Below are 115,343 nucleotides of genomic sequence, written 5' to 3' on the forward strand. Positions count from 1 at the left end.
GTTACCTTGAGTACCTTGAGGTCCAGTAGCACCCGTGTTACCTTGAACGCCCTGAGGTCCAGTAGCGCCGGTAGCACCCGTGTTACCTTGAGTACCTTGAGGTCCAGTAGCACCCGTGTTACCTTGAACGCCCTGAGGTCCAGTAGCGCCGGTAGCACCCGTGTTACCTTGAACACCCTGAGGTCCAGTAGCGCCAGTAGCACCTGTGTTACCTTGAGCGCCTTGAGGTCCAGTGGCACCAGTAGCACCTGTGTTACCTTGAGCGCCTTGAGGTCCAGTAGCACCTGTGTTACCTTGAACGCCTTGAGGTCCAGTAGCGCCGGTAGCACCTGTGTTACCTTGAACGCCTTGAGGCCCAGTAGCACCCGTGTTACCTTGAACGCCTTGAGGCCCAGTAGCACCTGTGTTACCTTGAGTACCCTGAGGTCCAGTGGCACCAGTAGCACCCGCAGGTCCCTGAGCACCTTGAGGTCCGGTAGAACCAGTAGCACCCGTGTTACCTTGAACGCCTTGAGGCCCAGTAGCACCCGTGTTACCTTGAACACCTTGAGGTCCGGTAGCGCCGGTAGCACCTGTGTTACCTTGAACACCTTGAGGTCCAGTAGCACCAGTAGCACCTGTGTTACCTTGAACGCCTTGAGGTCCAGTAGCACCAGTAGCACCTGTGTTACCTTGAGCACCCTGAGGTCCAGTAGCACCAGTAGCACCTGTGTTACCTTGAGCACCCTGAGGTCCAGTAGCACCAGTAGCACCTGTGTTACCTTGAACACCTTGAGGTCCAGTAGCGCCGGTAGCACCCGTGTTACCTTGAGCACCTTGAGGTCCGGTAGCGCCGGTAGCACCCGTGTTACCTTGAACACCTTGAGGTCCAGTAGCGCCGGTAGCACCTGTGTTACCTTGAACACCTTGAGGTCCAGTAGCGCCGGTAGCACCTGTGTTACCTTGAACACCTTGGGGTCCAGTAGCGCCGGTAGCACCCGTGTTACCTTGAACGCCTTGAGGTCCAGTAGCACCCGTGTTACCTTGAGCACCCTGAGGTCCAGTAGCACCGGTAGCACCTGTGTTACCTTGAACGCCTTGAGGTCCAGTGGCACCAGTAGCGCCTGTGTTACCTTGAACACCCTGAGGTCCAGTAGGTCCAGGAGGCCCGCCAGAAGGTCCGGTAGGTCCAGTAACTCCTATACCAGTGGCACCGGTAGAACCAGTAGCACCCGTGTTACCTTGAACACCCTGAGGTCCAGTAGCACCCGTGTTACCTTGAGGTCCAGTGGCACCGGTAGAACCAGTAGCACCCGTGTTACCTTGAACACCCTGAGGTCCAGTAGCACCTGTATTACCTTGAGGTCCTTGAGGTCCAGTAGCACCCGTGTTACCTTGAACACCCTGAGGTCCAGTGGCACCGGTAGCGCCTGTGTTACCTCGAGGTCCAGTAGCGCCCGTGTTACCTTGAGGTCCAGTGGCGCCTGTGTTACCTCGAGGTCCAGTGGCACCAGTAGCACCCGTGTTACCTTGAGGCCCTTGAGGTCCAGTAGCGCCCGTGTTACCTTGAGGTCCAGTGGCACCAGTAGCACCTGTGCTACCTCGAGGTCCAGTGGCACCAGTAGCGCCTGTGTTACCTTGAGGCCCTTGAGGTCCAGTAGCGCCCGTGTTACCTCGAGGTCCAGTGGCACCAGTAGCGCCCGTGTTACCTCGAGGTCCGGTGGCACCAGTAGCGCCTGTTGGCCCTGTAGGTCCTTGAATAAATGAAGCAGAATTAACTAAAGCAGTTTGTAATGCTGCTATTAATTTAAGAAGCTCTTGAAGTGTGCAAGGGTCAATTCGGAATAGTTTTGTAATGTATAGTAAATAATTAATTAGATTTTGAAGCTCAATAAATACAGCGCTTGCTACGAAGGTTGGGTTTTTTAATATAGTTATTAAATTTTTAATAATAGCTAACCCTTGTGCTTTCAGGGAGGAAGTAGCGTCTAGTGAACAAATAAATTTACTTAGTAAGTTCAATGTATCGATTAGATCTTCAATATTTTGAGGAGATGGATTTGCGAAAAGTTTTGGAATTATTTTTGTTAGATCGATAATGATTGCACGGAATGTTCTAAGTTGTGCCTTAGTAACTGGGATGGATGGAGTATTTGGGATTCGTCCGGCGCTACTTGGAAAGCATGGTTTGGAGAATTTGTTATGACTGTCGTTAAAATGAGACATTAAATCTCTCCTTTCTCATGAGGATATGAACGAAACTCATCATAGTAGATGCAAAAATTAGTTAAATGGTCATAGTAAAATCGTTTGTTTAAAGAAAAAATAGAAAAAACGCCTTAGGATAAGGCGTTTTTTCTATTTTCTGCGTATTGATAATATCGTTTGAGTGAAACTTTTGATTTAAATCCAACTAGTTTTATAATTTCTGATTCTGGAGTTTCTTTTTTTATTAAGTTTAAAATATAGGTGTTACGAAAGTGTTGTCCTGAGATTCCTTTACGTAAATTAGCTCTAGATACTTCAAGGCGAATCATTTTTTGGATAGCGATTTCTGTTAATCCCTTTGGTGCATCATTTTCGTATACCCATCTGTATGTTCCGCGATTAAAATCAAAGGCAATAAATAATGGATCATTACTATGGTATTTTGGACGAACGGGCTCTGGGATGCTTTTGTAATAAGTATATAGTTGTTTTTTGTCTTCGCTAGTTAATGTAATTGTTCTTTCTATCCCTGCGGTTGCTGGGATAGATAATGTGTTCGTTTCAAAATGGACGTGCTGCATAGTTAATGCTGTAAGATCTTGTAAGGATAATCCGTAGTCGATTAATAAATTTAAAATAGCGATATTACGATCCATTAATAAAGGGCGCACAGGACGCTGTTTTTCTGAAAGTCCTTCTAATGAAGTGACTATATGTTTTAATCTTTTTTCTTCATCAGATGAAATGAAATCCTCATTACGAAGTGTGCGGTCTGGTTGAATAGAAATTTCCATGTTCTTTAATGGATTAGGGATGTTTAGAAAGTGATGCATTCTATTTAATACAATAAATACACGGTGCATCGTTTTCTCTGAGTAATGTCGATTCTTTTTTAAGTCGGAAAAGTAATCTTCATAGTCTTTTGTACAAAGTGTAGCCCATATATTACTGGAAGGGAGCTTTTTGTTTTTTTCTAACCAATGTCCGAAATCTTCAATGTCATAAACGTAACGTTTAATGGTTGAAGGTTTTCGGCCTTTATTCAATAAAAAAATAGAAAAGGCTTGTATTGTATCATGGAATTCCGTTGTCTCCATAGTCCCACCACCTTCATTATTTCTTATATTATAGCAAACTTTTCTGAAAATAGTCATTTGCAAGGGAGACAGGAATAATAATATTTGGTGAGTGGATAAAGTGAAACTTTAATCAGTGGGGTATTTGTTCATCTCCCTTGATTATTAGTTGAACCAATCGGGCATTTACGGGTAGCAGTCTCTCGTCTAACTTCCTCGCGTTTGCTGAATTTTGAGGTGGGAGTCTTACTGCTTGTTCATGCAGGATAAAATGAGGTGAGTGTATGGAACAATCGATGCGAAAGAAAAATAATAATCAAATTAACATTGTGTTAAATCATCGAAAGAAAATTTCTTTACCGGCCGCGGAAAATAAAACGGTAATTTCAAGTGAAACTACTACGAAACATGAGATGCTGCAAAGAATTGAAGAAGAGATGGGAAAGCTCGTTGGGATGGATGATATAAAAAAGATAATAAAAGAAATATATGCTTGGATTTATGTAAACAAAAAAAGACAAGAAATAGGGTTGAAGTCTGAGAAGCAAGTACTCCACATGTTGTTTAAAGGGAATCCAGGTACAGGGAAGACAACTGTTGCTAGAATGATAGGGAAATTGTTGTTTGAGATGAATATTCTATCAAAAGGGCACTTAGTTGAAGCTGAACGTGCGGATCTTGTAGGAGAATATATCGGTCATACAGCTCAAAAAACAAGAGATTTAATAAAAAAAGCAATGGGAGGTATTTTGTTTATTGATGAGGCGTATTCATTAGCCCGAGGGGGAGAAAAAGATTTTGGAAAAGAAGCAATTGATACGCTCGTGAAACATATGGAAGATAAACAACACGGTTTTGTATTAATTTTAGCTGGATATTCAAGAGAGATGAATCACTTTCTTTCATTAAATCCAGGTCTGCAATCCCGTTTTCCATTTATAATTGAATTTGCGGATTACTCGGTAAATCAGCTGTTAGAAATAGGGAAGAGGATGTATGAAGAACGTGAATACCAGTTATCGAAAGAGGCTGAATGGAAATTTAGAGATCATTTACATGCTGTAAAGTACTCATCGCAAATTACATCGTTTAGCAATGGAAGATATGTACGGAATATTGTTGAAAAATCGATTCGTACACAGGCTATGCGCTTGTTGCAAGAGGATACGTATGATAAATATGATTTAATTGGGATATCAAGTAGTGATTTGATGCTTGAAGAGGAGACGCACAGTACGTAAACTGTGCGTCTGTTTTTTGTATAAGTGCTGTTACTCTTTTTTTGCTTTGTCTTGATAAGATTTATGGAAACGTTCCATTTTAGCACTTTTTTCGTGTGCAGAATTAGGGTCATGTCCAATTTGACCTACTGAGCTTTTTTGAGCACCTTTATTAACATGGTTTGTCATTTGTATTCACCTCGCTTTGAGGATTAGTATAAACATTATGTAAAGAAAAACTCGTTAGAAAAGAAAAACCTCTTTACGTTCTGTAAAGAGGTTGGATTGCTATTTATGCACTGAACGTTCGTTTGTGTCTATACGTCTATGCGGTAAATGCCATTTGTAGTGAATAGAAACCATGCGGAAGCAAACAATTAAAATGAATAAGGTGTATAAAGCCCAATCACTAACAATAATTTGAGCGCCGATTAAGAAACCTGCTAGAATCGTCCAAAAAGCATATACTTCAGCTCGAAGGACGAGAGGTTTTCTACGGGCTAAAAGATCGCGGATAATACCGCCGCCAATGCCAGTTAAAACAGCTGCTACGATCGTAGCGCTAATTGGTAAATTTAATTTCTGAGCATATAAAGCCCCTTGTACGGCAAATGCTGATAAGCCGATAGCATCAGTGATGTTTTCCCACTTTTTCCAGTGTCTAATTAATTTATTTGGAAAAAGAAAAATAATTGTCATTGATAAAAGTGCGATTTGGAATAACATGTCTTGTTGCCAAAACGCGACAATCGGATAACCGATTAATAAATTACGAAGGGCACCTCCCCCAAATGCGGTCGCCATTCCTAAAATATACACCCCGAAAATATCATAATCCTCTTCCATTGCAACGATGGCTCCGCTTAGTGCGAAAGCGATTGTGCCTATGATGCTAAAAATCTCCCATGCCATGAATTTTCTCCCCCGCTAACTAGATGAAATGTGCTTCCTCTGCTATTATATTAGAAGGTTTAAATTTCGAAAAGGATGAGTGAACATATTTGATGGAAGAAAAAGAAAAAGTCATATTAGTGGGCTGTCAATTGCCGCAAGAAGATGATGAAAAATTTATGCATTCCATGAAAGAGCTTGCATCGCTAGCAAAGACTGCGCGAGCAGAATTGTTAGTGTCTACAACGCAAAAACGACCGAAGTTTCATCCGGCGACGTATATAGGTAAAGGTAAATTAGAAGAGCTTACAATGTTAACTGAAGAATTAGAACCGGATGTTATCGTATTTAATAACGAATTAACGCCGAGTCAAATTCGGAATTTATCCTCAGTATTAGATGCGAGGGTAATTGATCGAACGCAATTAATATTAGATATTTTTGCGCAACGTGCGAAGTCGAGGGAAGGTAAGCTTCAAGTAGAATTAGCTCAGTTGCAATATACAATGCCGCGTCTTATGGGGCAAGGATTGTCTTTATCACGTCTTGGTGGTGGTATTGGAACAAGGGGACCAGGTGAGACGAAACTAGAGACGGATCGTCGTCATATTCGATCGCGTATTGATGAAATAAAGAAACAACTTGCAGTCGTTGTGGAACATCGGAAAAGATATCGTGAGAGAAGAAAAGATAATAAAGTATTTCAAGTTTCATTAATAGGATATACGAATGCGGGGAAATCTACGCTGTTTAATAGGTTGACGGAAGCTGATACATTTGAAGAAAACTTGTTGTTTGCAACGTTAGACCCGACGACAAGGAAAATGCCGTTACCTTCTGGTTATACAGTATTACTAACTGATACGGTTGGTTTTATACAGGATTTACCTACGTCATTAATTGCGGCTTTTCGTTCGACATTAGAAGAAGCTGGTGAAGCGGATGTTATTTTACATGTAGTTGATTCTGCAGATCCTAATTATGTAGGGCATGAAAAAACAGTAAAACAATTATTGTCAGAACTTGAAATTAATCATATTCCTATTATTACGTTATATAATAAAAAAGATGAATTACATCAAAACTTTATTCCGTTTCCGAAAAGTGACTTCTTAATGACTAGTGCTTTTGAAGAAGATGATTTATTACATATAAAAGAAGCGATAGAAACGAAAATGAAGGAAGAAATGAATTGTTATCAAGTGGAAATTCCTCCGAGTGAAGGTAAGTTGTTAACGTTATTAAAAACGGAAACACTTTTAACAAAGATGGAGTTTTTAGAAGATAAATTTGTATATGATTGCGTAGGGTATATTTTTGCTCATTCATCGCTTAATGTGCAATTAAAGAGATTTTTAGTGGAAGAAGGAGAAAATAAAAATGTTTGATCGTTTGAAAAATGGAGAAAAAATTGCTCCAATCGTAAAAGAAGTAGAGAGCCAAATTACAGAAGTACATAAACGTGCGGATGAAGTAATTGAAAGTAATCAGTTTCGTGTATTAGAAAGTTTTCGTAAACATAAGATTAGCGATTCGCATTTTATTCCGACAACAGGTTACGGTTATGATGATATTGGCCGTGATACGTTAGAAAAAGTGTATGCGGATGTATTTGGAGCGGAAGCTGGTCTTGTTCGTCCACAAATTATTTCAGGTACGCACGCTATTTCTACAGCGTTATTCGGTATTTTACGTCCAGGAGATGAGTTATTGTACATCACTGGCAAGCCGTATGATACGTTAGAAGAAATCGTTGGTGTACGCGGAAAAGGTGTAGGTTCATTTAAAGAATATAATATTGGTTATAATGCAGTTCCGCTTACTGAAGAGGGGCTTGTTGATTTTGGAGCTGTTGCGGCTGCAATTCATAGTAATACGAAGATGATTGGTATTCAGCGTTCAAAGGGCTACGCTACTCGTCCGTCATTTACTATTTCTCAAATTAAAGAGATGATAGCGTTTGTTAAAGAAATTAAACCAGATGTTGTTGTATTTGTAGATAATTGTTATGGCGAGTTTATTGAAGAGCAAGAGCCATGTCATGTTGGTGCAGATTTAATGGCAGGTTCGCTTATTAAGAACCCTGGTGGTGGAATTGTTAAAACTGGTGGTTATATCGTTGGTAAAGAACAGTATGTTGAAGCGTGTGCATATCGTTTAACATCTCCAGGAATCGGTGCGGAAGCAGGGGCATCTTTATACAGTCTACAAGAAATGTATCAAGGTTTCTTCTTAGCGCCGCATGTAGCGGGACAAGCGCTAAAAGGTGCAATTTTTACAGCTGCATTTTTAGAGAAGTTAGGAATGAATACATCACCAGCGTGGAATGCGCCAAGAACAGATTTAATTCAGTCTGTTCAATTTGATGATAAAGATCGTATGATTGCATTCTGCCAAGCAATTCAATATGCATCTCCGATTAATTCTCACTTCACTCCATATGCCAACTATATGCCGGGTTATGAAGATGATGTAATTATGGCTGCGGGAACGTTTATTCAAGGTGCAAGTATTGAATTGTCAGCTGATGGTCCAATTCGTCCCCCTTATGTTGCTTACGTGCAAGGTGGGTTAACTTATTCACATGTGAAGATTGCGATTTGTTCTGCAATTGATGCATTAATTGAAAAAGAATTATTAACAATTTCTTAAGGGGAAGCTGTCGATTTCGACAGCTTTTTTCTTGTGAAAGTAATGATTTATTTCATTAGAAAAAAGAATGAAAAAATTTATAAAAAATCATGTAAGAAAAGCTAACATCTATTGACACTAAACATAACATGGTATAAAATGAGAAGCAGTTAAGGCGAAGGAGGAACTGAAACAATGAAAGAAGATAGACGTTCTGCCCCGCTGTTTCCTATTGGTATTGTTATGGATTTAACACAATTATCTGCACGTCAAATTCGCTACTATGAAGAGCATAATCTTGTTTCTCCAACCCGTACAAAGGGGAATCGTAGATTATTTTCATTTAACGATGTAGATAAGTTGTTAGAGATTAAAGATTTATTAGATCAAGGCTTGAATATGGCTGGTATTAAACAAGTGTTACTAATGAAAGAAAATCAAACAGAAACAGTGAAAGTAAAAGAAGAAACGAAAGAAATTTCAAAAACTGAGCTTCGCAAAATACTTCGAGATGAACTACAACATACAGGTAGATTTAATCGGACTTCATTGCGACAAGGTGACATTTCAAGGTTTTTTCACTAAAGAGAACTGATTCTGAAGGTGTTTAGAGGGACTAAGGAGGAATTTATAATGGCTAGGTACACAAAAGAAGATATTTTCCGTTTGGCGGAAGAAGAGAATGTAAAGTATATCCGTTTACAATTTACAGACCTTTTAGGAGTAATTAAAAACGTAGAGATTCCAGTGAGACAATTAACGAAAGCTCTTGATAACAAAATGATGTTTGATGGATCTTCGATTGAAGGTTTCGTACGTATTGAAGAATCTGATATGTATTTATATCCTGACTTAGATACTTGGGTAATTTTCCCATGGACTGCTGAAAAAGGTAAAGTTGCTCGTCTAATTTGTGACATTTACAATGCAGATGGCACTCCATTTGATGGAGACCCACGTAACAACTTAAAACGTGTGTTAAAAGAAATGGAAGCTTTAGGATTCTCAGATTTCAATCTTGGACCAGAGCCAGAATTCTTCCTATTTAAAGTAGATGAAAAAGGAAATCCAACATTAGAATTAAACGATAACGGTGGATACTTCGACCTTGCGCCGATGGATCTAGGGGAAAACTGTCGTCGTGATATCGTTCTTGAACTAGAAGAGATGGGCTTTGAAATTGAAGCGTCTCACCATGAAGTTGCTCCAGGTCAACACGAAATTGACTTTAAATATGCAAGTGCAATTCGATCATGTGATGATATTCAAACATTCAAACTTGTTGTAAAAACAATTGCTCGTAAACACGGTTTACATGCAACATTTATGCCAAAACCATTATACGGTGTGAACGGTTCAGGTATGCACTGTAACTTATCACTATTCAAAAATGGTGAAAACGTATTCTTCGATCAAAACGGTGACTTACAATTAAGTGATGATGCTCGTCATTTCATCGCAGGTATTTTAAAACACGCACCAGCATTTACAGCGGTAGCAAATCCCACTGTAAACTCTTACAAGCGTTTAGTACCTGGATACGAAGCTCCTTGTTACGTAGCATGGTCTGCACAAAACCGTAGCCCATTAGTACGTATCCCTGCATCTCGTGGTATTAGTACACGCGTAGAAGTACGTAGTGTTGACCCAGCTGCAAACCCATATTTAGTAATGGCTACATTATTAGCAGCAGGTCTTGATGGAATTAAAAACAAATTAACGCCACCAGCTGCAGTAGACCGTAACATCTACGTAATGACAAAAGAAGAGCGCGAAGAAGCTGGCATCGTTGACTTACCAGCAACATTAGCGCAAGCATTAGTTACATTACAATCTAATGAAGTAGTATGTGGTGCACTAGGTGACCATTTACTTGAGCACTTCATCGAAGCAAAAGAGATTGAGTGGGATATCTTTAGAACGCAAGTTCATCAATGGGAACGCGATCAATATATGTCTCTATACTAAGAGACTTAAACCCTTGACACATAACGTGTTGAGGGTTTTTTATTTATCGGGCATTTTTATATGAGGAATAGGAAGGGGTAAGCAAATTCCAAAATGCGCTTGCTAATACCTATGCAAAATGAATACCATTTAAAAAAAGTGAATTGTTTAATATATACGACCTATTTTAATGGGTTAAAAAGCCTTGTTCAATTACGTTTCAATACAAAGAAAAACCCCCTGATACTGCAGTAATAGGGGGTTTTCGTCATTTATCTACAGTGAATTATGAAGAATGTTGTCGTAATTTTTGAGTGGGAATTAAGAAGTGGTTAAACAAAAATAAATTGTATTGACTCGTTCTATATAAAGAACTAAAATGACAGTAATTAGGGAGTTTTGTATATTCGAAAAATAAAAATAATAATTTTATTTTTATTTTTTTATGGAATGTTCAACTGAAATCTCATTGGTATTAAATGAGGGGGAGAAGTAATGAATAAGGAAATAAATTTGAAAAATCTATTCACTGTAATATGGAAAAGGATGTGGATACTGCTATTGTTTACGACTCTTACAACGGTAGGAGGAGCTTTGTATAGTGTGTATATGAAAACGCCTCTGTATGCTTCCTCAGCAAGGGTAATTGTTCAAGCTAACGCTGAAACGATGAATACATTGAAAGCGATGGTGAATGAGCCTGTAATATTAGAAAAAGTAGCTGCTGAATTGAATATAAACAGATCAGCAGGTGCATTAAGTGGACAAATAAGTACGGAAAGTGTACAAGGCTCTCAAATTATGAGGATAAATGTAGTGGATATGGATCCTGTGCTTGCACATAAAATTGCAAATACTACAGCGGCTGTTTATAAACAAGAAGTAGCTAATATACTGAATTTTAATAATGTGAGCATATTACCAGAAGATCCAGTTCAAAAATATTCTATGCCTATAAATATAAATCACTTTAAGACGATACTAATCGCATTCACGTTAGGTATGGTGCTCAGTATCGGTTTTATTTTTTTATTGGATTCATTGGATGAGAGAATCAAATCAGAACGACGAATTGAACAATTGTTAGATATCCCTGTTTTAGGTGGAATTTCTAAAATGAATAAGAAGAATATGAAAGATAAATTTAGTGGGAAAAATACAGTGTTATTGGGGGAGGGAACAGAGTGGCATACAAAAATAGATGGAAAACAAATAAAGTTAAAGGAGAAAGTATGATTGCGTATACCGCCCCAAGATCGAAAATTTCGGAGCAGTATCGTTCGCTACGAACTAACATTCAATTATCTTCGTCGATTCATAAAAGTAGAACGATAGTGATTACTTCTCCGAGGTACGGTGAAGGAAAATCAACAATTACAGTTAATTTAGCGGTTTCAATAGCGCAAAAAGGCGAAAAAGTATTGGTAATAGATGCGAATTTACGAACACCAACGATTCATGAAATGTTTGGAGTGGAAAATACAATTGGATTAACTGACATATTGAACGGAAAAACAAATTTGGTGGTTGCTGTAAAAAAAACAAAGATGGAAAGTTTAGATGTATTAACTAGCGGTCCAGTGCCATTCAATCCGTCAGAAGTACTTAGTTCAGAGGCAATGGATATGTTGATTCAAAAGTCGATGGAACGGTATGACATCATATTATTTGACTCTTCCCCTGTATTAGAAGTAACAGATACGAGTGTATTAGCTGATAAGTGTGAAGGAGTACTTTTGGTGATCCGGTATGATCGCACTGTGAACGAAGATGCGCTTGAAACGAAAAGAGCACTAAGCTTTACGAAGAGTAGAATATTGGGTGCGATTTTGAATGGGAAAGTCTAGAAGATATTATTAAATTAAACATTCGTACGTGAAATTGTTCGTTATAAAGAAAAAACAATAGAATTATGATGTGGTGATGTCTCCTAACCGCTATCAATGGAGGCACTCGATTATGCTGTGGGTTGTGAAAATAACCTTAGATGCCAGTCGTCAAAAGTGTAATGTGAGGGAGGGTTAGATGCCCATGTTTTATTAAAGTTTCTAACTATGTGTTTTTAATAAAGAGAATATAGTTAGAAACTTTAAGTTTGAAAGAGTTAAGTAAGGAATTGATTAAAGGAGGAAGTTATATGACGTATCGCCGGAGGATATCGTTATTGCTTTTAATGGATTCACTGATAGTATTAACTGCTATTTTTTTTAGTTATTTTTTTGTAAATGCTAGCTTCAGTGTTATCACTTTATCATCAGTTATTAGCTCTATCACTTTATTAGTTAGTCATCATTTGTTTGCTTTTATTTATAAGTTATATAAAAAGGCTTTGGAATATGCAAGTATAGGAGAATTGCTAATTATATGCAAGGTTGTTACATTTTCTATACTTACTACAGCGGCTGTGCAGCAACTAGTCATCGGAAAAATGTATTTTCGATTGTTAGTTGTTACTTGGATGATTCATATTTTATTAATAGGTGGTTCTCGCTTTATTTGGAGAATGTACAGAGATATTTATTATGTAAAAAAAGGCGATAAGAAAAGAACGTTAATTGTTGGTGCTGGATCTGCTGGGACAATGGTTGCAAGACAGTTGTTGAAGAACAGTGCTACGGAATTAATGCCAGTCGCATTTATTGATGATAATATCAAAAAACATAATCTAGATATTTGGGGGATTCCGGTAATAGGTGGTATGAACCAAATTGATTACGTTATTAAAAAAATGAATATCGAAATGATAATTTTAGCAATTCCTTCGTTAAACAAAAAAGAAAGAAATATTATTTTAAAAAATTGTTTAAAAACAAATGTTAAAACGCAAATTCTTCCAATGTTAGAAGACTTAGTAACAGGTAAAGTTTCAGTGAATGAATTCAGAGATGTTCAAGTAGAAGATTTATTAGGGCGTGATCCTGTAGAGCTAGATGTGGATATCATTTCAGATTATATAACTGATAAAGTCATTTTAGTTACTGGTGCAGGTGGATCGATAGGCTCAGAAATTTGTAGACAAGTTGCGAAATTTAAGCCCAAAAAATTGATTTTATTAGGGCATGGAGAAAATAGTATATATTCAATAGAAATGGAATTAAATGAAAAACATAATGATAGGAAAGGCGTGTTTATTCCAGAAATTGCAGATATCCAAGATGAGAAGAAGATGCATGTAATAATGAAAAAACATCTTCCTCATGTTGTATATCATGCTGCTGCACATAAACATGTACCATTGATGGAAAACAATCCTGAAGAGGCTGTTAAAAATAATTTGATTGGGACTATGAATATAGCAGAGGCGGCAAGAACGCATGGAGTAGGAACGTTTGTTATGATTTCGTCAGATAAAGCAGTGAACCCAACGAGTGTTATGGGGGCAACAAAGAAATTAGCTGAGATGGTAATACAACATAAAGATAAAATAAGTCATACAAAGTTTGTTACTGTACGATTTGGAAATGTCTTAGGGAGTAGAGGGAGTGTTATCCCGTTATTTAAGAAGCAGATTCAAAAAGGTGGACCAGTTACTGTTACTCACCCAGATATGGTTCGTTATTTTATGACTATTCCGGAGGCGTCTAGACTTGTAGTACAAGCTGGTGCGTTAGCAAAAGGTGGAGAAATTTTTGTGCTGGATATGGGAGAACCAGTAAAAATAGTGGATCTTGCTAAAAACCTCATTCGATTGTCAGGAAACTCCGTGGATGAAATCGGAATAGAATTTACGGGTATACGCCCTGGTGAGAAACTTTTTGAGGAATTACTAAAAGAAGATGAAATGAATGAGCAACAAGTCCACCCAAGAATTTATGTAGGGAAAGAAATGAATGTTCGTATAGAAGAAATAGAAAAAATAATTTCCGAATATACAGAATTAGATGGGTTTGAACTAAGAAAGAGATTGTTAAATTTAGTGAATCAGCGTAAAACTTTAAAACTACTAATACCAGTATCGGGTTAACAGCAAAATATTAAAATAAGACGGGTGCGTGGGATGGTGTCTAAAAAAGTTCTATTTTGTGCAACTGTGGATTATCATTTTAAAGCTTTTCATTTACCGTATTTGAAATGGTTTGCAGACCAAGGTTGGGAAGTACACGTTGCAGCAAATGGGAATATACACCTTCCGTATGTCACTGAAAAATATAATATTCCTATTCAAAGATCACCTCTTAGCATACAAAACCTTCATGCATATAACAAACTCAAATCAATCATTCATCAAAATAAATATAATATCATTCATTGTCATACGCCTATGGGGGGAGTAATTGCTCGTTTGGCTACTCGAAAAGCACGAAGGGAAGGGACAAAGGTCATATATACAGCGCATGGATTTCACTTCTGCAAAGGGTCACCATTCATAAATTGGCTTGTATACTATCCAATCGAAAGAAGTTTAGCTACTGCTACAGATTGTCTCATAACAATTAATCAGGAAGATTATAATTTAGCGGTAAGACATCGATTTCAGGCGGGAAATATTAAACTCGTTCATGGTGTAGGAGTGGATATAGAACGGTATACTCCTGTAACTGAAAGTGAGAAACGAGAATTAAGGCTACAATATGGCTTTAACCCACAAGACTTTTTAATGTTTTATGCTGCTGAATTTAATAAGAACAAAAACCAAAGCTTCTTAATTCGATCATTGGCACAGTTGAAAAATGAAATTCCGCATGCGAAGCTACTACTTGCTGGTGAAGGGCCTTTAATGAAGGAGTGCAAAAAAATAGCGACTCAACTAGGTGTGAGTAGTATGGTGCATTTTCTTGGTTATAGAAATGATATAGCCCATTTGCTACAGATGTGTGATTTAGCTGTTGCATCGAGTTATCGGGAAGGTTTACCAGTTAATATTATGGAAGCTATGGCTTGTGGGCTTCCGGTTATCGCTACAAGTAACCGAGGGCATAGGGAGTTAATTATTAATAATAAAAATGGTTGGATTATAGAACGCGATGACATAAAGATGATGGCTGAAAGAATTAATTTAATTTCTAAAAATACTAAATTACAAGCGCAGTTTGGACAGCGTGGACGTAGTATTATTGTGAATGAATATTCAGTTAATGAAGTGTTGAAAGAAAAAAAAGAAATTTATACAAGTTATATGGATGAAATGGAGGATTTAAATTGGGCACTCCATTAAGAGTATTACATGTAGTCGTAAATATGAATAGAGGCGGAGCCGAAACTTTAATTATGAATTTGTATCGTAATATAGACCGCTCAAAAGTACAATTTGATTTTTTAACCTGTAAAGAGGGAGTATTTGATGAAGAGATAGTAAAGCTAGGCGGGAAAGTTCATAGAATTCCATATGTTACAGATGTTGGTCATAGAGGTTATATAAAGGCACTAGATAATTTCTTTAGCACTCATCCACAGTATAAACTCGTTCATTCACATATGGATAAAATGAGCGGTTTTGTACTTCGTTCAGCTAAAAAGGCAAGAGTTCCAATTAGGATTGCGCATAGTCATAGTACAAGCAGTGAGGGTGGCGCTATAGCAAACATATATAAATGGTATGCAGGAGCATTTATTATGTCGTGTGCTACACATTTTTTAGCATGTTCAGTAGCTGCAGCGCAATGGTTGTTTGCGAATAGAGAAAGTACAACAAAAATATTAAAAAATGGAATTGAATGTGATGAATTTACATTTAATCCAGACATTAGAGAGCAGGTAAGAAAAGAACTGAAACTTCATGGGGATGTTTTTGTGATTGGACATGTGGGAAGATTTGCATATCCAAAAAATCATACTTTTTTAATTGATATTTTTGCTCAATTAATAGAATATAGGCCGAACTCTATTCTTCTATTAGTTGGAGATGGACCGCTTCGATTAGAAATGGAGAACAAAGTAGAAAAACTGAATCTAACAGATAAAGTGAAATTTTTAGGGATACGTAGTGATATTAATCGTTTATTACAAGCATTTGATGCATTTGTATTTCCATCTATTTATGAAGGTTTGCCAGTTACCCTTATTGAAGCACAAGGGTCGGGTTTGCCATGTATTATATCGGATACTATTACACAAGATGTGGATTTGGGGTTGAATTTAGTTGAACAGTGTTCTTTGCTACATATAAGAAACTGGGTAGGTCTATTACAAAATATAGAAAACAAGCAGGCATCGCGAAGTGTGGAGCAAGATGTATTAGCTGAAAAAGGATATGATATAAAAAATATTACAGGGTTTACCCAAGAGTTTTATGTTGAAGTATCGAGGTGAGCATATTGAAAAAGCTAACGATTTTTACCCCTACATATAATCGAGCATATTGTCTTCAGGGGTGTTATGAAAGTTTGAAGCAGCAAACGTGTCAAGATTTTATATGGTTAATTATAGATGATGGGTCTGATGATTATACAAAGGAGTTAGTGCATTCTTGGATTTCTGAAGATTGCATAAGTATAAGGTATTATTGGCAAGTAAATCAAGGGATGCATGGTGCTCATAATACAGCTTACGAGATGATTGATACTGAACTTAATGTGTGCATTGATTCAGATGACTCAATGCCTAGTGATGCTGTAGAGAAAATCATTTCGTTTTGGGATGAAAATGGCAGTGATCAAGTAAGTGGAATCATTGCTCTTGATTTATATAAAGATGGGACAGTAATTGGTTCAAAGCTACCGTTAAATCTTAAACGTTCTACACTGTTTAATCTTTACAATAAACATGGTGTAACTGGAGATAAGAAATTAGTATATCGTACAGAACTAACTAGGAAGTATCCTTATCCAGTTTTTAAAAATGAAAAGTATGTAGGTTTGGCATATAAATACTATATGTTGGATCAGAAATATGAGATGTTACTCATAAACGAAGCACTTTGTTATGTTGAATATATGCCTGATGGTTCTTCGATGAATATGTTAAGTCAGTATCGTAAAAATCCAAAAGGTTTTGCTTTTTATCGTAAGGAACTGATGAAGCTACCATTTGCAAATAGGCTATTTAAATATAGACAAGCTGTACATTATGTCTCAAGTAGCTTTATAGGGAAAAATAAAAAATTTATAAAAGAGTCACCATGCAAAGTACTTACCCTTTGCGCAGTGCCATTTGGGATTATTCTATATAGTTACATTACATTGAAAACAAGAATAAAAGTAAATATATAGGAATTTATTTAGGATTGATAAGAGGGAAGAATAATGACTATAATTTGGATGAATTTCTTTATAGTGTTCATACTAGCGTTTTTCGCACGGTATTTTGCTATGCCAGTAACTTCAGAAATGTTGATGTTAAAACCGAATCGACTATTGATTTTAATGGCGACGACCTCTCTTGTACTAGTATCTGGTTTTAGAAATAATATTGGTGATACGTATTTTTATATGCATGCTTTTACTGTTACTGATTTTAATTGGGATTATATTCAAAGTAGTAAGGATGTTGGATTTAGCATTTTGCAAATGATTTTAAAAACATATACGAATGATCCGCAAGTCTTGATTTTTATAACAGCTCTAATAACAAATATATTAATAGTAGTAGTTCTATATAAATATTCAAGCATGATTGAGTTAAGTTTATATGTGTATATCGCATCCGGTATGTATTTAGTCTCAATGAATGGAGTAAGACAGTATTTAACCGCAGCGATTATTTTTACTGCAACAAAATATATTTTAGATGGAAATTGGAAAAGGTATTTTTTGATTGTACTATTTGCTTCTACTTTTCATCAAAGTGCCCTTGTATTAATTCCTATTTATTTTGTAATCCGAAGAAAAGCATGGTCGGCAATAACATTTATACTTCTCATTATTGCAGTACTTATAGTAATAGGGTTTAATCAGTTTGCAGAAATTTTCTTTGCAACTATAGGGGATACACAATATGGTCACTATAAGGATTTTCAAGAAGGAGGAGCTAATATTCTTCGGGTTGCTGTGGATGCAATACCGCTCATTCTCGCTTATGTTGGAAGACATAAATTAAGAGAGATCTTTCCGGAAAGTGATTACATCGTAAATATGGCATTGTTAGGTCTAGTATTTATGATTATTTCAACTCAAAATTGGATTTTTGCAAGATTCTCCATATATTTTGGGCTATATCACTTGATATTGATATCGTGGGTTATAAAGTTATTTATAGAAAAGGATCAAAAGTTAATTTACTATGCAGTAATATTATGTTATTTTGTTTACTTTGTATATGAACATATTATTACTTTAGGAATAGTTTATAAGAGTAGTTTCTGGGGATAAAATATATATTTGAAAATCGTTCTTAGATGGGAGTAATTTTCAATGTTTAAACAAGAACGACCAAAAAGAGTGTTACATATCGTTAGTGCGATGGACCGAGGTGGCGCTGAGGCATTATTAATGAATGTATATAGGAATATAGATCGAGAAATGGTGCAATTTGATTTTGTTTCCCATAAAAGTGAAGAAAGTGATTATGATAAGGAAATCATTGCGTTGGGTGGGAAAATACACCGAATATCTAGCTTAGGACAGTTAGGCCTTCTTTCATACATTAAAGAGCTTGTTAGGATAATGTCTAATAATCAATATGTGGCGGCCCATGCACATACTGATTATCAAGGGGGATTTGTGGCTATTGCTGCTAAAATAGCTGGTATAAAAATAAGGATTTGTCATTCACATAGTAATAATTGGCCGATGGGATCGGGGGTAAAAGGGAAAGTTTTATTGAGCTTTTTACGAACAATTATTACTTATGCTGGAACAAATTATTGTGCGTGTAGTGTGGAATCTGCACGTTTTTTATTTCAAAAAAACATTGATAATTCAAAAGTAAAGATAATGAAAAACGCAATAGATATTAATCAATTTGTTAATGCAAATATACAGGATGATAATACAGTAAGGAATGAATTCGATATACCAGTTGAAAAGAAAGTGATTGGTCATATTGGGCGTTTTTCTGAATCTAAAAATCATATATTTATATTGAAAGTTTTCAATAAGGTATTAAAATATGATTCTAATTTTATGCTTGTTTTAGTAGGAGATGGTCCGTTAAAGAATTCTATTGAGCTAGAAGCCAAAAGACTAGGTATCTATGAAAAAGTTAGATTTTTAGGAGTAAGAAAAGACATTCCAAGAATTATAAGGATGTTTGATATTTTTCTTTTCCCATCACTTTTTGAGGGATTTGGAATTGTTGCATTAGAAGCACAATGTGCAGGTGTTCCGTGTGTAGTGGCAAATACAATAACTAAAAATGTTGATATGGGATTAGGGATAATATCATTTGTTAGCTTAGATGAAAATCTTAAAATATGGTCTGCAGAAATTCAAAGGGTTTTGAAAAAAGAAAAATTAAATACAGAAATAATAGCTGATAGGATCTCGAAGCTCGGTTTTGATATAAAGAGTAATATTCCAGAGTGGTTATTATTATATGGATTAGAGTATAGGGAATCATAGTTAAATGTAATTACTTTCATAAGAATAAAACTAGTAAAATAAATCGGATGAGGGAGTAAGAAATGAAAAAGAAAAAAATTCTCATTACATCATTTGATATGGCAATTGGAGGAGTAGAAAGAAGTTTAATTGGTTTATTGAATACAATCGACTATAGCAAATATGATGTAGATTTAATGTTATTTAAACATGAGGGAGAGTTTCTTTTTTTATTACCTAAACTGCCTAATTTGTTAAAGGAAGTAAAACAATATACTACTTTTAGAAAATCAATTAAACAAATATTGCAAGAAGGGCAAATTACAATAGGAATGACAAGGACTTTGGGGAAAATTTTGGGAGATGTGCATGGGAGATATGTGAAAAGTGCAGAGGTGGGATATTTCGTTATTCAGTATGGATGGAGAATAACTTTACCATTTATACCGAAACTGGAAGAGGAGTATGATGTAGCAATTAGTTTTTTATGGCCCCATTATTTTGTTGGAGATAAAGTTCGAGCGAAACGAAAGATTGGTTGGATTCATACAGATTATTCAAATATAAATCTTAATGCAAACATGGAGTATAAAATGTGGAGCAAAATGGATAACATCGTAGCAGTTTCAGAAGGATGTCGAGATTCATTTCTTAGTATTTTACCAAATGTAAATAAGGATGTTGAAATTATAGAAAATATATTATCTCCTGAGTTCGTACGTGAGCAAGCACACAGGGAAGATGTTATGAAAGAACTACAGATGAAACCAGGAAAAATAAAACTTGTTACTGTAGGGCGGTTATCATATGCAAAAGGAATAGACGTTGCTATGCATGCCTTAAGAAAGTTATTAGATGAGGGATATGATATGGAATGGTATGTAGTTGGGTATGGAGCATTAGAATCTGAACTTAGAAAGTTATTAGCTGAACTTAACCTAGGGAAACATTTTTTTTTATTAGGTAAAAAAACAAATCCCTATCCGTATATAAAAGCATGTGATATATATGTGCAGCCATCAAGGTATGAGGGGAAAGCTGTAACGGTTCGTGAAGCACAAATCATCGGTAAGCCAGTACTTATTACTAATTTTTCAACTGCTAAAAGTCAGGTGCAGGATGGAATTGATGGATTAATAACTGAGATGGGAATAAACGGGATAGCTAATGGAATAAAGAGACTTATTGAAGATAAAGAATTAAGGGAAGTACTGGTAGAAAATACTCTTAAAGGTGAATATGGAAATCGTAATGAAATCAATAAATTATATGCATTATTTTCGTAAAGGGAGAATACGTAAATGATTTTTAATATTTTGAGCTCAATAAAAACACTTTAGGGTAGTGATAGTTATGAAGAAAAAAATTTTATTCGTTATAGATTCGCTACAAAGTGGAGGAGCTGAAAAAAGTTTAGTTTCTTTACTTTCTTTATTTGATTATACGAAATATGAAGTTGATTTGTTAATGTTCTCTGCTAGTGGATTGTATTTACCATTACTTCCAAAACAGGTAAACGTTTTAGAAGTACCTACAATTATTAAAAGGCAGGCTGAAAAATTTAATTATTTAATCAAACATAAATACTTTAAAGAGTTATTTCTTAGAGTAGGGGCTTCTATATCTCTTAGAAATCCATACATAAATAAAAAATCACATGCAGCTCAAGTAGTTTGGAGATGGGTATCTAAAGGGATGGATAGTTTAAAGGGGACATATGATGTTGCCATAGCTTATAGTCAAGGAATGCCAACATATTTTGTGGCAAATAAGGTTTACGCGTGCAAAAAAATAGCTTGGGTAAATACGGATTATAGGTTAGCCGCATATAATAAAGATTTTGACTTGAACTATTATGAGGAATTTAATGAAATAGTAGCTGTTTCCGATGTTTGTAAGGAAGTATTGATTCAAGAAATTCCTAAAATAGAGTCGAAAATTCAAGTTGTCTATGATATTATATCGCCGACGTTAATTAAATCGATGGCAAATGAGAGCGAAGGATTTAGTGATCAGTTTGATGGATTACGAATATTAACGATTGGTAGGTTAGTGTATGAAAAAGGATATGAATTGGCCATAGAAGCTTGTTATAAATTGAAGCACAAAGGCTATAAATTTAAGTGGTATGTAATTGGCGAAGGAAATCTTCAAAGTGAACTGGAGGATAGGATAAGTAAATATAATTTACATGATACTTTTATATTATTAGGTACATACAAGAATCCCTATCCCTTTATAAAACACAGTGATATATATGTGCAACCCTCTAGATATGAAGGGTATGGCCTGGCAATAGCAGAGGCTAGAATATTTCAAAAGCCTATAATAGTAACCGATTTTGTTACAGCTCATAATCAAATCAAACATAGAGAAAATGGTTTAATAGTGAAGATGGATTCGGAAGCAATATATGAAGGGGTGAAAGAAATTATAGAAAACGGTTTGCTAAAAAAACGGTTATTTGAAAATTTAAAGAAAGAAAAGGTTGGAACGGAAGAGGAAATCGAGAAGATATATGCTTCTTTCAATTAAAGGATTTTATAAAGAGAAAGAATGGGGGAACTATGAAAAAGAAAATACTCTTTATGGCTATAAATATGAATATAGGTGGTACAGAGAAGGCCCTTTTAAATATGGTAGCAGAAATCCCAAAAGACAAATATGAAGTGACAATTTTAATGTTAGAGAAAAAAGGAGATTTTTTAAATTTTATTCCAAAGGAGGTTCGTATTGAGTATGTAAAGGATTACGAGGAAATGCAATATATATTGAATAAACCAACACGATTAGTTATAGCGGATTTTATAAAACAAAGAAAAATTGTAAAAGCGCTGCAATTGGCAGTATTGTACGTAATCTCTAAGATTATGAAAGAACGGAGTGTTATTTTTAAATATTGTTTACAGAATTATGAAGGTGCTTATAAAAATTATGATATTGCAATCGCGTATGCTGGACCAATGGATTTTATTAGTTACTTTGTGGCAAATAAAGTAGAGGCGAGACGAAAGATTCAATGGATCCATTTCGATGTTGAAAAGATATATTTTAATAAGCATTTTGTTAATAAAGTATATAAAAAATTTCAACATGTTTTTGTAGTTTCAGATTTAGGAAAGATGAAACTTACTCAAACTGTTCCGGAATTGATAAATAAGACAGAAACTTTTTTAAATATTATTTCACCTGAAATGATATGTAAGATGGCAAATGAAGGAATTGGGTTTGTGGATGATTTTGAGGGCGTAAGAATCCTTACTGTTGGTAGATTGAGTATAGAAAAGGGGCAGGATTTAACAATATCTGTGTTAGCTAAGCTTAAAGAAGCTGGCTTCAATGTTAGATGGTATTGCATAGGAGATGGAAAGGAAAGAGGAATGTATGAAAAGCTTGTGAAAGATTATGATGTCCAGGGTGATTATATATTTTTAGGAGCAGTTTCGAATCCCTATCCATTTATGAAACAATGTGATTTATATGTACAACCTTCTCGATATGAGGGATACTGCATAACACTTGCAGAAGCTAGATGTTTTAATAACCCAATTATTAGTACCGATTTTACAGGAGCAAGTGAACAGATAATCCATAACCACAATGGATTAATAGTTCAATTTGATGAGCAGCAAATGTATGATTCTGTTATACAAATATTAAGTGATAAATCGCTGGAAGGACGGTTGAGAAAAAATATAGAAAAGGAAGTGGTAGATACGAGAGAAGAGTTAAAAAAGTTATATAAAATAGCAAATTCTAATGTGTAACTTGTTTTAGTAGGTATTATTATCGTATTACAGAAATATGGACGGTTCATTATTATAAATTATGTTTGTTGTGAAAACATCTTTGAGAGGATGTTTTTTTATTTTGTTATAAAACTTTTAGGTGGTAGAAGGAGATAGTTATGAAGAGAGTGCTATTTATGGTAAGTAGTATGAATATAGGTGGTGTAGAAAAATCACTTCTTTCTTTGTTATCTGTAATACCAAAAGAAAAGTATGATGTCACAGTATTGATGTTGGAGAAGCGAGGAGGATTTTTAAAACAATTACCAAGTTGGATAAATATAGAAGAAGTTACTTGGTTTGAAAATATAAAACCTAAAATTATGCAACCACCAAAGAAAACGATTAAAGAATACTTTGAAAACACAAGATATATTAAGGGTTTAAATTTTTTATTCACTTATGTGATATCAAAAAATTTAAAGGATAGATATGTTTTCTATAAAGAGATTTTTAAAGATATTCCGCATAATAAGAATAAATATGATATTGCAATTGCATATCAAGGTCCTACTGACATAATTGATTATTATATAGTTAATAGAGTGACTTCAGAAAAGAAAATTTCTTGGATTCATTTTGATGTTTTTCAACATCCAGTTAATACAAAATTATATGAGAAATTATATAATCAGCTGGATAATATATATGTAGTTTCTAAAGAAGCACAAAAACATTTAATAGAGAAGTTTCCTAAAGTAAAAAGTAAGACAAGTGTTTTTTTAAATATTGTACTTCCAGATGTAATAAATGAAATGGCGAAAGAAAAAGTAGAATTTGATAATAAATATAAAGGTATGAAGATAGTAACAGTAGGTAGACTTTCAAAAGAAAAAGGTCAAGACCTTGCAATTAAAGTTTTATCAATGCTACGTAAGGAGGGATACGAAGTACGATGGTACTGTATCGGAGAAGGAGAGAATAGAGAGTATTATGAGACACTAATATGTAAGTATAATTTGAAACAGGATTTTCTATTATTAGGATCAGCAATAAATCCGTATCCATATGTAAATCAATCAGATATATATGTTCAAACTTCTAGGCATGAAGGGTATTGCCTCACGTTAGCTGAGGCAAAATGTTTAAAAAAACCTATTGTAACGACTAATTTTACAGGCGCAAATGAGCAAATAATAGATGGATATAATGGTTTTGTTGCTGAATGTAATGAGGAAAGCCTATATTACAAGATTAAATATCTTTTGGATCAACAAAGAGTGCGTGAAGAGGTAACGTCTAATTTGTTAGACGAGGAATTTAACAATTTAGAAAAGGTAAATCGTTTTCTAAGTTAATTGCAAATGAAAGGGTGCAATTATGAATCCTAAAATTAGTATTATTGTTCCCGTTTATAAAGTTGAGCAATATATTCATAAATGTATTGATTCTATATTAAAGCAAACGTTTAAAGAGTTTGAGTTGATACTTGTTGATGATGGATCTCCTGATAGTTGTGGTGAGATTTGTGAAGGGTATGCGACTCAAGATAGCCGAATTAAAGTAATCCATAAGGAGAATGGTGGATTATCTTCTGCAAGAAATGCTGGATTAGAAATAGCACAGGGAGATTATATAGGATTTGTTGATAGTGATGATTGGATAGAAGTGGATATGTATGAATTGTTATATGGTATGTGTGTAGAACAGGATTGTGATATAGCTATTTGTAGTAGTGAAATTCATTACAAGGATAAAACAGTAATTTCAAGCAATCATCCGTTTGTTATTCATGATAGATATAGCGCGATGAAAGCGATGCTAGAAGGGGATTTGTATGATGAAGTTGTTTGGACTAAACTTTTCAAAAGACAATTATTAGAGGGTATTAAATTTCCAGTAGGTATGTCATATGAAGATACAGCGTTTACGTATAAAGTTATTCATAAGTGTAAAAAAGTATGTTTCATAGGAGAACCTAAATATCATTATATAAAGCGTGATAATAGTATGATGGACCAGGCTGTAAAAGAAATTAAAATTGATTCAGTCTTAATCTATGATGAAATGTGTAAATTTATGGGGCGATATTATAAGGAGTTATATAACTTAGTTGTATTAAAACTAGGAAATTGTTCGATGGTAGTTTTAAATTTAATATCAGTGAGTGGAAAACTTAATGAGCATAAGAGTAAATATTATAAGGTTATTGGTATATTGAATCGTTATTTTTATAAAACAATGCGTTTAAAAGAGTATGGGAAAAGTGTAAAGTTTTTATTATTGGCGACCAAGTTACATCCATTATTGTATAAATTTTTAATTAATAATTTTGCAAAAAGGTGATAGGTATGAAGAAGTTTTTGTTGAAATTATACTATTTATATATTGGAATAAAGAATAAAGTGACTATTCAATATAATAGGGTGATTACTATGAAAAGGAATCCTCCAATAGTGAAAAGTGTTGATGAAACACTTGACTATATTATAAATAATAATTGTTCAGTAAGTAGATTTGGTGATGGTGAATTTGCTCTTATAAATGGAGAAAATTTAATTTTTCAGCCGTATTCAAAAGAATTAAAGGATAGACTGGATGAAGTTCTTAAAAGTAATAAGATGGGACATTTAGTTTGTATTCCGAATGTTTTTGAAGATTTAAATTGGTGCACGGACAAATCAAGAGAGTATTGGGAAAAATATTTAGAGTTAAATCGTAGCAGAATTTACAAGAGTATACGTATGAATAAAGAATATTGCGATGCATTAGTTACAAGGTTATATATAGATCATCAAGATAAAAGTATGGTTGGAATTCGTTTTGATAAAATGAAAGATATTTGGAATGGTAGAGAAATAATCATTATTGAAGGGACTCAAAGTAGACTAGGGGTAGGAAACGATCTTTTTAAAAATGCTAAAACAATTGATAGAATAATATGCCCATCAAAAAATGCTTTTGCGAAGTATAGGGAAATATTAGAGCTAGCAAAGAGTCAACAAAAATCGAAATTAATATTAATTGCACTAGGCCCAACAGCTACGGTATTAGCGTATGATTTATCTTCTGTTGGATATCAAACGTTAGATATTGGTCATATTGATATAGAGTATGAATGGTTTTTGAAGAAAGCGACAGAAAAACAACCTATAAAAAATAAGTATATTGGTGAAGTAGATGATGGAACTAATGTGAATGCAATTAGTGACTTGAATTACGAGAAGGAAATTATCGCCAGGATAATGTGACTTTATTGTTATGAGGATTCTTTCTACATAGAGATGATCTAGTTAATGAAGGGGATTAATCATGCGAACAATGTATTCAATTAAAAACATAGCAATAAGTATATTTTCTCAAATAGTTATTGTTATTCTAGGCTTTATATCTAGGAAAGTTTTTTTGGATAGTTTAGGAATAGAGTATTTAGGGATAGATGGCTTGTTAATTAATGTATTATCCATGTTAGCGTTAATTGAAGCCGGCATAGGAGCGAGTATAGTATACAATTTGTATAAACCATTGGCAGAAAATAATCAGTATAAAATTATAGCCCTTGTTCAATTATATAAAAAAATTTATCAGATTTTAGCAATAATTATTTTAGTAATAAGTGCTATGATATATCCCTTTTTAAGTTATTTAATGAAAGATGGGGAGTCTATATCAAATATTGCGATAATCTATTCTATATTCGTGGTGAAAAATGTAGTTACCTATTTAAATGCTCATAAGAGGTCTTTAATACAAGCTGATCAAAGAGGATACATATTGGCTAGGGTGGATCTCTTATTCCAAGTGGTAACTACAATATTTAAAATATTTATACTAATGTACACGAAAAATTATATATTGTATTTAGTTATAGAGTTGAGTATATATGTAATTCAAAATGTCGTAAACGGTAGGATTGTGAATAAGAACTATTCTTATATAAAGACAAAAAAGAAGTATTCTATAGATAATGATACGAAAGAAAAATTAATTATAAATGTAAAGGCGATGTTTTTGCATAATATTGGAGGATATATTGTATTTGGAACGGATAATATACTGATTTCATCTTTTGTAGGTCTTGCTACAGTCGGGATATATTCGAACTATACAATGATAATAAATCAATTAGCAGCTGTAGTAAATCCTATATTAAATGGTATTGAAGCAAGTGTAGGAAATCTAATCGCAACTGAAAATAATGACAAAAATTATGCAATATTTAAAGTGACATATTTAGTGAATTTTTGGATCTTTTCTTTTTGTACTATATTTTTATTTAATCTGTTAGAGCCATTTATAGGGTGGTGGCTTGATAAGAAGTATTTATTAAATAACATGGTTTTTGTAGTGATACTCATAAACTTTTATTTAACAGGGATGCGAACCGCGATAGCTATTTTTAAAAATAAAGCGGGATTATTTGTACAAGATAAGTATATTCCATTAGTTGAAGCGATAATCAATTTAAGTTTATCCATTCTATTAGCTAAAATGTTTGGATTGGTAGGTATATTCATAGGAACGGCGATTAGTACAATTGCTACTGTACTTTGGATTCAGCCTTATATTGTATATAAAAATCTTTTTAAGAAATCAGTTTGGAAGTATTTCACAACATACGTATTTTATATATTTTTAACTATCGTGACAGGTTTCATTACTACAAGTATATGTAATTATTTCATAGAAGATAGTACCTTTATTTCGTTAGTCGGAAAAGGTATGATTTGCTTATTAGTACCAAATGTAATATACATTTTAATTTTTTATAAAAGCACAGAATTTCAATATATAAGGAATATTTTTAGTATGATGTTTTTTCAAATTACAAAAAAACAAAACATTGGTTAGGTATAAAAAAGTATAATATTGTTGAAGCCTGTTAGTATGAAATGAAACCTGATTTTAATTAGAAAACATGAATCATTAGCCCTAACATAGTATTTATTTGATGCATAGTATTCTATTAAAGGGATACGTATGTAAGCAGAATATAAAATATTTATCCCAATCTACTGATATAAGTTTGAATTTTCTGGTGAAATTCAGCTTGCATCTTAGTTGGAGGTTATATATAAATCATGGCAAAATTTCAGGTGACATGTGTTTTAAAAAGTAATCTTCCTGTGTTAAGTGAGGGAGAATTTTGTTTTTGTATAGATACTAGTGAGTTATTTATTGGGACGAAAAAAGGGAATGTAAAAGTATCAACAGAGAATACATTTGAGAGGTTAGTAAGTAAACTTAAAAGCAATACATTTGGAAGTTTTAAGTCTAGAAAATCACTGATTGGAGAAACAGAATCTGCTAATGCGGTTTCAGGCACATATTTTCTTGAGTTAGAGAGATGGAATGTTAAAAATGATGGAACGGACGCTGATAATACTTCTAAAGGGATTAATAACGCATTATTATGGGCATCTCAACAAGGATTTATAGAAGTTGTTTTACCCCCGGGGACATATTTAATTGATGAAAATACACCAATTGAACCACAAAGCTTTATGACTTTAAATTTAGGTGGATCAACTTTAAAAATAAGAAGTAATGGATTAGTTAAATATGCAATCGTACGATATCAAAGAAATCAAAAATTTTCTCGAGTTACAAATGGAAGGATTGAAGGGGATAAAGATACACACGATTATACAACGATTCCTCATACCCATGAATGGGGGTATGGAATTGAAGTTGGAAATACGACTCCTGCTGAGGGGAGTAATATGAATTATATTTCAATAGATAATATGGAAATTTTAAATTGTACTGGCGATGGTATAGCAATGGAAAGTACATGGGGACAAATTGGAGAATATGATTTTGCTGGTACATTTGAAGTGGGCGGGATTAGTGATGTCAATGGTGCCCTAATAGTAGATGATAATAAAATTAGGTCGAATTTAAAAATAGATTTACATCATAGTAGCATTATAAAATGGGGATATTTCGGTTTGTATGGAGATGGCTATGGTGGAATTGGTTCAGAAATATACACAGAATTATATGATGTGTTATTTTATAGGGCTGATAATACTTTTGTAACGGCTGCTAAGAGAGTAATGTTTTTTGAAGAAGTGAGTGTTCCAAAAGAAGCGGATTATGCGAGAATCGTTCTTCATCAAGGTACAGTACCTACAGAAAACGGTTGTAAAATAACTGTTAGAATTCCGGAATTCTCCAAAAATGTATTTATTGAGAAATGTAAAATACATGATTGTAGAAGGCTTGGGGTAAGCGTATCTGGAGCGAAACAAATTTATATTAGAGATTGTGAAATTTACAAAATGAAAGGTATAGCACCTCAAGGAGCAATAGATATTGAAGATGGATATCGATTAAATCAATATATAAATATTGAGCGTAATAATATATATGATAATCAGGGATATAACGTTGTTGTAGTCGGTGGTAGATATATTAATATCATTCAAAATAAATTAGTTAATAATTCTTTAGTAGTAGGCGAAAATGTAGAGAAAGTGATTATAAGCAATAATCACTTAAGGGAAGTAAGTTGTGTTTTAAGTGGAGAAGTAACTTTTACGAATAATCAAATGTATGCTACTCGAGTCACGATAGATCAAGGAGATAAAGAAGCGCTTATTGGTAACTGTACTTTCCATAATAGCGCATTGTTAATGGGGAGAGATACAGCATATTGTATTCAAGTCAACCAATGTGAATTTTTTAGTGATCGAGATTTATTTCATTCTTTTTCACAGTTGGGTTCAATAATTGGTTTCTCAGCAGAACCGCAAACTATATCAGATTGTGTTATTAAAGGAGGCGCTGTAGAGGGCACAAGTTTGACAGGTGTATCACCTGGTATGAAAAATGGATGGAGATTAAATAATATTTCTTTTATAGATACGAAACATCCGCAAGGAATCATTACGAATTTACCACCAGGAGTATATACGGGATGTAAATTTGAGAACAGCGGTACAATATCATTTGTTACAAAAACTCCGCAAGCAGAATATGAATTTAATGGATGTTCATTTAGTTGGGATGCTTATAATCTTTTTACTGTTGAGTCTTCTCAAAGGATAGCGATGCTAAAAGTGAAAAATAGTAATTTTAGAGGGGGAAGATGGGGCTCGGCATTTTTTTTATGGGACATTGGGGGAAGAATAGAATTTAATAATAATGCATTTGAATACCTTAATTCGGAATCGACAGACAGTATAATTAATTTTTGGAATGAAACATTTACGAGTGAGTTTATGTTAATAGAAAATAATATATTTAGGTCAAATAAAAACATGATAGGCTTGAATGCAAATCAGATTTCATCCTCAATCACTTTGATTTTTAAAGATAATATTGTGGACACAGTAGTTATAAAGTTAAGGGATGAACATATAAAAAAGGATAATTATATTAATGGCGTCTTTGATCCGTACGTGTAAAGTTACAGGGATTAATAGAGTAACCGATCCTTTGCAAATAAGTAGAGATACCGCATAGGAATCAAGCTCTGTTTAAACTATTTGATGAGATAAAATTAATGAAAGATGACGTAATTAAACAAAACAAGGGGCAACTAACTGTAGTTGCCCCTTGTTTTGTTTAATTGCATATAAATTTCTAAATGGTCCTTCGTGTTAGGAGTATTAAACGTAAATAAGTAAGGAGGATAGTACATGAAAAGGATTTTTGATGTATGTATTTCTTTATTGTTATTATTTGTATGTTTGCTTCCTATTCTTGTTGTAGCAATTTTAGTTAGGATGAAATTAGGATCACCTGTACTGTTTAAGCAACAGCGTCCAGGACTGCATGGAAAACCGTTTAATGTTTATAAGTTTAGAACTATGCTAGATAAGAAGGGTAGTGATGGGGAATTACTTCCAGATAAAAATAGACTGACTACTTTTGGGGCAATTCTTAGAAAATATAGTTTAGATGAGTTACCCCAACTGATAAATGTTCTATGGGGTGATTTAAGTTTAGTAGGTCCAAGGCCATTATTGATGGAATACTTACCCCTATATTCTAGTAAACAGGCTAAAAGACATAATGTAAAACCAGGGATTACAGGATGGGCACAAATAAATGGTAGGAATTTAATTACCTGGGAAGAAAAATTTGAATTGGATGTATGGTATGTGGAGAATCACTCTTTTTTACTAGACTTGAAAATAATTGTACTTACAATATTAAAAGTATTTAAAACAGAGGGAATAAATCATGTAGGGCATGTAACAATGGAGCGATTTAATGGAGGAGAAATAAAAATAAAGGGGGAGGGGAAATGAAACTTATAATAATAGGATGTGGTGGGCATAGCAAGGTTGTGAGGGATATAGTCTTATCAAATGAAGGATATGAAATAGTCGGTTATTTAGATGATTTGTATACAGGTATAAATATTGTAGATAATCTTTATTTTGGAGCAATTGCAGATGCAAGGGAAATTATCAATAATTTTAATGATGTAAAGCTCGTTATTGCTATAGGAAATAATGAAATAAGAAGGGAAATTGCGGGAATATTAAATCAACAAAGTAGCATATATGCTACTTTAATTCATAAAACAGCCATTATAAGTTCAAATGCTTATATAGGAAATGGAACGGTAATTATGCCAAATGTGGTTGTTAATGCGGATACTTCCATCGGTAACCATACTATAATAAATACGGGCTCAATAATAGAACATGATAATATAATTGATGATTTTGTTCATATTTCACCACATGCTACACTTACAGGTTCTGTCACTATAGCAGAGGGGGCACATATAGGAGCATCAGCTACTATAATTCCAGGTGTTCAAATTGGTAAGTGGTCTATTGTTGGAGCGGGGTCTGTTGTCATAAATGATTTTCCATCTAATTGTACTGCTGCTGGTATTCCAGCCAAAGTTATTAATATAGTAAATTGAGAGGAGATGAAGAATGATGATAAAAAGTAAGGAGAAAATCTATCTTTCCTCTCCGCACATGAGTGGAAATGAACAGAAATATATAAAAGATGCTTTTGATTCAAATTGGATTGCACCTCTTGGTCCAAATGTAGATGCATTTGAAAGAGAGCTTGCTTCTTTTGTAGGAGTTAAAGGTGGGGCTGCAGTTAGTTCGGGGACTGCTGCCATTCATTTAGCTTTGCAATTATTAGACGTTCAAAAGGGAGATACAGTATTTTGTTCAAGTTTCACTTTTGTAGCGAGTGCGAATCCGATTGTTTATTTGGGAGCGGAACCGGTATTTATTGACTCAGAACCGGAAACATGGAATATGTCACCACAAGCTCTAGCTCTTGCGTTGCATACTGCTTATAAAGCAGGGAAATTACCTAAGGCTGTCATTCTTGTTCATTTATATGGCCAGAGTGCGAAATTAGATGAAATTCTTTTGCTTTGTAATCATTATGGTGTTCCCATAATTGAGGATGCAGCAGAATCCCTAGGTTCTACATATAAAGGAAAAGCAAGTGGTACATTCGGAAGATTTGGTATTTATTCATTTAATGGAAATAAAATTATTACAACTTCGGGCGGTGGAATGCTAGTTTCTGATGATGTGGAAGCGTTAGAAAAGGCGAGATTTTTAGCGACTCAAGCAAAGGATCCAGCACCACATTATGAGCATAGTAAGGTAGGGTATAATTATCGAATGAGTAATGTATTGGCTGGTATTGGAAGAGGACAATTAGAAGTGTTAGAAGAAAGGGTGAGAGCTAGAAGATCTGTATATAAACGGTATTACGAAGAGTTATCTCTCATACCAGGATTTTATTTTATGCCTGAATTAGAAAATACTCGCTCGAATCGTTGGCTTACTACATTGACGATTGATGAAAAGGAATCTGGGATCTCTGTTGGGAACTTATTGAGGGATTTAGAGGAAGCAAATATTGAAGCGCGTCCTATGTGGAAGCCATTGCATATACAATCGCTCTTTAAAAAGAAGAAGTATTATCCGCATAGCAAAAATGAAGATGTGTCGCAGTATCTGTTTCAAAGTGGAATTTGTTTACCTTCAGGATCTAATATGTTAACCGAAGATCAACAACGGGTGATTCAGTGTATTTTAAATGTAGTGTTAAAGAAAAGCTAATAAAACAACAAATAAGAATGAAATTAGGCATTTATATGCATTGTCATTTGTTCTTTATAATGAAAATAAGTGCATGAAAATCGTTTTGACATACCCGTAATCTACTGGTTTATAGGACCATATAATTGAGGAAGTGTTAGAATAAATGTTTTTGTTCTTTAAAAAGAATGATATAAGGGTATGTTTAACGAAATAAATATAAAAGTAGTATTTATAGAAATTCCTTATATATTAGGAGGAAAACATGAGCGCAATAACTGGTATTGTTCATCTTACTAATGAACCCGTATTAATTGAGCATGGAAGAAGGATAATGGATTGTTTATATAAATATCCTGCTAATGACATTGGAATTTTCCATAAAGAGAACACATTTTTTGGGTGTCATGCACAATGGATTACACCAGAAGCTATTGGTGAACAGTTACCTTACTATAATGAAACAGCAAAATTAGTGATTACAGCAGATGCAATTATTGATAATCGAAATGAACTATTTGATAGGTTGCAAGTAAATTATGACGAGAGAAAGGTAATACCTGATAGTAAATTAATTTTACTAGCTTATCAAAAGTGGGGAGAAGATTCTCCAAAATATTTAGTCGGTAATTTTGCTTTTATGATTTGGGATGAACGTAATCAAAAGTTATTTGGAGCTAGAGATTTTTCAGGAAGTCGAACCCTGTATTATTACTATGATAAGCAACGGGTTGTTTTTTGTACGACGATAAGCCCTTTGTTAGCATTACCTTATATACGAAGAGAATTAAACGAACAATGGATTGCTGAGTATTTAGCAATTTCAACAGTAGTTGATACGGTAGATACCTCAATAACACCCTATAAAAAAATAGAACAAATACCTCCAGCTCACAGCATTACAATTGACAGAGGTAAGATGAAGTTAACAAAATATTGTACTTTGGACTTGGACCAGAAGTTAAAGCTCAAGACAGATGAAGAGTATGTAGAAGCGTTTCAAGAAGTTTTTCAACAGGCTGTAACATCGTGTACACGTACTTATCGTCAAATTGGGGCTCATTTAAGTGGTGGACTAGATTCTGGCGCAGTTGTTAGTTTCGCTGTAAAGGCGTTAAGTACAGAAAATAAACAATTGCATACATTCAGCTATATTCCTTCGGATGATTTTGAAGATTATACTCCTAAGTCTTTAATGCCAGATGAAAGGGCTTTTATTCAATCGACCGTCCAATACGTAGGCGGAATTAAAGCGCATTTTTTAGATTTTAAAGAGAAAAACTCTTTCTCTGAAATTGATAGTCTATTAGAAATGATGGAGGTTCCATATAAATTTTTCGAAAATTCTTTTTGGTTGAAGGGGATGTATGAGAAAGGACAAGAAGAAAAAGTTGGGGTGCTTTTAAGTGGGGCAAGAGGTAATTTAAGTATATCTTGGGGAGCTGCCTTAGATTATTATGCAATTTTATTGAAAAGAATGAAATGGTTTCGTCTTATTTATGAATTACATCAGTACAGTAAAAATGCAGGTGGGGCTAGATTAAGAAGAATACCCGTTGTTGCAAGAGTAGCATTCCCATTTATTGATCGAATATTTCCGATGGGTGAACCGTATGAAATTCCATCATTCATTAATCAAGAATTTGCAAAGAGGACAGATGTTTTTAATAAACTCAAAAATTACGGATTAGATCAAAAGGGATGGTTTGCTACCACAAATATTTACGAACGGAGAATTAGACATTTTGAAGATGGTTTTCATTGGAACGCAACTAGTACATTAGGAAGTAAATTATCTTTATATTATTCGTTATGGACACGTGATCCTACTAATGACATACGTGTAATTCGTTTTTGTTTATCTGTTCCAGAGAAACAATTTGTTCAAAATGGGCTGGATCGAGCGCTTATTAGAAAATCTACTGAAAAGTATTTGCCAGATAAAGTTAGATTAAATCAAAGAGTTCGTGGTGTTCAAGGAGCCGATTGGCTTCATCGAATGATTCCGTATTGGGATATGGTAATAGAGGAGTTACAGCAGCTTAGTGAAGACGAAAGGATTTTAGAATTTATAGATGGCAAGATCATTAAGCGAGCGTTATCTGAAATTAGCAGAGATGTTCGACCAGAGTATGCAACTGATCCGAATTATAAGATATTAATGCGTTGTTTAATATTATATAGATTTATGAAAAAATTTTTTTGAAAGGAGGTGATAATATGAAAAAAGAATGGAAAACACCTGTATTAGAAGTGCTTGATGTGAATATGACAATGCTTGATCCGAAAAATGGAAGACATCTTGATCATACTTATGAGGCAGGAACAGATCGAGATGATTTAACTTGGAGTTAGGTGAAAAGAGTTTTTTATTGAGTGTACTTAGTTATTCGAATTTACTTAGATTTTATATGACCGGTTGTTTTTAAAAAACCCTTATATGAAAAAATATAAGGGTTTTTAACATAGAACTAAATAGGAGGTGAAAAGGATGCTAATAGCTCAGAAGGAAATGGTGTATCAAGCTTTTGGTTTGTCGGTTGTTAGTGATATTGCTCTACCAGAATTACCTTATGCGAATAATAAACTAGACAAAATAGATGTAGAAATAAAAATAGAAGATCTATCAAAAATTTGGTTTGACTTATCAGATAAACAAAGGACTTTTATAGTCGATGAAAACAGAGTTATGTTTCAGGTTCCTAATGTAGTAATTTTTTCGATACAAGGTGGAAAGACGATAACTGTTTCACCTTTGGAAAATTATGAAGAAGATATGATTCGACTTTGGATTCTTGGAACTTGTATGGGTGCAATACTAATGCAAAGAAAGATTTTTCCATTGCATGGTAGTGCAGTGGTGATTGACGGAAAAGCATATGCATTCATAGGAGATTCAGGTGCAGGAAAGTCTACATTAGCGTCAGGGTTTATAAAAGAAGGATATCAGTTTTTAAGTGATGATGTGATTGCAGTATCTTTTTCGCAAGACACATATGCGCCGATAGTTATCCCTTCTTATCCTCAACAGAAGTTATGGCAGGACAGTTTGACCAACTTTGGAATGGAAATAGGAGAGTATCAATCCATATGTGGTCGAGAGAAGAAATATAGTGTTCCAGTTACCTCTCAATACTTTAGTGAAATATTGCCTTTGGCAGGTATATTTGAATTGGTGAAAACGGAAAGTGAGGAAATAGAGGTCCAAAAAATTGAAAATCTGGAGCGTTTTTATGCTTTATTCCGGCATACTTTTCGCAACTTTCTTATTCATGATTTAGGGCTAACGGAATGGCACTTTAACAAATCTGCAGATATTTTAAGTAAAGTTAATATGTATCAGTTGTGTAGACCGATTTCTAGATTCAGTGCACCGAAACTAGTTGATGTCATAATAAATACTATAAACAAAGGAGAATGAGTGATTATGGAAAAACAAGGTATCTCATTAAATCAATTCATCACACAAGTTCAAGGGAATATAGTAAGCGATATGAACGGGGAGAAAGTAATGTTAAGTATACGGAATGGTAAATATTACAATTTAGGTGAGTTAGGAGGGGTTATATGGGGATTAATTGAGAAACCACTATCAGTTACTCAATTGATTAAGGAATTAACATTAGAATATGAGGTAGAACAATCAAAATGTGAGAAAGAAGTGGTATCTTATTTGGAGATTTTATTAGAGGAAGGGTTAATTGAGGTCAGTAAATAAGTTTAGTGTATTCTTTTATTTTCGAAAAGAAGTAGGAGGATATGGAAATGTTGAGAAAAGTAGGGGCTTTTATTTCATTAGATAGGAAGGTAATGTTTTTATTTGCAGAGGCATGTGTGTATTTAGGGTGGGCACGGATTTTAAAGATAATGCCATTCTCTAAAGTTTCATCGACCTTAGGTATTCATATGGAAGAAACACCTTTATGTTATATAGAATTTAATAAACCAATAATCGGGAGAGTTTCTGAGGCTATACAAATTATGAGTCAGCATACTTTATGGGACAGTATGTGTTTTGAGAAATCGATAGCCGCAATGAAAATGTTAGAGAGGCGACGAATAGAAAGTACTTTATATTTTGGAACTGCAAAGGATAAGGATGGAAAGTTGGTCGCTCATGCGTGGTTACGTAGTGGTCCTTTTTATATTACTGGAATGGAAAGTATGGATCAATTTACTGTTGTTAGTACATTTGCAAAGAAAATAGATGAGAAGAATCCGAAAAAAGGAGACTAAGATGCATAAGAGTTTCTGTCTAGACACAGATGATTTTTCTAAGGAGTTAAAATTGCTTTTGGAGATTTTGAAAATGGAAGATGGTGATGATGGATTTCAAAATCGAAGTGACTGGCTACTGGATATTGATTGGCATGAGTTTGTTGCACTTGCAATGCATCACCGTGTTTACCCAAGCATATATTCGAAATTAAAAGGCCTGGGAGAAGAAAGGATGCCTGATTATGTAGTGGAATTGTTGTACCAACAGTTTAAAAAGAATACTTTTCAAATGCTGTATTTGAGTGCTGAAATGGAGCGGCTAAGTAAAATATTTTTTGGAAATGAGATTCGTACACTTTTTTTAAAAGGGCCAATACTTGCGCATGATCTATATGGTGATATTTCTTTACGTACATCTTGTGATCTGGACATTCTTATTCCGATTCAACAGTTAGAAAAAGTGGAGAAACTCCTTGCGGAAGAAGGTTATGTGAAAGATGAGTACATTCAAACAATATTAAATGATTGGAAATGGAGACATCATCATGTAACATTTTTTCATCATCAGAAGCATATTAAAGTAGAAATTCATTGGAGATTACACCCTGGCCCTGGAAAAGAGCCGAATTTTGAAGAACTTTGGGAGAGGAAAAGGAAAAGTTCGCTGGTAAGTTATCCTGTTTATATGTTAGGAAGAGAGGATTTATTTTGGTTTCTTATTTCTCATGGAGCACGTCATGGTTGGTCTCGATTACGTTGGTTAGTTGATATCCATCAGATGTTAAAGCAAAATCTCAAATGGCCAGTTACTAAAAAGTTACTTAAAAAATATCAAAATGAGCATGTTGGAGGACAAGCATTAATTTTAGTTAGTGAGCTTTTAAATGCAACAACTACTGAGGAAATGATAGGATTGATGAATCGGAGTCGTACGAAGCGTTTAGCGCAAGGAGCATTGTTTTATTTGAAGCAAAAGATAAACTTGCATACACCCCCTGTTCCAGATGATGTAGCAGAATATCACAGTCGACATTTATTTTTGCTAATGTCAAATAGGCAAAGGGTTGTATTTACGATAAGTCATTTTTATCCCTATCCAATTGATGCAAAGACGTTACCGTTACCAAAGTCACTTCATTTTCTATATTTTCCTTTACGACCTATTTTATGTGCTTGGAGAAAAACGAAAAAATATGTATTCTCATAGGAGGATAAAAATTGAACTACCTCTTATATTTTATGAAAAAATTACATTCTTTTGCTGGGAGAAAATTATATATAAATTTATTAGGGATGACAGTAGTGAGTCTTTTGGAAGGGATGGGGATACTTTTATTGATTCCAATGATAAGTGTAAGTGGGATTGTAGACATGAAAAATGATTCGAGTTCCTTTATGGAGATGTTTAGTTTTTTTCATAATATCCCTGGAACAGTAAGTTTACTACTCATCTTAGGTATCTATATTTTTCTAGTAGTTTTTCAAGCGTTTCTACAACAACATTTGAGTCTTCAAAATATGAAGATTATTATTCGCTTTACAAATTATATAAGATTAGAAACGTATAGTTCTCTACTAAAAGTGAATTGGGAATTCTTTGTGAAAAAGAGAAAGTCTGATTTGATTAACTCTTTAACTGAAGAATTAGGAAGAATCATACAAGGGACAAATTTATGTTTTCAAATGTTAACCGCCTTAGTATTTACTTTCATCCAAATTGGTATTGCATTATGGCTCTCTACAACAATAACGATTTTCGTACTATTTGCGGGTCTAATACTTGCATTTTTGTTGAGAGGTTTTATAAAAAAGTTTAGAGATTTAGGAAATAAAAAGACAGAGATATCCAAAAGTTATCTTGCTGGTATTACAGATCATTTTAACGGAATTAAAGATATTAAGAGTAATACGCTAGAAGAGTCTAGGTATGAATGGTTATATTATTGGTGTCAAAAAATAGAGAGCGAGCAATTGGGGTTTATGAGATTGAAAAATAAATCACAACTTTTTTATAGAGCTGTATCATCTGTTTTAATAGCATTTCTCATTTTTATATCTGTTAAACTATTTCAATCGCAACCCACCCAATTACTATTAATCATTCTCATTTTTTCTAGACTGTGGCCGAGATTTATGACGATTCAGTCAAATTTAGAACAACTAGCTGCAAGTATTCCTGCTTTTAAGTCATTATGGGAGTTGCAAGAGGAATGTAAGGAAGCGATTGAAATACAGGATATACATCAGCACAAACAAATAAAGCCGATTTGTATTGAACAAGGTATTGAGTGTAAGGATGTTCACTTTCGTTATAATAAGCAAGAATCGTTATACGCACTTCAACATATTAATGTACAAATTCCAATAAATAGTATGACGGCCATTGTGGGGCATTCTGGTGCAGGAAAAAGTACATTAATTGATGTATTAATGGGATTAATCCAGCCAGAAAAAGGTCAAGTGTTAATAGATGGTACTCCACTTACAACTGATAATTTATTGTCATTAAGGCGGGCTATTAGTTATGTACCACAAGATCCTTTCTTATTTAATGCGAGCATAAGAGATAATTTATTGATGATTGAACCGAATGCAAGTGAGGAAGAAATTTGGGATGCATTAAGTTTTGCGGCCGCCGCTGAATTTGTACAAATGCTACCAAATGGGCTTGAAACAATGATTGGAGATCGTGGGGCGAGGCTTTCAGGTGGTGAACGTCAGCGACTTGTGCTAGCTCGGGCTATTTTAAGAAGGCCATCGATTTTAGTATTAGATGAAGCTACAAGTGCATTAGATACTGAAAATGAACTGAAAATCCAATCAGCAATAGAAAGATTGAAAGGAACAATGACAATTATTGTGATTGCGCATCGTTTATCTACTATACGCAATGCAGATCAAGTCATTGTCTTAGGAAAAGGTGAAATTGTCCAAAAAGGGGAATTTAATCAATTGGCTAAAGAGAGAAAAGGTGTATTTCGAAGTTTGTTAGGGTCACAAATGGAAGTTGGTTCTTAGAAGGGAAAGAGTGAATGAATTTTTGTATTCATACAGTTCGAATCGAATAAAAGCCCGAGTAATGGTCAGTTATAACAAGATCTTATTCGGGCTTTTATTTGTACGTTTTCTACATTTTGGGAGTAAATATAAATGAGTACCTTGCAATGAATAATACTAAGTGGTATATTATGGATGTAACAGGTACCGTGTATTGAACAGTACTGAAATGAGAAAGGGGGATTGACCTTGAACGTTCAGTTTAAAAAAGGTGTGTTAGAACTGTGTGTGTTGGCACTTGTGAAACGTAAGGATTGTTACGGCTATGAACTTGTTCAGCAAATCTCAAATAAATTTTTAATATCGGAAGGGTCAGTGTATCCTTTATTACGTCGCTTAACGAAAGAAGGGTATTTTCAAACGTATTTGAAAGAATCTACGGAGGGGCCGCCTCGTAAATATTATCAACTAACTGAGCAAGGGGAAACGCAACTGAATTTGTTAGTAACAGAGTGGCGTGATTTTGCAAAAGGCGTACAAGAAATTATTGAAGGGGTGGAATGGGATGAGTAAAGAGCAGTTCCTTAAAGAATTATCAAGTCATCTTAGAAAGTTACCGGAAGAAGAGAGGAAAGATATTTTATTTGATTATGAAGAGCATTTTCAGTTTGGGATAGAAGAAGGAAAAACTGAATCGGAAATAATAAAGGGCCTTGGCTCTCCGAAAGTAATTGCGAAAGACTTACTTGCTTTGTATCGCTTTGACGAAATGAAAAAAGACCCATCAACTACCAATATAACAAGGGCTGTTATGGCAGCGATTGGACTTAGTTTGTTTAATTTCATAATTGTATTAGGCCCGTTAGTTGCAATTATCGCTTTTATATTTTCTTTTTGGGTCGGTGGGATTGCTAGTGTAGTGACACCGTTTTTTGTTATTGCAAAAGTATTTATGGGTACTTTTATATGGTTGGATGTATTCGTTAGTATAACGTTTGTTGGAGTAGGTTTGTTGTTATGTATTATCGCTTATTATAGTACGAAGTGGTTTAAAAAGTTATGCGTACGTTATGTATTATGGAACTTCAAAATGATAAAAGGGGAGTAGATGATGAAAAAAATATTGTTAGTAGCAATCGCTTGTATCATTATTGGAGTAATAGGGATTTCACAAACGTATGAAAAAGCAGTACAAACTGCAGAAAAAGGAAACAAAGAAGACGTTATTAAAAACGAAACATTAAAAAATGTAGAAGTTAAGTTAGACGCTGGGGATATTGTTGTCCAAAAATCTCCCGACTCTTCTTTTTATGTAAAGCACACAGGAGATACACGTAAACAAGAGGTTCGTATTGCTGAAGATGGTGACACATTAAAAATTATTGGGGAAAGAGAAAAAGGTGCTTCATTTGATTTTTCTTTTTACAATTTCAAGTTTCAAACGTCTACATTGACTATATTTGTACCAGAACGTTCTTACCATGAGATAAAAGTAAATTCATCTGCTGGACAAATAGAAATAAGTGATGTGAAAAGTGATCGTGTAACTGTTGGGACACTCGCTGGAGAAGTGAATTTAAAACATGTCACAGCTAAGAGTGTGGAGGGATCTTCAAAAGCTGGTGAGGTGAACTTTAAAAAGGTAATCGGGAAGGTAATAGCGAAAACGGCCAGTGGGGAAGTGCATATTATGGATCATGATCCTAAGTATGATGTAGAGGCAAGTTCAACTGCTGGCGATGTAGATATTACCTTATTAGAAAAGCCGCAAGATGCAGTTATAACGGGGCAAAGCGCTGCTGGCGACGTGATGATTTTTAATGAAGAAAATAAAAATATAACGATTGGCAATGGTAGTAAAAAGATTAGCGGTAAAACAGCTGCTGGCGATGTGACGATTGAAATCCGTTCATAAGAAATAGAATATATGAAAATCTATCAAAATACAAAAAAGAAGATAATTACCGTATATAAATAAGGTAATTATCTTCTTTTATTATGCTTAATGTAAATCACGATATACGCCAATTACTTTTCCGATAACTGACACTTGTTTTAAAATGATAGGTTCTAATGAGGAGTTTTCCGGTTGTAGACGGAAATGGTCTTTTTCTTTATAGAAACGTTTAACAGTTGCTTCGTTATCTTCTGTTAAAGCGACTACAATTTCACCGTTGTATGCAGACTGTTGTTGGCGAACAACAACTAAATCCCCATCGAAAATACCAGCCTCAATCATACTATCTCCAGAAATACGTAACATAAACACTTGGTCTGCTCCAGCAACAATGCTAGCTGGAAGTGGGAAGTGATCTTCTACACTTTCAACTGCTGTAATCGGTAATCCAGCAGTAACTTTTCCGATAATTGGAACTTGAATAACAGATTGTGTTTCTGCATCCATTCGATCGTCACCTAAAATTTCAATTGCTCGTGGTTTTGTTGGATCGCGTCGAATATATCCTTTTTCTTCTAGTCGTGATAAATGTCCGTGCACTGTAGAACTAGAAGCGAGGCCGACTGCTTGACCAATTTCACGTACGGAAGGTGGATATCCTTTTTCTTGTACTTTTAGCTTAATAAAGTCGAGAATGTCTTGCTGGCGTTTCGTTAACTTTTCCATGTTTTCTAACACCTCGTTTTCTTTCATTTTTCTTATTAATAAGTATAACATGCGAAAAAACATTCTACAAACATAAGTTCGAACAAAAGGCGAATTTATGTTACACTGGAGGGAAATAATAGTGAGAAAGAGGGGTTCATAATGAATGCAATTATTTATGCGCGTGTAAGTACAACGAAAGAAGCGCAAGAAACGTCATTATTACGTCAAAAAGATGAATTATTGCATTTAGCTGAGCGCTATCAAATGAATGTTGCTAAGGTAATTGAAGAACAGGCTAGTGGGTATACGATTGAACGTGACGGTATATTAGAAGTGCTAGATACCATTCGAGACGAACAAATTGATGTGCTACTCATACAAGATGAAACGCGCCTTGGTAGGGGGAATGCAAAGATTGCATTAATGCACTGTTTACATAAAGAGGGAGTAAAAGTATATACGCATACGCATAATGGAGAATTAGAGCTCTCTGACTCTGATTCGATGGTATTAGATATTATTGGTATTGTTGAAGAGTATCAAAGAAAGATTCATAACTTGAAAATTAAACGTGGTATGCAACGTGCAGTAGAAAAAGGTTATCGTCCAGAAAATAATTTGAAGAATCGTCATTTAAGCGTAGGACGAGAGAAGAAAGAAGTGCCGATTGAGGAAATTGTACGTTTGCGCAAGAGTGAACTTACTTTCGAAGAAATTGCGGCAACGCTTCGCGGCTTTGGTCATAATGTTTCAAAAGCGACTGTACATCGTAGATATGTAGAGTATACAAAGCAATTGCTTGATAAAGAGGACTAACTATTGTATGATAATAATCAGTTTTGAGTAAAAGGGGGATTCGAGATGCAAAGTCACGAACTCATTGAACGCATTAACTTCTTAGCGAAAAAAGCAAAGGCTGAAGGCTTAACTGAAGAAGAACAACGTGAGCGCCAATCGCTACGTGAACAATATTTAAAAGGATTTCGTCAAAATATGTTAAACGAACTTAAAGGAATTAAAGTTGTTAACGAAGAAGGTACTGATGTTACACCGGCGAAATTAAAAGCTTTAAAAAAGCAAGATAATGCAAAATTAAACTAAAAGATGGGCGAAGCCCATCTTTTTTATTTATTATATCGGTTATTTAATAACTTTCCAGTTATTATTGGCTGATGCTTCTATCTTTTTGTGCTTCAATATATAGTTAGCGATAAGTTCAGACATATCTGTTGGTATGTCTTTTATTACGGGCTTATTTTGAAACATAAAGAAGTTTCCGCCGCCGCTTGCGCGATAATTATTCATAACGACGTCATATTCTTCATCCATATTAAGAGGAGCGCCTTTATACTGTAAAGATTCTACTCTCTCGCCAATAGGTTTGGAAATGTTTAATACGTACGAAATCCCTTCCCACATATCGTAATTATAGTGCTGTGGCTTCGGTTCTATGAAGGTAGGGTTTACGATGATAGTTCCATCTGCATGTAATGTGAAATAAGAAGCAGAAAGCTCAAGGGCGTTCTTTATATCTGCTCCAGTTATTCTAATTACTTTTAATGTATTTGGATAAATATAATTAGAAACGATGTCACGCATTGTTACATGACCAGGGAAACCTGGAGATGTATTATGGAATAAGCTTGTACAAGAAATAGAAACATTAGCTATATCCATCTGTATCTTATTTATGAATTCAATAAAAGGATGGTCTTGCAAACGAGTTTGCATAGCGTCTGAAATTTGCATATCCCCATAGATTAGTCCAATAGGTTGATCGAGCCAATTTTGTGTTTTCTCTTCATAATCGGTAACCAAGGAAAGCATATGTTGGTCCGCTGCAATTCCTCGCACGGGCAATAATTGTGAATAACTCTCTTTTTTTACCCATTTTTGTTCTGTTTTCTCGAATGTTACTGTTATTTTTCCGACGGAGTGTCCATTGCATCCGGTCTGTAAAACTGTTACACCATTTATTACGGTGTGAGCGATTTCCCGGTGTTGGTGGCCTGTTAGTAAAATATCTATGCCTTCAATTTCATGGCACATTGCATAACCTTGGTTTTCACCTGTTAAAACTTCAGTCGGTACCCCGGTTTGTAAATCGCGTTCAAATCCTCCATGATACGCTACGACTAGTAAATCTGGTTGCTCTTGTTCGCGAATGTAAGAAACCCATTTTTTTGTTGTTTCTAATGCATCTTCAAATTGTAAATCTTGAATGTGATGAGGTTGTTCCCAATTAGGAATGTAATGCGTTGTCATTCCTAAAATAGCGATTTTTATATTGGATTCAATATGTTTTATTATATATGGTTTCCCGAAATAAGGTTCTTTTCTGTTTGTATCTAAAATATTAGCTGATAGATACGGGAAGTTCGCAGTAGAAATAGCGTGGTTTAATACGTCCATTCCATAATTAAATTCATGATTCCCGATAACTGCAGCATCATAACGTAAATAGTTTGCTAATAAGGACATTGGATTTTTCTTATCTTTTGCATATGTAGCGTAATGATAAGTAAAGGGTGTTCCTTGTATGAAGTCACCGTTATCAATTAAAAGAACGTTTCTGTTTTCGGAACGTTCTTTTTTTATAAGAGTAGAAATTTTAGCTAAACCAATTTCAGCTTTGGAGTTATCTTGGTAGTGAATTGGATACACAGTACCGTGTATATCACTTGTTAATAAGATGTTTAAAGTTACAGTTTGATTTTGATTCAATATCATTCACCTTTTCTATTGTTATCTACTAGTTAAGCATATCAAATATATGAAGAGAATTTTAATGAGAATGTATAGAATGTGTAAAGATTCTGTAAATAAGCAATTATTAATAAAAATGTGTGATATATTTCTTCATGTTTACGGAAGGTAATTTATAACAACAAAAATGGAGGCTTTAATATGTTGAAAAAAGTTTTTGCAATGAGCACGACAGTTGTACTGGCGGCGGGATTATTAAGTGGCTGTGGAACGAAGGAATCTAGTGCAAGTAAAACTGAAGATACGAAAAAAGGTTATGTACCGAAGACGTTAAATGTACAATTTGTTCCTTCTCAAAATGCAGATACGTTAGAGGCGAAGGCGAAACCATTGGAAAAGCTATTAAGTGATAAATTAAATATCCCGGTAAAAGTTAGTATTTCAACGAATTACAATACAATTGTAGAAGCGATGGCATCTAAGCAAGTAGATGTAGGCTTTTTACCACCAACAGCATATGTGCTAGCACATGAGAAAAAGGCTGCAAACGTAATTTTACAAGCACAACGTTTTGGGGTGGATGATGAAACCGGAGCTCCTACAAAGGATTTAGTAGACTTTTATAAATCTGAGTTTGTAGTTAAGAAAGATTCAAATATTAATAGTGTAAAAGATTTAAAAGGTAAAAAAATTGGTTATCAAGATGTAACGTCATCAGCGGGATACGTATGGCCTGCGGCTGTATTGTTAAAAGAGGGTGTTGATCCGTTAAAGGATGTGAAACCTGTTACATTAAAAGGTCACGATCAGTCGCTTATTGCTCTTTTAAATGGTGATGTAGATGCAGCGGTTGTATTCCAAGATGCTCGTAATATTGTGAAAAAAGATTATCCGAATATATTTGATCAAACGAAAATAGTGAAATTTACAGAGAAAATTCCGAACGATACGATTTCGGTACGCTCTGATTTAGATGAAGAGTGGAGCAAGAAATTACAGGATGCTTTCATTGAAATAGGAAAGAATGAGGAAGGTCACAAAATCATTAAAGAAGTATATTCACATGAAGGCTATGTTAAATCTGATGATAGTAAATTTGATATCGTTCGTGAATATGGAAAGAAAGTAAAAACGCAATAATACATATGGAAATGGCGGCTAACTGGAAGGATTTATTTTCAGTTAGTTTGCCGTTTTGAATACATAGAAGGTAGGTAAGATGTGTGATAGAGTTTCGAAATGTTTCCAAAGTGTATCCGAATGGTACAAAAGGATTGAATAATATAAACTTGAACATTCAAAAAGGCGAGTTTGTTGTAATGGTAGGGCTGTCTGGGGCTGGAAAGTCTACACTTCTAAGATCGGTAAACCGCCTTCATGAGATTACAGAAGGCGAAATTATGATTGAAGGTGAGTCTATTACTGCAGCGAAAGGAAAAGGATTACGCCGCATGCGCCGAGATATTGGTATGATCTTTCAAAATTTTAATCTTGTAAAGCGATCAACGGTATTGAAGAATGTATTAGCGGGGCGTGTTGGGTATCATTCGACACTGCGTACAACGTTAGGGCTATTTCCAAAAGAAGATTTGGAGCTTGCCTTTCAATCGTTAAAAAGGGTGAATATTTTAGAAAAAGCATATGCGCGAGCTGATGAATTATCAGGAGGACAACAGCAACGTGTATCGATTGCTAGAGCGTTGGCGCAAGAAGCGAAAATCATATTGGCAGATGAACCTGTTGCGTCGTTAGATCCGCTAACAACAAAGCAAGTGTTAGATGATTTGAAAAAAATTAATGAAGATTTTGGGATTACAACAATTGTAAACTTACATTCTATTGATTTAGCTAGGCAATATGCGACACGCATTATTGGATTACATGCAGGCGAAATTGTTTTTGATGGATCAGTAGAAGAAGCAACGGATGAAAAATTTGCTGAAATTTATGGAGACGTAGCGCAGAAAAGTGAATTATTAGAGGTGGCAGTTAAATGAATGACGTGACGATATATTCGAAATCGATACCGAAGCCGCCGAGTAAGTTGAAACATATGTTAACGGCTATTCTAGTCATTTTACTGTTGTGGGGAAGTAGTGTACAGGTCGACGCATCATTTTCAAAACTAGTAGTTGGTTTTCCTAATATGATTGATTTGTTAAAAGAGATGGTGCCGCCTGATTGGAGTTATTTTCAAGTTATTACAACAGCGATGTTAGATACAATACGTATGGCGATTATTGGGACGACTTTAGGAGCGATTTTAGCTATTCCACTGGCACTATTTGCGGCAAGTAATGTGTTTACTAGTACATTTTTGTACGGTCCAGCTCGATTGGTTTTAAATTTTATCCGAACGATACCAGATTTATTATTAGCGGCAATTTTCGTAGCTATTTTTGGAATAGGACCACTTCCAGGTATTTTGGCTCTTACTTTTTTCTCAATTGGGCTCGTGGCGAAATTGTTGTATGAGTCAATTGAATCGATTGATTCAGGTCCATTAGAAGCGATGACAGCAGTAGGAGCAAATAAAGTGCAATGGATTGTGTATGGGGTAATTCCGCAAGTGAAAGCACATTTTGTCTCCTATGTTCTTTATACATTTGAGGTAAACGTACGTGCAGCAGCTGTTTTAGGTTTAGTAGGGGCAGGCGGTATTGGATTATATTATGACCGTACACTTGGGTTTTTACAATATCAACAAACCGCATCTATTATTATCTATACCCTTGTTGTTGTATTGTTAATTGATTATGTAAGTACATTGTTGCGGGAGAAATTATAATGAGTAAAACGACGTTAATCGTACCAAAACCGAAGAAACCGAGTATGTATCGCTGGTTTATTTTTATAGCACTTGCATTTGTTTATGTATGGGCTTTTTCAGGAGTCCCGTTAGAGGGAATCAAAGATACGGCAGGAGAAATTACAAAAGCAATTATGACAGGTGTATTGAATCCAGATTGGTCGTATGTATCTTTGCCAGATGGTGAAGATTTATTACATGGTTTAATTGATACGTTGGCAATTGCGATATTAGGTACATTTATTTCTGCCTTTTTATCTGTTCCATTTGCTTTTTGGGCTGCAACGAATATGAGCAGTGGAAAATTAACTGCAGGAACTGGGAAGTTTGTACTTAGTTTTGTTCGTACATTTCCGGAATTAGTTATGGCGCTTTTATTTATAAAAGCTGTTGGACCAGGCTCTTTTGCTGGAGTTCTAGCTTTAGGGTTACACTCTATTGGGATGTTAGGAAAACTATATTCAGAAGGAATTGAAAATATAGATAAGGGACCGACGGAAGCGTTAATAGCGACAGGCGCAAATCGCTTCCAAATACTTTGGTATGCGGTATTACCACAAGTATTACCGGATTTTCTATCGTATACGTTATACAGGTTCGAAATTAATGTACGATCCGCTGCTATTTTAGGTGTTATTGGAGCAGGTGGGATTGGTACGCCTCTAATTTTTGCACTGAGTTCACGCAATTGGTCTCGTGTGGGTATTATTTTATTAGGCATCATTTTAATGGTAATTATCATTGATTTTATTTCAAGTTCGATACGGAAGAAAATTGTATAATTTATTTTAAGCACCTATAAAAGGTGCTTTTTTATATAATAAGAATAATAAATGTGAGCAATAGGGGGGATAATTTGGCTTTACAGCATGAGTTTGTATTTGTTTCGAATGAAAAAAAGGATTGGATTTTATAGATATAGATTGGATTGAACGTTGTTTTCTATATAAAGAAGAGGCAACGATAGATGAGTATGTTGTATTAAGTGATGAGCTAATCGTATATCTATTAGATTTTACTCATTGGATTCCGACCTACTATCCAGCGAAAAGAGCAGAAGGATTTGGAATTCACTATTATGGTATTACGAAAATAGAACAGCAAGGGGCAGTGATAGCAGAACAGTTATTTTGTTCGCTAGTTAGCATGTTTTCTTTAGCGCCAGAAACAATCGAATTGACAGGACAGTTTCAATGGGAAAATGATAAAAATACGGATGGAGAATATGAAAGATACGTATTTGATCGAGATAAATTATGCTAAGATTTACAGTCGGTTATTTATTTGCTTCGTAGAGTGAAAAATGGGGAAGGATATATTTTGCAGTATGGAATTTGAAAATGATGAATGAATATACAGATAATTCCCTTTCTTTTTAAAATAAAAACAATGAAAAAGTATGTCATATTGAATGCCCATACATTCCTGAAAACCTTGATTTTTTTATGAAAAACCAAAAAAATATCAACATATTTGTCGATACATGTTGTATAATCTTGCGTGGGAAGCTATCATATAAATGTATAAAACGTTTACTAATATAAGCGAAGGGAAGAATAGCATGTCACATTCAATCGAACAACTTTCTATCAACACGATTCGCACATTATCCATCGATGCGATTGAAAAAGCAAACTCTGGTCACCCAGGAATGCCAATGGGTGCAGCACCAATGGCTTATACATTATGGACTCAATTTATGAAACACAATCCAAATAACCCAACGTGGTTTAACCGTGATCGTTTCGTATTATCTGCAGGTCATGGTTCAATGTTATTATACAGCCTACTTCACCTATCTGGTTATGATCTAACAATGGATGACTTAAAGAACTTCCGTCAATGGGGAAGCAAAACTCCAGGACATCCTGAATACGGTCATACAGCAGGTGTAGACGCAACTACTGGTCCACTTGGACAAGGTATTGCAACTGCTGTAGGTATGGCAATGGCTGAAAGACATTTAGCGGCTAAATATAACCGTGATGCGTATAATGTAGTAGATCATCATACATACGCTATTTGTGGTGATGGAGATTTAATGGAAGGCGTTTCTGCTGAAGCATCTTCATTAGCTGCTCATTTACAATTAGGTCGTCTTGTTGTGCTTTACGATTCAAATGATATTTCATTAGATGGCGATTTAAATCGTTCATTCTCTGAAAGTGTAGAAGATCGTTACAAAGCATACGGATGGCAAGTAATCCGTGTTGAGGATGGAAACGATATTGAAGCTATCGCGAAAGCAATTGAAGAAGCGAAAGCTGACGAAAAACGCCCAACGCTAATTGAAGTAAGAACGACAATTGGTTTCGGTTCTCCAAACAAATCAGGAAAATCAGCTTCACATGGTTCTCCACTTGGTGTAGACGAAACAAAATTAACGAAAGAAGCATATGCTTGGACTGCTGAGCAAGACTTCCATGTAGCAGAAGAAGTATATGACAACTTCCGTAAAACTGTACAAGATGTTGGTGAAACTGCGCAAGCAGCGTGGAACACGATGCTAGGTGAATATGCACAAGCATACCCAGAATTAGCAAACGAATTACAAGCGGCAATGAATGGTCTTCTTCCAGAAGGTTGGGAGCAAAACTTACCAACTTATGAATTAGGATCAAAAGCAGCAACTCGTAATTCTTCAGGTGCTGTAATTAATGCAATTGCAGAGTCTGTACCATCATTCTTCGGTGGATCTGCTGACCTTGCTGGTTCTAACAAAACATACATGAATAACGAAAAAGACTTTACAAGAGATGATTACAGCGGAAAAAACATTTGGTACGGTGTACGTGAGTTCGCAATGGGTGCAGCAATGAACGGTATTGCACTACATGGCGGTTTAAAAACTTACGGTGGTACGTTCTTCGTATTCTCTGACTACTTACGCCCAGCAATTCGTCTTGCAGCATTAATGCAATTGCCAGTAACGTATGTATTCACACACGACAGTATCGCTGTTGGTGAAGATGGTCCAACACATGAACCAATCGAGCAATTAGCAGCGCTACGTGCAATGCCAAATGTATCTGTTATTCGTCCAGCTGATGGTAACGAATCTGTTGCAGCTTGGAGACTAGCTCTAGAATCTACAAACAAACCAACTGCTTTAGTATTAACTCGTCAAGACCTTCCAACATTAGAAGGTGCAAAAGACGATACGTATGAAAAAGTAGCAAAAGGTGCATATGTAGTTTCTGCGAGCAAGAAAGAAACAGCTGATGTAATCTTACTTGCAACTGGATCTGAAGTAAGTCTAGCTGTTGAAGCACAAAAAGCTCTAGCAGTAGACGGCGTTGATGCAGCTGTTGTCAGCATGCCATCTATGGATCGTTTTGAAGCTCAAACTGCTGAGTACAAAGAATCTGTATTACCAAAAGCAGTAACAAAACGTTTCGCAATCGAAATGGGTGCTACATTCGGATGGCACCGTTACGTAGGTCTTGACGGAGATGTGTTAGGTATCGATACATTCGGTGCTTCTGCTCCTGGTGAGAAGATTATGGAAGAGTATGGATTTACTGTAGAGAACGTTGTTCGTAAAGTAAAAGAAATGCTTTAATGATTTTAGAAAAATCTCTCCGGCATGGAGAGGTTTTTCTATGTAAATGAGTTTTTTCGACAGAAAAAGTTTTTTATCTCTCCGCAGTCAGACAATCATTGCAAAATTTCTTCTATATAATGAAGGGAAAAGGTTGTCCAGATTGGGAGGCAAAAGATGAAAACGTATGAATTGTATTTAATTCAAGAGGATATTGCGAAAGCTTACTTTGGTCGTGAATATTTGTTTTTTGATTTATTTGCTCGATTTTCAGAATCTGGGTCCCTTTCGGAGAAAAAAGTGTTATACAAACAAATGATGTATATAACGAGGCCATTACAAGTAATGAAAATTCATCATAAATTAGAACAAGCTTTGCGTGTTCTTGGTAAATATGATCGAACACTCCATACACATACACTTTATACAGGGGCGGAATACGGCGAAATAATGGTGAAACCGCACTATATTCGGATGAATACCTCTGGAAACGTTTCTATGGAAACGACTTTCTTTGAGGTGTTGAGAAAGTGTGAATTAACATTTTTAGCTATGGATTATGAAAATACAAAGTACGGATGGCTGAATCCTCTAAAACAAGTACGAACATATGTGTAAAAAATGTCGAATTGTATCTTGTCTTATTGAAAAGGTTTTAGTACACTGTAAGGTAGACAACATGAAGGAGGAAAATATATGCCAATTTGGTTAGGTATTCTAGTGGGCGTAGTAGCACTAGTAGCAGGCGTGGCGTTAGGATTTTTCATTGCCCGCAAATACATGATGAACTACTTAGAAAAAAATCCACCAATTAATGAACAAATGTTAAAAATGATGATGATGCAAATGGGACAAAAACCTTCCCAAAAGAAAATCAATCAAATGATGAGCGCGATGAGCAAGCAACAAACAAAATAAGCGCTAAAGGGCACTCGATAAGAGTGCCCTTTCTTATTGGACTTTTAAAGTGTTTAAAACTTTTAAAAATTCTGCATCTTTGGTAAACTGAAAACATCGCTCATTTTAAGGGAGGAGGAGAAGAATGAAGGTATTTATTAATTTAGCTTGGTTTTTTAAACAAGAAAAACGAGCGTACATAATCGGAATTATTATGTTATTTGGTGTCGCGCTTCTTGAACTTGTAGCCCCGAAAGTACTAGGTATTGTAGTAGATGAAATTAATAATGGAACATTAACATCTGAGAAGTTGTTGAAGTGGGTTGTTTTGTTAGTAGTTGTAGGGATTACTATGTACATATTACGTTATTTATGGCGTATTATGATTTTTGGATCTTCGTTAAAACTAGCTCGTCAATTACGAAAGAATTTATATGAACATTTTACAAAGATGAGCCCATCTTTTTATCAATCACGTCGTACGGGTGATTTGATGGCGCATGCGACCAATGATATTCAGGCGATTCAACAAACTGCTGGATCGGGCGTTTTAACACTGGTTGACTCATTAGCGGTTGGGGGATGTGTACTCGTAGCGATGGGTTTTACAATTAGTTGGAAGTTAACATTGTTAAGCTTAATTCCAATGCCGATTGTAGCGATTTCGACAAATTATTATGGAACGTTATTACATAAAAGGTTTCATAAAGCGCAGCAATCGTTTTCGGAAATCAATGATAAAGTGCAAGAGAGTATGAGTGGGATGAAGGTAATTCGATCACTTGGACAAGAGAAAGAAGATTTACAAGCATTCCGAAAAAAGTCAGAAGATGTTGTACATAAAAATATGTTAGTCGCACGTATTGATTCGTTGTTCGATCCGACAATCTCACTTATCGTTGGATTTTCTTTTTTAATTGCAGTGTGTTACGGATCAGTATTAGTTGTGAGAGGGGAACTAACTGTAGGTGATCTCGTTACGTTTACAACGTATTTAGGTACCCTCGTTTGGCCAATGTTAGCCTTTGGATGGTTGTTTAATATTATGGAGCGTGGGCGTGCTTCGTATGACCGTGTAGAAAAAATTCTCTCTCAAAAATCAGATGTAGTAAATAGAGAAGATGCCGTGCATACAATAGCGAGTGGTGATGTTACATTTGCGGTTGGTTCATTTTCCTATAAGAAAAATGAACTGTTACAGCTAGAAGATGTTCATTTTGATTTAAAGAAGGGTGAAACATTAGGAGTTGTCGGACGTACAGGTGCAGGGAAAACGACTTTATTAAAATGTCTAATTCGGGAGTATGATCATTTTAATGGTGGATTAAAAGTTGGGGAGCGGGATATTCGCGATGTAACACTTTACGGTGTCCGTTCTGCCATTTCATACGTGCCGCAAGATCATTTTTTATTTTCAGCGAGTATTGGGGAAAATATTGCCTTCGGAAAGGCGGATGCTACATATAATGAAATTACCCGAGCGGCAGAGATTGCTTGTATTCATGATGATATCCTCCAATTTTCAGAAGGGTATGAAACAGTAGTAGGAGAAAGAGGTGTTTCGTTATCTGGAGGCCAAAAACAGAGGATTTCTATTGCGCGTGCTTTATTAACAAATGCAGAAATTTTAATTTTAGATGATTGTTTATCAGCAGTAGATGCAAAAACAGAAGAAACGATTTTAAATGCATTAAAGAGGGAAAGAGCAGGGAAAACGACGATTATTACTGCTCATCGTTTAAGTGCAATTCAACATGCTAATCTTATACTTGTTGTGGATGAAGGTAGAATTGTGCAACGAGGTACACATGAGCAATTAATGGAAGAAAACGGTTGGTATAAAGAGATGTATGAGAGCCAGCAGTTAGAAGCATTAGTTGAGAAAGGAGGCGTATGATGACTGAGAAGAAGCAGAGTGATTTAAGTAGATTGCTTTCTTATATGAAGCCATATAAGGGGTTGCTATCTTTAGCATTTATCTTTTTAGTTGGTGCAACAGTAACTGAAATGATGGGTCCTTTTTTAATTAAACAATTTCTTGATGAACATTTAGTACCACGAAACTTTGATCAATCGGCACTTGTTACTCTATTTGTTGTATATCTAATTGCTCACTTATTAAAAGTATTATTTACTTATTTAGACTTATTGTATTTTCAAAATATCGCTTTTAAAATTGTTCAAGATATGCGTGTTGAGGTATATGATCATGTTCAAAAGTTATCATTAAGTTTCTTTGATCGTACGCCGATTGGTACGCTCGTATCGCGCATAACGAATGATACGGAAGCAATTAAAGACTTTTATGTCAGTGTATTATCCACATTTGTCAAAAATGTAGTCTTTTTAATAGGTATTTTAGTAGCAATGTTTTTATTAAATGTAAAACTTGCTCTACTTTCTCTCGTATTAATTCCGATCATGTTTGGAATTATGGTGCTATATCGCCGAAAAAGTGCAGCTTTTTATTTAGAAGTGCGTAATCAATTGAGCGTGTTAAATGCAAAGTTAAATGAGTCTATTCAAGGAATGAATATTGTTCAAGTGTTCAGACAAGAAAAGCGTATGAGAAAAGAGTTTGAAGAAGTGAATAATAAACATTATAGTGCAGGGCGACGGACGTTAAAGTTAGACGCATTACTTTTACGCCCAGCAACGGATTTAGTTCATATTATAGCAATTGCGTTAGTACTTGGTTTATTTGGAATTGATGCGCTGAAGAGTCCTGTTGAAGTAGGGGTTCTATATGCGTTTGTTAACTATATACATCGTTTCTTCCAGCCTGTAAACGAGATGATGATGAAATTATCATTTTTCCAACAGGCACTTGTTTCATCATCACGTGTATTTCATTTAATGGATGAGAAAGATTTAGCGCCAGTTCAAAAAGGGGATGGAAATCCTCAAGTTGTTAATGGAGAAATTGAATTTAAAAATGTTACTTTTTCGTATGATGGAAAACGTGATGTTTTAAAAAATGTATCTTTTCAAGTGAAACAAGGGCAAACGGTTGCTTTCGTTGGGCACACTGGTAGCGGAAAAAGTACCATTATGAATTTATTAATGCGATTTTATAATATTAAGTCCGGAAATATTGTAATAGATGGTGTGGATTTAGAGGGGTTTGAAGAACGAGAGATTAGAAAGAAAATAGGACTCGTATTGCAAGATGCATTTTTATTTGCGGGAAATGTAAAACAAAATATTCGTATGTACAATGAAGAAATTACGGATGAAGAAGTAAAAGAAGCGGCACAATTTGTGCAAGCCAATACGTTTATTGAAAAATTACCAGAGCAGTATGAAACAGAAGTAGTAGAAAGAGGAGTTGCATTTTCTAGTGGTCAACGCCAATTAATTGCTTTTGCTAGAACGATAGCAACGAATCCGAAAGTATTAGTATTAGATGAAGCAACAGCTAATATTGATACAGAAACAGAAGATGCAATTCAAACAGCATTACAGCAAATGAGAAAAGGGAGAACGACGATAGCCATTGCGCACAGATTATCTACAATTCAAGATGCGGATCAAATCTTTGTTATGCATGATGGAGAAATAGTAGAAAGAGGTACACATCAAGAATTACTGAGTGAACAAGGGTTGTATTATAATATGTATTTACTCCAAAATAAAGGAAGCTTACAAAAGGCCTTGTAATTACAAGGCCTTTTACTTTTTTTTTATAAAATATGTTTGCTCTCTATGTCTATAGTATAAACGTCGTGACCCTTTAATAAAGTTGTACATATTGTATGTATACGAAATGAAAAAAATTGATAGGAGCTTTTATATGCAAGATAGATCTAGTTCAAATATTACGTTTATCGATGTGTCTCATTGGGAAGGGAATATTGATTGGAATGCAGTGAAGGGGTCCGGTATTTCAGCGGCGTATGCAAAAGCGACAGAAGGTGTGAATAATCTTGATCCTACTTTGGTTCAAAATGTACAATCAGCGCGAAATGCGAATGTATTAATCGGTGCATACCATTTTGCACATCCAGAACTAAATGATGCAATTTCAGAAGCGAAACATTTTGTAAACATATTACAAAGCAATCAGACAGACTTAATGCCAGTTCTAGATTTAGAATCACCGGTAGATCCGAGTAATAGTAATTTAACTGGTACTGCTATATCTAATTGGGCAAGAAGTTTCATAAATTATGTGAAACAGGCTACTGGAAAAGATGTTATGTTATATACAGGAGTTTGGTATATTAATGAGTTCGGAATTAGCGGGTTAAGTGATATACCACTTTGGATTTCCAGATATTCTAGTACGCCGCCTGCTGATGCTGGCGGATGGACGGAGTGGACAGCGTGGCAATACACAGATTCAGGACAAATTTCAGGTGTAGGAGGAAATTGTGACGTATCAGCAGCTGTTTCATTAGAAGCTTTGCAGGGGAATGGAACAAATGGTGGTGGAAATGTTTCCCCGCCTAGTACTGCTACTGCAGTCTACGGCGTTGCTGTAATTAATGGCGATAATGTAAATTTACGGAGTGGACCATCTTTACAATCTAGTGTAATCCGCCAGCTAAATAGAGGAGAATCGTATGAAGTTTTGAACGAACAAGGTAGCTGGCTTGCTTTAGGTGGAAATGAATGGATATACTATGATCCAAGTTACATTCAGTATAAACATTATGTGGCGACTATTACTGGTGATAACGTGAATCTGCGGGATGCTCCATCAATAAATGGAAATGTTATAAGACAGTTACATCATGGTGAGGCTTATAGAGTATGGTGTAAGCAAGATGGATGGCTTGGTTTAGGTGGAAATGGCTGGATATACTATGATCCAAGTTATATTCAGTATGGTGTACAATAAAATGCACGTAAAAGGTATCTCGCCTGAGATGCCTTTTATTCAGCTATTTGAGGGCAAGCTGAAACGATCAGTAGGGCATGGGGAATACAGTCTCGCTTCATTAAAAATATGTAATTTTTACAAAGTGTATATTGAAAGCATAGTATAATATAATGGATGTTTATAAAAATAAATGAAAATGAAATGAAGGAGTAAAAATATGGATTATGTGCTAATAGGTGTGATTTTATTATTATTAGCTGTAGCATTCATTCTGTTCTATAAAAATAAACAGCTAGAATCAGAGAGTCAGCAAGTAGAGTTTGAAAAGAAACAAGCAATTGAAACGTATGAAACTGAAATTGCAGCTACGGTTACAGAGCATAAAGAACAACAAAATACATTGAAAAGTATGGAACAGAAGAAATACAATGATTTACAAATAAGTGCAGCTAGAGAACTTGAAAATATGCGTATGATGAAAAATCAATTAGCTGTGCAACATAGTAAAGAACGTAGTGAAGTGCAAGAAAAGCATAGTAACGAAATACATATGTTTCAACAATTAATTGCAAATTTGCGAGAGTATACGAAAAATGGAGCTGAAGTGAATACACACGAAACATTACATTATATGAAGCGAGGCTTTGTAGACCAAGGCATAATACTAGATAATGAATTTCATATTATGCCGAATGTTTTTATTAGAAATCAGCACGGCGGAAATGATTTTCGAATTCATCATCTTGTTTTAAGTAAAACGGGCATGTATCTACTTGAGACGAAAGAATGGACAGGTAAATTAATTCATGGCTTAACGAAAGACAATGCTAGTATTTATTCATTTATGATTGATGAAATTGGCAAGTATCAACAAGAGGAAGAGAAAGAAGAGACGTTTGAATGCATAACAGGTGAAGAGTCATTAACGATACAAGTGAAAAATGAAGGGAATCCAGTATATAGAGCGAAGAAACTATCTCATATTCTATACAATTGTTTGAAAGAAATCCAAGTTGATATTGTAAAGGAAAACGTAAAACCGATTGTATATTTTTATAATGAGAGTGGGAAAGAAGTGCTAGATCTTTCTGAAGAAAAAACGCCGAGATTAAAAGATAGAGAGCAAATTGTAACGTTCTTCAGAAATGAGATTTTAACAGGAAAAGTAATATATACAGATCAAGAGTTAGAAAAGCTCCGAGAAATCATTAACCGGATGAATTATAAAATGAATTAAAAAGAGATGGGATTTCTGAGTGCTATATTAAGGGGTATTTTTTATGTTTATGTTTGTTATTGATTCGGTTCATATGTCAGTAAGTGTAAAAAGTATGTTTGTAGTAGTCATGCCATTTGCTATATTAGTTGTGATTCAAAAGTTCGTCTTACGTACGTCTATAAATCGTAATACAGAAAAGAAGCAAATGCTAGGTGTAATGATAGTAGGATGTATTCTATTGTTGGTGTGCACTGCACAATTAAGTATGAATACATACACCTCAAAGTTTAATCAAGATCGGTGGTTACATGCTGAAGAAAAACGGGTACATATGGTAGATGATCTAATGCGAAAATATAAATTAGCAGGGAAATCAAATGAAGAAATTACACAATTATTAGGAACGCCTACTGAAACAAGAAATGGAGAAAACGGGTTTATCACTTCGTACTATCTTGGAACTGAACGTGGTTTTATTTCTATAGATAGTGAACATCTTGTTTTACAATTTGATAAAGATGGTAAAGTTTTGAAATATAAGGTACAGAGAGATTAAATAAATTTAGAAGCTATATGTTATAGCTTCTTTTTTATTTTTCAATATGTTACGGAAGGGAGAGAAGGGTTTTGAAGGGAATAAGGAATGAAAGCGGAGGTGAGGCATATATATAGATGCATTGGGTTGTTTTTTATCGTGCATAAACGGGAAACCCGATTATAATCAGTGCGGAGTGGACTAAACCTTTACTGATTAAACTTTCACTTTATCATATTGTATAAATGAAGAGGAGGTAAGACGGTGAAAGCTATACCGACTGATGTCCTAAGTAAAGAACTGATGGAACGAGAAGGGGTTATATCTATTACAGTCAAGGAATTTGAAAAGATAGAAGTAGCTGGAGTAGTAGTCGCTGGTCCTGCGGTTATTTTGATTAATCAAGATTAAGTACATAGTATCAATCTAGACAAGTATGAAAGCATCCGTTCAGGGTGCTTTTGAAGTTTTCAATGATTATGACACTAGTTTTTGCTGGATGTATGTTATGGATGGAATAAAAATAATATAGCAAACTAATATGTTTTACGAATGAATTATGTAAGTAATTCATATTTCCCATATAAAAGCATTTGCTTTAATATAATGAGTGTAAAGTTCGAGTATTCGAAGTGCTACTTGAATTATATCCCTATCCCTTTTCTAAAAATGCGAACAAGTTTTGCCCTATTCTATTCAATAATTAATTGCATAGAAATATATTGTTCGATGACCATTATGGAACGTACATAATGGGAAAATCCCGATCCTTAAAGAGGATGCCCCTAATCTTCATGTGAAAATATGATCGGATAAGAAAGCTGACCAATTTATGGTCGGCTTTCTTTTTGTTCAAAAGTTATTTCTTCTTTAATTTCTGTTTGCAATAGTAAAGCTTTTCCGAAACGACGTTTACATTCCGCACGTACTTTTTCAATGGCTAGTAGCTGAGTAGTGGCGGGAACTGTTACGATAGCTTGGCGCGGTTTTCGATTTTCTTCACAAAAGACACATTCCACAACATATTTAGAAATCATATTTTCATCCTTCCGTTTTTAATTTCTAAGAAGGGATTGTCTATGAAGTTGATGTAAACTTTCGTCATTGTTTTACTATTTTCCTCTTTTTTCAAGGGGAAAATAAAAAGGAAGACGAATTGTAGTAGGGGAGGGATGTATATGGAAAGATGGGTAGGTTGTGCGGCAGTATGTGTAAACGAAAGAAATGAAGTTTTAATGGTGTTGCAAGGGAAAAAGGGTGAAGAAAAAAGGTGGTCTGTCCCAAGTGGCGGGCTTGAAAAGGGAGAAACACTAGAAGAATGTTGTATTCGAGAAGTTTGGGAAGAAACAGGTTACAATGTGGAAGTTGTAAGTAAAATATATGAAAAAGAAGGTATTACATACGGGGTTCCTGTGTATGTTCATTATTACTTTGTAAAAAAAATAGGCGGTAGTATGAAGATCCAAGATCCTGATGAATTAATATATGAAATTGCATGGAAGAGGATAGATGAAATAAAGGAATTAACGCTTTCTTTCCCGGAGGATTATGATATCTTAAATAAATATATAAATAAAAAAGCGAGTGTTTAAACACTTGCTTTTTTAATGTATCCACGATAAGAAAAGCGGAACGATAACTAAACTAGCTCCCGCTGTTAAAAGCATAGATAAACTTGCAATCGTTCCTTCTACAGGACCGATTTCGAATGCTTTTGATGTACCGGTTCCATTTGCACTCGTGCCTAACATAATGCCTTTTGCGAGTGCTGTTTTAATACGACATATGCGTATGAGAGAAGGACCGAGCAGTGCCCCTGTTAACGCAGTTAAAACAACAAATACGGCCGTTAATTGTGACATACCACCAATCATTTCTGAAATAGCCATTGCAATTGGTGTCGTTACAATATGAGGTGCTAAACTATGTTCTAACGATGAATCAATTTGAAAATAATTTGCTAGTAGTGCTGAAGTAATAACTGATAAAAACGAGCCGACAATGACGTTAAGTAAGATGGCTATTCCATGTTTCTTGAGTAAGTCAAAGTATTTATAGATTGGCCATGCAAAAGCAACTGTTGCAGGCTTTAATAATTCTGTTAACCATTGCCCACCTGTTTCATATGTTTCATAAGGTGTGTCTAGTCCGAGTAATAACGCAATTAAAATAATAGGACAGACGAGAAGAGGAGAAAGTAAGCTCCAATTCCAGCGTTGATACATTTTCTTCGATATCCAATATGTGAATAGTGTTAATAGTAAACAAAGAAAGCCGATCATTGTGTTGATCCTTTCCGCTTTAGTAGCAATTCTGTTAAGAGTCCTGTAACTAAGGTAACGCAAAGAGTACTAATCATAATAATTAAAATGAGATCGATTCCATATTGTGATAGTGTATCTTTGTAGCGTATGACAGCGACTGCAGAAGGAATAAAAAATAAAATAAGTTCTTTTAATAAAAAGTCTGCTCCGTCCTGTATCCACTCTTTTTTAACTAGGTTAAATTTTAATGAAATTAACAATAAAAAAATACCGATTATACTTCCTGGAACTGGGAGGTGTGCCTGTTTTGCAATCCATTCACCTGTCCAAGCGAAACAAAATAATAATAAGATTTGTCCGCTTAATTTCCACCATTTCATACAGTAACCACCCCTTCCTTTTTTTACATGAAAATTGTAAAAAAGAATTAACAATTTCTACTATACGTTCATTCAAAAAGTTTGTCTAATATATAAATTATATGTTATTAATATATTAGATGTATTAATCGAAAGTGAAAAGGGTGTCCAAAATGGAATTACGGCATTTGCAATATTTTGTTGTAGTGGCAGAGGAGTTACACTTTGGACGAGCAGCTGCTCGTTTACAAATGACACAACCACCGCTTAGTCAACAAATTCAGCAATTAGAAAAAGAAATGGGAGTTATGTTATTTTCAAGAACAAAGAGAAAGGTTGAATTAACAGAAGCTGGAGAAATGTTTTTAAAAGAAGTAAAAAAAGCGTTTGAACAAATTGAAAAAGCAGTAGAAATCGCACAAAGTGCCCAAAGGGGAGAAGTGGGCTCACTTTCAATTGGTTTTGTAGGTGCGGCGATATATGATATTTTACCATCTATCGTAAGGGAGTATAGAAAGAAATTTCCGAGAGTGTCTGTTGCACTACATGAACTGTCAACACCAGATCAGGTGCATGCACTTCACGATAACCGTATTGATATTGGGTTTTTACGTCCGCCAATTCCAACACAATTGCTAGAGTTAGAACCAATTCAAAGGCTTTCTTGTACGTTATGTTTACCGAAGGCACATCCACTTGCTGAAAAGGATGAAATACATATTGAAGATTTAAGAGACGAACCGTTTGTATTTATTACAAGGCCCGTATGGCCAGCGTTATACGATACAATATTATCACTTTGCCGTGACGTTGGGTTTAGTCCACATATTGTACAAGAAGCGACAGAATATCAAACAGTTATGGGACTTGTAGCGGCAGGAATTGGAATTACGGTAATACCTGTATCGGCAAATAAATTGTATAAAACAGAAGTCGTATATAAAGAGTTATATGATTCGAATTTTGTTGCAGAAATGTCAGTAGCGTACAAAAAAATGAATACTAATCCAGAACTTTTAGAGTTTTTAAAAATTTCAAGAGAGAAGAAAAGAATAGAAGTTGAGGATGAGATTAATTAATTTGTTTAAAAGTACACCTCGTTAAACACTAAAGCGGAAATGCAATAGTATTGCATTTCCGCTTTAGTTTGCTTTTTTTAGTTCTATACTAAAGAGATAAACATGTTCGTTTTCTTGTAATAGTTGGTCAATAGCATTTTTTTCCTCAAGCATTGGGATTCTTACGGTTTCTTTATTCGTTTTTATTATAGCTGTTAAAGTCGTTTTTTGATTATATTTTAATTTTATAGCAGATTGAAGAGTAGTAGATGCAGAGCTATTTATACTTGGAGGTGCTTCTTCAGGAACGAGCATGGAACTACCTTCAATATTAACATACCAATGTTTTTGCACTTGTATATATTTATCGAGTTGGGATTGAGGTGGTAAAAAAGAAAGCTTTACTTTCTTTTTTGGAAAATGTGAGGTAGCTGTATTCACAATTTCGTTTGTTTTTTTACCATTTTGATAATGATCAATTGTAGCATGTATTTCATCTTTTTCATTTTTAAGTGTAACGCTATAAAATATGCTGTTTCCTTCTTGAAAAGGGGTCATTTGTAAAATAGAAGATTGCTCTTCTGTTAATTTGTATGGCTCAACAATCGCGATCTCATTGTGTTTAAGTGGGCTACAACTTGTGAGAAATAATAAAAACAAGATTGATAGTACTTTTATACGCATGCAACCCCTCCTTTTTACAATTATATTCTTAATATGATTTTTTTACCATTTTATTTTCTAGGACTAAAGACTTAGAACAAATTCAGATTGTAGTGCGATGTTTAAAATGTCATATTTTTATACACTAGTAGTATAGAATGAGTTTGTTATGAAGTAAGGTAGGGGAAGAACATATGTCTTTATGTCAGTTAGTGAGAAAAAATATAAGAACATTTGCTGCCAAAAGGATGAAGCAATTCATGTGGGTTGCTATGAGTACTATGATTTTATTTTTTATGATATCGCTCCAATTTAATGAAGTAGTTGTTGAGGAATTAGGGACTATACTTTTATTTCAAATGTGTTTCTATACACTGTTTCTTATATTCATTTTTATATGTATTTTCACTACATATAAAATAACGTTTTCTCTTCTGCAAGTGAGGAAAGAAGAAATTAAATCTTATGTAGCAGAGAATAGGAACGCAATATGTTTATTATGTCAGGAGCAACTATTTATTTATGGAGCAGCGTTTGTTTTTGGATTAGTTAATGGGATGTTATTTTTGAAATTATTTACGATTATTTTTATGAAAATAGCAGGAATACAAGGGATAAATAGTGCGCCGATTACAATATATGCAATAGTAGTTGTTAGTATAATTATGATCGTGATCGTCTTATTATCGATGATGCAATGTTTTCGATTTGTTCAAAGTTTACAAGATAAAAATTCATTTCAATTGAAGGAAAAGGCATGAGAAATCATGCTTTTTCCTATTTTACACATAAAAATAATCATGTTACAGTGTAAAGACCTGACAAAGAATGGGAAGGAAAGGTTGTATAGAATGACAAATGAACAGTCGATTGTAAAGGTTGAGCGATTAACGAAGCGAATCGGTTCAAAGACACTTGTAGAAAATATTAGTTTCGAAGTTAAAAAAGGTGAAGTGGTTGGTTTACTCGGACCAAATGGTGCTGGAAAAACGACTTTAATGAGAATGATGGTCGGCATGATTCGTATGACAGAGGGAGAAGTTTGGATTGACGGCCAATCTGTAAAACAGCAATTTGAAAGTACTGCTTCGAAAATTGGAGCAGTAATTGAGACACCGGAATTTTATCCTTTTTTGAGCGGCTATGAAAATTTAACATATTTCGGACGAATGAATGGTAACGTGACAGAAGAACGTATCGATGAAGTAGTGAAATTGTTAGGGATGGGACAAGTAATTGACCGCAAAGTAAAAGCATATTCACTCGGCATGAGACAACGTTTAGGAATTGCTCAAGCGCTTATTCACGATCCAGATGTATTGATATTAGATGAACCAACGAATGGATTAGATCCTAGTGGAATACATGAAATGAGAATGTACATAAAGAAAATTGCACATGAACAGGGAAAAGCGGTACTTGTATCTAGTCACTTACTCTCAGAAGTTGAATTAATGTGTGACAGAGTTATCATTATTCAGCACGGAGAATATGTGGCGACGCAAAATATTCAGCATAATCAAAGCGAAGGGATGGAGACAATCCGTATACGTGTAGATGATGCGAAAAGAGCAGCAGAATTGTTAGACCAAGATGTTTTAATAAAAGGTAATGATCTACTTATTACTGTAAAAGATGAAGAAATCCCAAATGTTATTCGTACATTGCTTGAGAAAAATATTCAAGTGTATCGTGTATATGAAGAAAGAAAAACGTTAGAAGAGCAATTTTTAGAATTAACAGGGGGAAAAGATATTGTTTAATTTAGTATATAACGAACTGTATAAAATATTTAAGCGAAAGCGAACGATTATTCCCTTTGCAGTTATTGCAGTATTAATAATTGGATTAGGATGGGTTACGGTAAAGTATCTGGAACCAGAAACAAAAGGATGGAAAGCCGATTATACAGAAAGAACTGTAGAAATTGAGAAAAAGCTAGGTATGAAAAAAGAAGCTATTTTAGCAGAGCGATCTGGAGATGAGCTTGTAAAGGAATATCAGCTGAAGATGAAGTATTTGGATACAGATACAGCACCGGCAAGCAGTTCTCCGCTTTCTTTCATGAGAGATACAGGTTTTATCGTATTTCCAATATTGCTCCCATTTATCCTCGTGTATGCAAGTACAATTTTTGCGAATGAATATAGCTGGGGAACATATAAATTTTTAACGATACGACCAGCAAGTCGATTTAAAATTTTGACAGCCAAATTTTTAGCAATCGTGATATTTGCAGCATTATTGTTTATATTTAATATGATTTTCTCCACATTATGTGGGCTTGTTATTTATAAATTCCAGCAGCCTGCATGGAGCGAGTTTATTTTCCAAGACGGAAATATTATAAAACAAAATATTTTTGTAGAAGCTAGTAAGTATTATATTTTATCGTGGTTGCCGACTACTGTGTACGCAGCGTTTGCATTTATGATTTCTGTGTTAACGAGATCTAGCGGAGGCGCGATTGGTATTTCACTATTCCTTGCTTTATCAGGAAACATTGCATTACTAGCAGCAACTAGATATGATTGGGCGAAATATTTATTGCCAGCAAACACAGATTTATATAGTATTGCAAAGAATGGAAGTTTTATTGATGGAGTAACGTTCCCGTTTGCTTCATGTATGTTATTACTATATTTATTTGTATTTTTAAGCATTTCCTATACCGTATTTTTAAAACGTGATTTAACTTAATAAAAAAGGAGCCGTTAAGTATCTCTTAACAGCTCCTTTTTTTATGCAAATTGTTTAAGTGCTTTTTCAGCTAACAAAGCGAAATACTCTGCACTTATAGGTAATGCTCGTTCGTCTACTGTAAAAGCGGGATGATGCCATTCATGTGTACCACTCGTTCCCATAAATACGAATGAACCAGGTATTTCTTGTTGATAAAAAGAGAAATCTTCTCCGGCCATCGACGGGGTAGGGGAGATGATATTTAAATTCATTTTTTCTGCAACTTGAGTCGATAAGTTTGTTAGAAATGTATCGTTATGAACAGCAGGAGGCCCTGCATAAAAACGAAATTCTGTTTTTACACCTAATGCATCAGAAACCCCTTGAATAATACGTCTCATGAGTGCAGGGATTTTTTCACGTGTTTCAATTTGGAATGTACGTACAGTACCTTCCAGTGTTGCTTTTTCAGGAATAACGTTCCACGTATTTCCTGAATGGATGTTTGTAACACTAACGACTGCATTATGAGAGGAACTTATATTCCGGCTTACAATTGTTTGGAGTGCCATAACAATTTGAGAAGAGGCGACAATAGGATCTACCCCAGCATCTGGTACAGCTGCATGCGTACCAACTCCGTGAATTTCAATTTCAAATCGATCAACCCCGGCCATGAGTGGACCATCTTTAATACCGATTGTACCTACTGGTAAATCAGGCTTATTATGCATACCGAAAATAGCTTGCACATCACGTAAATGTCCGGCTTCAATTACTTTGCAAGCACCATCGCTACTTTCTTCAGCTGGCTGGAATATAAAGCGTACCGTTCCGCTAAGAGAAGATTCTTTTTCTTTTAATAAATAAGCGGCACCAATAATAGCAGCTGTATGAAAATCATGTCCACAAGCGTGCATCCTGCCGTGAATTTTTGAAGCGTACGGCAAATTTGTTTCTTCTTGAATAGGAAGGGCGTCAATATCAGCACGGATCGCTATTATCGGTCCACTATGATTCCCCGAAATTTCAGCAATAACGCCTGTTTCTAAACTAGAATTAATAATCGTAATGTTTTTCGCTTCTAACCAATTCTTTATAGCTTTCGTCGTTTCAAATTCTTCATATGATAATTCTGGATGTTCATGCAAATTGCGACGAATAGAAATGAGTGCCTCCGTTAATTGCTCTAGATTTGCTACCACTTATCATGCCCTCTTTCTTAAATAAAGTATTTACATTAAGTATACAATAAGAAAAGAGAGGATTCTCAAATGAAAATCCTCTCTCGTTTTATGCTGCCAAATTTTTTTGTGTATGATGTTTACGATAACGTCCACTCATTGCATAGGCAATTTGCGGGATTGCAATACCGATTAAAATAAGTGATACACCGAACCATTGTGAAGATAGCACAGCTTCTTTTAAAACGAATACAGACATAATTGTTGTAACCGGTAGTTCTGCTGCACCAAGAATCGTTGCTAAGCCAGAACCGATCTTTGGAATGCCAATTGTAAAGGCAATAGAAGGAATAACGATACTAAATGTTCCTAAACCTAAACCGTATTTCCAAAGTCCTTCAGAAATTGCACCGTTAAAAATAAATGTTGGCGGGAATACAATCATTACTAAAGTTAAAGCGCCAGTCATTAAGAGAACACCGCGCGGTAATGAAGGTACTTCAACAGCAACTTTTCCGCTTACGAAAATGTATGTTGCGAATGTAACAGCAGATAATAAACCTAGTATGATTCCGGTCATATCGAAATCACCTGCTGATTTTTCTAGTAAACCACTTGATAAAAATGTACCTGCAAGTAAGAAAATAACGGAAATTACCTTTTCTCTTGAAGGTAATGTTTTTGTTGCGACTGCTTCAATAATAATTCCGACCCAAACGAATTGGAATAAAAGTATAATTGCAATAGATGCTGGTACAGTTTTTAATGAAGCATAATAAAAAATTCCAGTGAAGCTTGCAGATGTACCTGCAACGAATAAAATTAACGCTTGTTTTAATGGAACACGATGTCTAGAAACTAGAAGTGTAATAGCAAGCAAAATAATCCAACCGAACAAATATTGGCTGCCAATTACTTCTCCAAGTGAAAATCCTTCTGCATATGCAAGTTTAACGAAAATGGCTAAAATCCCATAACTACACGCTCCTAATAAAACTAAAAGAGAATAACGAAGCATGAAAAATTCCTCCCATCTATATGAAATTGTTTCTAACGGACATATATAACTAGAGGGAAGTATACAAAATTAAAAATAAAGGGTCAAATAAAAGAAAAGTGTGACATTTTATAGAATAATAATAAAAGTATGATATTTATGCATAATCTTGAAATTAATAATAATAGAAGTATTATAAAATCAGCTTTGTATTGTATAAAGATAGCATTTGAAAAAAATATTATTTAATCAATATGTATGTAGACGTACTCGTAACGTGCTAATCATTTGAGAAACTATGTTACCTTTGTTATGTTAATAACAATTAGAGAAGTTTCGTAGTTCAATTGAGATTTTTCTATATAATAGAAGGAAATGAAAACGTTTTTTTAGAAACTGTGTGAAAGAGTAGTTTCTCTTATTATTACGTTGGAAAAGTGATTTCACGAATTGTTCACAGCATTTTTATATGTTTTTGCTACAATATGTAAGGAGAGGAGTGGAACAATGCAAGATATTAGTATTTTTTTAGCGTTTGGCGCCGGGTTTTTATCGTTTATTTCCCCATGTTGCTTACCGCTTTATCCGGCATTTTTATCGTACATAACAGGTATGTCGGTTTCTGAGTTGAAAGAAGAAAATGCAATGCTTCGCAAGAGAAGTATGATACATACAGCGTTTTTCTTACTTGGATTTTCAATTATATTTATTGCAATTGGATTTGGTACAAGTTTTATCGGAGGTATCTTTACAGATTATAAAGATTTAATTAGGCAGTTAGGTGGTATATTTATCATCGCGTTCGGTCTTATTATTGTCGGTGTGTTTAAACCTAAATTCTTAATGCAAGACCGTAAATTTACGTTTAAAAATCGTCCGAGCGGCTATTTTGGATCCGTTTTAATTGGATTGGCATTTGCTGCAGGGTGGACACCTTGTACAGGACCTATTTTAGTATCTGTCATTGGATTAGCAGCAACGAACCCAGAATCAGCAATGATTTATATGATTGCATACATACTTGGATTTGCTATCCCATTTTTCGTGCTATCATTCTTTATTACAAAAATGTCTTGGATTAAAAGAAATAGTATGAAATTCATGAAAATCGGGGGATACGTTATGATTGTCATGGGTATCTTCCTATACTTTAACTGGATGACGAAAATTATCGTATATTTCTCAAGTTTATTTGGTGGTTTTACCGGTTTTTAGTATTATTCTGTGAAAATGTTGGAAATACTAACGGAAAAGCATATAATGAAAGTATATTTTGCATATAGCCACAAAAAAGGATGAGAAAATATGAACATAGTTGTTTTATCCAGTATCGTTGCTGTTTGTATGGCTGTCGGTGCGATGTTTATTCGTTTAAAAGCAGCTAAGAAACCTGCAACATTGAAAAAAATTATACTTCCACCATTTTTTATGAGTACGGGAGCATTGATGTATGTTTTTCCAGAATTTCGATTAACTCCAGCAGAAATGTTAGAAGCAATTGGTGTCGGTTTGATATTCTCTATTTTTCTTATTAAAACATCTAAATTTGAGATTAGAGGACAAGAGATTTATTTGAAGCGTTCAAAAGCCTTTGTTTTTATATTAATTGGATTACTTGTCGTGCGAATTGTATTTAAAACATACTTAAGTCAATCTCTTGATTTAGGACAACTTAGTGGCATGTTCTTCTTACTGGCGTTCGCGATGATTGTGTCATGGAGAATTGCCATGTACCGTTCCTTTACGAAATTACAGAAGGAAATGGAAAAAGAAGATGGTTTTTATAATGAAAAAGATATGAAATTAACTTAAAAACTGTATATGTATAAAATAAAAAGACAGCGTTTTTTGACGCTGTCTTTTTATTTATATTGTTAACATCTTCTGTCCCAGCCGCGTCGTATAAAACGTTCCCCATTAAAGAAACAATTTAAATTTGGTGATACAAACGGACCGATAAACGGAATGATATTTGGTTCTGTAGTCTCATCAACAGGAATCGGTGGTTTAGTAGGATCAGGTCTAAGTGTATAGCGAACGCGGGCAGTATTTCGAATGAGACCGTTTCGTGGCTCTGCTGTTACTTGAACGATAAAACGGACAACAACGGATTGACCTGGATTAACAGTTCCAATAAGAATACCGACAGTTGGATTACTTCCAGGACGTGAAACGCCGTTTACTGTTACTGAATTTGGATAGAAAGTGACTTCGGGAGGCAGTGGATCGGTAATGAGTACATTATTTGCAGGAATAGCGCCATTGTTAGTAAAGGTAAGTGTATATGTGATGAAGTCACCGAGTGAGGCGCTATTTACATCTGCGGTCTTAATAAATGTGTTTGGCTCATTAGGGTTTACTTCTATCGTAATTGGTGGTGTTGTTGTCGTTGTTGTGACAGGTGGTCTAGTAGGATCAGGTTGAGAAGTATACGTAATGGATGCGATATTTGTAATCATTCTATTAGCTGGAAGTGTAATAACCTGTACTTGGAATGAAATAGTTACTGATTCTGCTGGATTAAGAGTTCCGACTGGAATTCCTGTGGATGGATTTGCGCTTGGAACGGGAATGTTATTAATTGTGACACTATTTGGAATGAATGACGTGCCGGCAGGAAGTGAGTCTGTAACAGAGATATTAGTGACAGGGATCGTACCTTCATTTTGGAATGTGATAGTAAATGTAATCGTATCACCTACTGAAACGATGGATTTATCAGCGGTTTTTATCGGATTAATAGTCCCGACGTTTACAGGGGTAGTTGTAGTAGGTGTAGGCGTAGTAACGGATACAGGTGGCTTAGTAGGATCTGGTTGGTATTGGAATGAAACGCTACCTTGGTTTTGAATTTTTCCGTTTGGTGGAATCGAAGTAACTAGAACGCGGAAAGAAATCGTTGCTGATTCAGAAGGAACAAGTGTTGAAATAGGGATGCCTGCTACTGGATTTGCGGTTGGTTGTGGCACGTTGTTAATTGTAACACTATTTTGAATGAACGAAGTCCCGGCGGGAATTGTATCAGTTACAACTATATTATTAGCAGGAATGGTACCTGTATTTTGGAGTGAAATCGTATACGTAATGATATCACCTAGTGTAACTGTTTCCGGCGTAGCTGTTTTTTGCGGATTTAATATAGCTGTATTTACATTCGTTGTGTTAATTGGAGTAGGGTCTGTAATGGTAATAGGAGGTTCACCAGGAACTGGTTCATATGTGAAAGTAACAGTCGCTTGATTTCGAATGATACCGCCAGGTGGTACGCTTGTTACTCTCGCTTGGAATTGAACAGTAATTGTATCGTTCGGATTGACTGTGCCTACAGGTATACCCGCTACAGGATTTGCTCCAAGGTCTGAAACGCCATTTATTACAACGCTGCCTGGAACAAACGTTAACCCATTCGCTAATGGATCAGTAATGATAACAGAAGTTGCCGGGACTGATCCGCGATTTTGGAAAGTTACGGTATACGTTATGATCTCATTTATATCTACAATTTGTTTGTCTGCTAGTTTATTTGGGTTAGGAGTAGGCGTAATAACGGATACTTCAACAGTTGGAGTAGGGTCTGTAATGGTAATAGGAGGTTCACCAGGGTTTGGCTGGAATGTGTAAGTGACAGTTGCAGTGTTTTTAATAATACCGTCTAGCGGGAGTGCAGTTACAGTAACTTGATAAGTTAATGTAATAATTTGCCCTGGAGTTACAGTTCCAACATTTACACCACTATTTGGATTTGCCCCAGGTGAAGAAACACCATTTACCGTAACGCTATTCGGAACGAAAGTGGTACCAGTTGGAGTAGGATCTGTAATAATCACATCTGTCGCATTAATATTCCCGACATTTTGGAACGTAATTGTATAAGTGACAGTATCACCAAGGTTAATAATTTGCGGGTTTGCTTGTTTGTTAGGGTTAGTAGTAACTTCACTTACTTGCGTCTTCGTAGTAGGAGTAGGGGTAGTAACAGACACAGGTGGTCTAGTAGGATCTGGCTCATATTGGAATGAAACGGTCCCTTGATTTTCGATAAAACCTGTCGGTGGTATTGATGTTACTTGAACTTGGAACGTTACGATGACTGAAGTGTTAGGTGCTAATGTACCGATAAGAATTCCAGAACTAGGAATGATACCTGGTTGTGTAACGCCATTTATCGTAACGCTATTCGGAATGAAAGTAGTACCAGCTGGAATAGGATCGGTTACAACTACATTTGTTGCAGGGACAGTTCCTGTATTTTGCAAGGAGATTGTATAAGTGATTGTGTCACCTAATAAAGCAAATATTTTATCAGCAGATTTTGTAGGGTTCGTTGTTGCTGTGTTGACATTTGTAGTAGTAGGGGGCGTTGGAGTAGTTACTGTTACTGGTGGTTCTCCAGGATTAGGTTGGAATGTGTAGGTGATAGTAGCTTCATTTACAATAATTCCGTTAGGTGGTATGGAAACAACGCGAACTTGGAATGTTACAACGACCGATTCACTAGGATTTAATGTGCCTAGAGGGACGCCAAGAGCTGGATCTACATTACTAGTTGGAATACCGTTAATTGTAAGGCTTTTTGGAATGAAAGTAGTCCCTGTTGGGATGGGCATTAGTTGTTGTATATCGGGACAATTCATATCCTGTTAGGAATGTTAGTTTATACACTGGTTTACTCATTTCTACATTGGGTGAGACCGCAACGATTTCGCATTTCATCACGCCAGCTGCAGCACCATTTAATGCTCGTGTATTTACAATGGCGTTAAATGGTGATACGGATGCGACGGCAGATACATTTGTTTTAAATGGTACAGCGCTTTCGGGTCCTAATAATGCCAATCCTAATTTTTTCGCTTCGCAAGTCAATAATTATTTAGGAAATTTAGATACAATTGGCAGCTTTGCAGACCGAAATATGCCCATTGGAACTGCAGCGAACAATCGGCGTGCTGAATTTGATGTGACGAATGTTCCTGCTAACGGTGTATTAACAGCTGGGTCAACTTCTACATCAGTTAATATCCCAAATACATCTGATTATCTTTATGCTGGTGCTGTAGGTTTGCAAATCGAGTTAGGAGAGGCTCGTTTATCTGCTACAAAATCGGTAACTGTAAGTTAAAAAGATTGCTATATACTAGCAATCTTTTTTTATGAGGAGGATTTTGTTAGTAAAGATTCATAATGAGAATAATCAATCTCTTTTTCTTGTAGTTTTTTCACTAAAAATTTATGGTCGCGCTTTGGTGTAGCGATAATATATCCTTTAATAATTAAATCTTGTGTAATTTGAGAGGCTTTTTCTTGTAATGCTAGTTCTCCGATTTTTCCGGCAATTTTTGATTTAGCAACATCGCGAAATAGTTCTGGAACAGGACTTACGAGCTCTTCTAACAATTGTTTTTGTTCGTCATCCCATAAATGCCTAGTTTTATTAATATAGTGCTCTTCCCAATCTAATATAGACATACCATCTTCTTTTGGTATTCGTTTTAAAAATTTTCTGAACATAAAGTATCCACCGATAGACATAAGTCCTAATAAAATAACAGTCCATAGCACAATAAACCAACTGAACCATCCTTCGAGCAAGCGTATCCCCCCTTAATGATTGCGGTTTTCTTTTATTCATATTATAAACAGTGAGATTCATAGAAAGCAAGAACGCTTGGTCATTTTGACCAAGCGTTATCATTTAAACAAAGTATAGTTGTTCAACACATAAAGTGTTACTATCATCTTCTACATATTCAATGATTAATGTGCCAACTTTACGATCTTTATCTTCAGTTGTGAAAATAGAGTAAGAAGTAAAACGTGCTGTTGATAGGCCGCTTATATGTGTAGGTAAAGAAATGTAGTCGTTATCGCGGAAGAATTCCATCAGTTCAATATCCTCAAATTCTTTTCGGTCAACTTGTTTGTTTGTATAGCGGCGTTGAAGTTGTTTTAAAGACTCATTCCAAGAAATTGCTTTTGTGTCGTATACCATTGTTCTATCTCCTTACTGTATGTAATAACTAAGAACATACGTTCTAAACTAGTATACTCTTTTTATTAGAAAAGGGAAAGCAAAAAATAATGTAAGCTTGGATTTCCAAGCTTACATTATCGATGCGTCCGTCATAATCTCTATTTTTTATTATAAGTTAGATAAGAATAAGAAACAAGATGATATATATTTTGTTGATGGTTTTCAAAATTCTGTATATTATAGATGTACTAAAGCGCGAGGGAATGAGAGGAATGGCATATGTAATTTCACTTCAAGGACCGATGGCAAGCGGAAAAACAACATTGGCTAAAAGGTTAGAGCGATGTGGACTTTCAGTTATATATGAAAATCCTTATCCAATTGTAGAAAAACGAAAACAATTAAATTTGGATATGAATTCAAAAGAAGGGTTTATTATAAATCAAAATATGTTTATGGAAGCAAAAATAAAGGAGTTTCAAAATGTGAAAGATTCAGTCGTTATTTTTGATCGTGGACCTGAAGATATTGAATTTTATACACTTTTTTATCCAATGATTATAGGGAAAGAGTGGGATATAGAAACTGAATTGAAAGATGAATTATATAAATTAAGAGAATGTCGCTCAGATGCTATTTTTTATTTAGATGTGACGGAAAAGAATGTATATGATAGAAAAAAAACGATAGAACAAGAAACAGAAGTACATTTGATGAGCAATTTAGATTAGTAGAAACTGAAAAAGACTGGTATAAACAATTTTCTGTAACTTATGTGGACACGAATAGATTAACAGTGGACGAATTAGAGGCATATTTTATGAAATGGTTGAAGGAGAGAGGGTTATGAAAAAAATACTTTTATTTGTGTATCCGACATTTGCGGAGTTTGAAATAACAGTAGCTACGGCGCTACTTAAAAATAAATTTGAAATCATTACAGCGAGTGTAACAAAAGAATTAATTATAAGTGAAACAGGTTTGAAAGTGCAACCACATATAGAATTAAGTGAAGTGCGTGTAGAAGAATATGAAGGAATTATTATTCCAGGCGGAGATGCGATACATATGAAGGAGGCAGAAGTACTTTTTTCAGTCATTCGTCAATTTCATGAACAAGAAAAATTAGTAGCTGCTATTTGTGCTGGACCGTATGCGCTAGCAAAAGCAGGATTATTCAAAGCAATCTCGTATACGGTGACTATGGATTATCAAAAATTAGATTGTTTTCCAGTAGAAAATTTTGTATATGAAGAAATTGTGCAACACTCAAATATTATTACAGCACAGGGGCATGCATTTGTACCATTTGGAATAGCGATTGCCTCTTATTTTGGAGTAGCAAATGAACATAATATAAATTTTTATGGTGGTAAAGGCAATATGATGATGGAGAAACTTTTACCTGAGAATGTATAAAAGCTAGCGAATGCTAGCTTTTTTCTTTTTGACATCGATAAATGGCTAAAGCTTTCGGATCGCGCCATATACCGTTATGAAGTGCAGCTTCAAACCTTTCAAGTAATTTTTCTTCAATTCGAAAATGAATATCTTTTCGCTTCGTCATTGAAATATCGCCCCTTTGCATTTGTTAGTGAGACTATAGCACACCTGAAAACTTTGTGTGAATAATTTGTGTGCACAAATGAAGGAGATGAAAAAAATGTTTGAATGTGAGTTTAAACTATTGACGATTTAACCGTTTTCATATATTCTTAAATTAAGAAATATTCAAATAATTAAAAGAAATGAGAGAGTCACATGCTTCTTCAAGGAACACATCGAATTGGTCGTATGGCCATGTTGTTGGCACTTGCGGATGAGAATGAAAGCCCTGTATTATCTATTCCGAAAGGTTGGAAGTATTGTACGGGGAAAGTGGGTTCGATGAATTCGCAAAAAGTTGTAGCAGCAATGGAAACAGCGGCTAAGAGCAACCAAGTTATTGAAACAGACGTTTACAGAGAAACGCATGCACTTTATCATGCAATTATGGAAGCTTTGTACGGAGTGACGAGAGGTCAAATTCAGTTAGCAGACGTTCTTCGTACAGTAGGACTTCGATTTGCGATTGTGCGCGGTACACCATACGACGGAAAAAAAGAAGGCGAATGGGTTGCTGTTGCATTATATGGAACGATTGGTGCACCTGTAAAAGGATCTGAGCATGAGGCGATTGGTTTAGGAATTAATCACATATGATTTGCCCATAGTCTATTAGTTAGAAGGGGGCCTTACTTTTTTTAGGACAGAAGTCTGTCTTAAAAAGATAAGGTCCCCTTTTGCCTTTTTAAGGAGGAAAAAAGAATGATTACGTTAACAGGACACACATTGACAATTGAAGAAATGAAGAGGTTGTTACTTGAAGGAGAAGGTGTAACAGCTTGTCCAAATAGTATGCAAAAGGTGGCAGAGTGCCGCGAAGTAGTTGAGAAAATTGTAGAGGATGGAAAAGTCGTTTACGGTATTACAACTGGATTTGGAAAGTTCAGTGACGTGCTTATTCAAAAAGATGATGTAAAGGCACTTCAACACAATTTAATTCAGTCACATGCATGCGGAATAGGCGATCCATTCCCTGAAGAAGTATCACGCGGTATGTTAATTTTACGAGCGAACACGATGCTTAAAGGCGTATCCGGTGTTAGACCGCTTGTTGTAAATATGCTTCTTGAGTTTGTAAATCGTAAAATTCACCCAGTCGTTCCGCAACAAGGTTCACTTGGTGCGAGTGGCGATTTAGCGCCTTTATCTCATCTTGCGCTCGTATTATTAGGTGAAGGTGAAGTGTTCTATAAAGGGAAACGCGTTCATGCGATGGTGGCTCTTACAGAAGAAGGTCTTGAGCCGATTGAACTTGAAGCGAAAGAAGGGCTTGCATTAATCAATGGTACGCAGGCGATGACAGCGCAAGGAGTTCTTTCTTATATAGAAGCAGAAGCAACGGCTTATCAAGCTGAATTCATTGCTTCGATGACAATTGAGGGGTTACAAGGCATTATTGATGCATTTGATGAAAATGTTCATAAAGCACGTGGTTATAAAGAGCAAGTGGAAGTAGCGAGCAGAATTCGTGACATCCTTCACGATAGTAAGTTAACAACAAAGCAAGGAGAACTACGAGTACAGGATGCATATTCACTTCGCTGTATTCCACAAGTACACGGTGCTTCTTGGCAAGTTTTAAATTATGTGAAAGAAAAATTAGAAATTGAAATGAATGCCGCAACAGATAATCCGCTAATCTTTGATGGCGGAGAAAAAGTAATTTCGGGTGGTAATTTCCACGGTCAACCGATTGCGTTTGCGATGGACTTCTTAAAAGTAGGAATGGCGGAACTTGCAAATATTTCAGAGCGTCGTATTGAGCGTTTAGTAAATCCGCAATTAAATGATTTACCTCCATTTTTAAGTCCAGAACCAGGACTTCAGTCTGGTGCAATGATTATGCAATACGCAGCAGCGTCACTTGTTTCTGAAAATAAAACGTTAGCACATCCGGCGAGTGTTGATTCAATCCCGTCATCAGCTAACCAAGAAGATCACGTAAGTATGGGAACAATTGCTTCACGCCATGCGCATCAAATTATTCAAAACGTAAGACGTGTTCTTTCAATTGAAATGATTTGTGCAATGCAAGCAGCAGAATATCGCGGTATTGAAAACATGAGTACAGTGACGAAGAGCTTCTACCATCAAGGTCGTCAGCAAGTACCTTCTATTACTAATGACCGTATATTCTCAACGGATATTGAAAATATTGCGTATTGGTTAAAAACGAATTATTCGATAAAAGAAAGATTAGATGTAAACGCAGCACTATAAAATGAGAAAAGGGAGAGATTGAAATGGAAAAAGTAAAACAAACAATTCGCGCGCCAAGAGGTACGGAGTTACAAACGAAAGGGTGGGTTCAAGAAGCTGCACTTCGTATGTTAATGAACAATTTAGATCCTGAAGTTGCTGAAAAACCAGAAGAATTAGTTGTATATGGCGGAATTGGCCGTGCAGCTCGTAACTGGGAAAGCTACCAGGCGATTGTAGATTCATTAAAAACGTTAGAAAGCGATGAAACATTACTTGTTCAATCAGGAAAACCAGTTGCAATCTTCAAATCACATGAAGATGCACCTCGCGTTCTTTTAGCGAACTCAAACTTAGTACCGAAGTGGGCGAACTGGGATCACTTCCGTGAACTAGAGAAAAAAGGTCTTATGATGTACGGACAGATGACAGCAGGTAGCTGGATTTATATTGGAACACAAGGTATTTTACAAGGAACATATGAAACGTTTGGAGAAGCGGCACGTCAACATTTCGATGGTTCATTAAAAGGTACAGTAACACTTACTGCTGGTTTAGGTGGTATGGGTGGTGCACAACCTCTTGCTGTAACGATGAATGGCGGTGTTGTTATTGCTATTGACGTTGATAAGCGCAGCATCGATCGTCGTATTGAAAAGAGATACTGTGATATGTATACAGAATCGTTAGAAGAAGCATTAACTGTTGCGAACGAGTATAAAGAGAAGAAAGAACCAATTTCAATTGGTTTATTAGGAAATGCGGCAGAAATTTTACCAGAACTAGTGAAGCGTAATATTACGCCAGATTTAGTTACAGATCAAACATCTGCTCATGATCCATTAAACGGTTATATTCCAGTCGGTTACACATTAGAAGAAGCAGCGAAACTTCGTGAAGAAGATCCAGAACGTTACGTACAATTATCAAAAGAAAGCATGACAAAACATGTGGAAGCAATGCTTGCTATGCAAGCAAAAGGCGCAATTACATTTGATTACGGAAATAACATTCGCCAAGTTGCTTTCGATGAAGGTTTGAAAAATGCATTCGATTTCCCAGGATTCGTTCCAGCATTTATCCGTCCATTATTCTGCGAAGGAAAAGGACCATTCCGCTGGGTAGCACTTTCTGGTGATCCAGAAGATATTTATAAAACAGACGAAGTTATTTTACGTGAATTCGCTGACAATGAGCATTTATGTAACTGGATTCGTATGGCACGTCAGCAAGTTGAATTCCAAGGTCTTCCATCACGTATTTGTTGGCTTGGTTACGGTGAGCGCGCGAAATTTGGTCGCATCATTAATGAAATGGTTGCAAATGGTGAATTATCAGCACCGATCGTTATCGGCCGTGACCATTTAGATTGCGGATCAGTAGCATCTCCAAACCGTGAAACAGAAGCGATGAAAGACGGTAGTGATGCAGTAGCAGACTGGCCAATTTTAAATGCATTAATTAACAGTGTAAACGGTGCGAGCTGGGTATCTGTTCACCACGGTGGTGGCGTTGGTATGGGTTATTCACTTCACGCTGGAATGGTTATCGTTGCAGATGGAACAGAAGCAGCAGCAAAACGTATTGAGCGCGTATTAACTTCTGACCCTGGTATGGGGGTTGTTCGTCACGTTGATGCAGGATATGACTTAGCTGTGGAAACTGCGAAAGAAAAAGGCGTTAACATTCCAATGATGAAATAAGGAGGAGAAAACATGCTGGACACTTTACTAATAAATATCGGTCAATTACTAACAATGGATCAAGAAGATGGCTTGTTAAGACGGGAAGCGATGAACACGCTTCCTGTTATCGAAAACGGTGTGATTGGAATTGAAAACGGCGTAATTACTTTCGTTGGAACAGCGGAAGAAGCGAAAGGATTACAAGCGAAAGAAGTTATTGATTGCGGCGGGAAAATGGTTTCTCCTGGTCTTGTTGATCCGCATACTCACCTTGTATTTGGTGGATCTCGTGAAAATGAAATCGCACTAAAATTGCAAGGAGTTCCGTACTTAGAAATTTTAGAACAAGGCGGAGGTATTCTTTCAACTGTAAATGCAACGAAACAGGCGTCGAAAGAAGAACTTGTTCAAAAAGCGAAATTCCATTTAGACCGTATGCTATCTTTTGGAGTTACAACTGTAGAAGCGAAGAGTGGTTACGGATTAGATGATGAGACAGAATGGAAACAATTAGAGGCAACTGCGCAATTGCAAAAAGAGCACCCGATTGATTTAGTTTCCACATTTTTAGGTGCTCATGCAGTTCCGAAAGAGTATAAAGGGAAATCAAAAGAATTTTTACAATGGATGTTAGACTTACTGCCAGAAATGAAAGAGAAGCAATTAGCTGAATTCGTTGATATTTTCTGCGAAACAGGCGTGTTCTCTGTCGAAGAATCAAAAGAGTTTTTATTAAAAGCGAAAGAGCTCGGCTTTGACGTGAAAATTCATGCAGATGAAATTGATCCTCTTGGTGGTGCGGAAGCGGCGGCTGAAATTGGTGCAGCATCAGCGGACCATTTAGTTGGTGCTTCTGATAAAGGAATTGAAATGCTTGCAAACTCTAATACAGTAGCCACTTTATTACCAGGAACAACTTTCTATTTAAATAAAGAAAGCTTTGCTCGTGGCCGAAAAATGATTGATGAAGGTGTTGCGGTTGCGCTAGCTACAGACTTTAACCCAGGTAGCTGTCCAACTGAAAACATTCAGCTTATTATGAGCATCGCAATGCTCAAGCTGAAAATGACACCAGAAGAAGTTTGGAACGCGGTAACAGTTAACTCTTCTTACGCAATTAATCGTGGGGACGTAGCTGGGAAAATTAGAGTTGGTCGTAAGGCAGATTTAGTTTTATGGGATGCTTACAATTATGCTTACGTACCGTATCATTACGGCGTAAGTCATGTAAATACAGTATGGAAGAATGGTAATATCGCATATACAAGAGGTGAACAAACGTGGAGCACGGCCACTATTTAAAGAAGAATGCAAAGTTTATCGATCGTGAAGTGACGAAATGGAGTGAAATGATTAAAGATTGGGAGGAAGGCGTGGAAATATTCGGTGCTGCCTTAATTGGAGCACCCCTTTCTAAACCATCTATTAGTCATTCAGGAGCGAGCTTTGCTCCAAAAACAATTCGTGCGATGTTAGATGCATATAGCACGTACGCAATTACAGAAGAACATGATATGAAGGAAAGTGTTTTATATGATTGCGGTGATATTACGATGCATGTGACGGATATAAAAGAAAGTCATAACCGAATTGCGAAAACAGTTGGTCATGTAACGAAAGTAAATCCGAACATGATACCAATCGTTCTTGGCGGGGATCACTCGATTAGTTTTCCGAGTATAACAGGATTTGCAAACAGTAAAGGAAAGGTCGGGATTATTCAATTTGATGCCCATCATGATTTACGTAATTTAGATGATGGTGGCCCATCAAATGGTACACCGTTCCGTAGTTTACTAGAAAATGGTGTCATTACAGGAAAACAACTCGTTCAAATCGGAATTCGCAATTTTTCAAATGCGCGAGTGTACCATGAATATGCAAAAGAACATGGTGTGACAGTGTATACAATGAAAGATGTACGAGAGCGAGAAATCAAAGATATTATCACGGAAAGTATTGAAGTATTAAGAAAGCAAGGCGTGACTTCTATTTATATTTCTCTTGATATGGACGTACTCGATCAAGCATTTGCACCAGGTTGTCCAGCAATTGGTCCTGGCGGAATGGATAGTACGACTTTACTTGATGCGATTGAATTTCTTGGTAAAGAACCGCTCGTTCAAGGGATGGATATTGTAGAGATTGATCCAACACTTGATTTTAGGGATATGACGAGCCGAGTAGCTGCACAAGTGATTATGAGTTTTCTTTTAGCAAGAGAGACAGTCCGTAATCAGGTTAGTGTATAGGCGTGAAATTAATAGGGAATGTTTAATGATTCCGTATAAAAAACACATTACTACTTATATGTAGTAATGTGTTTTTATGTAAAAAGAGCAGGCGAAATTAGAATGTATATATGTGTGGAAAAGTTAATAAGATTGCGGGTTTTTAGTGATATTTTACGAATTTATTTTCTTAGTTCGAAAGGATTGACATGAAAAATAATTTTATGATAAAATAAAAATTTTGCTAAAAAAGTAATTGTGTGATAAGATTGAGAAGGTTACCATATATGGAGGTGGATTATTTGTTTCAAATTGGCGATAACATTGTTTATCCAATGCACGGAGCAGGTATAATTAAAGCCATAGAAGAGAAGGAAATTGCAGGAGAAAAACAACAGTATTATGTTATAAAAATGTCGGGTAGTAATATGGAATTAATGATTCCTGCAGGGAGAATATTGAGCTCAAATATACGACCAGTTACGGATATAACGGCGATAGCACACATATTGGATATTTTTCAACATGGAGAATCTGATAGATTACTTACGTGGAAACAAAGGTATAAATTGAACACTGATAAAATAAAGACGGGTAAAATACAAGAAGGTGCTGAAGTTGTACGTGATTTATTACGTATGCAGAAAGAAAAAGCACTTAATGCAAGCGAAAAGAAAATGTTAGATAACGCACACGAATTTTTGATGAGTGAACTGGGATTAATTGAAGGTATCACAGAAAGTCAAATAAAAAGCTTTTGTTAAGATTTATTACAAATAATGTATTATATCCCAAAAAAGATTTTGAATTTTTTGGGAGCATAATTATAGAAAATTAATCATTTCAAAGACATTCAACTCTTTCAAACCACTTTTAGAGCATTAACCCCTTTTGTTATTACTACAATCAAATCCATTTTTATTTTTAAAATTCTTTACGAATGTTCGAAGTTTAATTAAACACTTCGATAGAATAGTTACTTGATTTTTGCAATCCTGATTCACACTGGCACGGACGAGGAGCCGTAAGGATGAAAGAGAGGTAGGGCTTTCATTGTTTTAGGTTTATAAGTTATTATTTTTAGAAGAATACTGAACCACCCTCACTTCTATTGCTAAGGAATTTTTATATGTGAAGAGATAATAATTGTTTATATAAAAGAGATAAACAAATTGACAACCATATATGGTCAACTAAAAAAGGTTTCCTAAGTAGGAAACCTTTTTTAGTTTATTTATAGCATTCTATTTGTTTGATATTCGAATATTTTGAGTTTAAAGCGTATAAATTGACGTTACTATCTAAAAGTAAGTATGATGCGATTATAGTAAGAACTTTTTTAGGGGGAAGAAAAATGACAAGTTCAAATAATAAAGCAGCAAGTATTTATGAAGGAACAAATATAAACGCTTGGGGATCTTTTGAAAATATTGAAGAAACAAAGTTGTTTAATCCGATTCAAATTGGATCTTGGTCTCTTCGTAATCGCATAGCGATGGCACCGATGACGAGATGTTTCGCAAATCATGAAACGGGAGTAGTTGGTACTGATGTAGTTGAGTACTATAGAAAGCGTGCAGCTGATGGAGTTGGATTAATTATTACAGAGGGAATCGTCATTAGCCCAAGAGCAAAAGGTAATCCAGGAGTACCAGGAATTTATACACAAGAACAAATCGATTCGTGGAAGCCTGTTACAGAGGCAGTACATAAAGAAGGCGGAACGATTATTGCTCAAATATGGCATGTTGGACGTATGAGTCATCACGAAATAATTGGTGGGCAAATGCCACAAGCACCGTCTGCTATCGCTGCAGAGGGAAATGTTCCACGTTTTCGTAAACCGTTTGATACGCCAGAAGCAATGACGTTAGAAGAAATACAAGAAGTGATCGGTCAATACGCACAAGCTGCGAAGAATGCAATTGAAGCTGGATTTGATGGAGTAGAAATACACGGTGCACACGGATATTTAATCGATCAATTTACTTATGAGATTGCAAATAAGCGTACTGATAAATACGGCGGAGACTTAAAGGAAAGGTTAACGTTTATGAAAGAAGTAACGGCGGCTGTAATAGAAGCTGTTGGAGCTAATAAAACACTTCTTCGTTTCTCTGCTTTCAAAGGTGATAATCCTACTTATATGTGGGAAAACCCTGAGCTTGCAATTGAAACGTTTGTAAATATGTTCAAAGAAGTTGGATTAACCATGATTCACCCTTCAACGATGAATTATACGGCAGTCATTGCTGACGGAAAGAATTTTCATCAATTAGTAAGAAAATATTGGGATGGTACAATCGTAGGAGTAGGGAATTTAAATCCGAAAGAGGCTGAAGAAGCGTTGCAAGAAGGAACGATTGATGTAGCGGCATTCGGAAGACCTTTAATTGCTAATCCAGATTTTGTTCATCGAATTAAAAATGCCGAAAGTTTAGTTGAATATGATGCGAAAGAGCATCTTGTTACATTAATTTGAATAAAGATAAAAGGAGAACACATCAGGTGTTCTCCTTTTATTATGGATTTTCATAGGAGGAAGCGGGATGAGTGAAACGCTACTCGTTATTATTAGTATATTGCTCTTATTCATGCTACTATTAATCATTTTTTTTATTATTACATTTTTTATTAAAAAACGGACACATCATTCTATATTAAAGCTACATCCATACTTAGGAAGGATGCGTTATTTACTTGAAAAGATAGGGCCGGAATTTAGGCAATATTGGTTTGATCATGATACGGATGGAAAGCCTTTTTCACGGTATGATTTTCAAAGTGTAATGTTTTTAGCAAAGTACCGTTCTGAAATACTTGGCTTTGGATCAAAACGAGATTTTGATACATCTGGTTATTATATTGCTAATACATTATTTCCGATATTAACAGAAGAATTAAGTGTGAATGTAGCGCAAGAACGTGAAGGGAAAAAGTATGTGATTCATAAAGAAGGGTTATTTTCACGAAGAGAAAAATTGACAGCGGATACAACGAATCTTTGGTTATATGAAGAAGATGATGCGGTTATCGTCGGTGAAAATCGTAAATATCCATGGAAACTGTATGGCATGTTTGGAGCATCAGCAACTTCTTACGGTGCGATTGGCGAAAATTATATATTAGCGAGTGGATTTGGTGCGAAGATGGCTGGCGGTTCGTGGATTAATACAGGAGAAGGTGGTGTAATACCAGAACATTTACATACAGGTGCAAATATCGTTGCGCAAATTGGTCCAGGATTATTTGGTTACCGTGATGAGGATGGTAATTTTTCAATGGAGCAATTCATGGAGAAAGCGAAAGAAAGAAATATTAAAGCATTCGAATTGAAATTTGGGCAAGGGGCTAAAATACGTGGCGGTCATCTAGAGGGACAAAAAGTAAATGAGAAAATTGCTTCTGTTCGAAATGTACGAGAAGGAGAAACGATTAATTCACCGAATCGATTTTCATTTTTAAATAATGCAGCAGATACACTTTATTTTATTCAGCAGTTGCAAGAAAACGGAGGTAAACCTGTCGGTATGAAAATTGTAATTGGACAGCAGGAGCCGTTGGAAGATTTATTCAAATCGATGAACGAGTTAAACATCTATCCAGATTTTATTACAATAGATGGTTCAGAAGGTGGATCAGGTGCAACGTATAAATCGATGGCAGATAGTATGGGGATGCCGCTTATTCCAGCGTTACTGACATGTATTGATACAGCGAATCATTATGGTGTTCGGGACAAATTCAAAGTGTTTGCCTCGGGGAAATTAATTACACCAGATAAAGTGGCAATTGCTTTAGCTATTGGTGCTGATGCTATAAATTCAGCACGCGGGTTTATGATGGCAAGTGGCTGTATTATGGCGCTTCAATGTAATTCGGGGCAATGTCCATCTGGTGTGGCGACGACGAATCCTCATTATCAAAAAGCGTTAGATCCGTATGAGAAGAAATGGCGCGTAATGAATTATGTTGTTAGTATGAGATATAGTTTGTTCTCACTTGCGGCAGCAGCGGGAGTAAAGAGTCCACGCCATTTAACGAGAGAGCATATTGTGTTTAAAGATGAGGTGGGGCGGGTGGTGCCTCTTTCGGAACTGTTTCCTACTAGTAAATAGAAAATAAGCTATGTTTAATAGATTAAAAGTCATACATTTGTATGGCTTTTTAATTTGGAAATGAGGAGTGAAAAAGTGCATGATATATTTTCTGAATATTTTCACTTTAATTTATTTTGAAAGCCGGGTAATCCACTGGGATAAAGGCGTTTATAAAGGTTTTTACATGTAGTGAAATTGGCTTGTTCACTTGAAAGAACAAAAAATGTTTGTTAAGGTAGGGAACCATAAGCGAAAACAAGAAAATAGAAAAAGTCATCTTTCGAAATTTTGAATGGCTTATGTAACTAAGGGAGAGATTTGGTGAAGATTGAAATTATGGTTTCGCTTGCTATTTATATGGCAGGTATGTTGTATATCGGTTATTGGTCTTATAAGAAGACATCCGATTTATCAGATTATATGTTAGGCGGAAGGGGACTCGGTCCAGCAGTTACAGCTTTATCAGCTGGTGCTTCGGACATGAGTGGTTGGATGCTAATGGGATTACCTGGTGCGATGTATGCAACAGGATTATCAAGTGTATGGATTGCGATAGGTTTATTAATAGGTGCTTATGCAAACTATTTAATTATTGCCCCGCGTTTGCGAACGTATACAGAAGTGGCAAATGATTCAATTACGATTCCAGACTTTCTAGAGAATCGATTTAAAGATCGTACGAAAATACTTCGTTTTGTCTCCGCTATCGTCATTTTAGTATTTTTCACATTTTATGCGTCGGCTGGTTTAGTATCAGGTGGACGTTTGTTTGAAAATTCTTTCAACCTAGATTATAAGATTGGTTTATTTGTAACTGTCGGTGTCGTAGTTGCTTATACACTATTCGGTGGTTTTTTAGCAGTAAGTTGGACCGACTTTGTGCAAGGATGTATTATGTTTATTGCTCTTGTATTAGTGCCAATTGTTGCTTTTACAGATGTGGGCGGTGTAACAGAAACATTCAATACAATTAAACAAGTTGATGCATCGCATTTAGATATGTTTAAAGGGACTACAATTCTTGGGATTATTTCATTTTTAGCATGGGGTCTTGGGTATTTTGGTCAACCACATATTATTGTCCGCTTTATGGCGATTACTTCTATTAAAGATTTAAAAACTTCTCGTAGAATCGGTATCGGTTGGATGACGATTTCAATTATAGGTGCAATGCTTACTGGCCTAATTGGTATTGCTTATTACGCTAAAAATAATGCAACGTTACAAGACCCAGAAATGGTCTTTGTAACATTCTCAAACATTTTATTCCACCCGTACATTACTGGGTTTTTATTATCAGCTATTTTGGCTTCGATTATGAGTAGTATTTCCTCGCAATTACTTGTTATTTCAAGTGCAGTAACGGAAGATTTCTATAAAACATTTTTCCGTCGTGACGCAAGTGACAAAGAACTTGTATTTATCGGTAGGTTGTCAGTATTAGTAGTAGCTATGATTGCAGTTGCTTTAGCGTATCATCCAAGTGACACAATTCTAACACTTGTCGGTTATGCTTGGGCGGGATTTGGTTCAGCATTCGGCCCCGCTATTTTATTAAGCTTATATTGGAAGAGAACGAACAAATGGGGCGTTCTTGCTGGTATGATTGTAGGTGCAGTAGTTGTTATTACTTGGGTACAAATTCCAAGTTTAAAAGCGACTATGTATGAAATGGTACCTGGATTCTTCTGTAGCTTATTAGCTGTTATTGTTGTAAGTTTATTAACGAAAGAACCAGTGAAAGCAATTCATTGTGAATTTAATGAGATGGAAGCAGTGCTGGAAGAGGAAATGACATAAATTGCAAAGAGAGTAAACTAAATTGGTGTTTACTCTCTTTGCAATTTAAAATGAAAATAAGGAACTTGTTGACAACTAAAAGTAAGTAACTTATAATAAATATAGATTCAAGATAATTTTTGTTACGAATAAAGATTTCAGATCGAGTAAATATTTTTTTGAGGATTATCTCGAATTCGAGATAAAATTATAATAGAGGATTTTACTTTGCAGTATGGACAAAATGAATAATGAATTTGAATGTATAAAAGTTTTTAAAATGAAATAAAAAGGGGCGGAGAAAATGGAAAAGAAAACGATGGGAATTCATCATATTACAGCAATCGTAGGACACCCACAAGAAAATGTGGATTTTTATGCTGGTGTGTTAGGTTTACGTTTAGTGAAACAAACAGTGAATTTTGATGATCCAGGTACTTACCATCTTTATTTTGGTGATGAAGGAGGGAAGCCCGGAACAATTATTACGTTTTTCCCATGGGCAGGTGCTCGTCAAGGAATTATTGGTGACGGTCAAGTAGGAATCACTTCTTATGTCGTACCAAAGGGCGCAATGGAGTTTTGGGAAAATAGATTAGAAAAATTCGATGTTTCGTATACAAAAATGACTCGATTTGGAGAACAGTATTTAGAATTTGATGATCCACATGGTTTGCATATAGAATTAGTTGAAAGAGAAGAAGGCGAATTAAATAATTGGAGTTTTGGAGAAGTTACACCAGAAGTAGCAATTAAAGGATTTGGTGGTGCTGTTCTTTTATCTGCACAACCTCAAAAAACTGCTGAATTGTTAGAGCATGTTATGGGTCTTGAGAAAATTGGAGAAGAAGGTGAATTTGTTCGATTCCGTTCTTCTGCTGATATTGGAAATATTATCGACTTGAGATTATCAACAATCGGTCGTGGTCAAATGGGTGTTGGTACAGTTCATCATATTGCTTGGAGAGCGAGTGATGATGCTGATCAATTAGATTGGAAAGAGCGTGTGACTCGTTTTGGATATCACGTAACGCCTGTACAAGATCGAAATTATTTTAACGCAATTTATTTTAGAGAACACGGGGAAATCTTATTTGAAATTGCAACAGACCCTCCTGGTTTCGCTCATGACGAATCGTTAGAGACGATGGGTGAGGAATTAAAGTTACCGGAGCAATATGAAACACATAAAAAACAAATTGAACAAACACTTTTACCATTTGAAGTGAGAAATTTAGACGAAAAGTGATTGAAAGGGGAAAAAGATTATGATGAAACATGTTTTTCAAAAAGGAAAAGATACGTCAAAACCAGTGTTGTTATTACTTCATGGTACAGGTGGTAATGAATTAGATTTATTACCACTTGCAGAAATAGTTGATCCGGAAGCATCTGTATTAAGTGTTAGGGGAAATGTATTAGAAAATGGCATGCCACGTTTCTTCCGTAGATTGGCAGAAGGCATTTTTGATGAAGAAGATTTGATTTTCCGTACGAAGGAATTAAATGAGTTTTTAGATGAAGCTACAAAAACATATGAATTTGATAGAAATAACATTGTAGCTATCGGTTATTCAAATGGAGCAAACATTGCTGCAAGCTTATTATTCCATTACGAAAATGCATTAAAAGGCGCTGTGCTCCATCACCCAATGGTGCCTAGAAGAGGAACACAATTACCTAATTTAGCAGGGAAATCCGTGTTTATTGCTGCTGGGACAAATGATCCGATTTGTTCATCAGCAGAGTCAGAGGAATTGAAGGCATTATTAGAAAGTGCAACTGCAAACGTAACAATGCACTGGGAAAATAGAGGGCATCAATTAACAATGGGTGAAGTAGAAAAAGCGAAAGAATGGTATGACAAAGCATTTTAAAAAAGAAGCATCTGCTAACAATTAGCAGATGCTTCTTTTATTATTTACGACTGAATCGCAAGATGAGATGAAGAAAGTGGCAATTGAATATCAACGATTGTACCTTGATTTAATTCGCTTGAAATGTGTAATTTACCATGATGTTCCTCAATTATTTTGTAACACATCATTAATCCTAGTCCAGTTCCTTTTTCTTTTAAACTATAAAACGGTTCGCCTAGACGAGAGATACGATCTTCTGGGATACCGCAACCTTCATCAATAATCCGTATTAAAATGAAAGCATCATCAAATGGTTTTGTTTGGATGTAAATATTTCCGCCATTTGGCATTGCTTCTATCGCATTTTTTAATATGTTTATAAAAACTTGTTTTAATTGGTTACCATCACACTGAATATCATGTTTGTAATCAAAATGATCCATAATGATATGGACACTATGCATAATAGCAGTTGGTAAAATAAATGTAACTACTTCTTCAATTAAAGTTTGTATGTTACAAGTTTGGATAGATAATACTTGTGGTTTAGACATCGCCATAAATTGACTTGTAATAGATTCCATCTGTGAAATCTCACTTAACATAACATCGATATACCATTTCTGCTCCTCATTGATTTCAGGGAGTAGCAATGTTAGAAAACCTTTTAGAGAAGTAAGTGGATTTCGAATTTCATGGGCAATTCCAGCTGTCAGTTGTCCGACTACTGCGAGCTTTTCTGATTTTCGTAATAACTTTTCTGTTTCTTTAAGTTCGGTAACGTCTCTACCCATTACGATAAGACCTTTACGCGAGCCGTCAGGATGATAGAGAGGAACTTTCGATATACTTAAGATTAAGTCGAAATCATCTCTATGAATAATAAATTCCTCACCATGAAGAATTTGTCTTTGTTGCCACGCTAGTTCATCAACTTCTTCACAATGTAAAAAAGCTTCTCGGTACGCTTCATTATATTGAATGAGTTCACTATCTTTTTTCCCGTGGTAAGGTACATGGTGGAAATTGAAGCAAGAAAGTGCGTAGTCATTTGCTTCAAGCCAGCGCCCTTCATGATCCTTAAATATAACGAACGCAGGCATGGAGTTCACTAATGTACGTAATCTCTTCTCGCTTTCTTTTAGCATGTTCTCAATTCTTTCTGATTTTTCAAGAGGCTTCATAATGGCATATACGCCAGTTAGACGATTTTGGACAAATATAGGAACTAGTTTAGTCACGACGTCTAATAAGAATCCATTTTTATGATAAATAGCTAACATATACTCTTGTTGATTATCCGCTTTAGTATTCTTTATATTTTGTAATACTTGCTCAGAAATATGAGCTTCTAAAATAGAGGTAATATTTTTCTGTTCTAATTCTAAAGAAGTGTAACCTAATATTCTTTCGACAGAAGGGTTCGTATGTAGAATAACTCCCTCTAAGTTCAATGAAATAATACTATCAGGATTGTGCTCGAACAGAGATGCGTACATTTCTGCTGAAGAACGATCTTGTATATGGTTTCGCAAACGTCCAGAAATGTTCAGATGACGTTTTCTTTGAAATGATGAATATTTTTTACGACTCATAATAGTTCCTCCGTACAAATAGCATCTAAAAAGATTTGTCTATTCATAACTATAATATAGATGCAATGTATATTTCTATAAAAAATGGAAGTTATATAATAAATTTTGTTTTCTTTATTTTGGAAAAGTACGTATAGGGTGGTAATAAGGGGAGCTTATATTGTTTTATAAAGCATTTGTAAGTTACAGGAGTAGGTTTTCCTTATAATATTAGGATAGAAGAGGGGGAGAGAAAATGAGAAATTATATTCAAGGTATTGATCATGTACAAGTAGCTGCGCCTGTAGGGTGTGAAGAAGAAGCACGAGATTTTTATAGTAATAAAATTGGTATGGAGGAAATCCCGAAGCCAGAGGAATTAAAGAAGCGCGGTGGCTGTTGGTTTAAGTGTGGAAATCAAGAGATTCATATTGGAGTTGAGCAAAACTTCAATCCAGCTAAAAAAGCGCATCCGGCTTTTTATGTTTTAAAAATTGATGAATTTAAAGAAGAGTTAATAAAGCAAGGTATTGAAGTAATAGATGATCATGCACGACCAGATGTAATTAGATTTTATGTGTCAGATCCGTTCGGAAATCGAATTGAATTTATGGAAAATAAAAACTAGGTGGAAATCCGCCTAGTTTTTTAACCTTTTCTAAACAATCCTAATACTTCAACCGTTTCTGTAATGTTAACGAATGCATGAGGATCAATTTCAGAAATTGTTAATTTCATACTTGCTAATTCTTCACGAGAAACGACTGTCATAAGTACACGTTTCTTTTCGCTGGAATAAGCACCTTCGCCATCAAGTAATGTAATTCCACGTACAACAGTTGAAAGAAGTTGTTTTTTCATTTTTTCTGCTTCATTTGTTACAATCATAAGTGTAACCTTCCGATGTTTCGTATGAATAGCATCGATAACTTTACCAGTTACATAAATGGAAAGTAAGCTTGTAAGAGCAACATCCCAAGTGAAGAAGAATCCTGCAATGATTACAACGACTGCATTTAAAATAATAAGGAATCCGCCAAGTTTAATGTCACGTTTGCGAGACAACAACATACCGATAATATCAAATCCACCAGTTGATCCATTACAGTTAAAAACAAGACCGATACCAGCTCCGGCAATGACACCACCAAAGATAGATGATAAAAGTGGATCTGTTGCTACGACTTTCACTGGAACATAGTATAATGCAACAGATAATACAATAACAGAGATAACAGTGTTAAAAATTACTTTTTTTCCAAGGCCTATGTATCCTAAAATAAGGATAGGTAAGTTTAATACGAAGTTAATAATACCTGTGTTTACAGGAGTTACAATCCCTAAAATAATAGCAATTCCGCCAATTCCACTACTTAAAATTTTGTGGGGGATAAGGAAAAGATTAAAGGCAATCGCAATAATAATAGAACCAATAATAACACCAAGAAATCTGACCATCTCTTTCCCGTCCTTCACTAAAAAATTCATATTATTTCAAGATTATATATGATATTGAAAGTTTTGGGTAAAAACAGTTTATTTCGGAAAATTAGATTAATCAAAAGAATTCGAGTATTTTATCATTTGAAAGGGGATACAGTTGTGAAGATAAAAACATATCAACAGAAAAGCCCGTTGAAGCAAGAATGTGAGGATTCTTATTTTTGTAATGAAGAAAAAAAGATTTATGGTGTATGTGATGGGGCAACACCACTCGTCCCGTTTCATGATGAAAAGGGACATAATGGAGCATACATCGCTTCACATTTATTTGCAAGTTATTTTAATTCATTCCGCGAAAATCATAGTTTACCAGTTGCAGTTGCAAAAGCAAATGAAGCATTGCAAAGCAAAATGTTAGAATATGAAGTAGACACGAGAAAGAAAGAGCATTTGTGGTGTACATGTATTGCGGCCGTTCAAATAGATGGTGAGAAAATTGAATATGCGCAGTTAGGGGACTGTATGATTGTCGCAATACTTCAAAATGGACCGATGCAAGTATTAACGAAAGACACAGTCGAAGGAATTAGTAAACGAGCAAAAAAGAAGAGAGAAGAAGATCGTAAAAAAGGGTTATCTGTACCAGAAGAACATGTTTTTCAAGATGTGAAAGAACAGTTAAAATACAATCGTTATCTTGCAAATATGCAGGATGGATATTCCGTTGCAAATGGAATGAAAGAAGCGATACATTATTTACAACATGGGGAATTACATATAGATGAAGTGAGCGGGATTTTTATTTGTTCAGACGGGTTATTCCACCCAGATTGGCCACTCGAACAAACTGTTGCATATATAAGAAAGAATAGTATAAATGAATATGTAGCAATTATTGAAGAGCTAGAAGGGGAAAAGAGAATAAGACCAGATGATAAAACAATGATGATTATTGAATTGTAAGGGAGGACGCTCAAATGGAAATTAAATGTGTTAATTTAACATTTCAAGATGAATTAGTTCCTTTAGAGAAAATAAATAAACTAATTATCCACCACACATCCGAAGATGGATGGGATGTGTATAAAACACATGAATTTCATCAAAAAGTAAGAGGATGGAGCGGGATCGGTTACAACTATTTTATTGAAGAAGACGGAACTGTAGTTGAAGGACGAGGTTTACATATTGGAGCACATGCGAAAGATAATAATAGAGATACAATTGGAATATGCATGACGGGTAATTTTGATAAATATGATCCAACTATTGCACAAATGAATGCATTATATTTTTTATGTAAAATGTTTATGAGGCAGTTTGCAATAAAGAAAGAAAATATACTAGGTCATAGGGAGCTAGAAGGAGTTACAAAAAGTTGCCCTGGCAGTCGATTTTCTATGGTAGAGTTAAGAAACGAACTATCTTAAATATAGAGGAGTAAGAAATGATGATGAATATAAAAATACCAAATGATAAAAAAGAAGAGCTTGTAGCACAAATTCAGCAATTTTTCGTTGAAGAAGATTTAGATGAAATTGGGCGTTTCCAAGCAGAGCGTTTAATTGAAGAAATGATTAAATTAGTAGGACCATTTGCATACAATCAAGCAATAGGAGACGCTAGAAAGCTTGTAACAGAGAAACTATCTAATATTGAAGAAGATTTGTATGTGTTAGAGAAGAATGAAGGAAAATAAAAAAAGAGCCGAGGGGCTCTTTTTTTATTTGATTGATAACAAAAAAACATGGAGAAAACACGGAAAGGACATTGAAAATACACCTTTTATTTTTAGAATATTCTTAGTTTTAAAATACTTCAGAAAGGAAGAGTGTAATGAGATTAACGCCAAGAGAAATTGATAAATTGCTAGTAGTTGTTGCGGCTGACTTAGCTTATCGAAGAAAGGAGAGGGGGCTTAAGTTAAACTATCCAGAGAGTATCGCTATTATTACGTATGAAATTTTAGAAGGGGCAAGAGACGGTAAAAATGTAGCGGAACTAATGGAACTTGGGAAAAATATTTTAAGTACTGAAGATGTTATGGATGGCATTGCAGACATGATATCAGATATTCAAGTTGAGGCAACTTTTCCTGATGGGACAAAATTAGTGACTATTCATCAACCAATTCATTAAAGGAAGTGGATGTTATGATTCCAGGGCAATATATCCTTGCGAAAAAAGACATAGTATGTAATGGAGATAAAAAGGCAACGAAAGTTAAAGTGTTAAATCGGGGAGATAGACCTATTCAAATTGGATCTCATTACCACTTTTATGAAGTGAATGAAGCGTTAAAATTCAATCGTAGTGTAGCAATTGGGCAACATTTAAATATTCCAGCAGGTACAGCGGTGAGATTTGAGCCTGGAGATGAAAAAACGATTGAATTAGTTCCATATTCAGGGGAACAAAAAGTATATGGATTTAAAAATAAAGTGGATGGCGATATTCAATCTTACACAAAAAGAGGGAGATAGCATGAGTTTTAAGATGTCACGTAAACAATATGCTGATTTATATGGTCCAACTACAGGAGATTCTATTCGTTTAGCGGATACACAATTATTCGCACACATTGATCGAAATTCTACTGTATATGGTGATGAAGCTGTCTTTGGGGGAGGGAAATCAATTAGGGATGGTATGGGACAAAATTCACAACTTACAAGAGAACAGGGGGTTGTGGATGTTGTTATTACCAATGCGATTATTATTGATTATACGGGAGTATATAAAGCGGATATTGGTATAAAAGACGGAAAGATTTCAGCAATTGGTAAGAGTGGTAATCCTTCAGTTATGGATAACATTGATATCATCATTGGGACATCAACGGAAGTAATTTCTGGTGAGCGAAAAATCGTTACAGCTGGAGGTATTGATACACATGTGCATTTCATATCTCCACAACAAATTGATACAGCATTAGCTTCAGGTATAACAACTTTAATTGGTGGGGGAACGGGACCGGCAGAGGGGACTAAGGCAACCACAATAACACCTGGATCTTGGAATTTAAGAAAAATGCTAGAAGCAGCAGAAGCTTTTCCTATAAACCTTGGGTTCTTAGGGAAAGGAAATAGTTCAAGTCTACCTGCCCTGGAAGAACAAATTTTTGCGGGGGCTATCGGATTAAAAATTCATGAAGATTGGGGAGCGACTTCTTCAGCAATTAATCACTCGTTACAGATTGCTGATAAATATGATATTCAAGTCGCTATTCATACTGATACGTTAAATGAATGTGGTTTTGTGGAAGAAACGATAAAAGCTATTGATAATCGTGTTATTCATACGTACCACACTGAAGGGGCTGGAGGTGGGCATGCACCAGATATTATAAAGATTGCTGCACTGAATAATATTTTACCATCTTCAACGAACCCGACCTTGCCATATACAGTGAATACGCTGGATGAACATTTAGATATGCTCATGGTATGTCATCATTTAAAAGCGAATATTCCAGAAGATGTAATGTTTGCAGATTCAAGAATTAGAAAAGAAACAATTGCGGCAGAGGATATTTTGCAAGATTTAGGGGTTTTCAGCATGATTAGCTCTGACTCACAGGCGATGGGAAGGATTGGAGAAGTTATTATTCGCAATTGGCAAACCGCCGATAAAATGAAAAAGCAGATTGGTAGTTTAGAGGGAGATAAAGAATATAACGATAATAATAGAATTCAACGCTATATAGCGAAGTATACAATTAATCCAGCTATTACACATGGGATTTCAGAATATGTTGGCTCTATTGAAGTAGGGAAGTATGCCGACCTTGTAATATGGGATCCACAATTTTTCGGTGTTAAGCCAGATATGGTTTTGAAAAACGGGATGGTAGTGATGGCATTAATGGGAGACGAGAATGCTTCGATTCCTACACCACAACCATATTATGAAAAAAAGATGTTTGGTGCATATGGAAAAGCAGTACAGTCAAGTTCAATTACATTTGTATCGAAAGTAGCTTATGAGAATAATATTAAAGAAAAATTAGGTTTAAATAAAGTTGTATTACCTGTTAAAAATACGAGAGAGATTTCGAAGCAAGATATGAAGTTAAATAATGCAACGCCAGAAATTGAAGTAGATCCGCAGACATATGAAGTTAAAGTTGATGGACAAGTAATTACGTGTGAAGCAGTAGATGTACTACCTATGGCTCAAAGATATTTTTTATTTTGATATAACGGGGGAGATAAAATGATTATTGAAAAAATTAATAACAACGTATGCAATATGAATGATTTCTCAAATACAAAAAAGCATCTTGATAAAATATTGATTTCTAGTGAGCTTTTACTGAAGAGGGTTCAGAAATTATATTCAGAATCTGGTTTTGAAATTGGGGTGTCTTTAGATAGTGGAGAAACATTAAAGAACGGTGATATTTTATATGAAGATGAAAATAGAATTGTATATATTGAAGTATTACCAGAAGAGGTAATTGTAATTACTCCAATATCAATAAAAGAAATGGGGATCATTGCTCATAACTTAGGGAATAGACATTTACCAGCACAATTCGATGAAGGGTGCATGATTTTGGCGAATGACTACTTAGTAGAAGATTTACTTAAAAAGGAAGGTGTTCCTTATCAAAAAGAAAATAGAGTATTACCAAAACCGTTCAAGCATGCTTCACACAAACATATTTAACCTACTACAAATTAGTGATTCGAACTTCCCAACAGGAAGTTTTAGTCACTCTTTTGGATTAGAAACGTTTATTCAAGAGGGACAAGTTTCAAATAAAGCCGGATTTTTCAAATGGATTAATCGATATGTAAAAGTGCAATTAACATACACGGACGGCTTAATTTGCAAATATACTTACGAAGCTATTAAGAATAATGAGGGAGAACAAATTACATTTTTAGATGATTTAATAACAGCACAAACATTGCCTTTTGAATGTAGAAAAGCAAATAGAATGATTAGTAAAAGTACTTCTAAATTATTGTGTGAATTGTTTTTATTTGAAAACTTAAATATATATAAAGAAAATATTATGGGTAATAAATTACAAGGTCATCCGAGTATCGTATATGGAATATTAGGTGCGGAATTGAAAATGACAATAGAAGAAACGCTCTTAGTTTTCTTATATTCAAGTGTTGGAAATATAATTCAAAACGGTGTGAGAGCCATTCCCCTTGGACAAACAGATGGTCAAAAACTATTACAAGAATGCCATGAATTGATCTGTGAATCTATTGATAGAATTCAAATACTTTCATTAGAGGATTTTGGATTGAATGATCCTGAATTCGAAATAAATCAAATGCAACATGAAGATGTAAATGTAAGGGTCTTCATGTCATAGGGAGGAAAAATAAAATGATAAAGCCTATTAAAATTGGTATCGGTGGCCCGGTAGGTGCTGGGAAAACAATGTTAGTTGAAAAGTTAACAAAACATCTAAATACAGATTATGAAATTGCAGCAATTACAAACGATATTTATACGAAAGAAGATGCAAAGATCTTATTGAAAACAGGTGTTTTACCAGAAGATAGAATTATTGGTGTAGAGACAGGGGGGTGCCCGCATACAGCAATTCGAGAGGACGCTTCTATGAATTTTGAAGCAATTGAAGAACTCATGATTAGACATAATAATTTAGATATTATTTTTATTGAAAGTGGGGGTGATAATTTAGCTGCTACATTTAGTCCGGAACTAGTGGATTTCTCAATTTATATTATTGATGTGGCACAGGGAGAAAAGATTCCGCGTAAAGGTGGACAAGGAATGATCAAATCTGATGTATTTGTGATTAATAAAACAGATTTGGCACCTTATGTAGGGGCTGATCTTGGAGTTATGGAGCAGGATACGAAAAATTACCGACATAATAAACCATACTTTTTTACAAATTTGAAGGATGAGGAAGGTTTACAAGAATTAATAAATTGGATGCGACAAAACATTATGTTAGAAGGATTGAAAAAATGAAATCCCCTACAGGTGTTTTAAACATTGATGTGATGGAAAAGAGACATAAAACCGTACCTATTAAGGTTTATCATAAAGATGCCTTAAAAGTAACGCAGCCAATATATTTGGACGAGTATGGTAGGGCATATTACTATATTATGAATTCTGGTGGGGGCTATTTAAAAGGAGATTTCTATTCTATAAATATAAATGTTGGTAAAGATGCGAAAACATTTATAACAAGCCAATCAGCAACGAAAGTTTACAAGACTCCGAATAGTTATGCTTTGCAAGAATTGAATTTTTATATTGGTGAGAATGCTGTTATGGAATATCTACCAGACACGTTAATTATGTACAAAGATGCAGCATATAAGCAAAAGACAAATATATATATGCAAAATAATTCTACATTGATTTTATGCGATTCAGTTACGCCTGGTTGGTCGCCAAATATGGAGAAGTTCACATACCAATATTTTGATTCGCTAACAAAAATATATATGGAAAATAAACTTGTAGTATACGATCATCTATTGCTAAACCCTTTCAAGGAGTCGTTAGATCAAATGGGAATATTAAATCAATATTCCCATTATGGTACTTTCATAGTTATTAATGAGAACATTACAAATGATTTAATTGCAGCATTGAAAACATTGCTTTCTAACACTGCCAATATGAAAATTGGAATATCTTCAACACCATGTAAAGGCTTTGTTATACGCATACTTAGTCATAATACAGAGGATATGGAGTCTATATTTTTTCAGTGTCATCGTTTTGTTAGAGAAAATTGTCTGCATGAAGAATTAACATCCTATCGAAAATATTAAGTAGGAGAAGGGGATACTATGACTAATGTGGGATTATTATTTGTCGGTGCAGTTCTATTTATGAATTCACTAGCAGCTTTTAAACTCATTGATAGCAAAAGTGTAGGGTACTTTAATTTATTTGTAGGGGCACTACAAACTTTGACACCATTATATTTATTATTTACCGGAAGTCAATCCGATGTGTGGACTATCCTATCTAATGGAACTATCTTTTTATTTGGTTTTACTTATTTATATGTTGGCCTTACGAATATACTAAAACTTGATTCTTCAGGTGTAGGTTACTATTCCCTTTGGGTTGCTATCATTGCAACGGTTATGGGAATAGTGAATCAATTACATGAGAGTGGAAGCCTACAAAGTACAATAATTTGGTTCTTTTGGGCATTCCTTTGGTTTTTATTTTTCCTGCAAGATGGGTTGAAAAAGAAGATTCATATTTATGTAGGAATTGTTTGCTTCGTTGAATCCTGGATTACTGCAACAGTACCAGCTCTGTTAACACTTACAAATCATACAGACGTGTTAAATAATTTTGTGATTGTTTTAGCAACTATTATAACGATTTTAATTTTTATTATGGCGCTTTTCTTCTTCAAGAGTATTCAATTTAAAGTAGAAAGGGTTAGTAACTATGTGGAAAAGTGAACTGAAAAAAGCAACTAACTTTTTTGTTATTATTATATTTCTTCATGTGCTTGGAATTCTCTTATTATTACCTGCATTGTATAAAGGAAATAGCATAATCGGAATGGCTATTATTGCATATTCTTTAGGATTGCGTCATGCGTTTGATAGTGATCATATTGTCGCAATTGATAATACTGTCCGGAAATTAATTGAAAAAGGTAAAAACTCACAGGGGGTGGGATTTTACTTCTCATTAGGACACTCTACAGTAGTATTTGTGATGATTGTATTAATTGCTTTAATTGGAAAAACGGCAAAACATGGAATGGAGAGTTTTTCAACTATAGGCGGTATTATCGGTACAATTGTTTCTAGTACATTCCTTATTATTATTGGTCTTACCAATCTGTTGTACCTTATTAAAGTGTTACGAAGCCAAGAGGACAAACAGCCAGAAAACTTAGGATTTATATACCGTTTCACGCAGCGCTTATTTACGTTTATTGATAGTCAGAAGCAATTGTATATGATCGGTTTTTTATTTGGGCTTGGTTTTGATACAGCAAGTGAAATTGGATTAATTGCTCTTTCTACAGTAACTGCAACAAGTCAATCTATTCCACTTGTAAGTATATTTGCTTTTCCTATCTTGTTTGCTGCAGGAATGTCATTGATGGATACATTAGATAGTACATTCATGAATACGAATTATAAGTGGGCAATGGAAAATAGTCGAATAAGAAATTCATATAATGTATTAATTACCTCAATATCTGTTATAACGGCTTTTTTAATAGGCGGTTATCAACTATTATCTATGCTTATTGAAAGCTATAATTTACAGGGACCGTTTTGGAATCTCATACAGGTAGTTAATTTTGATTATTTGGGTATATGTCTTGTTATATTCTTTATTATTTCTCTTATTGTTTTTGCTGTGTGGAATAGAAATGCTTTTAAAGAATCACTTACAAAGAGTATAGAGAAATAAAAATATATCGTATAATATTTAGTAACTTATGTATATAAAGTGAAATGAAAACACGTTAGATGAAAATGCATCTAACGTGTTTTTTATTATTTATGTTCCTTATATTCATTAACTTTCTCTTTTACATTACCGACAGTATCTTTAGCAGTGCCTTTCACTTTATCCCATTTTCCTTCAGCTTGTAATTTTTTATTGTCAGTTATTTTCCCAACAACTTCTTTTACTTCGCCTTTTACTTTATCAATAGCACCTTCTACTTTTTCTTTTAAACCATGATCATGCTTAGTCATACACTTCTCCTCCTTGTAGTTTGATTAGAATTCACTTTTCATATTGCAAGTTGAATGATGTATCTAGTAATATCGTAACAAATCTAGTTTGAATATTCAAATGATTAATGGGATAGAAAAGGAATTGTCATAGAATGTATAAGATTGTAATGCAAGAAGAAGGAATGTTAATTATATTTCTTTTGTAGTCCATATTGATTTTGTATAAGCAATTTTCATATGGGCACGTTCCATATTATTTTGACTGCTGCTACCGAACCTTGCTTGTCCAACTATTAAATTACAATTGGATTCAATAGCTGTTTCAATTCGTTTTTGAATTAATGCAGTATGACAGCCTTTACGTTGAAATTCTGGCAAAGTAGCAGATGCAGCTAATGAAGCAACACTGTTATTTATATAGAGAACCCCTATACTAGCAGGAGTGTTTTGAAATTCGGCTATGAAAAAATGCCAGCCGGGTTTATTGTAGAGAATTTCGTTATTTTGATGGACGCCATCTTTTGTAAAGGATGGCATGTTAAATCCACGTACATATATGTCTGCAAAAATATGAAATTCATTTTCTTTCAGTGGACGTACTGAAATGTTAGAAGGAAGCAGGGATGGATCTTCTCTCAGTATACTATATAAAGCGGTATGGAAGCTGGATTGGTAAAATCCTTTTTGAGATAAGTATTGAAATAATTCAGCTGTACCTTGAGCGGGTGTAATTTCAAACCGACATGGGATTTGTAGCGATTGATAATAAGAGATGATTTCATCTATCTTATCTGTATTTGTAAATGTAGTACCTTTTACGGTGTTAAAAGTCGGACCAGCAATTACTTTTGATGAAAAGGCAGTGGCGTTCCCGAATTTTTTTATTTGTATTTGCATTGGATTTTTAGCTAACGCTTGTAATGCTTTTAGTCTAGAAGAGAGCATATGTATTTCTGCGTTTTCTATTTCTTGTGCTGTATTGAGCGTCATAATTGTACTCATAAAATTCCTCCGTTAATTAATATATTTCATAGTACATATACGATGTTTGTTCTGAGATTCCTGTTGAAATGTAAGAGAATAAGAGGTTTTTTGGAAGGGAAATGGAAGTGAATTGTCGAAGGGAGTGAAAACAGATTAAAGGTGGTGCTCTCATGAAACAGAAAGACGTGCAGACATGCTCTAATTGTGGTTCTCAAAACATAGGGGAAGGTGAGTTTGTCGGATATGCACAAATACGGAAAAAGGAGACGATGTTCACATCTTCACCAGTAGATGCTTATATTTGTACAGATTGCGGGAATATCCTTTTATTAAAAGTACGACATTATGAAAAGTTTAAGCAGAAGCCGTTATGATCATTGAGAAGTGTTTTTATTATGGAAGTTAATGGGAGTAATATTTTACATATATATGAATATGCCTTATATAAGGAGATAACAACATATACTGTCGCTATATGACATACAAAAATGTATAGAAGAAATTGTGAATCAATATAAGGAAGAAAAATAGTCCTCTTGGAATACTTTATATCGAAAACTCCTTTAAATAAATAAGGGAGTTTTTATAATTTTATAACAAAAATTACCTTTAATCGTTATAATTGATTATTGAGATAAAGTGTTTTTATTCGCACCATAATCATAAAAGAAAACTAGCTAAATCGTATACAAAACTGCTATTTAACACAATCGCAACCGTAAGTTGACAAAGTGCAACCGCAGGAAGATAGAGATAAGGGTAATGTTTACATACAATTTAGGTAAGAAAACAAAGGGGGACACACATATGGGATTTGGTGAAAAGCTTTTTAAATTAAGAAAGGAAAAGGGCCTTTCTCAAGAAGCATTAGCTGAAAAATTAAACACAACAAGGCAAGCGGTTAGTAAATGGGAAAACGGTCAAGGTTTTCCTGAAACTGAAAAGTTAATAATGATTGGAAATGTTTTTGAAGTATCACTAGACTATTTATTAAAAGAAACTGCAGAGCAAAGTAATGAAAATGTGGAGGGTTATTATGTAAGTCAGGAAATGGCAGAAGGGTATATAGTGTATGGGCAAAAAATTTCTAAATATATTGCGTTAGGATTTAGTTTGCTCATTTTATCTACAATACCGTATTTATTATTTAAAGAAAATGCAACAATGTCCACATTCCTTGTCATTATCATTGCTGTCCTTGGAATTGGATCAATGATGGTACCTGCAACAATAGAAGAGAGTCGATACAATGTATTGAACAAGGAAGAACTACTATTTGATCAAAACTTTCTAAAAGAATTGACAAAAAGATATGCGATTATTAAGAAGAAGTATGCTGCAGTGATGATTGTTGGATTTTGTTTTATAGCCGCAGGCGCAATACCTTTTTTGTTTGAGGAAAAACATATCACTTCAGGAGAATTAGTGCAGTATTATCCGTACTGTGTTGTACTTATTGCAATTGGAGTCTATCTTTTTGTTCGTGTTGTAGGAGTGTGGGAGATATATCGAATTTTAGTAGAAAATAAGGAATACAGTAATCGTTTTATTTTTAAAATGAAAAAGAAAGTAAGGAAAAAGGTAGATAGTTTATAAAAAATAAAAAACATGTTTCGAATCAATGTATTCAAAACATGTTTTTTATCGTTCTGAATTATTTCCAAAGAAATAATTCAGAAAATACAGAAAAATGTCGTAATTATTTACAGAAGTCTGTTATAATAAACGAAAAATGAAAACGTTTTAAAGGGGGATATAACCATATGATGATGAATGTACCGCTAACAATTAGTTCTATGATGGAAAGAGCAGAAAAACTGTTTTCAAAGAAAGAAATTGTTTCACGGACACATGATACAGTTACGACGTTAACGTATAAGCAGTTGGGTGAAAGGACGAGAAGACTTTCCAGTTCTTTAAAAAAATTAGGAATTAAAGAAGGCGAGCGTATAGGAACGTTAGCGTGGAATCATCATCGACATGTGGAAGCATATTTTGCTATCCCTGGTATTGCTTCTGTTTTGCACACAATTAATATTCGTTTATCTCCTCAACATATTTCATACATTATTCAGCACGCAGAAGATCGTATTCTACTTATAGATGAAGATCTCGTACCACTCGTTGAAAATATTCAATCACAATTATCAACTGTACAAGCCTACATTATTATGACTGATAAAGATGAACTTCCCAATACTACGCTAGAACCTGTATATCATTATGAAAAGCTATTAGAAGAAGGCGATCCAACTTTTCAATTTGTAAAAGATATTGATGAAAATACACCTGCTGGTATGTGTTATACGTCAGCGACTACAGGAAACCCAAAAGGTGTTGTATATACGCATCGTAGTACTGTATTGCATTGTATGGCACTCGGCTTAGCTGATACAGCTGCTTTATCGGAAAGTGATGCGGCGATGGCAATTGTACCGATGTTCCATGTGAACGCTTGGGGACTTCCTTTCGCTGCTACTTGGTTTGGAACTAAACAAGTTCTGCCAGGACCAATGTTTACGCCAAAAATTTTATTAGAGATGATTCAAGCTGAAAAAGTAACGATAGCAGCAGGTGTGCCGACAATTTGGCTCGGTGTATTACAAGAATTAGAAAATAATAGTTACGATTTATCTAGTATAACGAGAATATTATGCGGTGGTGCTGCTGCACCGAAAAGCGTTATTAAAGCATTTGAACAAAAATATAATGTTCCTTTCGTACATGCATATGGTATGACTGAAACAAGCCCACTCGTAACACTTGCACGTTTAAAAAGTTATGAAACAGAATTATCAGATGAAGAGCAATTAGAAATCCGCTCAAAACAAGGATATCTTGTCCCTGGTGTAGAGATGAAAGTAGTCGGTACAAACGGTGAAGTGAAGTGGGATGGTACTGAGATGGGAGAGTTATGTTTACGAGCACCTTGGATCGCTGAAAGCTATTATAACGATGATCGTACTGTCGAAGGATTCCGAGACGGTTGGTTATATACTGGTGATGTTGTTACAGTTGATGAGGAAGGCTGCGTGAAAATTGTTGACCGTACGAAAGATGTTATTAAAAGCGGAGGTGAGTGGATTTCTTCAGTTGACCTTGAAAATGCATTAATGGCACATGATGCTATATTTGAAGCAGCTGTCGTTGCTGTTCCTCATCCGCAGTGGCAAGAGCGACCAATTGCCTGCGTCGTTCAAAAGAAAAATAGTACAGTAACAAAAGAAGAAATATATGAGTTTTTAAAACCACAGTTTGCGAAGTGGTGGTTACCAGACGATATTGTATTTATGGAAGAAATACCGAAAACATCTGTTGGGAAGTTTTTAAAACAGGCGCTTCGGAAAGAACTTGAGCATTTGCATAAAGAGAAATAATTGAAAAAATATTTGTAAACCTATATTTAAAATAAGTTGACAAAGACTAAATAGAAAGATAATATAACTCCTATAATATGTTACCTGAAAAGTATTTTAAGTTTACAAATAGGAGAAGCAAATATGAATACAAAAAACTTAGTTTTCGTCGCTTTATTTAGTTCTATTATGGGAGTGTTAGGATTAATACCTCCGATTGCTCTTGCTATTACACCAGTTCCAATTACATTACAATCACTCGGTGTTATGCTTGCTGGTGGATTGTTAGGATCACGTCTTGGTGCGTTAAGTCAGCTTATTTTCTTACTTATAGTTGGAGTTGGAGCACCATTACTTGCTGGTGGACGCGGTGGTCCAGGCGTATTTGTTGGGCCAAGTGCAGGATATTTACTAGGTTATATCGTTGGAGCGTTTGTCATTGGTTATTTAATTGAGCGTTTACGTGAGGTTTCTATAATAAAGGTATTATGTATTAATATACTTGGTGGTATTTTCGTAGTTTATGTATTTGGTATTATTGTACAAGCTTTCGTAATGGATATTTCTATATGGCAGACGATGAAAGTAAGTTTCGTATTTTTACCAGGTGATTGCATAAAAGCGATTATAGGAGCAATTCTTGTAACGAAATTACATCGTTCATTGAAACATATTATTACGCCTGCTCTAAAGAGTGGGAAATATACAAATGCGGGATAAGAAGGAGAAGAAACACGTTCATTGCGTGTTTCTTTTTATTATTTTTTAGAGAAAGGACAACTTATATGGGAATTACAAAAGAATATAAAAAACATCTCTCTATACAATCAAATAAAATAGCGATAAAGGAAAATGATCGAATTTTAACATATAAAGAATGGTTTGAGTCAGTGTGTAAAGTAGCAAATTGGTTGAATGAAAAAGAATCGAAGAATAAAACGATAGCAATTGTATTAGAGAATAGTATAGAATTTTTACAACTATTTGCTGGTGCTGCTATGGCCGGATGGGTTTGTGTGCCATTAGATATAAGGTGGAAACAGGGTGAGCTCAAAGAAAGAATTGCAATCAGTAATCCGGATGTGATTGTGACAGAGCGATATAAGGTAAATGATCTACCTGGTGAAGAAGGAAGAGTAATAGAAATTGATGAGTGGAAAAGAAAGATAGAGCACTATCTTCCTACATACCAGCTTGTAGAAAATGTACAAAATGCGCCTTTTTATATGGGGTTTACATCAGGATCAACTGGAAAAGCAAAAGCATTTTTACGTGCACAACAATCTTGGGTTCATAGTTTTGATTGTAATGTTTATGACTTTCATATGAAAAAAGAAGATTTTATTTTAATAGCTGGGACGCTCGTTCATTCTCTTTTCTTATATGGTGCAATAAGTGCATTATATGTAGGGCAAACGGTGCATATTATGAGAAAGTTTATCCCGAATCAAGTACTGGATAAGTTAGAAACGGAACATATCTCGGTCATGTATACAGTTCCGACAATGCTAGAATCTTTATATAAAGAAAAAAGAGTAATAGAAAATGAAATGAAAATTATTTCGTCAGGAGCGAAATGGGCGGCTGATGCAAAAGAAAAAATAAAGAATATATTTCCTTATGCGCAAAAATATGAATTTTACGGTGCATCGGAACTAAGTTTTGTAACAGCACTAGTTGATGAAGAGAGCGATAGAAGGCCAAATTCGGTAGGGAAACCTTGTCACAATGTGCAAGTTCGAATATGTAATGAAGCAGGAGAAGAAGTGCAGAAAGGCGAGATAGGAACTGTCTATGTGAAAAGTGATCAGTTTTTTATGGGATACATATTGGATCAGGTTTTCGCTCCAGAGCTGACTGCAGATGGTTGGATGACAGTACGAGATGTAGGTTATGAAGATGAAGAAGGCTTTATTTATATTGTCGGCAGAGAGAAGAATATGATTTTATTTGGAGGAATTAATATTTTTCCAGAAGAAATAGAAAGTGTATTACATGAACATCCAGCTGTTGATGAAATAGTTGTAGTTGGTGTGAAAGATAGTTATTGGGGTGAAAAACCTGTCGCCATCGTAAAAGGAATTGCTACGAAGCAACAATTAAAAAGTTTTTGCTTACAACGATTATCCTCGTTTAAAATACCGAAAGAATGGCATTTTGTAGATGAAATACCGTATACAGACAGCGGGAAAATCGCTCGTATTGCAGCAAAAAATATGATTGAAAACCGGGAGAAGATATATGAATAGAGCGGTTATTGTAGAAGCGAAAAGGACGCCCATTGGTAAGAAGAATGGGATGTTAAAAGATTATGAAGTTCAGCAATTAGCAGCGCCGCTTCTTACGTTTTTAAGTAAAGGAATTGAGAGAGAGATAGACGATGTTATATTAGGGAATGTTGTTGGACCAGGAGGGAATGTTGCGAGATTATCTGCTTTAGAGGCAGGACTTGGCTATCATATTCCTGGTGTAACAATTGATCGGCAATGTGGTGCTGGATTGGAAGCGATTCGCACCGCATGTCATTTCATTCAAGGCGGGGCAGGTAATTGTTATATTGCAGGAGGAGTAGAGAGTACAAGTACATCACCTTTTCAAAATAGAGCGCGATTTTCACCAGAAACAATTGGAGATCCTAATATGGGGATAGCGGCTGAATATGTTGCAGAGCGCTATAAAATAACGCGAGAAATGCAAGACGAATACGCTTGTCTTAGTTATAAACGGACGCTGCAAGCAGTAGAAAATGGATATTTACAAGATGAAATACTTACGTGTAATGGCTCTTTTGACGAAGCTATAAAACGAGAAATGAAGTATGAAAGAATGATTAAAAGAACAACGCCTGCATTTTTACAAAATGGTACAGTAACGGCAGGTAATTCGTGCGGTGTAAATGATGGAGCATGTGCCGTTCTTGTAATGGAAGAGGGACAAGCCAGAAAACTAGGATACAAGCCTGTTCTTCGTTTCGTCCGTAGTGCTGTAGTTGGAGTGGATCCAAATCTTCCAGGGACGGGGCCGATATTTGCGGTGAACAAATTATTAAACGAAATGAATGTGAAAATAGAAGACATCGATTATTTTGAAATGAATGAGGCATTCGCCTCAAAAGTTGTAGCTTGTGCAAAGGAGTTACAAATTCCTTTCGAAAAATTAAATGTAAATGGCGGGGCAATTGCGCTCGGTCATCCGTACGGTGCATCTGGTGCTATGCTTGTAACACGTTTGTTTTATCAAGCGCAAAGAGAGTATATGAAATATGGAATTGCGACGTTAGGAATTGGTGGTGGAATAGGGTTAGCGCTATTATTTGAAAAAGTAGAAGACTAGAAAAGAACTAGTTTTCTACTTTTTGAGGAACATAAGCATTGCTACCAGGTTTTGCTTTTATTTCATTCCAAGCAGCGATAGCATCAGCTTTTGATTTTCCTTTATTATTTGGATCTTCGAAAAAGTCGCGAGTGAAACGATTGTATTCAAACTGCGCGCTGATAGTTGTTTTATAAGTAGGATCTTTTTTTCGTTCGTTTTCTTCATACCAAAACGTTATCGCGTCCTCATATGTTTTTCCAACATTCTCTTTAAAAAACTTTTGAAGAGCTACTGTAAAGCGGAAGTTTGCTCCAATTTTGTCTTTGAAAAAAGCACGAACATCTTCGCTACAGCGGTGATTGTTAGTAATAATCGTTTGAAGGGAAAGGTCCTTATAAGAGAGTGAAGCTTTACTCTCTTTTTGATCAGAGCTGTTTTTTAATATTTTACCAGTATGTAAATAATGTGAGATACGCTCGGTTATTTCAATCTTAGAGCCACTAGCTGGCAAACCATGCTCACGACAAAATGTTTGGAGTTCTGCTTTTAACCAATAATAGTTTTGGAAATCTTCAAGTGATATAGATTTTGTTAAAGTTGGACGCATGAATGTAACAACTTCTTTCTTCCATAATTTTCTTTAATTATAAAACGTACGTTCTTTTTGTGGAAGGATTAATTTGTAAATATAGCAGGAAGAGGAGATTACATATGGAAAATGTAATGCAAGTTCGTGTTACGGGAATTTTAATTGAAGATGAAAAAGTATTGCTAGTAAAGCAAAAAGTTGCTAATCGCGATTGGTCTTTACCTGGAGGAAGGATAGAGAATGGTGAAATGTTAGAAGAAGCGATGATTCGAGAAATGAGAGAAGAAACAGGATTAGAAGCTAAAATTCAGAAGCTACTCTATGTTTGTGATAAACCAGATGCTAGTCCATCTTTATTACATATTACGTTTCTGCTTGAAAAGATTGAAGGTGAAATTACGCTACCTTCTAACGAGTTCGATCATAATCCGATTCATGATGTGCAAATGGTACCAATTAACGAATTAAGTCATTATGGTTTTTCGGAAACTTTTATAAAACTGGTAAATGAAGGGTTTGCAAATGCAGGGAGTTATCAAGGATTGAAACAAAATATAGGCCTGTAAGTATAGATGAAGGATAGCTATTAGCTATCCTTCGCAAAAATATTTCACACCGCTGACTGTAAAGAAGAAACAAGTTGATTTAAAAACTCTTCTCCGGTCATAACCGCTTTTCCGCCGCCGCGCGCACTCTTTTTATTTCCGCCACCTTTTCCTTCAATAGCAGGAAGAGCGTCTTTTAAAAGTGCGTTCATATCAAGTGTGACTGTTTTTCCGCAAGCGAGGATGCATTGTAGTTTGTCATCATTTTCGATAACGAAATATGTAAGGGCATGCTCTTGTTGTTCTGTAATAATAGCAGAAAGCTTTGCGATTTCTTGCATAGAACGATTTGTAAATACTTTAGAAATAAGTATGCCAGCATGTATTTCTAAAGATTGTTGAAGTAATTCGTTTGCCTCTGCATATAATAATTTTTCATTCATTGTTTGTATTGCTTTTTCGTTTTCTTTTTGGGAAGTAAGAAGTTGTGATACTTTTGCTGGAATATCATTCTCGCTACTGTTTAATTGCTTAGAAACATTTTTTATAATTTGTTGCTGTTGCCCCATAAGTTTTAGTGTGCGCCAGCCAGCTATAAACGTTAATCGTATGCCGCCTTTATTGCGCTCCCATCCTAATACTTGAATAGGACCTACTTCACCTGTATATTTCGGATGTGTTCCGCCACAGCCGTTGTAGTCGAAGTTTTCAATTATAACAACACGTATATTTTCTGTTAAAGTCGGTTCTTTACGAAGGGGCAACGTTTTCGCTTCTTCTAAGTTCATCCACTGGATGCGGATTGGATGGTTTTCAAAAACAATTTTGTTTGCAATTTGTACTGCTTTTTCAACTGTTTCTGCATGCAGATTTTCTGTTTCTAAATCAATTGTTACCGTCTCTTTACCAAGATGGAATCCAATTGTAGGTATGTTAAAATGGTCCCAAAAAGCAGCGGATAAAATGTGCTGAGCTGCATGTTGCTGCATATGATCAAAACGGCGCTCCCAATTGATTTTACCTTCAACTTCTTCTGTATGTAATTGTTCTGTAATGAAGTGGCGGATTTCTTCATCGACTTCTTCAACATTGGTTATTGCAATGCCATTTAAAGTTCCAGTATCATGGGGCTGCCCGCCACCTGTCGGATAAAATGCTGTTTCGTTTAAAACAACGTATAAGTTACCGTCTTTATCATAATCTTGCTTTATAATTTTAGTAGTAAAGTCTTTCTTATAAGTGTCAGTGTAATATAATTTTTGCTTCAATTTTCTTTCCCCTTTCGTGTTCAATAGTTTCATTGTAAAGCAATTGAAATTAGTTTCCTAATATTTCAGAAGAAAGAAACTATTTTTAGAATTTTCTTGCTATAATAAGAAAAAGAAAATGCGGGGGTGGAATGAATATGTTATATGAAAACGGCGTAGATAAACTACTTAGTTTAAGCAAAAATATTTCTGAATTGTATCGAGAATTAAATGAAATGACCCGGATTTTAACGGACTGTAATCGAGAAAGTGTGAAGTTCGATCGGTTATACGTAAAAGAGGTACTGTGGAAGAAAGAAGATGTAATAGAGAAATATGACCAGCTACTTGTGCAACTTTGTATAAATGAATGCTTTGATCTAAAAAGTGTCATTACAGGGGAATATAAGTATACATATGAAGAAGTAGAAAGTATCGTTTTACAATTTAATGAGAAATACAATGTCGCAATTTTAATTAAAGATGTTTGTAAAGAATTACAGTTTACATATGGCATAGATATGGATATAACGAGAACAACTCGAGTATCAACAGCTCAAGTATAAAAAGGGAAAAGAAAGCAGATCCTTTGCTTTCTTTTTTCATGTAAGAACAGGGAGAGTAGGTTTTTTAGATGAAGGGGAAGTTGCAAAATATTCATCCGTTAGGAATGACAATTATAATAGGGACTTTATTTGCGAGGTTTGCCACGTCAATGAGCATTCCTTTTTTAGCAATTTATTTAACGACTGTGAAAGGCGTATCAGCTGGAATGACAGGTGCCATTATCGGAACGAGTGCACTTGTAGGAGTATTTGCTAGTTTTATCGGAGGGAATTTATCGGATCGGTTCGGCCGAAATATGATTATAATATGGTCCATGATCGTTTGGGTGTTTGTATTCATAGGTTTTTCACTTGCAGATCATGTTTTAAGTTTCTTTTTATTAAATGCTTTGAATGGATTATGTAGGTCCTTTTTTGAACCGACGTCAAGAGCATTATTATCAGATTTAACGAAACCAGAGTATCGTTTACTCGTATATAATTTGCGTTACGGTGCAATCAATGTTGGAGTAGCAATTGGCCCACTTGTCGGATTACAAATTGGAAGCGCAAAATCAACAATTCCGTTTTTAGTAGCAGCTGGAGTATACATTCTATATACAGCTATATTAGCGTTTCAATTTAAGAAGTATCCAATTGAAAAAAAGAAAGTAAATACAGAAAAGCCTGTCACAATGTTAAATGCAATTCGTATTTTGCGAAAGGATGTCGTATTTTTAGTTGCTTTAGTCGGTATTATTTTGAGTAATTGTGGTTTTTCTCACTTAACGACAACAGTATCTCAATATTTTGCAAATGCACATATATTTCAGGATGGAGTGAGATTATTTTCATATATGTTAGCTTTAAATGCGATTGTTGTAGTCGTAATTCAATACCCTGTTATTCAAATGTGTAAAAAGTATACACCGTTAGTATCCATTATGGTTGGAACTTTATTTGTGAGCGGAGGACTGTTTGGGTTTGGAATAGTAGAATCTACGCTAGGTGCTGCCATTTGCACAATTATTTTCACAATTGGAGAAGTTCTCATGTTTTCAATGACGGATGTATTTATAGATGGTATAGCTGTTTCACATTTAAAAGGCACATATTTTGGAGCAATGGGATTTTCAGGAATTGGAGCAGTAATTGGTCCATGGCTTGGGGGGGTACTTCTCGATTACTACGGGTACCAAAATGGATTTATTGTCTTTTCAGCGCTAGCTATATTTTCAACTGTAGCATTTCCTGTACTTTTAGTTACAAAAGGTTTATTGAAAAAAAGAGATGATAAAAATTGTAATTTAGAATTACATGCGAAGTGAAATAAGCCCCAGTAGACGGCTGGGGCTTATTTTTGTATTTATCCCGCTATTTGCGGGCAGTAAAACTTCCATTGATTAAAGTTTTACTTTATTTTAATTCTCAATTTGAAAAAGAACTTTTTCTTCATGTCTATTAGCAACTTCATTTTTCGAAATATGAATGGCTAAATATCCATTCTCTAAGCAGGCTAGCATCTTCTTATAAATAATAGTAGCGGGTAAAGGAATGATCCGCTGCAAAGAACTATTATTATGAAGTATACAAATGTTTAGGCCTGTCTCCATCTTTTTAATAACTACATTTTGTTCGGATACATTTGGTACATCTGTTTCCAAAATGTACTCTTGTTCAGTTTCACAAAGGTCAATATGAATTTGATTTGGAAAACTAAAGTTACTACAAGAATCAGAACAAAATTGATCCATCCATTCTTCGAAACCATCAACATGAAAAAGACAATCCTTCTTTTTCTTGCCCATGTAAGACACCCTCCGTAAAATCTCAATTCATACTATGTTATGCATGAATGAAGTAGGGGTGAAGAATAAATGGAAAAATATAAACATTGTATGTGGCAAAGGTAGCTAGTGTGAACCTTTTGTTTTACATATCATGATGTGCATGATTCTTTTGACGTGAATGGTTACGGTTTTTTACTTTATGAGATCCGCTTAATGGTTCAGGTTGTCCTTTTTTTTCTTTTGCTTCACGATTGTTTTTTCCCATTGTAGGTGACACCTCCTCTTTCTCTTTAGAATGAGAGAAGTTTGCAAATTTATACGAGAATGTTTTTAGAAAAAAAGGTAAAGATAAATGGGACTAACTATTATGGAAAGGGGATTATATAGTGCCATATCATAAAGATAAACAACAAGCTTTTCAAGCAGCGCAGCAAGGAGTTACACAAGCAGAAAACGCATTTAATAACATTGTGAAAAATGATCCAAACTACGGTCATGATTTAAAAGAGTTACGCCAAGAGGTTCAGGAAGCGTATGAACAAATTCAAAATGCATTAGAAGTAGCTTCGGAAACACAACGCCCACAACTTGAGCAATACGAAAATAATCTCCAAAACATTATGCGAAATGTAGATCAATTAGAAAAGTAAATGAGATTGTTGTGTATTCGACAACCTTATTACTTTGACGAACATTATGCTAAAACAGAAGATTTTTCTATTCGTTTTTTGTTTATTATGCGCAGTACATATATTTCAAGTTGAAAAAGTGGAAGCGAAAATGTTGCTCAGAAAAGAGCTAGAACCAACTGGCTATGTAACGTGGGAAGTACCTAATAATGAAAAGATTATTGCCATTACATTTGATGATGGACCAGATCCAACTTATACACCACAAGTTTTACATTTATTACGTCAATATAAAGCAGAAGCGACATTTTTTATGATTGGATTTCGAGTGCAGCGTAATCCATATTTAGTGAAAGAAGTGTTAAAAGAGGGTCATGAAATTGGAAATCATACGATGAATCATTTGTATGCGAGTAATTCATCAGATGAAAAATTAGAAAATGATATTTTAGATGGGAAGAAATATTTTAAAAAATGGGTGAAAGAACCTTTGTTGTTCCGTCCACCTGGCGGAT

The 115,343-nt window shown here is 35.1% G+C and carries 114 protein-coding genes and 6 pseudogenes (1 of these 120 running past the window's edge); 96 read left to right on the plus strand and 24 right to left on the minus strand.

The features are described 5' to 3' along the window. Together MR115_RS14505 and MR115_RS14510 are read right to left on the minus strand one after the other, a co-directional pair. Positions 1–2,205, minus strand: a 2,205-nt coding sequence (locus MR115_RS14505; RefSeq protein ID WP_242241766.1) for a collagen-like repeat preface domain-containing protein, incomplete at its 3' end; no start/stop codon positions are given. A 113-nt stretch (positions 2,206–2,318) separates the two neighbouring features. Next, positions 2,319–3,284, minus strand: a complete 966-nt coding sequence (locus MR115_RS14510; RefSeq protein ID WP_048544247.1) for a tyrosine-type recombinase/integrase — start codon at positions 3,282–3,284, stop codon at positions 2,319–2,321. A 263-nt stretch (positions 3,285–3,547) separates the two neighbouring features. Between MR115_RS14510 and spoVK the strand changes: the two genes are divergently transcribed. Next, on the plus strand, positions 3,548–4,504 hold the full coding sequence (gene spoVK, locus MR115_RS14515) for a stage V sporulation protein K (RefSeq protein WP_061677942.1): 957 nt from the start codon (positions 3,548–3,550) through the stop codon (positions 4,502–4,504). Between the two features lie 30 nt (positions 4,505–4,534). Here the strand turns inward: spoVK and MR115_RS14520 are convergent, their stop codons facing one another. Together MR115_RS14520 and MR115_RS14525 are read right to left on the minus strand one after the other, a co-directional pair. Then, the gene (locus MR115_RS14520; RefSeq protein ID WP_063260593.1) at positions 4,535–4,672 is read right to left on the minus strand and encodes a hypothetical protein; all 138 of its coding nucleotides are present in this window, start codon (positions 4,670–4,672) and stop codon (positions 4,535–4,537) included. Between the two features lie 99 nt (positions 4,673–4,771). Further along, entirely contained in the window at positions 4,772–5,395 is a 624-nt protein-coding gene (locus MR115_RS14525; RefSeq protein ID WP_048544241.1) for a trimeric intracellular cation channel family protein, read from the minus strand. 92 nt (positions 5,396–5,487) lie between these two features. On the opposite strand from MR115_RS14525, the gene hflX reads away from it, so the two are divergent. From hflX to MR115_RS14690, 33 genes are all read left to right on the plus strand, one after another. Further along, positions 5,488–6,762 (plus strand): GTPase HflX, encoded by a 1,275-nt coding sequence (hflX, locus tag MR115_RS14530; protein ID WP_063260594.1) that lies wholly within the window; start codon positions 5,488–5,490, stop codon positions 6,760–6,762. Then, positions 6,755–8,026, plus strand: coding sequence for a methionine gamma-lyase family protein (locus MR115_RS14535; RefSeq protein ID WP_000460296.1), 1,272 nt, complete (start codon positions 6,755–6,757; stop codon positions 8,024–8,026). Before hflX ends, MR115_RS14535 begins: the two co-directional genes overlap by 8 nt. A 174-nt stretch (positions 8,027–8,200) precedes the next feature. Further along, positions 8,201–8,590, plus strand: a complete 390-nt coding sequence (gene glnR / locus MR115_RS14540; RefSeq protein WP_000656784.1) for a transcriptional repressor GlnR — start codon at positions 8,201–8,203, stop codon at positions 8,588–8,590. Between the two features lie 48 nt (positions 8,591–8,638). Further along, a complete protein-coding gene (glnA, locus tag MR115_RS14545) occupies positions 8,639–9,973 on the plus strand; it encodes a type I glutamate--ammonia ligase (RefSeq protein ID WP_061677946.1) in 1,335 nt (444 codons plus the stop codon). 474 nt (positions 9,974–10,447) lie between these two features. Then, positions 10,448–11,188, plus strand: coding sequence for a YveK family protein (locus tag MR115_RS14550; protein WP_061677947.1), 741 nt, complete (start codon positions 10,448–10,450; stop codon positions 11,186–11,188). After that, the gene (locus MR115_RS14555) at positions 11,137–11,799 is read left to right on the plus strand and encodes a CpsD/CapB family tyrosine-protein kinase (protein WP_132131264.1); all 663 of its coding nucleotides are present in this window, start codon (positions 11,137–11,139) and stop codon (positions 11,797–11,799) included. The genes MR115_RS14550 and MR115_RS14555 overlap by 52 nt, the downstream gene beginning before the upstream one ends. A gap of 290 nt (positions 11,800–12,089) precedes the next feature. After that, positions 12,090–13,916: a polysaccharide biosynthesis protein gene (locus MR115_RS14560; RefSeq protein WP_242241767.1), complete on the plus strand. Its 1,827-nt coding sequence runs from the start codon at positions 12,090–12,092 to the stop codon at positions 13,914–13,916. Positions 13,917–13,949: 33 nt separating this feature from the next. After that, positions 13,950–15,107, plus strand: coding sequence for a glycosyltransferase family 4 protein (locus tag MR115_RS14565; RefSeq protein ID WP_242241768.1), 1,158 nt, complete (start codon positions 13,950–13,952; stop codon positions 15,105–15,107). After that, a complete protein-coding gene (locus MR115_RS14570) occupies positions 15,092–16,201 on the plus strand; it encodes a glycosyltransferase family 1 protein (RefSeq protein WP_242241769.1) in 1,110 nt (369 codons plus the stop codon). Before MR115_RS14565 ends, MR115_RS14570 begins: the two co-directional genes overlap by 16 nt. Before the next feature lie 5 nt (positions 16,202–16,206). After that, on the plus strand, positions 16,207–17,100 hold the full coding sequence (locus MR115_RS14575) for a glycosyltransferase family 2 protein (protein WP_242241770.1): 894 nt from the start codon (positions 16,207–16,209) through the stop codon (positions 17,098–17,100). Between the two features lie 33 nt (positions 17,101–17,133). Continuing rightward, positions 17,134–18,198: an EpsG family protein gene (locus tag MR115_RS14580; RefSeq protein ID WP_242241771.1), complete on the plus strand. Its 1,065-nt coding sequence runs from the start codon at positions 17,134–17,136 to the stop codon at positions 18,196–18,198. Positions 18,199–18,240: 42 nt separating this feature from the next. Further along, positions 18,241–19,389, plus strand: a complete 1,149-nt coding sequence (locus tag MR115_RS14585) for a glycosyltransferase family 1 protein (protein ID WP_242241772.1) — start codon at positions 18,241–18,243, stop codon at positions 19,387–19,389. Positions 19,390–19,451: 62 nt separating this feature from the next. Continuing rightward, a complete protein-coding gene (locus MR115_RS14590) occupies positions 19,452–20,654 on the plus strand; it encodes a glycosyltransferase (protein ID WP_242241773.1) in 1,203 nt (400 codons plus the stop codon). A gap of 67 nt (positions 20,655–20,721) precedes the next feature. Then, on the plus strand, positions 20,722–21,903 hold the full coding sequence (locus tag MR115_RS14595; RefSeq protein ID WP_242241774.1) for a glycosyltransferase: 1,182 nt from the start codon (positions 20,722–20,724) through the stop codon (positions 21,901–21,903). A 32-nt stretch (positions 21,904–21,935) separates the two neighbouring features. Next, positions 21,936–23,135, plus strand: a complete 1,200-nt coding sequence (locus MR115_RS14600) for a glycosyltransferase (protein WP_242241775.1) — start codon at positions 21,936–21,938, stop codon at positions 23,133–23,135. Between the two features lie 140 nt (positions 23,136–23,275). Continuing rightward, complete coding sequence (locus tag MR115_RS14605) at positions 23,276–24,454, plus strand: glycosyltransferase (protein ID WP_242241776.1); 1,179 nt, start codon at positions 23,276–23,278, stop codon at positions 24,452–24,454. Between the two features lie 22 nt (positions 24,455–24,476). Continuing rightward, positions 24,477–25,442, plus strand: a complete 966-nt coding sequence (locus MR115_RS14610) for a glycosyltransferase family 2 protein (RefSeq protein WP_242241777.1) — start codon at positions 24,477–24,479, stop codon at positions 25,440–25,442. 89 nt (positions 25,443–25,531) lie between these two features. Then, entirely contained in the window at positions 25,532–26,347 is an 816-nt protein-coding gene (locus MR115_RS14615) for an SP_1767 family glycosyltransferase (RefSeq protein ID WP_242241778.1), read from the plus strand. Between the two features lie 61 nt (positions 26,348–26,408). Then, on the plus strand, positions 26,409–27,947 hold the full coding sequence (locus tag MR115_RS14620) for a lipopolysaccharide biosynthesis protein (RefSeq protein ID WP_242241779.1): 1,539 nt from the start codon (positions 26,409–26,411) through the stop codon (positions 27,945–27,947). 230 nt (positions 27,948–28,177) lie between these two features. Next, the gene (locus tag MR115_RS14625) at positions 28,178–30,508 is read left to right on the plus strand and encodes a right-handed parallel beta-helix repeat-containing protein (RefSeq protein WP_242241780.1); all 2,331 of its coding nucleotides are present in this window, start codon (positions 28,178–28,180) and stop codon (positions 30,506–30,508) included. A 234-nt stretch (positions 30,509–30,742) separates the two neighbouring features. Beyond that, positions 30,743–31,357 carry a sugar transferase gene (locus MR115_RS14630; RefSeq protein WP_242241781.1) on the plus strand — a complete coding sequence of 205 codons (615 nt, stop codon included), beginning with the start codon at positions 30,743–30,745 and terminating at the stop codon, positions 31,355–31,357. After that, a complete protein-coding gene (locus MR115_RS14635; protein ID WP_242241782.1) occupies positions 31,354–31,986 on the plus strand; it encodes an acetyltransferase in 633 nt (210 codons plus the stop codon). The genes MR115_RS14630 and MR115_RS14635 overlap by 4 nt, the downstream gene beginning before the upstream one ends. Before the next feature lie 16 nt (positions 31,987–32,002). Continuing rightward, complete coding sequence (locus MR115_RS14640; RefSeq protein WP_242241950.1) at positions 32,003–33,160, plus strand: aminotransferase class I/II-fold pyridoxal phosphate-dependent enzyme; 1,158 nt, start codon at positions 32,003–32,005, stop codon at positions 33,158–33,160. A gap of 244 nt (positions 33,161–33,404) precedes the next feature. Next, positions 33,405–35,345 carry a lasso peptide isopeptide bond-forming cyclase gene (locus MR115_RS14645; protein ID WP_242241783.1) on the plus strand — a complete coding sequence of 647 codons (1,941 nt, stop codon included), beginning with the start codon at positions 33,405–33,407 and terminating at the stop codon, positions 35,343–35,345. 14 nt (positions 35,346–35,359) lie between these two features. Further along, positions 35,360–35,494: a paeninodin family lasso peptide gene (locus MR115_RS14650; RefSeq protein WP_113936916.1), complete on the plus strand. Its 135-nt coding sequence runs from the start codon at positions 35,360–35,362 to the stop codon at positions 35,492–35,494. Positions 35,495–35,630: 136 nt separating this feature from the next. Continuing rightward, positions 35,631–36,560 (plus strand): phosphoenolpyruvate carboxykinase (ATP), encoded by a 930-nt coding sequence (locus MR115_RS14655; RefSeq protein ID WP_242241784.1) that lies wholly within the window; start codon positions 35,631–35,633, stop codon positions 36,558–36,560. Further along, positions 36,561–36,857, plus strand: coding sequence for a lasso peptide biosynthesis PqqD family chaperone (locus MR115_RS14660; protein ID WP_242241785.1), 297 nt, complete (start codon positions 36,561–36,563; stop codon positions 36,855–36,857). Between the two features lie 41 nt (positions 36,858–36,898). Further along, positions 36,899–37,375 (plus strand): lasso peptide biosynthesis B2 protein, encoded by a 477-nt coding sequence (locus MR115_RS14665; protein ID WP_163096819.1) that lies wholly within the window; start codon positions 36,899–36,901, stop codon positions 37,373–37,375. 1 nt (position 37,376) lies between these two features. Beyond that, positions 37,377–38,564 carry a nucleotidyltransferase domain-containing protein gene (locus MR115_RS14670; protein ID WP_242241786.1) on the plus strand — a complete coding sequence of 396 codons (1,188 nt, stop codon included), beginning with the start codon at positions 37,377–37,379 and terminating at the stop codon, positions 38,562–38,564. Positions 38,565–38,575: 11 nt separating this feature from the next. Then, positions 38,576–40,375 (plus strand): ABC transporter ATP-binding protein, encoded by a 1,800-nt coding sequence (locus MR115_RS14675; protein WP_242241787.1) that lies wholly within the window; start codon positions 38,576–38,578, stop codon positions 40,373–40,375. 228 nt (positions 40,376–40,603) lie between these two features. Then, positions 40,604–40,927, plus strand: a complete 324-nt coding sequence (locus MR115_RS14680) for a PadR family transcriptional regulator (protein ID WP_001102620.1) — start codon at positions 40,604–40,606, stop codon at positions 40,925–40,927. After that, positions 40,920–41,462: a DUF1700 domain-containing protein gene (locus tag MR115_RS14685; RefSeq protein ID WP_097819647.1), complete on the plus strand. Its 543-nt coding sequence runs from the start codon at positions 40,920–40,922 to the stop codon at positions 41,460–41,462. Before MR115_RS14680 ends, MR115_RS14685 begins: the two co-directional genes overlap by 8 nt. Then, positions 41,463–42,269 carry a DUF4097 family beta strand repeat-containing protein gene (locus tag MR115_RS14690; protein WP_242241788.1) on the plus strand — a complete coding sequence of 269 codons (807 nt, stop codon included), beginning with the start codon at positions 41,463–41,465 and terminating at the stop codon, positions 42,267–42,269. An 87-nt stretch (positions 42,270–42,356) separates the two neighbouring features. On the opposite strand, the gene lexA is transcribed toward MR115_RS14690, so the two are convergent. Beyond that, positions 42,357–42,977, minus strand: a complete 621-nt coding sequence (lexA, locus tag MR115_RS14695) for a transcriptional repressor LexA (protein ID WP_016086752.1) — start codon at positions 42,975–42,977, stop codon at positions 42,357–42,359. Positions 42,978–43,118: 141 nt separating this feature from the next. On the opposite strand from lexA, the gene MR115_RS14700 reads away from it, so the two are divergent. Beyond that, complete coding sequence (locus tag MR115_RS14700) at positions 43,119–43,775, plus strand: YneB family resolvase-like protein (RefSeq protein WP_242241789.1); 657 nt, start codon at positions 43,119–43,121, stop codon at positions 43,773–43,775. A 45-nt stretch (positions 43,776–43,820) separates the two neighbouring features. Beyond that, positions 43,821–44,060, plus strand: coding sequence for a DUF896 domain-containing protein (locus tag MR115_RS14705; protein WP_001190582.1), 240 nt, complete (start codon positions 43,821–43,823; stop codon positions 44,058–44,060). Positions 44,061–44,099: 39 nt separating this feature from the next. On the opposite strand, the gene MR115_RS14710 is transcribed toward MR115_RS14705, so the two are convergent. Further along, positions 44,100–45,683: a bifunctional metallophosphatase/5'-nucleotidase gene (locus MR115_RS14710; RefSeq protein ID WP_242241790.1), complete on the minus strand. Its 1,584-nt coding sequence runs from the start codon at positions 45,681–45,683 to the stop codon at positions 44,100–44,102. A gap of 183 nt (positions 45,684–45,866) precedes the next feature. On the opposite strand from MR115_RS14710, the gene MR115_RS14715 reads away from it, so the two are divergent. From MR115_RS14715 to MR115_RS14780, 14 genes and pseudogenes are all read left to right on the plus strand, one after another. Then, positions 45,867–46,805, plus strand: a complete 939-nt coding sequence (locus tag MR115_RS14715; protein WP_000915073.1) for a phosphate/phosphite/phosphonate ABC transporter substrate-binding protein — start codon at positions 45,867–45,869, stop codon at positions 46,803–46,805. A gap of 83 nt (positions 46,806–46,888) precedes the next feature. Then, entirely contained in the window at positions 46,889–47,662 is a 774-nt protein-coding gene (gene phnC, locus MR115_RS14720; protein WP_061677974.1) for a phosphonate ABC transporter ATP-binding protein, read from the plus strand. Continuing rightward, positions 47,659–48,453 (plus strand): phosphonate ABC transporter, permease protein PhnE, encoded by a 795-nt coding sequence (gene phnE / locus MR115_RS14725; RefSeq protein ID WP_073515966.1) that lies wholly within the window; start codon positions 47,659–47,661, stop codon positions 48,451–48,453. Before phnC ends, phnE (MR115_RS14725) begins: the two co-directional genes overlap by 4 nt. Beyond that, on the plus strand, positions 48,453–49,256 hold the full coding sequence (gene phnE / locus MR115_RS14730; RefSeq protein WP_242241791.1) for a phosphonate ABC transporter, permease protein PhnE: 804 nt from the start codon (positions 48,453–48,455) through the stop codon (positions 49,254–49,256). Before phnE (MR115_RS14725) ends, phnE (MR115_RS14730) begins: the two co-directional genes overlap by 1 nt. 74 nt (positions 49,257–49,330) lie before the next feature. Beyond that, positions 49,331–49,812 (plus strand): annotated as a pseudogene (locus MR115_RS14735) (coproporphyrinogen III oxidase). Between the two features lie 223 nt (positions 49,813–50,035). Continuing rightward, the gene (gene tkt, locus MR115_RS14740; protein WP_000019749.1) at positions 50,036–52,036 is read left to right on the plus strand and encodes a transketolase; all 2,001 of its coding nucleotides are present in this window, start codon (positions 50,036–50,038) and stop codon (positions 52,034–52,036) included. 156 nt (positions 52,037–52,192) lie between these two features. Then, the gene (gene sirA / locus MR115_RS14745; protein WP_061677979.1) at positions 52,193–52,633 is read left to right on the plus strand and encodes a sporulation inhibitor of replication protein SirA; all 441 of its coding nucleotides are present in this window, start codon (positions 52,193–52,195) and stop codon (positions 52,631–52,633) included. 78 nt (positions 52,634–52,711) lie between these two features. Then, entirely contained in the window at positions 52,712–52,933 is a 222-nt protein-coding gene (locus tag MR115_RS14750) for a YneF family protein (protein ID WP_001123316.1), read from the plus strand. A gap of 124 nt (positions 52,934–53,057) precedes the next feature. Continuing rightward, a complete protein-coding gene (locus tag MR115_RS14755; RefSeq protein ID WP_242241793.1) occupies positions 53,058–54,809 on the plus strand; it encodes an ABC transporter ATP-binding protein in 1,752 nt (583 codons plus the stop codon). Next, positions 54,809–56,572: an ABC transporter ATP-binding protein gene (locus MR115_RS14760; protein WP_242241794.1), complete on the plus strand. Its 1,764-nt coding sequence runs from the start codon at positions 54,809–54,811 to the stop codon at positions 56,570–56,572. The genes MR115_RS14755 and MR115_RS14760 overlap by 1 nt, the downstream gene beginning before the upstream one ends. Before the next feature lie 133 nt (positions 56,573–56,705). Beyond that, the gene (locus MR115_RS14765) at positions 56,706–57,755 is read left to right on the plus strand and encodes a GH25 family lysozyme (RefSeq protein WP_242241795.1); all 1,050 of its coding nucleotides are present in this window, start codon (positions 56,706–56,708) and stop codon (positions 57,753–57,755) included. Between the two features lie 199 nt (positions 57,756–57,954). Continuing rightward, positions 57,955–58,974, plus strand: coding sequence for a nuclease-related domain-containing protein (locus tag MR115_RS14770; protein WP_242241796.1), 1,020 nt, complete (start codon positions 57,955–57,957; stop codon positions 58,972–58,974). 43 nt (positions 58,975–59,017) lie between these two features. Next, complete coding sequence (locus MR115_RS14775; RefSeq protein ID WP_242241797.1) at positions 59,018–59,512, plus strand: hypothetical protein; 495 nt, start codon at positions 59,018–59,020, stop codon at positions 59,510–59,512. Between the two features lie 243 nt (positions 59,513–59,755). Beyond that, positions 59,756–59,902 carry a BC1881 family protein gene (locus MR115_RS14780; protein WP_000644411.1) on the plus strand — a complete coding sequence of 49 codons (147 nt, stop codon included), beginning with the start codon at positions 59,756–59,758 and terminating at the stop codon, positions 59,900–59,902. A 419-nt stretch (positions 59,903–60,321) separates the two neighbouring features. Here MR115_RS14780 and MR115_RS14785 read toward each other — a convergent pair whose 3' ends face one another. Next, positions 60,322–60,528 carry a DUF3903 domain-containing protein gene (locus tag MR115_RS14785; protein ID WP_000624203.1) on the minus strand — a complete coding sequence of 69 codons (207 nt, stop codon included), beginning with the start codon at positions 60,526–60,528 and terminating at the stop codon, positions 60,322–60,324. A 141-nt stretch (positions 60,529–60,669) separates the two neighbouring features. Between MR115_RS14785 and MR115_RS14790 the strand changes: the two genes are divergently transcribed. Continuing rightward, a complete protein-coding gene (locus MR115_RS14790; protein WP_242241798.1) occupies positions 60,670–61,083 on the plus strand; it encodes an NUDIX hydrolase in 414 nt (137 codons plus the stop codon). Positions 61,084–61,095: 12 nt separating this feature from the next. On the opposite strand, the gene MR115_RS14795 is transcribed toward MR115_RS14790, so the two are convergent. Both MR115_RS14795 and MR115_RS14800 read right to left on the minus strand, forming a co-directional pair. Further along, positions 61,096–61,773 (minus strand): LrgB family protein, encoded by a 678-nt coding sequence (locus MR115_RS14795; protein ID WP_000578956.1) that lies wholly within the window; start codon positions 61,771–61,773, stop codon positions 61,096–61,098. Then, positions 61,770–62,135 carry a CidA/LrgA family holin-like protein gene (locus MR115_RS14800; RefSeq protein WP_000872363.1) on the minus strand — a complete coding sequence of 122 codons (366 nt, stop codon included), beginning with the start codon at positions 62,133–62,135 and terminating at the stop codon, positions 61,770–61,772. Before MR115_RS14800 ends, MR115_RS14795 begins: the two co-directional genes overlap by 4 nt. A gap of 152 nt (positions 62,136–62,287) precedes the next feature. Here MR115_RS14800 and alsR point away from each other — a divergent pair, with 152 nt between their 5' ends. Further along, positions 62,288–63,193 (plus strand): acetoin biosynthesis transcriptional regulator AlsR, encoded by a 906-nt coding sequence (gene alsR / locus MR115_RS14805; RefSeq protein WP_061677986.1) that lies wholly within the window; start codon positions 62,288–62,290, stop codon positions 63,191–63,193. Between the two features lie 63 nt (positions 63,194–63,256). Here alsR and MR115_RS14810 read toward each other — a convergent pair whose 3' ends face one another. Then, positions 63,257–63,856 carry a histidine kinase gene (locus MR115_RS14810; RefSeq protein ID WP_242241799.1) on the minus strand — a complete coding sequence of 200 codons (600 nt, stop codon included), beginning with the start codon at positions 63,854–63,856 and terminating at the stop codon, positions 63,257–63,259. A 173-nt stretch (positions 63,857–64,029) separates the two neighbouring features. On the opposite strand from MR115_RS14810, the gene MR115_RS14815 reads away from it, so the two are divergent. The 3 genes from MR115_RS14815 to MR115_RS14825 all read left to right on the plus strand — a co-directional run bounded on the left by MR115_RS14815 (position 64,030) and on the right by MR115_RS14825 (position 66,535). Next, a complete protein-coding gene (locus MR115_RS14815) occupies positions 64,030–64,596 on the plus strand; it encodes an ABC transporter permease (RefSeq protein WP_242241800.1) in 567 nt (188 codons plus the stop codon). Positions 64,597–64,686: 90 nt separating this feature from the next. Beyond that, a complete protein-coding gene (locus MR115_RS14820) occupies positions 64,687–65,598 on the plus strand; it encodes an ABC transporter ATP-binding protein (RefSeq protein WP_242241801.1) in 912 nt (303 codons plus the stop codon). Further along, entirely contained in the window at positions 65,591–66,535 is a 945-nt protein-coding gene (locus MR115_RS14825) for an ABC transporter permease (protein WP_242241802.1), read from the plus strand. Before MR115_RS14820 ends, MR115_RS14825 begins: the two co-directional genes overlap by 8 nt. Before the next feature lie 41 nt (positions 66,536–66,576). Here MR115_RS14825 and MR115_RS14830 read toward each other — a convergent pair whose 3' ends face one another. Next, positions 66,577–67,722 carry a M20 peptidase aminoacylase family protein gene (locus MR115_RS14830; protein ID WP_242241803.1) on the minus strand — a complete coding sequence of 382 codons (1,146 nt, stop codon included), beginning with the start codon at positions 67,720–67,722 and terminating at the stop codon, positions 66,577–66,579. An 88-nt stretch (positions 67,723–67,810) separates the two neighbouring features. Then, positions 67,811–68,719, minus strand: a complete 909-nt coding sequence (locus MR115_RS14835; protein WP_242241804.1) for an EamA family transporter — start codon at positions 68,717–68,719, stop codon at positions 67,811–67,813. A gap of 326 nt (positions 68,720–69,045) precedes the next feature. On the opposite strand from MR115_RS14835, the pseudogene MR115_RS30055 reads away from it, so the two are divergent. The 3 genes and pseudogenes from MR115_RS30055 (at position 69,046) to MR115_RS14845 (ending at position 70,510) form a co-directional block, all read left to right on the plus strand. Continuing rightward, positions 69,046–69,189, plus strand: a pseudogene (locus MR115_RS30055) (peptidase T). A gap of 16 nt (positions 69,190–69,205) precedes the next feature. Next, positions 69,206–69,913 carry a cytochrome c-type biogenesis protein CcdA gene (gene ccdA / locus MR115_RS14840; protein WP_063262430.1) on the plus strand — a complete coding sequence of 236 codons (708 nt, stop codon included), beginning with the start codon at positions 69,206–69,208 and terminating at the stop codon, positions 69,911–69,913. Between the two features lie 90 nt (positions 69,914–70,003). Then, the gene (locus MR115_RS14845) at positions 70,004–70,510 is read left to right on the plus strand and encodes a CcdC family protein (protein ID WP_001028640.1); all 507 of its coding nucleotides are present in this window, start codon (positions 70,004–70,006) and stop codon (positions 70,508–70,510) included. 62 nt (positions 70,511–70,572) lie between these two features. Here the strand turns inward: MR115_RS14845 and MR115_RS14850 are convergent. Beyond that, positions 70,573–73,299, minus strand: a pseudogene (locus MR115_RS14850) (DUF7507 domain-containing protein); the annotation flags it as partial. On the opposite strand from MR115_RS14850, the pseudogene MR115_RS14855 reads away from it, so the two are divergent. Further along, a pseudogene (locus tag MR115_RS14855) lies at positions 73,293–73,817 on the plus strand (hypothetical protein); the annotation flags it as partial. The pseudogenes MR115_RS14850 and MR115_RS14855 sit on opposite strands and share 7 nt — an antisense overlap. A gap of 29 nt (positions 73,818–73,846) precedes the next feature. Here the strand turns inward: MR115_RS14855 and MR115_RS14860 are convergent. Then, positions 73,847–74,287 carry a DUF2621 domain-containing protein gene (locus tag MR115_RS14860; protein ID WP_242241805.1) on the minus strand — a complete coding sequence of 147 codons (441 nt, stop codon included), beginning with the start codon at positions 74,285–74,287 and terminating at the stop codon, positions 73,847–73,849. Positions 74,288–74,390: 103 nt separating this feature from the next. Further along, positions 74,391–74,687: a hypothetical protein gene (locus MR115_RS14865; protein ID WP_242241806.1), complete on the minus strand. Its 297-nt coding sequence runs from the start codon at positions 74,685–74,687 to the stop codon at positions 74,391–74,393. 254 nt (positions 74,688–74,941) lie between these two features. Between MR115_RS14865 and MR115_RS14870 the strand changes: the two are divergent. Together MR115_RS14870 and MR115_RS14875 are read left to right on the plus strand one after the other, a co-directional pair. Then, positions 74,942–75,519 (plus strand): annotated as a pseudogene (locus MR115_RS14870) (AAA family ATPase). Beyond that, the gene (locus MR115_RS14875; protein ID WP_242241807.1) at positions 75,516–76,088 is read left to right on the plus strand and encodes a DJ-1/PfpI family protein; all 573 of its coding nucleotides are present in this window, start codon (positions 75,516–75,518) and stop codon (positions 76,086–76,088) included. The pseudogene MR115_RS14870 and the gene MR115_RS14875 overlap by 4 nt, the downstream one beginning before the upstream one ends. 76 nt (positions 76,089–76,164) lie before the next feature. Here MR115_RS14875 and MR115_RS14880 read toward each other — a convergent pair. Then, positions 76,165–76,257: pseudogene (locus tag MR115_RS14880) on the minus strand (class I SAM-dependent methyltransferase); the annotation flags it as partial. A gap of 173 nt (positions 76,258–76,430) precedes the next feature. Between MR115_RS14880 and hutP the strand changes: the two are divergent. From hutP to MR115_RS14935, 11 genes are all read left to right on the plus strand, one after another. Further along, a complete protein-coding gene (hutP, locus tag MR115_RS14885) occupies positions 76,431–76,871 on the plus strand; it encodes a hut operon transcriptional regulator HutP (protein ID WP_000926516.1) in 441 nt (146 codons plus the stop codon). A gap of 105 nt (positions 76,872–76,976) precedes the next feature. Beyond that, positions 76,977–78,494, plus strand: a complete 1,518-nt coding sequence (gene hutH, locus MR115_RS14890; protein ID WP_000631839.1) for a histidine ammonia-lyase — start codon at positions 76,977–76,979, stop codon at positions 78,492–78,494. Between the two features lie 23 nt (positions 78,495–78,517). Continuing rightward, positions 78,518–80,176: a urocanate hydratase gene (hutU, locus tag MR115_RS14895; RefSeq protein WP_088029287.1), complete on the plus strand. Its 1,659-nt coding sequence runs from the start codon at positions 78,518–78,520 to the stop codon at positions 80,174–80,176. A 12-nt stretch (positions 80,177–80,188) separates the two neighbouring features. Continuing rightward, positions 80,189–81,460 (plus strand): imidazolonepropionase, encoded by a 1,272-nt coding sequence (gene hutI / locus MR115_RS14900; RefSeq protein WP_242241808.1) that lies wholly within the window; start codon positions 80,189–80,191, stop codon positions 81,458–81,460. Then, positions 81,439–82,410 (plus strand): formimidoylglutamase, encoded by a 972-nt coding sequence (hutG, locus tag MR115_RS14905; protein ID WP_242241809.1) that lies wholly within the window; start codon positions 81,439–81,441, stop codon positions 82,408–82,410. Before hutI ends, hutG begins: the two co-directional genes overlap by 22 nt. Before the next feature lie 281 nt (positions 82,411–82,691). Then, positions 82,692–83,153 carry a CarD family transcriptional regulator gene (locus MR115_RS14910; RefSeq protein ID WP_170956876.1) on the plus strand — a complete coding sequence of 154 codons (462 nt, stop codon included), beginning with the start codon at positions 82,692–82,694 and terminating at the stop codon, positions 83,151–83,153. 590 nt (positions 83,154–83,743) lie between these two features. After that, positions 83,744–84,871, plus strand: coding sequence for an alkene reductase (locus MR115_RS14915; protein WP_242241810.1), 1,128 nt, complete (start codon positions 83,744–83,746; stop codon positions 84,869–84,871). 67 nt (positions 84,872–84,938) lie between these two features. Continuing rightward, positions 84,939–86,507 carry an FMN-binding glutamate synthase family protein gene (locus MR115_RS14920; protein ID WP_132131297.1) on the plus strand — a complete coding sequence of 523 codons (1,569 nt, stop codon included), beginning with the start codon at positions 84,939–84,941 and terminating at the stop codon, positions 86,505–86,507. 303 nt (positions 86,508–86,810) lie between these two features. Beyond that, entirely contained in the window at positions 86,811–88,289 is a 1,479-nt protein-coding gene (gene putP, locus MR115_RS14925) for a sodium/proline symporter PutP (protein ID WP_242241811.1), read from the plus strand. A 283-nt stretch (positions 88,290–88,572) separates the two neighbouring features. Further along, a complete protein-coding gene (locus MR115_RS14930) occupies positions 88,573–89,517 on the plus strand; it encodes a ring-cleaving dioxygenase (protein ID WP_242241812.1) in 945 nt (314 codons plus the stop codon). A gap of 19 nt (positions 89,518–89,536) precedes the next feature. Continuing rightward, positions 89,537–90,145, plus strand: a complete 609-nt coding sequence (locus MR115_RS14935) for an alpha/beta hydrolase (RefSeq protein ID WP_242241813.1) — start codon at positions 89,537–89,539, stop codon at positions 90,143–90,145. A gap of 44 nt (positions 90,146–90,189) precedes the next feature. Here MR115_RS14935 and MR115_RS14940 read toward each other — a convergent pair whose 3' ends face one another. After that, the gene (locus tag MR115_RS14940) at positions 90,190–91,722 is read right to left on the minus strand and encodes a BA3702 family sensor histidine kinase (protein ID WP_242241814.1); all 1,533 of its coding nucleotides are present in this window, start codon (positions 91,720–91,722) and stop codon (positions 90,190–90,192) included. A gap of 235 nt (positions 91,723–91,957) precedes the next feature. On the opposite strand from MR115_RS14940, the gene MR115_RS14945 reads away from it, so the two are divergent. Then, a complete protein-coding gene (locus MR115_RS14945; RefSeq protein WP_063262450.1) occupies positions 91,958–92,329 on the plus strand; it encodes a VOC family protein in 372 nt (123 codons plus the stop codon). A gap of 20 nt (positions 92,330–92,349) precedes the next feature. Here MR115_RS14945 and MR115_RS14950 read toward each other — a convergent pair whose 3' ends face one another. Further along, the gene (locus MR115_RS14950) at positions 92,350–93,159 is read right to left on the minus strand and encodes a YitT family protein (protein WP_000251342.1); all 810 of its coding nucleotides are present in this window, start codon (positions 93,157–93,159) and stop codon (positions 92,350–92,352) included. A 126-nt stretch (positions 93,160–93,285) separates the two neighbouring features. On the opposite strand from MR115_RS14950, the gene MR115_RS14955 reads away from it, so the two are divergent. The 12 genes from MR115_RS14955 to MR115_RS15010 all read left to right on the plus strand — a co-directional run bounded on the left by MR115_RS14955 (position 93,286) and on the right by MR115_RS15010 (position 101,556). Next, positions 93,286–94,107: a protein phosphatase 2C domain-containing protein gene (locus MR115_RS14955; protein WP_242241815.1), complete on the plus strand. Its 822-nt coding sequence runs from the start codon at positions 93,286–93,288 to the stop codon at positions 94,105–94,107. Positions 94,108–94,121: 14 nt separating this feature from the next. Further along, the gene (locus MR115_RS14960) at positions 94,122–94,574 is read left to right on the plus strand and encodes a peptidoglycan recognition protein family protein (protein WP_061678564.1); all 453 of its coding nucleotides are present in this window, start codon (positions 94,122–94,124) and stop codon (positions 94,572–94,574) included. Positions 94,575–94,591: 17 nt separating this feature from the next. After that, positions 94,592–94,843, plus strand: coding sequence for a DUF2164 domain-containing protein (locus MR115_RS14965; protein ID WP_001994665.1), 252 nt, complete (start codon positions 94,592–94,594; stop codon positions 94,841–94,843). A 137-nt stretch (positions 94,844–94,980) separates the two neighbouring features. Continuing rightward, positions 94,981–95,283 carry an urease subunit gamma gene (locus MR115_RS14970; RefSeq protein WP_131934772.1) on the plus strand — a complete coding sequence of 101 codons (303 nt, stop codon included), beginning with the start codon at positions 94,981–94,983 and terminating at the stop codon, positions 95,281–95,283. A gap of 14 nt (positions 95,284–95,297) precedes the next feature. Continuing rightward, positions 95,298–95,627, plus strand: a complete 330-nt coding sequence (locus tag MR115_RS14975) for an urease subunit beta (protein ID WP_242241816.1) — start codon at positions 95,298–95,300, stop codon at positions 95,625–95,627. 1 nt (position 95,628) lies between these two features. Continuing rightward, positions 95,629–97,341: an urease subunit alpha gene (gene ureC, locus MR115_RS14980; protein ID WP_242241817.1), complete on the plus strand. Its 1,713-nt coding sequence runs from the start codon at positions 95,629–95,631 to the stop codon at positions 97,339–97,341. An 18-nt stretch (positions 97,342–97,359) separates the two neighbouring features. Beyond that, positions 97,360–97,815 carry an urease accessory protein UreE gene (locus tag MR115_RS14985; protein ID WP_131934775.1) on the plus strand — a complete coding sequence of 152 codons (456 nt, stop codon included), beginning with the start codon at positions 97,360–97,362 and terminating at the stop codon, positions 97,813–97,815. Continuing rightward, positions 97,793–98,482 carry an urease accessory protein UreF gene (locus tag MR115_RS14990; RefSeq protein WP_242241818.1) on the plus strand — a complete coding sequence of 230 codons (690 nt, stop codon included), beginning with the start codon at positions 97,793–97,795 and terminating at the stop codon, positions 98,480–98,482. Before MR115_RS14985 ends, MR115_RS14990 begins: the two co-directional genes overlap by 23 nt. Positions 98,483–98,496: 14 nt before the next feature. Beyond that, the gene (gene ureG, locus MR115_RS14995) at positions 98,497–99,114 is read left to right on the plus strand and encodes an urease accessory protein UreG (RefSeq protein WP_000594925.1); all 618 of its coding nucleotides are present in this window, start codon (positions 98,497–98,499) and stop codon (positions 99,112–99,114) included. Continuing rightward, positions 99,111–99,932 (plus strand): urease accessory protein UreD, encoded by an 822-nt coding sequence (locus tag MR115_RS15000; RefSeq protein ID WP_242241819.1) that lies wholly within the window; start codon positions 99,111–99,113, stop codon positions 99,930–99,932. Before ureG ends, MR115_RS15000 begins: the two co-directional genes overlap by 4 nt. An 18-nt stretch (positions 99,933–99,950) precedes the next feature. Continuing rightward, a complete protein-coding gene (locus MR115_RS15005) occupies positions 99,951–100,583 on the plus strand; it encodes an AmiS/UreI family transporter (RefSeq protein WP_242241820.1) in 633 nt (210 codons plus the stop codon). Continuing rightward, positions 100,570–101,556, plus strand: coding sequence for a HoxN/HupN/NixA family nickel/cobalt transporter (locus MR115_RS15010; protein WP_242241821.1), 987 nt, complete (start codon positions 100,570–100,572; stop codon positions 101,554–101,556). Before MR115_RS15005 ends, MR115_RS15010 begins: the two co-directional genes overlap by 14 nt. An 86-nt stretch (positions 101,557–101,642) precedes the next feature. On the opposite strand, the gene MR115_RS15015 is transcribed toward MR115_RS15010, so the two are convergent. Together MR115_RS15015 and MR115_RS15020 are read right to left on the minus strand one after the other, a co-directional pair. Then, positions 101,643–101,846, minus strand: a complete 204-nt coding sequence (locus tag MR115_RS15015) for a CsbD family protein (RefSeq protein WP_242241822.1) — start codon at positions 101,844–101,846, stop codon at positions 101,643–101,645. A gap of 171 nt (positions 101,847–102,017) precedes the next feature. Beyond that, the gene (locus MR115_RS15020; protein ID WP_242241823.1) at positions 102,018–102,830 is read right to left on the minus strand and encodes a GNAT family N-acetyltransferase; all 813 of its coding nucleotides are present in this window, start codon (positions 102,828–102,830) and stop codon (positions 102,018–102,020) included. A 152-nt stretch (positions 102,831–102,982) separates the two neighbouring features. Here MR115_RS15020 and MR115_RS15025 point away from each other — a divergent pair, with 152 nt between their 5' ends. The 6 genes from MR115_RS15025 to MR115_RS15050 all read left to right on the plus strand — a co-directional run bounded on the left by MR115_RS15025 (position 102,983) and on the right by MR115_RS15050 (position 109,501). After that, a complete protein-coding gene (locus MR115_RS15025) occupies positions 102,983–103,186 on the plus strand; it encodes a hypothetical protein (RefSeq protein ID WP_000810209.1) in 204 nt (67 codons plus the stop codon). Between the two features lie 433 nt (positions 103,187–103,619). Beyond that, positions 103,620–104,408 carry a helix-turn-helix domain-containing protein gene (locus MR115_RS15030; protein ID WP_242241824.1) on the plus strand — a complete coding sequence of 263 codons (789 nt, stop codon included), beginning with the start codon at positions 103,620–103,622 and terminating at the stop codon, positions 104,406–104,408. A 167-nt stretch (positions 104,409–104,575) separates the two neighbouring features. Then, complete coding sequence (locus tag MR115_RS15035) at positions 104,576–106,189, plus strand: long-chain fatty acid--CoA ligase (RefSeq protein ID WP_242241825.1); 1,614 nt, start codon at positions 104,576–104,578, stop codon at positions 106,187–106,189. A 123-nt stretch (positions 106,190–106,312) separates the two neighbouring features. Beyond that, on the plus strand, positions 106,313–106,888 hold the full coding sequence (locus MR115_RS15040; RefSeq protein ID WP_242241826.1) for a biotin transporter BioY: 576 nt from the start codon (positions 106,313–106,315) through the stop codon (positions 106,886–106,888). Between the two features lie 65 nt (positions 106,889–106,953). Then, a complete protein-coding gene (locus MR115_RS15045; RefSeq protein WP_242241827.1) occupies positions 106,954–108,417 on the plus strand; it encodes an acyl-CoA synthetase in 1,464 nt (487 codons plus the stop codon). Next, entirely contained in the window at positions 108,410–109,501 is a 1,092-nt protein-coding gene (locus tag MR115_RS15050; protein ID WP_242241828.1) for an acetyl-CoA C-acyltransferase, read from the plus strand. Before MR115_RS15045 ends, MR115_RS15050 begins: the two co-directional genes overlap by 8 nt. 7 nt (positions 109,502–109,508) lie before the next feature. Here the strand turns inward: MR115_RS15050 and MR115_RS15055 are convergent, their stop codons facing one another. Beyond that, the gene (locus MR115_RS15055; RefSeq protein WP_242241829.1) at positions 109,509–110,090 is read right to left on the minus strand and encodes a DUF6434 domain-containing protein; all 582 of its coding nucleotides are present in this window, start codon (positions 110,088–110,090) and stop codon (positions 109,509–109,511) included. 104 nt (positions 110,091–110,194) lie between these two features. On the opposite strand from MR115_RS15055, the gene MR115_RS15060 reads away from it, so the two are divergent. After that, positions 110,195–110,638, plus strand: a complete 444-nt coding sequence (locus MR115_RS15060; RefSeq protein ID WP_242241830.1) for an NUDIX hydrolase — start codon at positions 110,195–110,197, stop codon at positions 110,636–110,638. Positions 110,639–110,682: 44 nt separating this feature from the next. Here MR115_RS15060 and MR115_RS15065 read toward each other — a convergent pair whose 3' ends face one another. Continuing rightward, positions 110,683–111,885 (minus strand): alanyl-tRNA editing protein, encoded by a 1,203-nt coding sequence (locus MR115_RS15065; protein ID WP_162937144.1) that lies wholly within the window; start codon positions 111,883–111,885, stop codon positions 110,683–110,685. Positions 111,886–112,022: 137 nt separating this feature from the next. On the opposite strand from MR115_RS15065, the gene MR115_RS15070 reads away from it, so the two are divergent. Both MR115_RS15070 and MR115_RS15075 read left to right on the plus strand, forming a co-directional pair. Continuing rightward, on the plus strand, positions 112,023–112,430 hold the full coding sequence (locus MR115_RS15070; RefSeq protein ID WP_141435042.1) for a hypothetical protein: 408 nt from the start codon (positions 112,023–112,025) through the stop codon (positions 112,428–112,430). Positions 112,431–112,498: 68 nt separating this feature from the next. Next, positions 112,499–113,737, plus strand: a complete 1,239-nt coding sequence (locus MR115_RS15075) for an MDR family MFS transporter (protein ID WP_242241831.1) — start codon at positions 112,499–112,501, stop codon at positions 113,735–113,737. Between the two features lie 93 nt (positions 113,738–113,830). On the opposite strand, the gene MR115_RS15080 is transcribed toward MR115_RS15075, so the two are convergent. Further along, entirely contained in the window at positions 113,831–114,217 is a 387-nt protein-coding gene (locus MR115_RS15080; RefSeq protein ID WP_242241832.1) for an Hsp20/alpha crystallin family protein, read from the minus strand. Between the two features lie 124 nt (positions 114,218–114,341). Continuing rightward, a complete protein-coding gene (locus tag MR115_RS15085) occupies positions 114,342–114,464 on the minus strand; it encodes a small acid-soluble spore protein P (RefSeq protein ID WP_000517650.1) in 123 nt (40 codons plus the stop codon). A gap of 121 nt (positions 114,465–114,585) precedes the next feature. Here MR115_RS15085 and MR115_RS15090 point away from each other — a divergent pair, with 121 nt between their 5' ends. Further along, positions 114,586–114,849 carry a hypothetical protein gene (locus MR115_RS15090; RefSeq protein WP_001146295.1) on the plus strand — a complete coding sequence of 88 codons (264 nt, stop codon included), beginning with the start codon at positions 114,586–114,588 and terminating at the stop codon, positions 114,847–114,849. A 46-nt stretch (positions 114,850–114,895) separates the two neighbouring features. Beyond that, positions 114,896–115,343 carry the 5' portion of a polysaccharide deacetylase family sporulation protein PdaB gene (gene pdaB / locus MR115_RS15095; RefSeq protein WP_098374097.1) on the plus strand. The gene runs 278 nt beyond the window's last position, so only the first 448 of its 726 coding nucleotides appear in the window; the start codon lies at positions 114,896–114,898; its stop codon lies off the right edge, out of view.

Source organism: Bacillus cereus group sp. BfR-BA-01309 (assembly GCF_022664315.1).
In the GTDB taxonomy this organism is placed as follows: Bacteria; Bacillota; Bacilli; order Bacillales; family Bacillaceae_G; genus Bacillus_A; species Bacillus_A mobilis.

What these genes read in the sequence shown, in the direction of transcription:
- MR115_RS14510 (WP_048544247.1), bottom strand. Translation starts at nt 3,284, where the DNA reads ATGGAGACAACGGAATTCCATGATACAATACAAGCCTTTTCTATTTTT.
- spoVK (WP_061677942.1), top strand. Translation starts at nt 3,548, where the DNA reads ATGGAACAATCGATGCGAAAGAAAAATAATAATCAAATTAACATTGTG.
- MR115_RS14520 (WP_063260593.1), bottom strand. Translation starts at nt 4,672, where the DNA reads ATGACAAACCATGTTAATAAAGGTGCTCAAAAAAGCTCAGTAGGTCAA.
- MR115_RS14525 (WP_048544241.1), bottom strand. Translation starts at nt 5,395, where the DNA reads ATGGCATGGGAGATTTTTAGCATCATAGGCACAATCGCTTTCGCACTA.
- hflX (WP_063260594.1), top strand. Translation starts at nt 5,488, where the DNA reads ATGGAAGAAAAAGAAAAAGTCATATTAGTGGGCTGTCAATTGCCGCAA.
- MR115_RS14535 (WP_000460296.1), top strand. Translation starts at nt 6,755, where the DNA reads ATGTTTGATCGTTTGAAAAATGGAGAAAAAATTGCTCCAATCGTAAAA.
- glnR (WP_000656784.1), top strand. Translation starts at nt 8,201, where the DNA reads ATGAAAGAAGATAGACGTTCTGCCCCGCTGTTTCCTATTGGTATTGTT.
- glnA (WP_061677946.1), top strand. Translation starts at nt 8,639, where the DNA reads ATGGCTAGGTACACAAAAGAAGATATTTTCCGTTTGGCGGAAGAAGAG.
- MR115_RS14550 (WP_061677947.1), top strand. Translation starts at nt 10,448, where the DNA reads ATGAATAAGGAAATAAATTTGAAAAATCTATTCACTGTAATATGGAAA.
- MR115_RS14560 (WP_242241767.1), top strand. Translation starts at nt 12,090, where the DNA reads ATGACGTATCGCCGGAGGATATCGTTATTGCTTTTAATGGATTCACTG.
- MR115_RS14565 (WP_242241768.1), top strand. Translation starts at nt 13,950, where the DNA reads ATGGTGTCTAAAAAAGTTCTATTTTGTGCAACTGTGGATTATCATTTT.
- MR115_RS14580 (WP_242241771.1), top strand. Translation starts at nt 17,134, where the DNA reads ATGACTATAATTTGGATGAATTTCTTTATAGTGTTCATACTAGCGTTT.
- MR115_RS14585 (WP_242241772.1), top strand. Translation starts at nt 18,241, where the DNA reads ATGTTTAAACAAGAACGACCAAAAAGAGTGTTACATATCGTTAGTGCG.
- MR115_RS14590 (WP_242241773.1), top strand. Translation starts at nt 19,452, where the DNA reads ATGAAAAAGAAAAAAATTCTCATTACATCATTTGATATGGCAATTGGA.
- MR115_RS14595 (WP_242241774.1), top strand. Translation starts at nt 20,722, where the DNA reads ATGAAGAAAAAAATTTTATTCGTTATAGATTCGCTACAAAGTGGAGGA.
- MR115_RS14600 (WP_242241775.1), top strand. Translation starts at nt 21,936, where the DNA reads ATGAAAAAGAAAATACTCTTTATGGCTATAAATATGAATATAGGTGGT.
- MR115_RS14605 (WP_242241776.1), top strand. Translation starts at nt 23,276, where the DNA reads ATGAAGAGAGTGCTATTTATGGTAAGTAGTATGAATATAGGTGGTGTA.
- MR115_RS14610 (WP_242241777.1), top strand. Translation starts at nt 24,477, where the DNA reads ATGAATCCTAAAATTAGTATTATTGTTCCCGTTTATAAAGTTGAGCAA.
- MR115_RS14615 (WP_242241778.1), top strand. Translation starts at nt 25,532, where the DNA reads ATGAAAAGGAATCCTCCAATAGTGAAAAGTGTTGATGAAACACTTGAC.
- MR115_RS14620 (WP_242241779.1), top strand. Translation starts at nt 26,409, where the DNA reads ATGCGAACAATGTATTCAATTAAAAACATAGCAATAAGTATATTTTCT.
- MR115_RS14625 (WP_242241780.1), top strand. Translation starts at nt 28,178, where the DNA reads ATGGCAAAATTTCAGGTGACATGTGTTTTAAAAAGTAATCTTCCTGTG.
- MR115_RS14630 (WP_242241781.1), top strand. Translation starts at nt 30,743, where the DNA reads ATGAAAAGGATTTTTGATGTATGTATTTCTTTATTGTTATTATTTGTA.
- MR115_RS14635 (WP_242241782.1), top strand. Translation starts at nt 31,354, where the DNA reads ATGAAACTTATAATAATAGGATGTGGTGGGCATAGCAAGGTTGTGAGG.
- MR115_RS14640 (WP_242241950.1), top strand. Translation starts at nt 32,003, where the DNA reads ATGATAAAAAGTAAGGAGAAAATCTATCTTTCCTCTCCGCACATGAGT.
- MR115_RS14645 (WP_242241783.1), top strand. Translation starts at nt 33,405, where the DNA reads ATGAGCGCAATAACTGGTATTGTTCATCTTACTAATGAACCCGTATTA.
- MR115_RS14650 (WP_113936916.1), top strand. Translation starts at nt 35,360, where the DNA reads ATGAAAAAAGAATGGAAAACACCTGTATTAGAAGTGCTTGATGTGAAT.
- MR115_RS14655 (WP_242241784.1), top strand. Translation starts at nt 35,631, where the DNA reads ATGCTAATAGCTCAGAAGGAAATGGTGTATCAAGCTTTTGGTTTGTCG.
- MR115_RS14665 (WP_163096819.1), top strand. Translation starts at nt 36,899, where the DNA reads ATGGAAATGTTGAGAAAAGTAGGGGCTTTTATTTCATTAGATAGGAAG.
- MR115_RS14670 (WP_242241786.1), top strand. Translation starts at nt 37,377, where the DNA reads ATGCATAAGAGTTTCTGTCTAGACACAGATGATTTTTCTAAGGAGTTA.
- MR115_RS14685 (WP_097819647.1), top strand. Translation starts at nt 40,920, where the DNA reads ATGAGTAAAGAGCAGTTCCTTAAAGAATTATCAAGTCATCTTAGAAAG.
- MR115_RS14690 (WP_242241788.1), top strand. Translation starts at nt 41,463, where the DNA reads ATGATGAAAAAAATATTGTTAGTAGCAATCGCTTGTATCATTATTGGA.
- lexA (WP_016086752.1), bottom strand. Translation starts at nt 42,977, where the DNA reads ATGGAAAAGTTAACGAAACGCCAGCAAGACATTCTCGACTTTATTAAG.
- MR115_RS14700 (WP_242241789.1), top strand. Translation starts at nt 43,119, where the DNA reads ATGAATGCAATTATTTATGCGCGTGTAAGTACAACGAAAGAAGCGCAA.
- MR115_RS14705 (WP_001190582.1), top strand. Translation starts at nt 43,821, where the DNA reads ATGCAAAGTCACGAACTCATTGAACGCATTAACTTCTTAGCGAAAAAA.
- MR115_RS14715 (WP_000915073.1), top strand. Translation starts at nt 45,867, where the DNA reads ATGTTGAAAAAAGTTTTTGCAATGAGCACGACAGTTGTACTGGCGGCG.
- phnE (WP_073515966.1), top strand. Translation starts at nt 47,659, where the DNA reads ATGAATGACGTGACGATATATTCGAAATCGATACCGAAGCCGCCGAGT.
- phnE (WP_242241791.1), top strand. Translation starts at nt 48,453, where the DNA reads ATGAGTAAAACGACGTTAATCGTACCAAAACCGAAGAAACCGAGTATG.
- tkt (WP_000019749.1), top strand. Translation starts at nt 50,036, where the DNA reads ATGTCACATTCAATCGAACAACTTTCTATCAACACGATTCGCACATTA.
- sirA (WP_061677979.1), top strand. Translation starts at nt 52,193, where the DNA reads ATGAAAACGTATGAATTGTATTTAATTCAAGAGGATATTGCGAAAGCT.
- MR115_RS14750 (WP_001123316.1), top strand. Translation starts at nt 52,712, where the DNA reads ATGCCAATTTGGTTAGGTATTCTAGTGGGCGTAGTAGCACTAGTAGCA.
- MR115_RS14755 (WP_242241793.1), top strand. Translation starts at nt 53,058, where the DNA reads ATGAAGGTATTTATTAATTTAGCTTGGTTTTTTAAACAAGAAAAACGA.
- MR115_RS14760 (WP_242241794.1), top strand. Translation starts at nt 54,809, where the DNA reads ATGACTGAGAAGAAGCAGAGTGATTTAAGTAGATTGCTTTCTTATATG.
- MR115_RS14765 (WP_242241795.1), top strand. Translation starts at nt 56,706, where the DNA reads ATGCAAGATAGATCTAGTTCAAATATTACGTTTATCGATGTGTCTCAT.
- MR115_RS14770 (WP_242241796.1), top strand. Translation starts at nt 57,955, where the DNA reads ATGGATTATGTGCTAATAGGTGTGATTTTATTATTATTAGCTGTAGCA.
- MR115_RS14775 (WP_242241797.1), top strand. Translation starts at nt 59,018, where the DNA reads ATGTTTATGTTTGTTATTGATTCGGTTCATATGTCAGTAAGTGTAAAA.
- MR115_RS14785 (WP_000624203.1), bottom strand. Translation starts at nt 60,528, where the DNA reads ATGATTTCTAAATATGTTGTGGAATGTGTCTTTTGTGAAGAAAATCGA.
- MR115_RS14790 (WP_242241798.1), top strand. Translation starts at nt 60,670, where the DNA reads ATGGAAAGATGGGTAGGTTGTGCGGCAGTATGTGTAAACGAAAGAAAT.
- MR115_RS14795 (WP_000578956.1), bottom strand. Translation starts at nt 61,773, where the DNA reads ATGATCGGCTTTCTTTGTTTACTATTAACACTATTCACATATTGGATA.
- MR115_RS14800 (WP_000872363.1), bottom strand. Translation starts at nt 62,135, where the DNA reads ATGAAATGGTGGAAATTAAGCGGACAAATCTTATTATTATTTTGTTTC.
- alsR (WP_061677986.1), top strand. Translation starts at nt 62,288, where the DNA reads ATGGAATTACGGCATTTGCAATATTTTGTTGTAGTGGCAGAGGAGTTA.
- MR115_RS14810 (WP_242241799.1), bottom strand. Translation starts at nt 63,856, where the DNA reads ATGCGTATAAAAGTACTATCAATCTTGTTTTTATTATTTCTCACAAGT.
- MR115_RS14815 (WP_242241800.1), top strand. Translation starts at nt 64,030, where the DNA reads ATGTCTTTATGTCAGTTAGTGAGAAAAAATATAAGAACATTTGCTGCC.
- MR115_RS14820 (WP_242241801.1), top strand. Translation starts at nt 64,687, where the DNA reads ATGACAAATGAACAGTCGATTGTAAAGGTTGAGCGATTAACGAAGCGA.
- MR115_RS14835 (WP_242241804.1), bottom strand. Translation starts at nt 68,719, where the DNA reads ATGCTTCGTTATTCTCTTTTAGTTTTATTAGGAGCGTGTAGTTATGGG.
- ccdA (WP_063262430.1), top strand. Translation starts at nt 69,206, where the DNA reads ATGCAAGATATTAGTATTTTTTTAGCGTTTGGCGCCGGGTTTTTATCG.
- MR115_RS14845 (WP_001028640.1), top strand. Translation starts at nt 70,004, where the DNA reads ATGAACATAGTTGTTTTATCCAGTATCGTTGCTGTTTGTATGGCTGTC.
- MR115_RS14865 (WP_242241806.1), bottom strand. Translation starts at nt 74,687, where the DNA reads ATGGTATACGACACAAAAGCAATTTCTTGGAATGAGTCTTTAAAACAA.
- MR115_RS14875 (WP_242241807.1), top strand. Translation starts at nt 75,516, where the DNA reads ATGAAAAAAATACTTTTATTTGTGTATCCGACATTTGCGGAGTTTGAA.
- hutP (WP_000926516.1), top strand. Translation starts at nt 76,431, where the DNA reads ATGCTTCTTCAAGGAACACATCGAATTGGTCGTATGGCCATGTTGTTG.
- hutH (WP_000631839.1), top strand. Translation starts at nt 76,977, where the DNA reads ATGATTACGTTAACAGGACACACATTGACAATTGAAGAAATGAAGAGG.
- hutU (WP_088029287.1), top strand. Translation starts at nt 78,518, where the DNA reads ATGGAAAAAGTAAAACAAACAATTCGCGCGCCAAGAGGTACGGAGTTA.
- hutI (WP_242241808.1), top strand. Translation starts at nt 80,189, where the DNA reads ATGCTGGACACTTTACTAATAAATATCGGTCAATTACTAACAATGGAT.
- MR115_RS14915 (WP_242241810.1), top strand. Translation starts at nt 83,744, where the DNA reads ATGACAAGTTCAAATAATAAAGCAGCAAGTATTTATGAAGGAACAAAT.
- MR115_RS14920 (WP_132131297.1), top strand. Translation starts at nt 84,939, where the DNA reads ATGAGTGAAACGCTACTCGTTATTATTAGTATATTGCTCTTATTCATG.
- MR115_RS14930 (WP_242241812.1), top strand. Translation starts at nt 88,573, where the DNA reads ATGGAAAAGAAAACGATGGGAATTCATCATATTACAGCAATCGTAGGA.
- MR115_RS14935 (WP_242241813.1), top strand. Translation starts at nt 89,537, where the DNA reads ATGATGAAACATGTTTTTCAAAAAGGAAAAGATACGTCAAAACCAGTG.
- MR115_RS14940 (WP_242241814.1), bottom strand. Translation starts at nt 91,722, where the DNA reads ATGAGTCGTAAAAAATATTCATCATTTCAAAGAAAACGTCATCTGAAC.
- MR115_RS14945 (WP_063262450.1), top strand. Translation starts at nt 91,958, where the DNA reads ATGAGAAATTATATTCAAGGTATTGATCATGTACAAGTAGCTGCGCCT.
- MR115_RS14950 (WP_000251342.1), bottom strand. Translation starts at nt 93,159, where the DNA reads ATGGTCAGATTTCTTGGTGTTATTATTGGTTCTATTATTATTGCGATT.
- MR115_RS14960 (WP_061678564.1), top strand. Translation starts at nt 94,122, where the DNA reads ATGGAAATTAAATGTGTTAATTTAACATTTCAAGATGAATTAGTTCCT.
- MR115_RS14965 (WP_001994665.1), top strand. Translation starts at nt 94,592, where the DNA reads ATGATGATGAATATAAAAATACCAAATGATAAAAAAGAAGAGCTTGTA.
- MR115_RS14970 (WP_131934772.1), top strand. Translation starts at nt 94,981, where the DNA reads ATGAGATTAACGCCAAGAGAAATTGATAAATTGCTAGTAGTTGTTGCG.
- MR115_RS14975 (WP_242241816.1), top strand. Translation starts at nt 95,298, where the DNA reads ATGATTCCAGGGCAATATATCCTTGCGAAAAAAGACATAGTATGTAAT.
- ureC (WP_242241817.1), top strand. Translation starts at nt 95,629, where the DNA reads ATGAGTTTTAAGATGTCACGTAAACAATATGCTGATTTATATGGTCCA.
- MR115_RS14985 (WP_131934775.1), top strand. Translation starts at nt 97,360, where the DNA reads ATGATTATTGAAAAAATTAATAACAACGTATGCAATATGAATGATTTC.
- MR115_RS14990 (WP_242241818.1), top strand. Translation starts at nt 97,793, where the DNA reads ATGCTTCACACAAACATATTTAACCTACTACAAATTAGTGATTCGAAC.
- ureG (WP_000594925.1), top strand. Translation starts at nt 98,497, where the DNA reads ATGATAAAGCCTATTAAAATTGGTATCGGTGGCCCGGTAGGTGCTGGG.
- MR115_RS15000 (WP_242241819.1), top strand. Translation starts at nt 99,111, where the DNA reads ATGAAATCCCCTACAGGTGTTTTAAACATTGATGTGATGGAAAAGAGA.
- MR115_RS15005 (WP_242241820.1), top strand. Translation starts at nt 99,951, where the DNA reads ATGACTAATGTGGGATTATTATTTGTCGGTGCAGTTCTATTTATGAAT.
- MR115_RS15010 (WP_242241821.1), top strand. Translation starts at nt 100,570, where the DNA reads ATGTGGAAAAGTGAACTGAAAAAAGCAACTAACTTTTTTGTTATTATT.
- MR115_RS15015 (WP_242241822.1), bottom strand. Translation starts at nt 101,846, where the DNA reads ATGACTAAGCATGATCATGGTTTAAAAGAAAAAGTAGAAGGTGCTATT.
- MR115_RS15020 (WP_242241823.1), bottom strand. Translation starts at nt 102,830, where the DNA reads ATGAGTACAATTATGACGCTCAATACAGCACAAGAAATAGAAAACGCA.
- MR115_RS15025 (WP_000810209.1), top strand. Translation starts at nt 102,983, where the DNA reads ATGAAACAGAAAGACGTGCAGACATGCTCTAATTGTGGTTCTCAAAAC.
- MR115_RS15030 (WP_242241824.1), top strand. Translation starts at nt 103,620, where the DNA reads ATGGGATTTGGTGAAAAGCTTTTTAAATTAAGAAAGGAAAAGGGCCTT.
- MR115_RS15035 (WP_242241825.1), top strand. Translation starts at nt 104,576, where the DNA reads ATGATGATGAATGTACCGCTAACAATTAGTTCTATGATGGAAAGAGCA.
- MR115_RS15040 (WP_242241826.1), top strand. Translation starts at nt 106,313, where the DNA reads ATGAATACAAAAAACTTAGTTTTCGTCGCTTTATTTAGTTCTATTATG.
- MR115_RS15045 (WP_242241827.1), top strand. Translation starts at nt 106,954, where the DNA reads ATGGGAATTACAAAAGAATATAAAAAACATCTCTCTATACAATCAAAT.
- MR115_RS15050 (WP_242241828.1), top strand. Translation starts at nt 108,410, where the DNA reads ATGAATAGAGCGGTTATTGTAGAAGCGAAAAGGACGCCCATTGGTAAG.
- MR115_RS15055 (WP_242241829.1), bottom strand. Translation starts at nt 110,090, where the DNA reads ATGCGTCCAACTTTAACAAAATCTATATCACTTGAAGATTTCCAAAAC.
- MR115_RS15060 (WP_242241830.1), top strand. Translation starts at nt 110,195, where the DNA reads ATGGAAAATGTAATGCAAGTTCGTGTTACGGGAATTTTAATTGAAGAT.
- MR115_RS15070 (WP_141435042.1), top strand. Translation starts at nt 112,023, where the DNA reads ATGTTATATGAAAACGGCGTAGATAAACTACTTAGTTTAAGCAAAAAT.
- MR115_RS15075 (WP_242241831.1), top strand. Translation starts at nt 112,499, where the DNA reads ATGAAGGGGAAGTTGCAAAATATTCATCCGTTAGGAATGACAATTATA.
- MR115_RS15080 (WP_242241832.1), bottom strand. Translation starts at nt 114,217, where the DNA reads ATGGGCAAGAAAAAGAAGGATTGTCTTTTTCATGTTGATGGTTTCGAA.
- MR115_RS15085 (WP_000517650.1), bottom strand. Translation starts at nt 114,464, where the DNA reads ATGGGAAAAAACAATCGTGAAGCAAAAGAAAAAAAAGGACAACCTGAA.